Below are 102,249 nucleotides of genomic sequence, written 5' to 3' on the forward strand. Positions count from 1 at the left end.
GATTTTAGAGGGAGGATTATCTAAAATCAAAGAAGCGGGGGGTGTGCTAGTTGGCGGACATACCGTGTCTGATAGTGAGCAAAAGTATGGTTTAAGTGTGAGTGGAGTAGTTAATCCACAAAAGATTTGGCGCAATAATGGCGCACAAGTGGGCGATGTTTTGATTCTCACAAAGCCTATTGGTATGGGTGTGCTAACCACAGCATTAAAGGCAAATATGTTAGATTCTAAAGTAGCAGATAAAATCGCGCAGATTATGGCGACACTCAATCGCCGCGCTTGTGAGATTGCAGGTGATTTTAATATTCACGCTTGCACAGATATTACGGGATTTGGGCTTTTGGGGCATTTGAGTGAAATGCTTAATCCAAAGATTAACATTTGTTTGGAATCCCAAGCAATTCCTTTGGTAGAAGAGGCGATTGAATTTGCAAAAATGGGAATTGTTCCGGGTGGAAGTTGTGGCAATGAACGCGCAATTAGGCATTTATGTGCATTTCATCTTTCAAAGGATTCTAAATTTAAAGACTTGGAAATCTTGCTATTTGACGCGCAAACTTCGGGTGGATTGGTGTTTGCTCTGCCGCAAACAGAAGCAAAAACACTTCTAGCAAAATTACAAGACAATGGCATAGAATCTGCAAAAATCATTGGGCGCATAGAATCTCATCTTGCAAATTCACAAAAAAAGGCAAGAATTTTTATAGAATGATTTTGTTTCTCTTAACAAGCGTGAGGCTTATATTGTTGCTTTGTTTGGTTCTATGATTGCAGGTGTGATTCTGCATTCATAGAATCGTAAGTAGTCTAAGTTTTGCATTTCTAAACACCTGCCTTGCGAGAATTGCAATGCAATGCGAGGCAATCCCCACAACATAGCGTATCTTACGCTTTTTACCGCATCCTCGCAAGGCTTTAGCTGAAGCAATCCATAATACAGAACTGCTTTAGGGATTCCATTGTAAAATCTTGAATACGCACGATTATAGATTGCCACGAATGCTACGCATTCTCGCAATGACAAAGTAGAAAACCTAAAGTAATTCAACATTATAGATTTGCAAGTATGGGTAAAATCCTTGTGGATTGTGCGCTGTGGGATTTTAAAGAATCTCTAGCGATGAAAAGGTGGTAAGAGTTTTTTATTCTTGCAATTTTTTATAGATAAAGAATATATGGAATGCTAACCATTCATTCCATTTCTAAACGCAAAAGCAACATTTCATTGCCCTTAATGATTTTAACCTCTTTGCTACCGCATTGTGGGCAGTGTGTGTAGTCTAACTTTTTTGCAATGCTTTTTTGATGACAAGAATCACATACAAGTTCCACTTTGGATTCTTGAATCAATAATTGAGACTCCTCACAGAGGCTACCTAGTTTAAATTCGCTAAATGCACTCCTAAGTAGCGCAATATTCACTCCGCTACGCTCACCAATCTCCAAATAAATCTTAAGAATTTTTGTTGCATTATTTTCTTGTGCAATTTCTTCGCAAGATTCCAAAAGAGAGGAAACAATAGAAAATTCGTGCATAATCAACCTTTTTTATGAAAATTATTGTATGATAAGCCTTTTATTTTGTTTAAAGTTTTATTGTAGCTTGATTAGGTAAAATAAAACTTTTATTTCAATTTTTTGAGGTTACAAAATGCGACATTTTTTGACTTTGGCGGATTTTAGTAAAGAGGAAATTTTAGAAATCTTAAATCTTGCTAAAACTCTCAAAAACGAAGTAAAAAGCGGAATTTATAGCAAACCACTTGCGCATAAAACTTTGGGTATGATTTTTGAAAAAAGCTCTACAAGAACGCGTGTGAGCTTTGAAACTGGGATTTATCAGCTAGGTGGCAATGGAATCTTTCTCTCTAGCAATGATACCCAGCTTGGACGTGGTGAGCCGATTAAAGATACGGCGCGGGTGTTATCCTCTATGGTGGATTTAGTAATGATGAGGACACATCAGCATTCGCGCTTAGAGGAGTTTGCGAAGTATTCTAAAGTTCCCGTAATCAATGGTTTAAGCGATGATTTTCACCCAATGCAATTATTGGCTGATTTTATGACAATGCAAGAGTGCGGCAAGGATAAGAATCCCATTGTTGCTTATATTGGAGATGGAAACAATATGGCGCATTCTTGGCTTATGCTTACTTCTAAGCTTGGTTTTACCTTGCGTATTGCTTCACCTAAAGGCTATGAAGTTTCCAAAGAGATTCTGAAAAAAGCAGAAAGTTTCGCTAGAATTTCAGGCGCAAAAATTTTGTTAAGCGATAATCCAAGAGAGGCTGTCGCAGGGGCGGATGTTGTAACTACCGATACTTGGGCTTCTATGGGGCAAGAAGAGCAAAAAGACAAAAGAAAGCGGGATTTCAAGGATTATTGCGTAGATTCTGAATTGATGGGGCTTGCTAAAAGTGATTCTATCTTTTTGCATTGCTTACCAGCTTATCGTGGGCAAGAAGTCAGCGAAGAAGTATTAGAATCCAATCAAAGCAAAATTTTTCAAGAGGCTGAAAATCGCCTACATATTCAAAAAGGAGTGATGGTTTGGCTACACAAAAGCCGTTAATAAAACAAACAAACTCGGTTCAACAAGCAAGTAATGCGTATGATTCTATGCAAGAGATTTTAAAGAGTTCCAATGCGGAATCTGTGATTTATGATTCTGCATTAAATGAGGATTTGACTTATCGCTTTGAGGATAAAAATAAACAAGAGTTTTATCTTATTTCTAAAAAAAATATGCAACAGCTCTTAAAGTCCGCTAAGCAACTTGAAATAGATAAATATCTTTTTAAGTTAGAGCAAGAAATTCATTATAATGTCCCGATTGATTTTGAAGATGTTTGGTGTATTGCATTAAAAGAAGTGAAAAATTACAGGAAAGAACCAAAAGCTTTGGTAAAAAACCTTAAAAAACGTTATCCTTATTTGTTTTTTGAGGTTTCTAAAATTCCCAGTCCATTTTAAGGGAGGATTTTAATGCAATCCGACACAATTGATTTTAAACAATTTGCCACTTATTCTAAGCCCGGACCGCGTTATACTAGCTATCCTACTGCAGTTGAATTTAGTGAAAATTACACTTTGGATTCATATTTAAAGGATTTAAAGGCGGATTTAAGCCCTCTTTCGCTTTATGTGCATTTGCCCTTTTGTCGCAGTGCATGTTATTTTTGTGGTTGTAATGTCATTTATACAAGTAAAGAAGAAAATAAAGCAATTTATTTGGAATATTTAAAAAAGGAGCTCAATCTCCTTAAAAATGCAATGGATACAGCAAAGCCCGTGTATCAGTTGCATTTTGGTGGTGGAACTCCTACATTCTTTAATGCACAAGAACTAGAGATTCTTATTGGATTATTGAAAGAGACTTTTCCAAACTTTGATAAGAATGCAGAAATTGCTTGTGAGATTGACCCTAGATTTTTTGATGAATCGCAAATGCAAGTCTTGAAGCAGGGGGGATTCAATCGTTTAAGTTTTGGAATCCAAGATTTTAATGAAAAGGTGCAGGGTGCAATCCACAGAATCCAACCTTTTGCTCTTGTGGAGCGATCTATTAATTTAGCAAGGGCGTTTGGAATTTCCTCTATTAATTTTGATTTAATTTATGGTTTGCCTTATCAGAGTTTAGAGACTTTTAAGCAGACTTTGGAATCTTGTGTGCGTTTGAATCCTGATAGATTTGCTATTTTTAATTATGCTCATGTGCCTTGGATTAAAAAAACAATGCGAAAAATTGATGAAACGACACTCCCGCAACCAGAGGAGAAACTAAGAATCCTAGAATGGACGATTCATTATTTGTTGCAACAAGGTTATAAAATGATAGGAATGGATCATTTTGCAAAGCCTGAAGATGAATTGTTTAAATCCATACAAAAAGGGCAGTTGCAGAGAAATTTTCAAGGCTATAGCACTCAAGGTGGCACACAAACTATTGGCATAGGATTAACTTCTATTGGTGGGGGAGGTTCTTATTATGCGCAAAATTATAAAGATTTGCCACAATATCAAAATGCGCTAGATAATGGGCGTTTGCCTTTTGCAAAAGGGATTGAGCTAAGTTTTGATGATAGAGTGAGAAAAGCGGTAATTATGCAACTAATGAGTAATTTTAAGCTTGAATTTAATGCGATTAATACGCAATTCCAAATTGATTTTAAAGAATATTTTAAAAGCGCGTTGGAGGAATTAAAGCCTCTGCAAGAAGCAGGATTGGTTTTTGTGAGTGAGAGTGGGATTGAAGTAAGTCAAACGGGTGCATTGTTGATTCGTAATATTGCTATGCCCTTTGACGCATATCTAAAAAAAATCAACACAAACCAAAAAGTATTTAGTAAGACGATTTAAAGGGAAACTATGGCGCATTTTGATGACTATGATTATCTAAAGACCAGTAATGCGTGTGTAAAATGTGGTAAATGTTTGCCTGATTGCACAATCTTTAGTATCAATGGCGATGAAGCAACTTCACCGCGTGGGTTTATTGATATTTTGGGCGCATATCAACGTGGAGAGGTTCCTTTGGATAAAAATGCAAAAAATATCCTTGAAACTTGTTTTTTATGCACAACTTGCGTAAGTGTTTGTCCCAATTCTTTGCCAACAGATACTCTCATTGAAAATATTCGTTATGAAATTGCGCAAAAATATGGAATCGCTTGGTTTAAACGCGCCTTTTTCTATCTTTTAAAACACCGAAAAATAATGGATTTTAGCTTTAAGCTAGGGGCGTTTTTTTCTCCTTTGCTTTACCAAAGGACAAGAGATGGAAGTTCTATTAAACCACATTTTACTTTGCCCTTTGTCAAAAAAAGAGTCTTTGGAGCTATTGCAAAACAAAGTTTTTTAAACTCTCATTCAGAGGAGATAGATTTTTCCAAATCAAAAAATAATCTTTCCGAACAAAAAAAAGTAGCAATTTTTATTGGTTGTTTAGGCAATTATAATTATAAAAATGTGGGTGAATCTTTGCTTGTGATTTTGGAGAAATTGGGTATTAGTGCAAAGATTGCAAAAGGACAGAAATGCTGTGGCGCACCAGCGTATTTTACGGGAGATTTTGCAAGTGTAGATGTGTTGATTCGTCAGAATGTAGAATATTTTGAAAGTTTTATTGATGAGGTGGATGCGATTTTGATTCCAGAGGCAACTTGTGGTGCAATGGTGCTAGAGGATTGGAAGCATTTTATGGAAAAAGATTTAGAGTTAAAGCAGAGAATAGAAAAGCTTTTGCCAAAAATCTATATGGCAACCCAATACTTAGAATCCAAAACACATTTGGTAGAGTATTTAAAAAAGATACAAAAAAATAATCAGCAAATAAAAAGTGTAACTTATCACGACCCTTGCCATGCTAGAAAAGTGCTTGGAATCTATCAAGAGCCACGCAAGTTATTAGAACAAAATTATCAACTCATTGAAATGGCGGATTCTAGCTTGTGTTGTGGCTTTGGTGGAGTTACAATGCAGACAGAACATTTTGAGTTAGCAAGTAAAGTGGGAAGCAAGAAAGCAAAAATGATTCAAAAGACACAGGCAGATTTTGTTGCGGCAGAATGCAGTGCTTGTCGTATGCAATTAACCAATGCTTTACATCAAGAGCAAGTAGAGATTACATTTTTGCATCCTTTGGAATTGATTGCTAAAGCGATTCAAGAATGCAATCCATAAAGTATTGCAAATAAAAATATTGGTAAATTTCATTATATTAGTCAGTTGTTAATATTCTGTTTATGTTTTTTAGATAGAATTGCGAAAGTTTTTATCTTTTTGATTTTAAAGGAAAAATTATGCTTGGAAAAAATTTATCATTAAAAACACAGCTTTTTGTTGGGTTTGGTGTAATGTTGGCATTCATTATTGTAATTGCTTTTACGGGTTTTGTGAAGATTCAGTTTGTAGAAAATACATTAAGTGAAATTAGTGATGTGAATGCGGTAAAGCAACGTTATGCAATTAACTTTCGCGGAAGTGTGCATGATAGAGCAATTGCAGTGAGAGATGTAGTAATACTAAATGATGTGCAAGCGATTGAGGAAACATTACGCTTAATCCAGAAACTTGAGGGATTCTATAAAGATTCTGCAATTAAAATGGACGAAATTTTCAAGCATGCAGATATGGTAGATGAAAAAGATAAAGAAATTTTAAAACGCATTAAGGGTGTAGAGGCTAAGACTATGCCTTTGATTTCTGAAATTATCAATAAAAAAGCACAAGGAGATAAGGAAGTTGCCAATGAATTATTGATTGGTCAAGCACGAGGTTTATTTGTGGAATGGCTTAATGTAATTAATGAATTTATTGATTACCAAGAAGCAAAAAATCAAAAACTATCTGATCTTGCTATGCGGGAAATTGATAACTATTTGAGTTTAACTCTTTGGTTGTCTATTGTAGCCTTTATTATGGCGATTTTAACTTCTTTCTATATCGTGCGTTTAGTGATTTCTTCTTTGGGTGGAGAACCAAAAGATGTTGTTAAAATAGTGCTTAGCATTGCCAATGGCAACTTGAATACCCCAATTAAAACAAGTTTTCAAGAGAGTATGCTTGCCTCTGTGGCACAAATGCAAGAGAGACTGAAAGAAATCGTTTCTGAAGTGATGAATTCTGCACAAGAGTTGAATGAACGCGCAAGTGCGGTTACAAAGAGTTCTGAAGAATCGCAATCTTCTTCTTATCGTCAGGTACAGAGTTCAGAGAATTCAGTGGAGCGCATTAGACATGTTGTGGATACAGTAAGCCATATTTCAAAGATTGCAAAACAAACAGAAGAGAATTCCCAATACACTACTAATTTATCTGATAAGTGTATGGAAGCTATGAGAACAACGGTGGAGAGTATTGAAAAAATTACAGAAACGGTTAATTCATCATCAGAGCATATTCGTATGCTTGAAAAGCATTCACAAGAAATTGGCGGTAGTGCAGACTTGATTAAAGAAATTACAGACCAAACCAACTTACTTGCGCTCAATGCAGCAATTGAAGCAGCTAGAGCAGGAGAAGCAGGAAGAGGATTTGCAGTTGTTTCTGATGAGATTAGAAAATTAGCTGAACGCACAGGTGTAGCAACTTCAGAAATCACAAGAATGATTGAGGTGATTCAAGGTGAAACACAAACAGCGGTTGAGGCAATTCAAAATGCAGTGCCACAGGTAGAAAAAGGTATGGAAATTGCAAATGAAGCAAGTGAAATTTTGGGACAAATTAACTCTCAAGCAAGTGATTCATTGGTTAAGGCAAAAGAAGTGGTTGATGCCACAAATGTCCAAGTGCAGGATATGGAGAATCTATCCAAAGAGTTAGAGGAAATTTCAAAAGACTCCAAAAACACTGCCGAATTGATGAATAATAATACAGAAGCAGCAATAAAGCTCAAAAGTATTGCGAGTGTTTTAAGAAAACATATTAACCACTTTAAAATCTAAAGTTTTAGAATCCTAAATAAAGGGATTCTAAAACTTTCACAATGTATAATTCCAAAATTTTTATAATAAGGAATTTGTTTGCAAAATATTGCATTGATTCTATTGGGTGCAGGGGATAGTAGCCGATTTTTGGCATCTGCATCTAATGTATCATTTGATAAAAAGACGCACAATGCGAGTCTGTCTAGATTGCCTAAAAAGCAATGGTTGCGTGTAGGCGAGATTCCGCTTTGGCTGAAAGTTGCATTAGATCTACAAGGAATCTATCCTTTTGCACAATGTATTTTAAGTGTTAAACCTAACGAAAAGAAATATATTCAAAAGCATTTGGAAGCATTTTCTTTGAATTTTACATTGGTTGAGGGTGGTTCTACGCGTCAAGAATCTCTTCAAAATGCCCTTGGCAAACTTTGTGATTCTATAGAATATGTATTGGTAAGTGATATTGCGCGTTGCAATATTCCATTGGATTTATCGCAAAGAATCTTGAAAGAAATCGGAAATTATGATTGCGTTGTTCCTTATTTAAGCCTTAATGATACGATTGCGTATTCTATGGAATCCAAACTAGAATATTTAAAGAGAGAAAATCTTAAAATTATTCAAACTCCTCAATTAAGCAAAGTTAGTGTATTAAAAGAAGCTTTATGCAAGGGTGAATTTACTGATGAAAGTAGCGCAATCAATGCATATGGAGGAAGTGTCGGGTTTGTTCAAGGTGCAATAGAAGCGAAGAAGATAACTTTTTTAGAGGATTTATGCGAGTTGCACTTGTCAAATCCTAGTTTTCATACCTTTGTAGGTAATGGAAGTGATATTCACGCATTGGACAAAGGGGAGGGGATTATACTTGGAGGTGTTGCTATTCCGTGTGAGTTTAAGCTGATTGCGCATAGTGATGGCGATGTTTGTTTGCACGCTTTAAGTGACGCACTCTTGGGAGCGATTGGGTTTGGCGATATTGGAGAGTGGTTTCCTGATAGCAACCCCGCTTATAAAGGAGCAGATTCTTCTTATTTGTTAAGAGTGATTGTGGATTTTGTGCGTGATGTGGGTTATGATATTGTGCAAACAGATATTACAATTTTTGCTCAAAAACCAAAAATATCTCCTTATAAAGGAGCAATGGAGCAAAAAATAGCAGAAATTTTACAAATCAATCCTTTGAAAGTCAATATAAAAGCAACAACAACAGAAAAGCTAGGTTTTGTTGGAAAAGGAGAGGGAATCTTGGTTCAAGCGAGTGTGGTTTTAGAGTATTTTGATTGGAAGCGATTTGTTTCGTTTTGGAATAGGGAAGCGTGATGAAAATTTTAATTGTAGAAAATGAAATTTATTTAGCCCAAAGTATTGCTTCAAAGCTTAGTCATTTCGGATTTACTTGTGTGATGATACCAAGCATAGAAGAAGCTTTAGAAATTGAGGCGGCAGATATTATTTTGCTTTCGGCTAATATACCGGGTCAAGACTTCTATGCGTTAATTGAAAAATTTAAGGATTCCATTGTTATTTTAATGATTCCCTATGTGAATGATGAAATGGTAACGCGCCCATTAAAAGCTGGTGCGAGTGATTATATTGTCAAGCCTTTTATGATTGATGAGTTAATTCGCAAGATTGAACACTATACTGCTTTTCGCCAATTACAAAAAGAAGTTGCATTTTATAGGGATTATTTTTGCAATTCCTTATTAGTTCCAACCTATGCTATTAATACAAAAATCTCCTTTCCTTTAATTGTTAAAAGTGTATCCCAAAGAGTTATTGATATGTGCGTTGTAAATTATGCCATCCATAAAAAATTCGCAATCAATTTTATTTCGTTGCACAAGATTCAAAATTATAGAGAAATCTTTAAAAATGTTTCCAAGACACAACTTACCTATATTGTAGGTTTTGAAACATTGCGCAAGGAGGAAAAAGAGGAATGTGTTAGGGTGTTTAAAAATATCCCGGTTATTTTATCTTGCTTGGGGGGAGATTTAACAGATTTTAAAAATGTTTTTGAAATCAATATCAAGGAAATCAATCAAGGATTCCAAGAAGATGTTTTAAGCGTAGATGAATACATTAAAACAATGATTTTGAAATTTGAAGATAGATATCCTGATACAGAGCTTAGCAGACGACTTGGTATGTCGCGTAAGAGTTTATGGGAAAAGAGAAAAAAATATGGAATCACAAAGAAAAAGTAACACCCCATCTTTATTTATAGACAAAGAAGCGGTTTTTGCGCTCCTTTTATGCCAAGAGGGATTGCTTGCTCCTGTAAATCATTTAATGAATGAAAAGGAAATGCTTGAAGTAGATAAAACAGGGCTTTTTGATGGGCAAAGCTTTCCTTTTTCGTTTATTTTAGCACCTGCTGGAAAACGCAATGAAAGAGTAATGAAGGAGTCCAAAAGCGGAGATGAAATTATGCTAATCTGTGAAAATCAGATATGCGGAAAATTGATTGTGGATTCCGTCTTTGGGATTGATAAGCAACAAAGATTGTTTAACATAATGAGTGGTAATATATATTCTAAAAAGGCACAACATATTCACAGAAGGCTTGGCAATTATGCAATTTGTGGAGAATATGAATTGTATTTGCAATCAGAAAATTTTTCTTTTAAAGATTACGCAAATAAGCAAAATATTGCAAAATTTAAAAGAGAGAATGAAGCGCAGGGCATAACTGCAATGGTATTAGATGCGTCTCCTATTACGCGCATTCACGAGCGTATTTTTAGATTCATATTAGAAGAAAATCACCTCCTTGTTTTATTGTTGCTTAGAAGGCAAGAGGAGGGCTTATTAGACTTTTATATCCGCAAGACTTGCTTGGAATTTGTCCTTGAGAATTATTTACCAAGAAATCGTATCGCTGTTTTTCCTTTAGATGATATTTATTTATTTGCTGGTACGCACGGGATTATTTTAGATGCAATTTTGGCACAGAATCTTGGCTGTGATAGAATTGCAATCGGAGAGAATTATCCTAATTTGGCATTTTATTATGACAATCAAAAGATTTATTCTATTTTTGATACAACAAAGGATATTAAAATTAAAGTTAAATTATTAAGTGCGTTTGTGTATTGTAATCAGTGCAACACGATTGTTAGCCCCAAAACCTGCCCTCATAGTAAGCATCATCACATAGATTATCATTCTGGATTCTTGCAAGGTATTTTACAATTTGGTCTGATTCCACCTACAATTCTAGTGCGCAAAGAAGTTTCAGCCAAGATATTAAGCTATTTATTTCCTAAACGTTTTAGTTTGTTGATTAAGCAATTTGGGGCAATGTTTGCTAACAATGGAATGATTGACGAGAAGCAAGACGATGAGAGTTTTTATTTGAAACTTACTGATATTTATCAAACCCATTCTCTGAATTAGGATTTTGAATGCAGCATAGTTTTTTTAGAACCTTTAGTGATTTTAAGGATTTTTGCAAAAAAGGTTTCTTGACATTATTTTTTAGCGGACTTAGCCCTAAAGCACCGGGGACATTTGGTACTTTGGTAGCATTGCCTTTTGCGTGGGCGATTAGTTATTATATTGCCCCTAGCACTTTATTGCTTTTGGCGTTGCTTATTTCTGCGATTGCGATTCGGATTATTAATGATTATGAGAAACAAGGAATGTCTCATGATTGCGGTGAAATTGTGATTGATGAGTTAGCAGGAGTTTGGATTAGTGTTTCTATGATAGGACATAGTGCTTTGGGAATCGTCTTGTCTTTTGTGTTGTTTCGATTGTTTGATATTTGGAAGCCCTCTGTGATTGGGAGAGTGGATAGAGAAGTTAAAGGTGGTTTAGGGGTAATGGGTGATGATTTGTTGGCAGGATTTTTCGCTGGAATTTTAGGGCTTATCATTATTGGAGTAGTGCAGAGGGTGGAATCTCTAACTTTTCTTTTGGAGTTTTGAATCCTATATTTTAAAGAATATCCAAATAAAATAAAAAAAATACGCCCAAAACAATCCGATAAATCCCAAAGGGAATAAAGTTGAAGCGAGAAATAAAACCTAAAAAGAGTTTGATAGCCAAAAGTGCGCTCAAAAATGCCACAATAAAGCCCACTCCAAGAATAAGTGCATTCTCCATATAGATGGAATCGTGATTTTTATAAAGACTATAAAAACTAGCGACAACCATTGCAGGTAAAGCTAGTAAGAAGGAAAATTCTGTGGCTACTTTACGACTGCAACCAAGCAACAAACCACCTACGATAGTTGCCCCACTGCGTGAAGTTCCCGGAATCATTGCTAGGGCTTGAAAAAAACCAATCAAAAGGGATTGAAAGTAAGAGATTTCCTCTATGGTCTGAATGTGGAATCCTTTTTCTTTATGGAAAATCTCTAAAACAATGAAGACTAGCCCACCTATGATTAGCATAATAGAAACAGTGATAGGAGCAAAAAGTGCCTTGATATAGGAATAAAACAAAAAGCCAAAAGTTCCTGCAGGGAGGAACCCAATACATAGCTTAATCCATAATTTTAGGCTGTTTTTGGATAATTTTTCCCAAAAAACAAAAAAAACAGCCAAAATAGAGCCTAGTTGTATCACTACTTCAAAAGTTTTGTGAAATGTATTTTGAGGAATCCCAAGTAATTCTGAAGCTAGAATCAAATGTCCCGTAGAAGAAATGGGTAAAAACTCGGTTAATCCCTCAACGATTCCTAAAATTCCAGCATTTAATAAATCCATAATCCACCTTAAGAGAACTTGAAATGTGTAAAAATGCACGAATTTTAGCATATTTGGTTAATTTTTGCCAAATGTTTTTGAAACTTCAACTATAAATCAAAAATAAAATTATAAAATGTATCAAATTTCTTTTGGGAGTTTTTATGTTTAAAAGAATCTTAATTGCAAATCGTGGTGAAATTGCTGTGCGTATTATTCGCGCTTGTAATGATTTAAATATTGAATCCGTAGCAATTTATTCTCGTGCAGATCGTGATAGTATGCATGTAAAAATGGCAACACATACTTATCCTATTAGCGAGGATCCTATTAAAGGCTATTTAGATCCAGATTTGATTATCCAAGCTGCTAAGGAAATGGAAGCGGAGGCAATCCACCCGGGTTATGGTTTTTTAAGTGAGAATGCGTGGTTTGCCAAAAAGGTTAAAGAAGCGGGACTTGTGTGGATTGGACCAGATAGTGAAGTGATTGCGAAAATGGGAGATAAGAATGCTGCTAGGAATCTAATGATTGCCAATGGAATCCCTGTTGTTCCCGGAACCGAACCGCTCAATAGTTTAAGTTTATATGAGATTCAAAAGATTGCGCGAAAGATTGGCTATCCTGTGATTCTAAAAGCAAGTAGTGGAGGTGGGGGGCGCGGAATCCGTGTCGTGTGGGAAGAAAAAGAGTTAGAATCTTCCTTTGAAGCTTGTAAAAGAGAGGCTTTGACATTCTTTAAAAACGAAGATGTTTTTATGGAAAAATATGTTCAAAACCCACGTCATATTGAATTTCAGATTCTAAGTGATAATTATGGGAATGTTATTCATCTGCTAGAACGTGATTGTTCCATTCAGAGACGACACCAGAAGTTGATTGAGATTGCTCCTTGTCCCACAATGAGTATAGATTTGCGCCGCCGTATGGGAAGTGTAGCAGTTGCCGCGGCAAAGGCTGCAAAATATACCAATGCCGGAACGGTAGAGTTTTTAGTAGATGATTACAATAATTTCTATTTTATGGAAATGAATACGCGTATCCAAGTAGAGCATGGTGTAACAGAGGAGATTACAGGATATGATTTGATTGGACGACAAATTAGAATCGCAAATGGGGAGATTTTGGATCTTACACAAAGTGATATTCGCGCACAAGGATTCGCGATTGAAGCGAGGATTAATGCAGAAGATGTACATAACGACTTTGTTCCAAATCCCGGCAAAATCACTTCTTATTATCCGGCATTAGGACCTTTTGTGCGTGTGGATAGTTATGTTTATAAAGATTTTACAATACCGCCTTTTTATGATTCTATGATAGCAAAGCTGATTGTCCGTGCGACAAGTTATGATTTGGCAATCAATAAACTCAAACGCGCATTAAATGAATTTAAGATTCGCGGTGTAAAAACAACAATTCCCTTTCTTGTTAATATATGCAACGATAAAGATTTTAGGCGAGGAAATTTTGACACTTCTTATTTAGAGCAAAAAGTGCAAGATTTGCTTCCTCAAGAGACACAAGATGATAGTGATTTAGTTGCAGCGATTGCGGTAGCATTGACAAGTGCTTTAGAATAGAGGCAATAAATCTAGTTTTAAGTAAAATTGCATTAAAATTAGCGTTTATTTTTTAAAAAGGTTTTAAGAATGAAAAGAACATATCAGCCACATAATACACCGCGTAAGCGCACACACGGCTTTAGGGTGAGAATGCAAACTAAAAATGGTCGTAAAGTGATTAATGCAAGAAGGGCTAAAGGTAGAAAAAGGCTTGCAATTTAACTTGTTTTAAGGATTGGGTTTGGTTACTTTAAACACAAAAAAGGACTTTGATAGTGTTTATAAGAGCCAGAAAAAATGGCATAGCTCTCATTTTATCCTATTTTTCAAAGAAAATTCTCATACACCAATGAAAAGGGTTGGTTTTTCAGTATCCAAAAAGATAGGTAATGCAGTTTGTAGGAATCTTATTAAGCGTCGCTTAAGGAGCATTTACAGAGAGTCTATGTTGGAATTGAAAAATGGGGATATGATTTTGTTAGCAAAAATCGGTTTAGATAAAGTAGAATATCAAATTTTGCGAAATAATTATAGATATGCCTTGAAGAGGCTTAATTTGGCAAATCAAGAATGTTAAAACAAATTTGCATAAAAATTATCCTTTTCTATCAATATTTTATTTCTCCTCATTTGGGTGTTACTTGTCGTTATTATCCAAGTTGTTCAGAGTATTCTAAACAGATTTTTTTATTTCAAAATCCTTTCATTGCTATTTGGAAAACATTAATAAGGATTCTTTCTTGCAATCAGTTTTTTAAAGGAGGCATCGCTTATCCCAAAGTTTTTTTGAAAATTCAACCACATTTTGGCAATCCCAAGCTTATGGAGATTCAATATTGGTTGATTCCAGATAAAACTCAAAAATACAATCCAAAAAATGTTCCAAATGGTATCTTGTTTCAATCACAAGCTCAAAAAGTTTATATTGTAAAAAAATATTCAAAGGTTTCCCGTGTTTGATAAAATTGATAATCTAAATTCCCAAACTAGAGTTTTAATTGCGGTGCTTTTGGCACTCGCCTTTTTTGTGCCTTATAGTTATTTCTATCAACCGCAAGTAGCGGAGAATAATGAAACGCAGCAAACCGCAACGAGAGAAATGCAAAATGTCGTTACAACCAATGCTCCTAATCAAGTTGCGCAAAATATCGTGAAAGCACCAACGCAAAATAGCACTATTATTGCAACAATAGAATCCGCAAATTTTACTTATAAGATTGATCGCTTAGGCAGAATCACAGAAGTGAATTTGAAAGCGGAAAAATACCAAAAAGACTCTGTTGCATTATCTTTGTTTCCAGAAGATGTGGCAAACGCAAACAATCCAAAGATTTTGGAGATTCGTTTTTCGGATTCTTTATTGAATCAACAAGCTTTCAATACTCCTTATAGTGCGAATTTAAACTCTTTAACTATTCAAGATAAACCACAATCTATTACATTGGTTCAAGAATTGGACAATGTGAAAGTGGAAAAAATCCTCACTTTCTATCCCAATGGATATTATGAGGCACAAATTAATATTCCACAAAACTATACCTATTTTGTATCGCCCGGTATGCGTCCTAGCGTGGAAAATGATGCTTATGTTTTTAAAGGTGTGATTGTTAAAGAATCAGATAACACGATTACAACCATTGAAGACGGAGATGCGCAAGGGCAAAAAAATTATGCAAATGCAAGCATTATCGCAGCAGTAGATCGTTATTATGCCACTTTGTTTTTCAGTAACAATAATACGCTTAATACAACGATTTTAAGTAATCCAAGCGAGAATCCTATGCCATTTATTAGTGCAAATGGTGAGTTGAAGCTAGAAGGATATATTGGTCCGAAAGATTATCGTTTGCTTGAGTCTATTAATCCTAATTTAACAGATGTAGTGGAATATGGTGTGATTACTTTTTTTGCTAAACCTCTTTTCTTGTTGCTTGATAAACTCTATGATTTATGCGGGAATTGGGGTTGGGCGATTATTTTGCTGACACTTATTGTGAGAGTGGTGCTTTATCCTTTGACTTATAAAGGTATGGTGTCTATGCAAAAGCTAAAAGATCTTGCGCCGAAAATGAAAGAATTGCAGCAAAAATATAAAGGAGAACCACAAAAACTTCAAGCCCATATGATGGAGCTTTATAAAAAGCACGGAGCAAACCCAATGGGTGGTTGTTTGCCTCTGCTTTTGCAAATGCCAGTATTTTTCGCAATTTATCGTGTTTTGTTTAATGCTATTGAGCTTAAAGGTGCAGATTGGCTATTGTGGATTACAGACTTATCTGTAATGGATCCTTATTTTATTTTACCGATTCTAATGGGTGGCACAATGTATCTTCAGCAACATTTAACGCCTACTGCCTTTAATGACCCAATACAAGCAAAAATCTTTAAATTTTTGCCCTTAATCTTTACAATCTTTTTTATAACTTTTCCATCGGGACTTGTATTGTATTGGTTTGTTAATAATATTTTCTCTATTATTCAACAACTGCTTATCAATAAAGCATTAGAGCGCAAAAAAGCGCGTGAAATCGCCGAACATAAACACAAAGATAAAGATGATTAAAATGAAAAAGATAGAAGCAGAAACTTTAGAAAATGCGTTAATTTTAGCGTCCAATGATTTTGGTTGCTCTGTTGTGGATTTGGAATATGAAATTATCCAGAATCCCTCTAAGGGTTTTTTAGGAATTGGTAAGAAATCTGCAATTATTTGCGCCCAACCAAAGATTCCATTATCGCAAGAGGCTGATTCCTCATTAATAAAAACAAAAGACTCTTTCAAGCACTTGCGGAATAGGGAAAATGAATCATTTGTGGCAAGTGCGGAAACAAAAAAAGAGGAACATTACAAGCATTCTTTAACGGAAACTGCGAGGAAAGAGGAATTCCAAGAGGATTTCAAGAATGATTTAAAAGGGTTTGATTTACATTCTGTAAATAAAATTTCAGATTCTACAAGACATAAAACATTAAATTTACAAGATACAGCTAAAGAGGTGCAAAAAGAACTCAAGGAGCTTTTAGACTTAATGCCTTATCAATTAAGTGAGGTTTTTGTAGAGCCTTATGATGAGAATACACTTTATATTAAAATCGATGGTGCGGATTCTGCCTTGTTAATCGGCAAGGAGGGGTATCGCTACAAGGCAATCTCTTATTTAATTTTTAATTGGGTCAATCATCAATATGGCTTAATGATTCGTCTTGAAATTGCAGAATTTTTACGCAATCAAGAAGAGATGATTGCAAATTACTTACTGCCCACTATTGAGAGCATCAAAACTTATGGTAAGGCACAAACAAAACCGCTTGATGGAGTGTTAGCTCATATTGCACTTAAGCAATTACGCGATCAATTTCCCGATAAGTATGTTTCTTTTCGTCTCAATAGTGAGGGCGAACGATATATTGTTATTAATGATTTTTATCATTCGTAGAGCATTGTATGCTAGATGATGATACGATTATCGCCCCTGCCACAACTTATGGCAAGTCTTCTTTAAATGTTTTGCGTTTAAGCGGTAAAGAATCTCTAAAAATTGCTGCACAACTTGCCAAAACAACTCCAGAAAATCTTATAGTTTCCTTACCTGCGCGTTATGCAAAATTGACAAAAATTTATTTTAGCAATGGAGATTTGCTAGATGAGTGTATTTTGCTTTACTTTAAAGCACCACAAAGTTATACAACGCAAGATGTAGTGGAGTTTCAATGCCACGGAGGAAATTTTATTGCCCAAAGCATTTTGCAAGAATGCTTAAAATATGGTGCGCGTTTAGCTAATCCCGGAGAATTTACAAAACGCGCATTTTTGGGTGGGCGCATTGATTTATCCCAAGCACAAGCTGTTGCAAAACTTATAGAATCCCAAACCGCTCAAGCGCACAAAATGCTTATGCGCCACCTAAAAGGAGAGATGCAGAGTTTTTGTGAGGGATTGCGTACGGATTTAATTGCTTTACTAGCGCATAGCGAAGTGTTTATAGATTATGCAGATGAGGATTTACCAAGTGATTTGCTAGAGAGTTTAAAAAACAAATTACACTCCATTCTTAAGACACTCCATTCCCTTTTGGAGCAATCCAAAGCAAAGCGCACATTGTTTGAAGGTTATAAATTGTGTATTATTGGTAAGCCAAATGTAGGCAAAAGCTCTCTTTTAAATGCGCTTTTGCATAGCAATCGTGCGATTGTCAGTGCAATTGCAGGAACAACTCGGGATAGTATTGAGGAGAATTTTATGCTAGGGGGGCATTTGTTGCGATTGATTGATACTGCCGGGATTCATCAGACAGAGGATTTCATAGAATCCGAAGGGATTAAAAGAAGCTTGGAGAAAGCACAAGAGAGTGATTTACTGATTGCTTTATTTGATGGTTCTTCTTGCCTAACGCAAGAAGATTTACAGATCATTGAATTGCTGGAGACTTATAAAGTAAGCAAAAGAATTTTTGTGTTAGTAAATAAGTCCGATTTGGAATGCAAAATAGATTGGAAAATCTTGCAAGATTTTAATCCTATGAAACTTTGTTTGACGGACGATTTGTATGCGGAAGATTCTTTGCTAACAAACTTCAAGCAACATCTTGAATCTGTGCTAGATTCTAAAGAGGAATCCCAATCTTTGCTTTTAACTTCCGAATATCAATTCCAAGCAGTGCAAACCTGTATTGACGCACTTTATCAATCCATAACACCCTTAGAAAACATTGAATTGGAAATTTTCAGTTTTCATTTAAATGAGGCAATCAAGGCTATTGCTTCTATCACGCAGCCTTATGAATATTCACAAATGCTAGATGTAATGTTTGGAGATTTTTGTTTAGGCAAATAAGGGGTGGCTAGTTTGGATTCTGCTAACTTTGGTATAATTGTAAAAACTTAAATGGAATCAAATATGGAAAATCTTAGAAAACCGCAATTAGGATTTGCACTTTTGCATAAAATATTCGTGGCAGCAAATATCCGCCGTTGGAACGACCAAGCAACACCAGTGGAATTTTTGGAGCTTGATAAACAAGCACATAAAATCGTGATTGCTTACTTTCTCGCGCATTTTGAAATACTAGAAAATCAACAAAAGATTGATTTTGAAAGATTGATTTTGCAGTTTTGTTATGAATTTTTTGAGCGCATTATTCTTACAGATATTAAACCTCCTGTTTTTCATAAGTTGGTAAAGCACCACAATAAAGCACTTGTAGATTTTGTCTGTGCGCAACTAAGTGAGGATTTAGAGGGGTTTAAGTTTTTGGATTCTATGCGTGAATATCTTTATGGTAATGTTGATAATCTTGAAAAAGAAATTTTAAAAGCTTCACATTATTATGCTTCCAAATGGGAATTTGATATTATTTACCACTTTAATCCAAAAATGTATGATGTCCAAAATATTAAAAATGCCATTGATAAGCAAGTGCATGAATATTATCATTTAGCAGGTGTGCAACAAATGATGTATGAGGATTTGCGCGAAATTGTGGATATGTTTGGACAGCTTAGATTCCAAAAGCGTTGGAGTCAAACTCCAAGAGTACCTTGCACTTCTGTGCTTGGACATACACTTATTGTTGCGCTTTGCGCTTATTTATTAGGTTATGATTTAGGTTTTTCTCAAGAAATGCAAGTGCAGCATTTTTTCTGCGGATTGTTTCACGATTTGCCCGAAGTTTTAACGCGCGATATTATTTCTCCAATTAAAAAAAATGTAGAAGGTTTAGATGAGTTTATTAAAAAAATTGAGGAAGAAGCTGTGCAAGAGAAAATTTTAAATCTGATTCCAGATTCTATTGCTCAAGAGATTGTATATTATACGCAAAATGAATTTAGCAATCGTTATAAACAAGAGAATGTGGCTGTATTTAGTCAAGCAAAAGGAGAGAGTTTTTTACAAGAAATAGAATCGCAATCTGTTGAAAAGCCGATTTTTGGAGAATTTTTAAAATATTGTGACCATTTAAGCGCATTTTTGGAGGCTAAAATTTCCATAGAACACGGAATTAAGAGTAAAGAATTGATAGAGGGGGCTAGAAATTTAGAATATCGCTATAATGGAGAAAAATTAAGAAAAATTGATTTGGGCTATTTGTTTAGGGAGTTTCACACCACTTGACTTTAGTGCAAGTGGGATAGGATATAATCACTCATTTGGCAAACTGCTTGTTGGGAGCATTCTTTTTGTAAATCCTGACTTATTTGAGAGATTCTATCGTTTTGTAAGAGTTTTAAAATATCCCATAGCACCTCGCAGAATAAATCTTGTTCCAAACATAAAAAGCCTAGCCCTTTTTCCTCTAAAAACTTCGCATTATGGTATTGATGATTTCCAGCTGCATAAGGATAAGGCACAAAGAGTGCTGGTAAGCCATTTGCGCATAGCTCCCATAGGGAACTAGCTCCTGCACGGCAGATTGCAAAATCGCATTTTCTTAGAATTTCCGGCATTTGTTTGCTAAAACCAAATAAAAGGACATCAACATTGTCTAACTCCTTTAATTCTCCAATTTGTATATTTTGGGATTCTATATTTTCTAAGGAATCCGAATTTTCCTGTAAAACCCCAACTTTAAAATCTAAACTTAAGTATTCTTGTAGTGTGTGTGTGAAATCTGTTTGCCCACATTGGTGGTAAATGCGCAACTTTTTTTGCCTTATCTCTTCTGCTAGGGCGAGTGCAAAATGGTTGATTGCCCTTGCTCCTTGTGAGCCGCCCATAAAAAGTAAATTTTTTACTTCTTTGCGCACCCTTCTTTGTGTGAAAAATGCTTGATTGACGGGGTAGAATCTTAGGGGTGAGGATTGCAGATAAGAGGAGAAAAATATTTTTGCATAGGGTTTTAGAATTTTATTTAATCTTCCAATTTGTGCATTTTGTTCGTGGATAATGAGTGGAATCCTAAGTAATATTGCCCCAAAGGCTGCGGGTGCAGCAGAATAACCGCCAACAGATAATATAAAATCTACTCCTTTTTGTTCTTTTAAGATTTTCAGTGCGCTTTGGAGGGCTTTAAATTGTTGCCATAGTGATTGAAGCTTTCCTAAGCCTTTTTTATTGACAACCCCAAAAGTTTTTAAAAAATATTTTTGTTTTAAACGCGAATCTGTCTCAAAGTATGCTCGGTCTTGACCATTTATGGAGCCAATAAAAATACACTCAAATTCTCGCTTGTAAAATTCTTCTAAAAACGCTTTAGCTACACTTAAATGTCCTCCTGTTCCACCGCCTGTAATGACTACTTTCATTTTGGATTCCTATAAAGCTATAAATTTTATTTAAATTGTAACATAGCTTCACACTTTTAGTATATAGTTTGAGAAAATAGGATTAAAATTGTGTAATTTTTATAAAAAGTTAAAATTTTTAACACTTTTTATTGAAATATTGCAAAAAAATGCTAAGATAAATGCACGATAATCTTTAGGAGAGTTAAATGAATAGTATGGAAAATGTCTTTGATATTAAATCCCTTACAATGTCTGTTTTGATGACACCTTCTGTGGCAAATTTCAAAGGTAGGGTGCATGGAGGGGATTTGCTAAAGCTTCTTGACCAAGTGGCTTATGCTTGTGCTTCACGTTATTGTGGAAAGTATGTTGTAACCCTATCAGTAGATAGAGTAACCTTTAAATATCCTATTGAAGTGGGTAGTCTTGTTACTTTTCTGGCTTCTGTGAATTATACAGGGAAAAGCTCACTTGAAGTAGGCATTAAAGTTATTGCAGAGGATATTCATAAGCGCACCGTAATGCACACAAATAGTGCTTATTTTACAATGGTTTGTGTAGATGAAAATGGTAAGCCTGTGTCTGCACCGCCATTAGAGCCAAAAACTGAAGCAGAAAAAAGACGATTTGAGAAAGCTCTCAATCGCAAAAAGGCGCGTATAGAGCTTGCAAATAAACAATCTTAATATGCTATAATTTCTCTTTTTGGAGAGGTTGATATGCAGGGTTCTATCATAGAAGAGGATTCAAAGAATCAAAAGACAAATCAAACAAACAAGCAAAAAGAGAAAGAGATTAGCGCAATACGAGTTAGTATTGTCCAATATCATTTAAGTAAATTTTGTAAAGCTAATGCCACTGCACTTGCTTTGATTTTTAAAGCCCTCTTGCGTGGAGAGGCTATTTATCCCAAAGTGCAATTTTTTCAAGATTTAAATACAGGCAGATTGCTTTGTCAAAACAAACAAGACTCCAATCAATCCATAAATCAAGAAAGCCAAAAAACAAGCATTCAAAAAGATGAAAAAATACCCAATAAGATCAATGAGAAAGAACTTCAAAATGATATAGCAAGGAATGGAGATTCTATTATTACAACACCACAACCTCTCAAGAAACAAACAATAAAAAAAGATAGAGGAGAATTACAAGAAAATACTTCGGAAGATTCTGTCTCCAATGCGGAATCCAAAGCAGAATATTCTAATGGTTTTCCTTTAAATATTGAAGGATAGTGATGCGATTCCATATTGTTTTACATGAGCCACGTATTCCGCAAAATACAGGTAATATTGGTAGGCTTTGCTTTGCGAGTGATTCTGTATTGCATTTGATTTATCCGCTTGGTTTTAGCATTTCGCAAAAGGAGCTTAAACGAGCGGGTATGGATTATTGGAAAGATTTGGAAGTCTATGAATGGGAGAGTTTGGAAGCATTTTGGGATTCTAAATTGTTGCAGATTCCACATTTTTATTTGACTACCAAAGCCACTCGTCCCTATTATCAAGCCTCTTTAGATAAGGGCGCATATTTGCATTTTGGGAGAGAAGATGCGGGAATTAGTGAAGAGATTTTAAAAGCCAATCAAGAGTATTGCTATACCATTCCTATGAAAAATAATGCGCGCAGTCTAAACCTTGCAACAAGTGTAGGAATCGTTCTTTATGAGGGGATTCGTCAAAGAGATTTTTGTTGAATTGTTTTGTGTTTGGATTGCAAGGATAATAGGATAAAGCTCAAACACATATTGTGTTAGTAAGTTATCTATAATATAGAATTAAAAGCCAATAAAGCAATGGAATCTTTAATGTGAGATTCTACATTATGGATTGCTATGAATGCTACGCTTCCTTGCGATGATGCAATGTTTGCTGTCCCGTCATTGCAAGGAATAAAGGCAGTGAGTAATGGCACACATCGCGCAGGAAATTGTGCAAGTTTAGGTAGGTGCTACTGCACACGCACCCATACATTATATCTTACCTTTGATGATTCTGTTTTTAGTTTAAGGTTATGGATTACCACGAATTGATAAAGCAATTTTTGCATTGACATATCTCCACCTTGTCGTTGCGAGGTGTTATCTGAAGCAATCCATAATCTTGCAAAATTAAATCAAACAATAAAATCTTTAACGCATCACCCCCCCACTTGAGTGCATTTTAATGAATAAAAAAATATATGATTTTGTTCTTGTGCCATTTCTTGCAAGATTTTGTAAATTTTTCTCCTAACTGATAGGTTTGTTGTTTTTTGCATTCTAAAGCCTCATTCAAATCGCAATATTCTTCTAGTGGTGGTAGTTTTAGGTTTGGATTGATATTGATAATTTTTTGATAAAAGTTTAATTCTCTCTTATGGCGAATGAAAATCATCAACAATATAAAAGGAAGCAAAAGTCTTTTAAATGCGCTCTTTGTTTGCAATGCAAGTCCGATTTTAAAACTAAGGTGGTTTTGTATGCGCTTCTTTGCGCCAAAAATTAATTTTTGATTCTGCAATTCTTGGTTTATCTCTTTGATTGTAGAATCCAATTCTTTCATCTTATCATCGCAAATTTTAAAGCCTTGTTGAATGGATCTGTCCCTCACTATCAATTTATTTCCTAGTGCTTTAGCGTAATCTTGTATTTCTTTTTCTTTTAATTGTTTGTGCAAGTTTGCTAACTCTTCTTTAAAGATTGGTGTTTGCAGGGCAACTTGCCACCAATCCTCATAATAAGGATATTTGAGTGGTAAATAGGCAGAATCTAAAAGATTACATTCATTTTCCCAAGTTTTCGCGCCCAAAAAAGTAAAATGAATAATGCGAATATCCTTTAAGCTTTTTTGGTATTCTTGGCTCGTGTAGCCATAGAGGCAATTTTTACTCTCATCTGCACAAAAATCATCTACTCTACCAAGTCTTTTTGCGTTGAAATGATTGATAAAGAAATTCCATTTTGGTGGTAATTTCAAGGTTTTATTGCCGATAACTGCATTTAAAATATCTTGGTCTCCTACTTGGGGGGATATAGGTTTGTAAAAACTTCATACATTTGTATTCTATTTGCAATTCTCTCCATTTTGTTAGGTTAATTAGCATAAATCCAGAATTGAAATATTCCTTTCTAAAAGGGAAAATAAAGTCTTCTTGTGTGGAATCCTTTGCCTTTAATCTCTTTTCTTTGTAGGGATTGCTGCAATCTAGCACCACTCCTGCAATATTATCGCCTAAAGGCAAAGCAAAAAGCTCACGCAAATCCTTTAAAACAAGCATATCTATATCCAAATAGAGACACCTCTTAACTTCATAGGGTAAAACAGAGGCAAGTTTAATTCTAAAATAGGCTAAATGGTTAGTGTGATTGCTCCATTGGGGGCATTCTTTAAACTCTGCATCGCTCAAAAAATATGTAAAGATTTTGCAAGGAAAAGTGTGTGAGAGTTCTTGTTCTAGTTTGGAGAGCTTCTTTAAGGTGGAATCCAAAAGACTATCACTTAGAATATGAAAACAAAAGCCCTTAGGTTGGGATTCTGCGGGGGGGGGGGGGATTTTCAGTCTTTGTTGCTTGGATAATGCTTGTGATTAAAACCGCACAATAGGGAATATAGTTTTCATCAGCATTAAAAACGATATGAAACATTTGCTACCTTTTAAAAATTTTATTATATTAAAATTTCTTTAAAAAAATAAGAAAAGTTGTTGTAAGTGCAAAGTGGCAAAACAATCTATAATTTTATATAAAGAAAATTTCATAATGGAATCTTGAAAACAAGATTCCACATTGTGAATTTGCACTAGAGCGGACAAATTTGCTAACGCAAATATGTGCCACGCGAAATTCCAACAAATCTCTTACAATGACAAAATGTAGGTTTATTAATTGCAAAGGAGAGATTGTCTTTGATTGGGCGGTAATCGTGTTGCGTCTCGCAAAATTTATTTTTCGTAAAAGAATCCACTTGATAAATATTATAGGTTTTCATCGTTTGCCTTTATAATTTTTCTAAAATGATTCCGCATTCTAAATGGTGCGTGTGTGGAAATTGGTCAAAAAATGCGCAATGCGCAATCGTATGTGTCTGTTTTAGAATCTCTAAATCTTTTGCTAGAGTGTGTGGATTGCAAGAGATATAAAGAATGTTTTGGAATCTTTGGAGGAATTGACAAACACTCTCCCCAAGCCCAGCGCGTGGAGGATCTACAAATACACTTTGAAAATCATAGCTACTTAGCGCAATATCCTTTAGGCGGTTAAAACTTCTCACTCCATTGAAAGCTTCTATACATTCTGTTCCGCTTAATCGGACAAAATCAATGTTTGCGATTCCATTGGCTTCACACGCGAATCGCGCCGCTTTAATAGAGGTTTTAGAAATTTCTGTTGCAAGGATTCTGCGAAATTTTTGCGCTAATGGAATCGTAAAATTCCCACACCCGCAATACATTTCCAGCAAATCGTGCGTGTGGGAATCTCGCAAGTGTTGCAACACCCAAGTTATCATTTGGATATTCATTGCGGTGTTGGGTTGCGTGAAAGAGCCTTCAAAATATTGATAGGTGTAAGTTGTGTTTAGAATCTTGAGGGATTCTATTAAATAATCTTTGCCTACGATGAGTTTAGTGCCTCTGCAACGCCCGATAAGATTGATTTCAAAGTTTAAGGCGGATTGCAGTTTTTGACGCAAATCCTCTGCTTCTTTTTTCCAAGATTCTGTGAGATTCTTGTGGTAAATGAGGGTTAAAAGTATCGCATTGGTTTGGGTGGAGAGAATCTCTAGGCTAAAAAGCCGTGTCGTGAAATCTGAAAATGTAGTCGTATTAAATAAATCCCATAAAACGCGCAAGGTTTGTTGGATATTGGGCAGTAAATTGGGGCAGTTTTCTATAAGGACAAAGCGGGATTCCTTTTTCTCTGCTTGGTGGGAGCGGCGCATTGCAAAGTGAATTTTATCTCCCAAATGATAGATTCCAATCTCTGTACGCGCCCGAAAGCCAGAATCGCAACCGCTAAAAACTTCATAGGATTTTAAGTTTAATAAACGGCTTACTTCTAAAGTTTTGGATTCTAAAGTAATTTCTGTGCAACCGCCACAAATTCCAAGATATTCACACGTCATTGCTACCGAAAACTTTGCACCAGATTCATTGTAAGCAGATTAAAGCCATCAACTAAGATAAAGATAAGAATCTTAAAAGGCAGGGAAATCATTGTGGGTGGCAACATCATCATTCCCATTGCCATTAAAATGGAGCTAATGACCATATCAATCACCAAAAAAGGCAAATAGAGTAGGAATCCGATTTGAAAGGCGGTTTTCATCTCACTAATGATAAAGGCAGGTAGCGCAATGGTTAGTGGCACATCTTGCGCGGTTTGCGGATTTTCAATGTTGCGGATACGATAGAATAATGCTAAATCTTTTGGGCGCGTGTTGCGAATCATAAAGTCTTTAAAGGGTTGAGAGGCGCGTAAAAATGCTTCATCGTAAGGAATCTCTTTTGCGATATAGGGGGCAATGCCTTGATTGTAGCCCTCTTTGGCAACAGGTTCCATAATAAACATTGTTAAAATCAGCGCAAAAGACACGAGAAGTTGCGTGGGCGGGGATTGTTGCGTCCCCATTGCGGTGCGCAAAAACGCAAGAACGACAAGGATTCTAGCGAAACTTGTCGCCATTAGAATCAAAGAAGGAGCTAAAACAAGTAGTGTTAAAATCGCAACAATGTTTAATGTTGTAACCAAATCGCCCGGCTCGGTGGGTGCGGTGAGCGTCAAATCCACGGTTGGAATCGTGGGGGTTTGTGGTAATTGTGGTGGAGCCGCAAAGAGTGAAAATGCACCAAATAATAGAATCAGCAAAAGACGCAATTTAAAGCCTTGATAAAAGGGTAAATAAATGGGTTGGTTTATCTAAATGCACGATATTTTGTTTGGTTTCTGATTCTTCCTTTGGTGCTATGCTCTCATTATTGTTTTCTTGGTTAAGATTATTTTGCTCAATTATCTTATCTAAAATATTTTGCTTTTGGTGTAAAAGTCCATCATCAGGATAGAATCTAAACTCTACGCGGCGGTTTTTCGCGCTGTTTTCCTCACTTGTATTTGGTATGACAAAATTACTTGCTCCATTACCTAAAGAAGTGAGTTTTTTGGGATTCACATTGTTTTGTATTAAAACCTTAGAGACATTAAGGGCGCGTAAGGCACTTAAACCTATGTCATCTTTATATTTTTCAGTGGGTGTTATGGGCGAATTATCGGTATATCCGATGACATCAATATGTAAGTGTGGGGGCATTTTTTGCAAGATGAGTGCAAGACGTTTGAGGAATAGAATCTCCTCTGAATTGTGGAGAGTTGTTGCGCCCTTTTCAAAAAGCAATTTTCCGCTAAAACGCAAAATAAAACCCTCCGTTCCGTCATCAACGATATTAGAGGGTCCTAAAGAAACGCGCACATTTTCTTTAAAATCCAAAATTTCACTTTCAATCTTTTTCACTTCCTCTGCCGTTTCAGGTTCTGTTGTCATATCGGCTTGTTGTTGAATCCTTGTGTTGTCTGGCTCTACTTTAATCCCTCCGCTAAGGAGAGACATTGCACCTTTCATACTTCCCTCTGCTTCGGTTAGTTTTTTGGCATCAAAGGTTACCATAGAAAGAATAAGGATAAAAAAGGTAAGAATCAATGTAACCATATCCCCATAAGTTCCTAGCCATAATGGCAAGACTTGAGGACAATCACAAGGAGGACAACGAGTTTTTCCCATTGATTACACTTTATTCAAATTGGCTAACGCGTTGATTTGGCGGTAAGAATGTAAGCAATTTTGCTTCAAGGGCGCGTGGGTTATCTCCAGCTTGGATAGACATAATCCCCTCAATGATAAGCAGTTTTACCAATGCTTCATCTGCTGCACGCACTTTTAGAATATTTGCAATAGGAGAACCCACAACATTTCCAACAAAAGAACCATAAAAAGTTGTCAGCAACGCAACCGCCATCGCAGGTCCAATAGAAGCAGGGTCGGACATATTTAAAAGCATCGCAACCAAACCAATGAGCGTTCCAAGCATTCCATACGAACCCGCAAAGGCAGCCCAAGTATCAAAAATACCCGCATTGTCTTTGTGTCTCTCTAATGTCCTATCCATATCTGTTTCTAGCAAATCCCGAATACTATCGGGTTCTGCGCCGTCAATCGCCATATTCAACCCGCGCTTTAAAAACTCATTTTCCTCTTGATTGGATTGTTGTTCTAAAGAGAGAATCCCATCGCGTCTTGCTTGTGTGGAGTAATCCACAAGTTTTTTGATAAGTCCCGGAACATCAAAAGTTTGAGGCTTAAAAGCAATCATAAAGTAAGTGAAAAATTTTTTCATACTTTCCATTTTGTAGGCGATTAACAAACTTGTAACAGAACCCCCAACGGTAATGAGAATGGAAGGAACATCAAGGTAGGGTCCAATCCCTACACCAAGTGTCATCGCTGTGCCTAAGAGTATGAGTGATAATGAAATCCCTGCAACTGACCCTAAATCCATACTTGCGCTTCCTTAAAAATAGAAAATTAAACCCTAAAAAACATTTTTTTGATTCTAAAATATAAATTTTAAACTTTATTGTGTTAAAATTTGTTTAAATTATCTTTAAAAGTGGAATCTTTTTTATGAATAAAAACTCCTTATCTATTGTGATTTTAGCAGCTGGTAAAGGAACGCGTATGCGCTCCAATACGCCTAAAGTCTTACATAAAATTTGTGGGCGTGAAATGTTATATTATAGCATTAAGGAATCTTTGAAATTAAGCGATGATGTTTGTGTGGTTTTGGGATTTGAGGCAGAGTGGATTAAAGAAAAAATGCAAACATATTTTGGGGAAAGAATCCGTTTTTTAATTCAAGATTTGGCAAATTTTCCCGGGACAGGTGGTGCGCTTAAAAGTTATAGTCCAAAATATCAAAAAGTGTTGGTATTAAATGGGGATATGCCTTTGATACAGGCAAGTGAGTTAGCAAAATTTATTACCCAACAAGCAAAAATTATTATGAGTGTGCTTGATTTACCCAACACCAATGGTTACGGACGCGTTGTGATTAGTGGGAATCAGGTGCAAGAAATTGTAGAGGAAAAAGATGCAAGTGCCGAAATTCTAGCACTTAGCACACTCAATGCGGGGGTTTATTGTTTTGATAGGGAAATTTTGGAATCCTATATTCCTCTTTTGAAAAACAATAATGCACAAAAAGAATATTATTTAACAGATATTATTGCGCTTGCGCGTAAAGATTCCCTCTCTATTGCGCCTTTATTTGTAGATATAGACAATTTCAAAGGAGTGAATAGCAAGTTGGATTTAGCTAAAGCGGAGGAAATCTTATGCGACCGAATCAGGGAAACTTGTATGCAAGAGGGCGTGATAATGTGTTTGCCAAATACCATTTATATTGAGGAAGGAGTAGAATTTATTGGCGAATGTATTATAGAGAATGGTGTCCGAATTTGTGGAGATTCTAAAATTATCAATTCCCATATTAAAGCGCATAGCGTGATAGAATCAAGCCTGATAGAATCCAGTGATATAGGACCTTTAGCGCATTTACGCCCACAAAGTGTGGTAAAAGATACACATATTGGAAATTTTGTAGAAGTAAAAAAATCACAATTAAATGGCGTAAAAGTTGGGCATTTAAGCTATATTGGTGATAGCGAAATAGGAAGCGGAACAAATATTGGAGCAGGTTTTATCACTTGCAATTATGATGGCAAGAAAAAACATCAAACTATTATTGGTAAAAATGTATTTATTGGTAGCGATTCTCAAGCGATTGCACCTATTACTATTGAAGATGATTGTTTGGTGGGAGCAGGAAGCACGATTAGGCGGAATCTCAAAAAAGGAGAGTTGTTTCTCACTCGCGGAGAAGAGATTGTAAAAGAGGGATTTTTTTATAAATTTTTCAAGAAAAAATCCTCAATATCTTAAAAATAAGAGGAAATTATGCAGATTAAATTAAACGGAAGTCTGATTGATACGGAATCCAAAAGTGTCTTAGAGTTGTTGCAAGAATACAAAATTGAAGCAAAAAGTGTGGCAGTAGCAATTAATTTAGAAATAGTTAAACAAGACAAATGGGATTCTTATTTATTGCAAGAAAACGATGTTGTGGAGTGTTTAACCTTTATGGGTGGAGGATAATTTAAATGTATTTTATTAAAGTTTTAAAATTTTAAAAGGAATAATATTATGAAAATTAAGGCTTCTATTGTTGGAGTGAGTGGATATACAGGTTTGGAGCTTGTAAAGCTAATGATCAATCACCCCAATTTTGAATTAAATGCTGTTTATGCAAGTGAAAATTGTCAAGAATTATCTGTTTTGCATCCTTGCTTAAAAGATGTTGTAAAACTTTCTGTATCTGAAGCAAATCTTGAACAAATTGTGCAAGAGAGTGAGTTGGTTTTTTTAGCTTTGCCTCACCAAAAAGCAATGGAGTATGTTAAGGGGCTTTATAGCAAAGAGGTTAAAATTGTAGATTTATCAGCAGATTATCGTTTGAGTTTAGAAAAATATGAGGAGTATTATTGTCCTCATTTGGATAAGGAGAATCTTAAAAATGCAGTTTATGGATTGCCAGAATATAATCGTGCGCAAATCTCTAAAACAAATCTAGTTGCGAATCCGGGTTGTTATCCGACTGCAAGTCTGCTTGGGATTCTACCTTTTGTATCCTATTTAGATCCTAATCAAACGCTTTATATTGATGCCAAAAGTGGTGTCAGTGGTGCAGGGAAAAAGCTTGTGCAAACTTCACATTTTGTAACAATCAATGAAAATCTTTTTGCATATTCTCCTATTAGTCACCGCCATTCTCCAGAGATTAACGAGCAACTTAAAAAAATAGGCAAAACTGCGTTTAATACGCTTTTTGTCCCACATTTGATTCCGCTAACGCGCGGTATGTTAGTCTCTGTTTATGCGCGTTTGCAAGAGGAAATCAATCCCCTAGAGATTCTAAAAGAATGCTATAAAGATGAGCCTTTTATTAGGGTGCGGGAGAATTGTGTGCAAATCAAAAATGTTGCCGGGACGCATTTTTGCGATGTGTATGCAAAGGCAGATGGGAAAGATTTATTCATCACAACTGCTATTGATAATCTCTTGCGTGGCGCGAGTTCTCAAGCCTTAGCTAATGCGAATTTGATGTTTGGGTTGGAAGAATCTATGGGATTACCACAAATTGCTTACGCTCCGTAATTTATAATGATAACAATCCAAGAAAATGCGATTTTTATCGCAGATGCACACCATCATAGTTTATATCAAAACACTTTGGATTCCATATTCAAAGAGCTTTTGGAATCGCAAAGGCGACAAATTTTTTTAATGGGTGATATTTTTGATTTTTTGGTTGGTTATGTGGAGCAATCCTTAAAAGACAATCAAAAAACGCTTGAGTTGTTAGAACAGCTATCTTTCAAGCACGAAATTTATTATTTTGAGGGGAATCACGATTTTTTACTCTCTACGATTCCATATTTTAAAAATATCCATTGTATCCCGTTAGAATCACAACCACTTTGTTGCCAATTTAACGAAAAAGAAGCGTATTTAGCGCACGGCGATATATTTTTGAGTTGGTATTATAAACTTTATACAAAAATAATTCGTCAAAAATTTCTTATTAAATTTTTGAATATTTTTTCCTTTTTTTTGTATCCTAGAATTTTGCAATATTTGCAGAACAAAAATCAATTAAAAAATAGAAGCAAATATGCAAGAAAATATCATACAAACGATGATAAAATGGTACTTTCACGCATTGAAAATTATATAAAAAACCTCACAATGCCATCGGATTCTTATGTTATTGAGGGACATTTTCATTGGGGAATAAATGCGAGATTTCATTGTATGAATTATATTGGGCTACCATTTTTTGCTTGTAAAAAAAACTATTTTGTTGTAGAATATGCAAATTATTGTTTATCCTTAATCGAAAAGGAGTTTTGAGGTGTTAAACTTTGAACAAGATGATACTCTAAAAGTCGGAACAAACGAAATGGAGTTGCTAGACTTTAGAATCTATAAACTTGAAAAAGGTAAGTTGTATGAGGGAATTTATGGAATTAATGTCGCAAAAGTTAATGAAACTATACGCTTACCAGAGCTTACAGAATTACCGGGTGTGCCTGATTATATAGAGGGAATTTTTGATTTGCGAGGTGTTGTAATACCTGTGATTAACCTTGCAAAATGGATGAATGTTGAAGTTCCAAAGAATAAAAAAATTAAACCGCGTGTTATTATTGCCGAGTTTAATAATATTATGATAGGCTTTATTGTGCATGAGGCTAAAAGGATTCGTCGTATTAATTGGAAAGATATTGAGCCTGCGCATTTTAGTGCTTCTGCTGAATCCAATATGGACAAAAGTAAAATCACAGGTGTTACAAGGATTGAGGGCGATCAAGTATTGCTGATTTTAGATTTAGAAAGCATTGTGCAAGACTTGGGCTTCTATCAACCAGAGATGAGCTCAGAACGTGTTTATAACAAATTTAGCGGATTGGCATTGGTGCTTGATGATAGTTCCATTGCTAGAAAAATCCTAAAAGAGTTTTTGGAAAAAATGGGCTTTGATGTCGCAGAAGCGAATAATGGAGAAGCCGGGTTGCAAAAACTCCAGAAACTCTATGAAAATTATGGAGAAAGTCTCATTAAGCAATTAAAAATCATTATTTCAGACATTGAAATGCCACAAATGGACGGATTCCACTTTGCTGCGAAAGTAAAAGAGGATCCGAGATTTGCTAAGATACCAATCGTATTTAGTTCATCTATTAGCGATAAATTTAGTGAAATTCGTGGTAAGGAAGCGGGTGCGGAATCTTATTTGGTTAAATTTGATGGCAACAGATTTCACGATGAGATTTCAAGAATTATCAACAAATACAACAACAATTAGCACAAATTTTATTTTATAAAGGAAGGTATAACTATGGACGAAATGCAAGAAATACTAGAGGATTTCCTGATTGAAGCCTTTGAAATGGTTGAGCAACTTGACCAAGATTTAGTGGAATTGGAAAATAATCCAGACGATTTAGATTTGTTAAATAGAATCTTTAGGGTTGCCCACACGATTAAGGGTTCGGGTTCATTTTTGAATTTTTCAGTTTTGACACATTTAACGCATCATATGGAAGATGTATTAAATAAGGCAAGACACGGAGAATTAGCAATTACTCCAGATATTATGGATGTTGTTTTGGAATCCATTGATTTTATGAAAAAGCTATTAAATGCGATTCGTGATACAGGTACCGATGCTAATACGGGTTTAGATGGGGATATTGCTAGTGTAGTTGAGAGATTAGATGCAATTTCAAAGGGTGAATCTCCACAAGCTGTTGCTACTGCAGAAGCACCAGCACCCACAGAAGCACAAGCACCGCAAGTATCTGAACCAGAATCCGATGAGCCAGAACCTGATTATGCTAATATGTCCCCAGAAGAAGTTGAAAAAGAGATTGAGAGATTGCTCAATAAACGTCAAGAGGAAGATAAGAAAAAACGAGAAGAAAAACGTGCAAAAGGTGAATTAGATGATGTGCAAGCACCGGGTGAAGTAGTAGATAATTCACCTGCTGCTGCGCCTAGTGCAGCCCCAGCAGCTGCCGCACCTGCTGCGAAACCAGCTCCAGCAGCAAAACCTGCACCTGCTGCGAAACCAGCCTCAGCAGCAAAAGCTCGTGGTGGTGGAGAGGAAAGTAAGACTCCAGCGACTGCAATGGAACAAACAATTCGTGTAGATGTTAAGAGACTTGATAGCTTAATGAATCTTATTGGTGAGTTGGTTCTTGGTAAGAACCGCTTAATTAAAATTTATAATGATGTAGAAGAACGTTATGAGGGCGAAAAATTCCTTGAGGAATTAAATCAAGTTGTTGCTAGTGTTTCTATGGTAACTACGGATATTCAACTTGCGGTTATGAAAACAAGAATGTTGCCAATTGGAAGAGTTTTTAATAAATTTCCTCGTATGGTGCGCGACCTTTCAAGAGACCTTGGCAAAGAAATTGATTTGGTTATTAGTGGAGAGGAAACAGAGCTTGATAAGTCTATCGTAGAGGAAATTGGAGATCCATTGGTGCATTTGATTAGGAATGCTTGTGATCACGGCGTAGAATCTAAAGAGGACAGAGTTGCAGCAGGTAAGTCAGAGAAGGGAACGGTCGAGCTTAAGGCATACAATGAAGGAAACCATATTGTCGTAGAAATTAAAGATGATGGTAAGGGAATGGATCCAGATATATTGCGTTCCAAAGCTGTAGAAAAAGGTCTTATTAGCGAACGCGAAGCGGATTCTATGACAGACAAAGAGGCTTACGGATTGATTTTTAGAGCCGGTTTTTCAACTGCAAAAGTCGTTACAAATGTTAGCGGACGCGGTGTTGGAATGGACGTTGTCAAAACAAATATTGAAAAACTCAATGGTATCATTGATGTAGAGAGCGTTCTTGGAGAGGGTACTATTTTAAAACTCAAAATTCCTCTTACTTTGGCTATTATCCAGTCTTTGCTTGTTGGTGTGCAAGAAGAGTTTTATGCGATTCCGCTTGCTTCTGTTATTGAAACTGTTAGAATCTCTCAAGATGAAATTTATACCGTTGAAAACAAAAGTGTATTGCGCTTAAGGAATGAAGTATTGCCATTGGTGCGTTTAGCAGATATTTTTGGAGTAGATTCTGTATTTGATGATTCCGAACAAGCTTATGTTGTTGTAATTGGTTTAGCGGAAAATAAAATCGGTATTATTGTTGATTTTCTTATTGGGCAAGAAGAGGTTGTTATCAAATCTCTTGGCTCTTACTTGAAGGGAACAGAAGGAATTGCAGGTGCGACAATTCGTGGCGATGGTAGAGTAACGCTAATTGTGGATATTGCTGCAATGATGCAAATGGCAAAAAATGTTAAAGTCAGCATCAATAAGCTAATCCAAGAAAATGAAACCAAAAAGGAAAAAAGCTCTCCAAGCGATTATCAAGTTTTAATTGTAGATGATTCTATGACTGATCGCGCTATTATGAGAAAATCCTTAAAGCCTTTAGGTGTTACTTTGACTGAAGCAACCAACGGAGCAGAAGCTTTAGATATAATCAAAAATGGAGATAAACACTTTGATGCTATTTTGATTGATATAGAAATGCCTAAGATGGACGGCTATACATTGGCAGCAGAGATTCGCAAATATGCTAAATTTAAAAATCTGCCACTTGTTGCAGTTACAAGTAGGACTAGCAAGACAGATAGAATGCGCGGTGTAGAATCTGGAATGACAGAGTATATCACTAAGCCTTATTCACCAGAATATTTAATGAATGTTGTCAAACGAAATATTAACTTAACTGTGGAGGTAACCGAATAATGAGTAATCAATTACAAGATGTTTTGCAAAAACAACAAGCACAAAAAAAGCCACCCGTTGAGACAGAAAATGTGATTCAGCTTGTTGCCTTTGTAGTTGGGTCAGAAGAGTTTGCTGTGCCAATCCTAAGCATTCAAGAAATTATCAAACCATTAGAATACACAAGGGTTCCGGGAGTACCGAATTATGTGCTAGGTGTATTTAATATGCGCGGTTGGGTTGTGCCATTAATTAACCTTCGTTTAAAATTTGGTTTGCCTTATGAAAAGCCTACAGAAGATACGCGCTATATTGTTATCCGCAATCAAGAAGAGCGTGCAGGATTTGTTATTGATCGCTTAACAGAAGCTGTACGTATTAAAGAGTCTGATATTGATCCTACGCCCGAAACAATCAGTCAAGATGAAAATTTAATCTATGGTGTAGGTAAAAGAGACGATAGAATTATTACTATTTTGCGCCCTGAAGAACTTTTGAAACGCACTTTCTAAACTTAGTTTGATTCTTAAAAACCCATTGGGTTTTTTTAAGAATCTTTATTTACTGATTTGCTTTTACAAAGATTATGAACTTTTCATTAAATCATTTAAGCTTTGCTTTGGATTCTTGCCATTCATAATGAGTGCAACTTCTTTTGCAATGGGTGTATAAATATTATGTTTTTGACTTAGAGAATAAATCTCTTTAGAAGTCTTAACTCCCTCTGCAACTTCCCCAATTTCTTCTAAAATTGTTGGTAAAGTTTTTCCTAGAGCCAATCCAATTCCTACACGAAAGTTACGCGAGAGTGTGGAGTTAGCAGTTAAAAATAAATCTCCTGCTCCTGATAATCCTAAAAATGTGGAATCCTGTGCGCCAAAGTATTTGCCAAAACGCGTCATTTCCACTAATCCTCTAGCTACCAAAGACGCACGCGCATTGTTGCCTAAGCCCATTCCCTCGCAGATTCCGCTTGCAATCGCAATGACATTTTTATACGCACCGCCTATTTCACCCCCTATAATATCCTCACAAGCGTAAGGTTTAATGAAGTTTGGAAACAATGGTAACCATTCTTTCGCATTCTCTAATTGGTTGGTGTGGATATTTAAGGCACAAGGCAATGAGGCTTGGACTTCTTTAGCAAAACTCGGTCCTGCTAGAAAACATAAATGCGCATTTGGATACAAGGATTCAAAAATCTCACTAACAAATTGTCCTTGTGCGATTCCTTTAGAGGCAACAAGAATCTTTGCTTCTTTGGGTAGAGGTGTGGTAGCAAGCCACGCGTGTAGCGCAGAGCTTACAATGGCAACAATAAAGAAATCGCTATCTTGCGCTTCTTTGGGAGTGATTTGCGATTTTGTTTCTAAATTTTTACGAGAGACAATATAGCAATCATTTGTTTGACTAAAAGCAAAATGCAAAGCCTTCCCCCAAGCACCTCCGCCAAATACACTTATCTTGGGCATTTCAATCCTTATAAAATGAAAGTTTGATTTTGGAATCACAATTTTAGTAAAAATATATTAAAATTTTACTTCGCTAAAATCAAAAACAAAAGAGTTTTAATGTCCCTACAAAATTTAAAAGAACGTTTAAATGGTTTGAATCTTTCTCCCGCATTTGGTTTGGTTATTAAAGTGGAGCAAGGATTTTTATCTGCTAGTGGATTAGTTCCGCATATTGGCGATATTGTTCGCATTATAGGAGAAGATAATAGCGCAATGGGTATGGTAACGGCCCTAGAAAAAGATAATTTTAAAATTACACCTTTTTCTTTCATTGAAGGAATGAAAGTGGGCGATAAAGTTTATTTGAATACGCGCGGATTACAGATTCCTATTGGACCTGAATTGCTTGGAAGAGTGATTAATCCATTAGGAGAACCCATAGACAATAAAGGCATATTAAAAGCCGAGGGAGCAATGCCTATTATTCGTCCTCCTATTGCGGCAATGCAGCGCGGAATGATTAATGAGGTTTTTAGTGTAGGCGTGAAAAGTATTGATGGGCTATTGACTTGCGGTAAGGGGCAAAAACTCGGAATCTTTGCGGGGAGTGGGGTTGGAAAATCTACTTTAATGGGAATGATTGTACGTGGCGCAAGTGCAAAGATTAAAGTGATTGCTTTGATTGGGGAGCGGGGCAGGGAAGTGCCGGAGTTTGTAGAGAAAAATTTAGGGGGGGATTTGACAAACACGGTGCTTATAGTTGCTACAAGCGATGATTCTCCTTTGATGAGAAAATATGGAGCGTTTGCTGCAATGAGTGTGGCAGAATATTTCAAGGCTAAAGGAGAAGATGTTTTATTTATGATGGATTCTGTAACGCGTTTTGCTATGGCGCAAAGAGAGATTGGGTTGGCACTAGGAGAGCCACCAACAAGCAAGGGTTATCCGCCCTCTGTCTTAACGCTTTTACCGCAATTAATGGAGAGAGCGGGTAAAGAGGAGGGGAGTGGTTCTATTACGGCATATTTCACAGTGCTAGTAGAGGGTGATGATATGAGTGATCCTATTGCAGACCAAAGCCGAAGCATTTTGGACGGACATATTGTGCTAGATCGTTCCTTAACGGATTTTGGAATCTATCCACCGATTAATGTTTTAAACTCTGCTTCAAGGCTTATGGGAGATGTCGCAACAAAGGAACATATTGCAGCGGCAAGAAAGTTCCGCAGACTCTACTCAATGTTAAAAGAAAATGAAGTGCTAATTAGAATCGGGGCATATCAAGCAGGAAGCGATAAGGATTTAGATGAAGCCATTGCAAAAAAAAGTGGAATGGAGGAGTATTTGAAACAAAGTTATAATGAGGCAATTAGCTATGAGGAAAGTGTGCAACAACTAATAGAGCTTATGCAATAGTCACCAAAAACTAAAAAGATATGAAATGCTCAAAGCGGTAAAATAATTTTTAACTAAAAGAATTGTAAAATTTTTCATTTTTTAAATTATTTGTTGTATAATGCGCTGATAAATTTTATTATTTTAAGGAGAAAAATATGGCTGGTTACATTGAATTAACAGAGCAAAATTTTGAAGATACAATCAAAGATGGCGTGGTAATGGTAGATTTTTGGGCACCTTGGTGCGGACCTTGCAGAATGATTGCTCCCGTGATTGATAGTCTTGCAGAGCAATACGCAGGTAAGGCAAAAATTTGCAAAGTGAATACTGATGAGCAACAAGAGCTTGCAGCGAAATTTGGGATTCGTTCTATTCCAACGATTTTCTTTTATAAAAATGGAGAAAAAGTTGATGAAATGATTGGAGCTTCTACGGAGCAAGATTTTAAAGACAAACTTGATGGCTTATTGTAAGTGTTTTTTCAATCTTTAGTTAAGGGAGAATAGGGAGCATGAAAAAATGCTGTCCGGGTCTTCCTCTTGCATTTGTTGTCATTTTTGTGGTTGGTGCATTTTTATATTATCAATATTCTTTTACATCGGTTTCAAAAATTAATTTTAGTGAGGATTCTTTTTATCAAAAACAAGAGGATTCCATTAATTTGTTTGAGCCACAAGATTCACAATATAAATTGTGTTTTTATAGCTCGTTTTCCCCAAATTCTACAGATTTTTTAACAAAAAATATACAAGAAACCCCGATTCTCTTGGCGATTGACTTTTATCAGCAAAATCGAGAAACTCAAAAGTATATTCCAAATCTTGTGGAATTAAAAATTTCAAGTAATTTAATGTTAAAATTGATTCATGAGTTTGATTTAAGGGTATTACCGCAATGCTTTTTGCTAAAACGAGAGAGTAAAGATTCCAAGCTTTATATACATTTAAAAGAGAATGGAATTTATAAATTAATGAATTTTAAAGAAAAATAAGGAGTTAAGATGTTAGAGTTAGCAATTATTGGTGGAGGTCCTGCTGGGCTAAGCGCTGGATTGTATGCAACAAGAGGTGGTTTAAAAGATGTTGTAATGTTTGAAAAAGGTATGCCCGGAGGGCAAATCACTTCAAGCAGTGAAATGGAGAATTATCCGGGTGTTGCAGAAGTTAAAAGTGGATTTGATTTTATGATGCCTTGGCAAGAGCAGTGTTTCCGTTTTGGTTTAAAACACGAAATGAAAGAGGTTGTGCGCGTAAAAAAAGTTGGTAATCACTTTGGTATTATGCTAAGCGATAATATGGAAGTGGAATCTAAAGCGGTTATTGTTGCAACAGGTGGAAGCCCTAAAAGGTCTGGCGTTAAAGGCGAAGATGTATTTTGGGGCAAAGGTGTGAGTTCTTGTGCAACTTGCGATGGATTTTTTTACAAGAACAAAGAGGTTGTCGTGCTTGGAGGTGGAGATACGGCTGTGGAGGAATCCATTTATCTTGCAAAAATTTGCTCTAAGGTTACTTTGATTCATCGTAGAAATGCTTTTCGTGCTTCTCCTGTTACATTAGAAAGAGCGAGGAATGAGGCTAAAATTGAATTTCTAACTCCATATGGCATTGAAGAGATTTGTGGAGATGCATCGGGGGTTACGGGGTTAAAGCTAAAAAATTTAGAAAATGAATCTTCAAAAGAAATAAAAGCAGATGGAATCTTTGTGCTGATTGGCTTTAATGTAAATAATGCAGTGCTTATGCAAGAAGATGGTAGTGTCATTTGTGCTATGAATGAGTATGGACAAGCGATTGTGAATCTTAGAATGGAAACAAATATTCCCGGTTTATTTGTGGCGGGTGATTTGAGATCGGAAGCCTCAAAACAAGTAGTGTGTGCAGCAGCAGATGGTGCGACAGCAGCACTTGGAGCGATTGAATACATTGAACATCATAAATAAGGAGCATTTATGCTAGGTATTGGAGTCTTTGGAGCTGGTGGACGTGTCGGGAAATTGGTTGTAGATTTAGCTAAAGTGAATCATCAAGTAAAATTAGAGTGCGTATATGTGCGCAGGGACTTAGATTTTTCTATTGACCCCGGTGTTTTAATTACCGCTGATTTAAAGATTTTATTAGAAAGTTCTGATGTAGTTATTGACTTTACAACTGCAGAGGGGACGAGGGCGTTATTGGAAGTAGCTCTTGATAATCCTAAGCCAATTGTAATTGGCACAACAGGCTTGGAATCTCATCACGAGAATCTCATCAAAGAAGCTTCTAAAAAAATGCCTATTTTGTATGCTAGTAATATGTCTTTAGGTATTGCAGTATTAAATAAGGCAATTAAATTGGTTGCAAGCACTTTGCGTGATTTTGATATTGAAATTGTAGAAACACACCATCATCATAAAAAAGACTCTCCTAGTGGAACAGCTTTGCGTTTGGCTCAAACTTGTGCGCAAGCTAGGGGTTTAGAGTTAGATAAAGTGCGCAAAAGCGGTAGAAACGGCAATATTGGAGAACGCGAAAAAGATGAGATTGGTGTAATGGCATTGCGCGGTGGTGATGTTGCTGGAATCCATAATGTGGGATTCTATGGAAATGGAGAGTATTTGGAGTTTATCCATACGGCAACCTCTCGTGCTACTTTTGCGCAAGGAGCAATTAAGGCTGCCCTTTGGCTGCATAAGCAACCTAATGGGCTATATGGTATTGAAGATTCTTTGGGATTATAAGCGTGGAGAAGCCAATTAAAAATGCAATTTTGAACCACTCCAATACAAAGGATTGGAATGAGGAATGTGCGGTGGTTGGTGTGTATAATGCACAAAATGCTGCGAGTATTGCGTATTATTCTCTTTTTTCTATGCAGCACCGCGGACAAGAGGCAACAGGAATCGCAACAAGTAATGGTGAAAAAATTACCACAATTAAAAACAATGGATTGGTAACAGAAGTTTTTTGCGATGATACATTAAATAGATTAAAAGGCTTCAGTGCAGTGGGACATAATCGTTATTCTACTGCTGGTAATGATTCTATTTCTGATGTGCAACCTTTGTTTGCGCGTTATGATTTGGGAGAAATTGCTATTGTGCATAATGGAAATCTCACAAATGCTCGTAAAATTCGTAATGAGCTCATTCAAGAGGGAGCAATTTTTCAAAGTTATATGGATACAGAGAATCTTATCCATTTAATTGCAAGGGCTAAACAGGAAAACTTAATAGATAGAATTAAAGAAGCAGTTTTGCGACTAAAGGGCGCATTTTGTTTTGTCATTTTAAGCCGTAAAAAAATGTTTGTGATTCGTGATAGACACGGATTTCGTCCTTTAAGTCTTGGAGAAATTACAAATCCTGATGGTTCTAAAGGCTATATTGTTGCAAGTGAGACTTGTGCCTTTGATTTGGTAGGCGCGAAGTTTGTACGTGATGTGGAACCCGGTGAAATGCTAATGTTTTCCAAAAATGGTGTGGAATCTCATAAAATTATGCCCTCCAACCCTCACCCTTGTATCTTTGAGTATGTGTATTTTGCGCGTCCGGATAGTCGTGTTTTTGGACGACTTGTTTATGAGATTCGTAAAAATATGGGGCGGGAATTAGCCAAAGAGAATCCTATAGAAGCGGATTTAGTGATTCCTGTACCCGATAGTGGCGTGGCGGCTGCTTTAGGGTATTCACAAGAAAGTGGGATTCCGTTTGAATTGGGCATTATCCGTAATCACTATGTGGGACGCACTTTTATTGAGCCAACGCAACAGATTCGGGAATTAAAGGTGCGCTTGAAGCTTAATCCTATTCGAGAATTAATAGAGGACAAGCGCGTGGTTGTGATTGATGATTCTGTGGTGCGTGGAACAACAAGTCGCCAGATTGTAAAAATCTTGCGTGATTGTGGCGTTAAGGAAATCCATATGAAAATCTCTTCTCCCCCAACAATTTCTCCTTGCTATTATGGAGTAGATACGCCTAGTGTAGAGGATTTGATTAGTGCAAGAATGAATAATGAGGAAATATGCAAATTTATTGGCGCAGATTCTTTATCGTTTCTAACTCTTGAGGGTTTAAAGCGGAGCATTGGTGTAGAAAATTTCCAATATTGTCAAGCCTGTTTTGACAAAAAATATATTGAGGTAGAATAAGTGAAGCAAATGCTAACATTTGGACGTTATTGTAAGCGCCGTTTTGGGCAGAGAGTGCGTAAAGTGCCAATAGCTCTTGCAGGTTTTACTTGTCCAAATATTGATGGTTCAGTGGCGCGTGGTGGTTGTATTTTTTGTAAAAACGAAAGTTTTTCACCAACACTTGATAAAGAGCCTAGAGTTGCGCTTAAGATGAATCCAAAAATGACCGAAAATCCATTGTTGGAAATGCAACTCAAGCAGTTACAGAGTCAATATGATTGGCAGAGTGAGTTTCATCGCAATAAGTTTGGTGTAGAAAAATATATGATTTATTTTCAGTCTTTTACAAACACTTATGCGCCTTTTGATACGCTTCAAAAACTCTATACAAAGGCGTTGGGTTTGCCAAATGTAGTAGGAATGTCTATTGGCACACGCACGGATTCAATGGATTTGAAATTGCTTGATTTTTTGGGTGATTTATCAGAAATAAAAGGGCAGGAAATTTGGGTAGAATATGGAATCCAATCTGTATATGATGAAACTTTGCAATTTATTAATCGCGGACACGGCACAGAAAATATGGAATCCATTATTCAAGCAACAAAAGAGCGCGGTTTAAAAGTGTGTTCGCATATCATTTATGGACTACCTAATGAAAGCAAGGAAATGATGTTGCATAGTTTAGAATCCGTTATCCAGTGGGGTAGTGATGGAATCAAGATTCACCCGCTTTATATTATTGAAAAAACAATCTTGGCAAATCTTTATGAAAAAGGCGAGTATAAGCCCATCTCTTTAGGGGATTATATTGATTTGATTGTAGAATCTTTAAAGAGGATTCCGCAAAATATCGTTATTCACCGCGTGAGTGCAGGTGTGCGCAATGATACACTTCTTGCACCCAAATGGTGTTTTGATAAAAATATTCAAATGCGTGCGATTCGTGATGCGCTAAGAGATGCAGGGATTGAGTATTGATTTATAAGACCCTTAATCCAGTGAATAGAACAAGTTAAAACATTAATGTTCTAATGCAGTCTTGCTAAAAAACTCTAAAATTGCCTCTCGCATAAGAGTGGGATTTGTGATAGTATTTACAAGAGTTCTAAATTCGCTTGCACCTTTTAAACCTTTGGAGTAAGCGTGTAGGTTTTTACGAAACATTATTGCGCCATAGTCGCCCCTAAAAGAGATTGTGCGGTCAAAATGTTCCAAACTCACACGTTGTCGCAATTCCACATTTTCATTTTGCAATCCCTCTTTGATTTGAGTAAAAATCCAAGGCTTTTCAATGGCTGCTCTCCCAATCATTACACCATCTGCACCAGTACATTCTAAAACCTTTTGGCTTTTTTGCGCACTATTAATTTCTCCATTGGCAATCAGAGGCATAGACAAAACTTGTTTCATTAGGGCAATAGAATTGTAATCTATACATTCTTTTTTGTATCCATCTGTCTTTGTGCGACCATGCACCACAACATAATCAATAGGGGTATCGTTGAGTGCATTTGCGATTTCTAGTGGAATCTTTGTATTAAAACCCAGCCGAACTTTTACACTCAAATAAGGAATTTTACTTACTCTTCTAATTAATCTTAGAATCTCTACGAGTTTGTTTAAGTCTTTTAATAATGAGCTTCCGCTCCCGTGATTAGAAACTTTTGGAGCGGGACAACCACAATTTAAATCTAAAATTTGAATATCCTCTTTAGATTGGTTAAGCAATTCCACTGCGCGTGTGATGATGTTTGTATCATTACCTGCAATTTGAAGAGCAAAGGGGTTTTCAAGAGGGGATTTTTCTACCATTTTTAATGTTTTTTTATTTTTAAAGGCAAGTGCATGCACACTAATCATCTCACTTACCGTAATGTCTGCACCAAATTTTTTAACAACTTCACGAAAGGGTAAATCACTATAACCAGCAAGAGGGGCTAACATAAGTGTATTTTTACAAATAATGGAATCCAAAATAAACCTTTTTAAAAATTTTTTGCAATCTTAACAAAAAACTAACAATAATTGATTAAAATTTTGCCAAATGGATTTAAGGAGCATAATATGAGATTAAGAAATTTTGTTAAAGTAGCATTGTGTGTTGGTATGTTTAGTATCCCAGCTTTTGCAGATATGGATATGCACGGGCAAATTGTCGAAGTGAATCAGGCAAATAAAACCATTACAATTTCGGGAATGAATGGGAATATGGTTGTGCAAGTTTTTCCCTACACGAAATTAAAAGGTGATGATTGTGGAATCTTTGGAAATGATACTTACCATAACTTTACAGCTTTAAAGCCGGGCATGTTTGTTGAGATTGATGGTTATCCTCAAGGACAAATTTTCGGAGCGCAAGAGATAGAGTGGAAGTGTGGTAGAAGAGCGTATTAGGAAACTTTATGAGGATTTTTAGAATAGTCTTAATATTTTTTTGTTTGAATATATTAGCGTGGGGAGATAGTTTTAAATTAGAGGGGATTATCGCAAGTGTGGATAATGCAAAGAAAACTATCACCGTGGATTCTATTTATGGAGATACCATTGTTGTGCAAATTTTACCCAATACAGAAATAGAGTTAGACGATTGCGGAATGTTTGGTATGAGTAAGTATGGGACTTTCAAGAATTTGTTACCGGGTACTTTTGTAGAAATTAAATTATACTTTCCAGCTTTAAACAATGGCGGAGAGAGAGCTAATCCCATTGCTTATGAGATAGAAATTGAATGCTATAAAAAACGCGCCTATTAAACTTCTTATGTTTTGCAAAGAATAACCAAGCTAGATTGCGCAAGATTTTTATAGTTTTTCAAGTTATTTTTTCTATTATTTCTAAAATAGCTATAAATTTTACAGCCACAAGAAGCAATGGTGTCTAACTGCTCAAGAAAAAATGTGGAATCTAAAATCATCATTGGTGGTTCAATTAGGATTAGGTTTTCTACGCGTTGATGAGTTTTTAGCTGATTGAAAGCATAGGTGATTGCCTGTGTGCATTGTTCTTTTGAACCAAGAACGCAAAAATCATTCAAAAGAAGCGGAGGAATTGATAAAGATTCTAAATGGATTAAGCCAAAAGATTTCATTATATTTGTTGGTGGATTAATTGCCCAATCTCATCGTATTCTAATTTCTCATTTGCAAGTAAAGAATCCTTAATATTCATTAGAATTGTGCGATAATTTTTAAAAAATGCAAAACGTTCATTCTTGCATTCTTCTAAAATTTTTAATACATCTTCTTCTCTCCCCAGTAAATATTCTCCCATACCATAAGATTCTACCATTTGACGCGCTAAGGTTTTTGCGGTGTCTAAGTCTTCTTTAGCGTGTGAATAACGTTCCTGATAGAGTAATTCAAGTGCCGCAATTCCCGATAAATGAATTTTGATCTTACTTTCCATTTCATTTTTGCTTAAAAATTCTTTGTCAATAGATTTTAAGCCATCACTCATCAGGGTTGCTTTCTCAAATGGAATCTCTAAAGAATACGCACTAAAGGCTTTAGCAGCTTGATAATAAGCAAGAATCTCCTTTTCTTTGTGGCTGAAACTCAATTTTTTGCGCACACCCAACATTACTTTATCGCGAACATTTAAAATATCCTCTTTTGTGATAGTGTTAGAGCCGCGTTTGATTGCGCATAAAGCTGCCTCATTGATTAAGGAAGCTAGAGCTGCACCACTGAATCCTACACAGAGTTTTGAAATCTCTTCAAAGTCAAAATTACAATTTTTATCACGCGTATGCACTTTTAGAATTTTAATTCTTTCTTGTAAATCGGGTAATTCTACAAAAATGCGCCTATCAAATCTCCCACTTCGCAACAAAGCATCGTCTAGGGATTCCACATTGTTTGTTGCGCCTATAACAATTACTCCCGAACTATCCTCAAAGCCGTCCATCTCTGTTAAAAGTTGATTGAGTGTTGCCTCGCGCTCATCATTGCGCATACCGCCACGTGCCTTTCCCACTGCATCAATTTCATCAATAAAAATGATAGAGGGCGCATTGAGTTTAGCCTTTGTGAATAAATCATGGACGCGTTTTGCGCCCATTCCAACATAAATTTGCACGAAACTCGCCCCGCTTTGATAAAAGAATGGTACTTTTGCCTCTCCTGCTAACGCTTTTGCTATTAGCGTTTTGCCTACGCCGGGGACACCAATTAACAATACTCCTTTGGGAAGCTTTACGCCAAAATCTTGGTATTTTTTAGGCGATTTTAGGTAATCAATAATTTCTTCTAATTCATTTTTTGCCTCACTAATACCCGCAACATCTTCAAAGGTAAGATTGGAAGTAATGGGTTGTATGTAATGTAAATTAAAGGCTTCGTTCGCAAAAGATTTTGCGGTATTTTCGTAAGATTGTTTGGAATCCTTATATTTTGGAGTATTTTGGTTTGAATTGTTTTGTGGTTTTACTTTCTTGAGGGTTGCTAAGAGGAATAAAACAATGAGTATGACAATGCAAATAACTGCAAGTTCGGTTAGGTTTTGCAATATATTCAAATCCTCTTTAATCTCTAAAGGCACTTTTTGTCCAAATTCTCGTAGGTTAATACTGCTTTTGGCAACCTTGTATTCTTTACCCTCTAATGTAAAATACAAATAATCCCCTTTGATGATTGCAACTTTTGGTGGTGTGCTTTGGGTAATTGTTTGTAAATCTGTTGCGCTAATTAAAGTCGGATTATTCTTAAAAGAAAAGACGGCAAATAAAATAAATGCCAACAAAATGGCAAAGATTCCAATATATAGGTTCTTAAATTTCTGCATAATTTTTGTCCATTTTAGGGGTAAAGTGTGCAATGGGAATCCAACAATCTTTGTAAATAGGGGTTTGCGTTTGGATTTGCACTTTATTGTAATATTCATCAAATCCGTGCGCGACATATTGTGTAGAGGATTTATTCTCTATTTTGTCTGTTTCTTGAGTGGCGACATTTTCTATTAAGACATTCAGAGTTTTCTTTTGGGCTTTTAATTTCTCTCTAAATTCCAAATTATTCTTTGCGATTCGCACTTCAATTTGTTGTTTTCTTTGTTTTGCAATTTTATGATGAATCCTATCTTGGAGCTTGGCAGAAGGTGTATTATCGCGTGGGCTATAAATGAAGCTGTGTAAATGCGTCAAGGGTAAAAGGCAAAAATTCATATAAGCTTCTTGCCATATTTCTTCGCTTTCTCCGGGGTGTCCTACAATAAAATCGCTTCCCAAAGCAAATCCTTTTTCGGCTAGTAGGGTAAAAAGCTCTAAGTCTGTTTTAAAGGTATTTAAACGATTCATTATTTTTAACATTGCAGGTGCGGTGTGTTGCAAGGCGATGTGTAAATGGCGTTCAATTTTTGGGTTTTCTAATACATTTAAGAAATGTTCATTGATTTGCGATGGTTCTAAACTACCGATTCTAAGACGTTTTAAGTCTGGAATCTCGCAAAGAGATTCTATTAAAGTTGCGATGTCTTTATTAAATTCTTTACCCCAACTCCCTAAATTTGTGCCTGTTAGGATAAATTCAGTAAAGCCTTTTTGAGTAAGATTGCTTACTTGAGATAAAATCATTTCTTGCGTGAAGCTACGTGCTTTACCGCGCACACTTGGGATAATACAATAAGAACAAGAAAAATCGCAACCCTCTTGAATTTTAATAAAAGCACGACTTTTACCAATAAAGTCGCCTAAGATTTCATTTTCTAAACTGCTTAAATCGTCCTTCAAATAGAACGAAGTTTTTTGTTTTAGAATTGTGTTGATATTTTCTTTATGTGAATGTCCAAAGACGCCAAAAACCAAGTTTTTATCCAACAGATTCTGTCCTTGTGTTTGTGTGCCACAACCTGTGAAATAAATCTTTTTACCTTCTCCTTGCAATCGGTTAATATAGTTTCTAACTCCACTATCTGCATTGTTGGTTACGGTGCAAGAATTGACAACCACAATATCACTTTCTTCCTCATAAGGCGTTTGAATAAAGTCTTTAAGAGCATTTATCATTACTTGTGTGTCAAATACATTTGTGCGACAACCAAAGGTTTTAAAATAGACTTTTTGTTTTTGCATTGAAAATCTTTAGAAGAAATTTTGCTGTGGAATCTCACCATCGCTTTTTAAATGAATATTTTTAAATGCTTCCTTTTCGTTTCGGGGTGAGAAATTTTTGGGCTTACCCTCATAAATTGTTGTGCTAGGATACGCAATTTGAATATTAGGCTGGAGTAAAATCTCATCAATAATTTCGGAACTGATACTGCTACGTAGTGCCAAAGTAGCATAAGCATTGGTTAAATACCATACAGAAATGCGGATTCCATTGGGTTCAAGCAAACTAAAGACGCGTGGTTCCACATTGGTATTGCGCAAACTAAAGCGGTCGCGCATTTTTATAAATTGTTTGCGTGTGCTTTCTGTGTAGCCTTTAGCGTATTTTTTCGCGCATTCTCTTGCGATATGACAAGCTCTTTCGTGGTCGGAATCAAAAGTAATAGTAAAGTCGATTCCGTCCCAAACGGTTTTCATTCCCCCGTGTGTGTAGTTGGAAAACATTGTTGTGAAAACAAAGTTATTGGGAACAAAGATAATGCGTCCTGCCCTGCGATTCTCTTTATAAGTTGTGAGCGTAATGTCTTCATAAAGAGTGATTCTAAGGATAGAAATGTCTAACACATCACCAATATAAACAGCACCCTCTTTGATGACTTTGATTCTATCTCCTGCATGCACACAACCGCCTACAACAATCACAATCCAACCCAAAATAGACATAAAAAGGTCTTTCATTGCAATGGCTAAACCTGCAGATGCAAATCCAAGCACGGTTACAAGGTAGCTTACATTATCTAAATAAGCAAAGAGTAAAATCAAAATAATAAGAGTAATATTTAAAAAGTTAATGATTTTGTTTGTTGTGTAAATGCGTTCGTTGTCGTGGATATATTTGCGCACCCCAAGTTTAATAGAAAAAGCGATTCCAATGAGAATTAAAATTGTAATACCTATGTAAATGCTTTTGATAAATTGTTCTTTGATTTGAGTTTTTAAACGCGTTTTCACTTCTTCCATTTCTTTGGTAAAGATTTCTAAAGTTGTATTAAAGACTTCTTGCGTTGTTTCAAGCACGGTTAGCGCATTGTCGTTTGCTTGGTAGGATTTAATGAGGGATTCTCTGTCGGAAAAAAGGCAATAGTTGGAGCTGCAAAGATTGTGAAGCTTGTCTAAATTTTGTGTAGTGCTATAAATTTCTAGCAATTTGCTTAACGCTTCGTCTTTTTGTTTGAGGAATTTGAGGTTTTCTTGTAGATGCCGATAGCTTTGTTGTAGGAGTGCTAATTCTGTATCTACTTTTTTTATGTAAGAATAAGCGCGTGCAATAAGTAAGAGATTTGTAACATTGGGTGCTTCTTCAATTTTTTTTGCTTCTGTCAATTCACGAAAAGGAGAGTCTTTATAAATACCCAAAACTTCTTTTTGTTGCTCTAATGCAGTAAGATTGCGTTCTAAAATACTTAGCTGATTCTGCGTTTCAATACTTTTAGGCTGTTTTTCTAGTGCATTAATTTCATTTTGAGTTTGCAAAACACTGAAAATCACTTGCTGGTAGGCTTGATAATTGGAATATTTTTTCATCCATAAATTATTGGGATTATTTAGAAAATTATCCGCTTGTGTAATTTGAGAATCTAGTTGTTTGATATTTTTTATCTCCTCTACTAATTCGTTTCCCAATGCGCTTGTGAGAAAAATAAGGAGGAGGACTAAAAATCGTAAGGGTTTCATTTGGAAAATTCACTCAATACTTCTAGGATTGTTTCTTTGGGAATATCCTCTTTAAAACATGCATTGCCAATTCCATTAGGCAAAATAAATTTAATGCGGTTATTGGAAGTTTTTTTATCCCAAAAGAAAGCTTGATAAAAGGATTCTATATCTCTTATTTTGTAAGTAGTTGGAATCTGGTATTTTTGAAGTAATTCTGAAATACTCTTTTCTTCCTCTTGTGTGATGAGATTCAATCTCAAAGCAAGTTTGTTTGCCATTATGATTCCAATTCCAACAGCCTCTCCGTGTAGATAATGCCCATAGCCACTTTCTCTTTCAATAATATGTCCAAAAGTATGTCCATAGTTAAGAGTGGCACGGATTCCGTATTCTTTCTCATCTTCTGCTACGACTTTAGCTTTAATGCTCACCGCTTGGTAGATAATGCTCAATAAAGCCCCTTGATTGGTTATATCGGCATTTTGTAAAACCTTAAAAAAGCCTTTATCAAAGCAAACTGCCATTTTAATGATTTCAGCCATTCCTGCGCTTAATTCGCGTTTTGGTAGAGTAGATAGGAAATGAGGGTGGATAAACACTGCTTTGGGTTGATGAAACAAGCCAATCAGGTTTTTACCGAAGTGATTATTGATACCCGTTTTGCCTCCCACACTAGAATCCACTTGCGCTAAAAGTGTTGTTGGGATTTGGATAAAATCTATTCCACGCATAAAGATTCCAGAAGCAAAACCAACAATATCTCCAATTACTCCTCCACCAAAGGCAATCATTAAGGAGTTTCTGTTTAATTGATGATTAAAGGCGGCTTCTAGGATTCCATTAATTGTTTCAAAGTTTTTATAATTTTCGCCATCGGGAATTGTGTGGCAATAAATTTCTTTCGCTTCCAAGTTTGCAAGTAAGGTTTGCAGGTGTAACCCCGCAATTTTTGGGTTTGTAACGATGAGAATCTTATCTTTATGTGTGATTTTGTGCAAGTCGCCAAAAGTGATTGTGTAACTAGGTAAAGCAATGCTAAATGGATTGTTTTGGCATTTCACTGGGTGTGCCTTAAAATAAAATTCAAAGCTAGTATTCTAACATTTTTTACTTTTTTATTTCTTTAGAATAGGGTAAAAATTGTTTGAATTTGAGAGTTTATATAAAATTTAGGTTTAAAAAATTAGTTTTAAGACTGAAGTAAATAATAAGCTCCAAACGCCCCAACAAGCATTAAAATAATATCGCTGATGATTCCAATAAGGTTTTTATAGCGCAATAAAATTGCCTTTTGCATCAAAAGCGCATAGCTCATAAGAATACAGAAATCAAGAAGAATCCATACTGCTACGAGAATGCTTAAACCCGTAAGAATAGAATCGGTGATATGGATAAACTGCGGAAAAAATGCTACAAAAAATAAAATGTCTTTTGGATTGCCTATTGCAATGCCAAACCCCTCTAAAAAGCTAGAGACAAAGGTTTTGTTAATTTTGATTTGATTGCATTGCGGTTCGGATTCCTTTTGGGGCTGACTTTGATAGTTTTTCAATGTATGATACAAAGAGCTAAATCCTAGATAAAAAATAAATGCACAACCTGCAATACTGATGAGGGATAATGCAAAGGGAGAAATTTCAAATGCACCTAAAATTATTGCAATGGCAAAGGTTATCAGGAGTAAAGAGGCGAAGTTTGTCCCTATGCTTGTAAAGAATGCTGTTTTAAATCCATACATTGAAGCATTGCGTATCACAAGCGCAACCACAGGACCGGGTGTCGCAATGAGTAGGAAAACCGCTAGAATATAGGCAAGTAAAATTTCAAACATTAGGATTCCTTTGTTTGTTAGTATTGTGTATTTTATCTTAAAACTATTTTAAAGTTAGCCATTTTGGCATCGTGAGAAAAATTGTAGAATTTTCGTAACAGCCTATAATCTTAAATTACACAAAGACTGCTTACGATTCAATGCAGACTAAAAGGAGAAAAAATAAAATTAAGCGAATGAGGCAGCTTTAAATCAAAGGGATTGAGTGCCTTTTGCGGTGCGATAATCAAGGTGTAACCTCCCTTTTTGTCCCTATCCCATATACTATAAAATTCTTTTTTAGAGCTGATATACTCGCCATAGTTTGGGTCAAAGATTTGCAAATAATTGCCTTTGTGATTGATAATCACTACAAAGTGAGGAAATCTAGGGTCGTTTTCAATCTTTACAAGCATTGGAATCTTGACAAGTTGATTAAGAATCTCTCTATCTAAAGAATAGGAGTTAGCCTTAAAGCCTAGCTTTTGAGCCGCTGCTTTCAAATCTGTAAAGCTCACCATATCTGTATTTAGTTTGCTTTCACTCATTGTTTTTAAGATTTCTAATTCAGTGAAATTGCTTTGATTTAAGATATTTAGTAATGTAGCAAGCGAGGAAGCACCGCAAGATTCCTCATAGCTTTGTCTTATCACTCTTTGATTCTTTATTTCTTGATAGGATTGCACGATAAATTCTGCATTTGCGAGGCTTTGAAGCAAACAAAGTAGCAGATAAATTTTTATCAAGTTTTTCATTAAGAGATTCTGTATTGCCATTTGCAAACATTAGAGATTGTCATTGTGGAATCCCTTAAGCCTCTGTGTCTAGTCTTTTTTGTGAAGTTGCAAAATAATTTTTTAGGCTTTGAATGTCCAAATTCCCTTTACTTCTCTCTCCAAAGAGTATTAAGATTTGCTCTAGCTTCTGCTGACTTTTAATAAAGTCTAAGGTATTTAAAAAGCTTGTATCTTGATAAGTTTCACTCTTGCTTGTTACTTGGATTGGTTTAAATTTATTTTTGCTTTTCTGCTCCCTAAGATTCTTATTGTATTCCTCAATTTCCTCATTTTCTTTTCTTAGTTGTTCTTGCCATTCGTCATATTTTGCCTGATATTCTTTGCGTAATTCCGCCCATTGTTTCCCAAATTCCTCTGGGCTCATATCTTTAGCACTTGTGCGCAGAAGTTGTCCTGCTTTGCCTCTATCAAATACATTCATTCCTAGCCAACTATCATTTTCATCAATAAAGTTTGTGTATGTATTCCCTGCTTTTTGCAATTCTAAAGCTATCGTTGAATCCCCTACTACATAGCTTGTATCTAATGCCATAAAGATTCTAAACTTACCGCTCTCATTTAATTCGCCTCTAGCATTAAGATATTGTGGAATATTGAGTAGGCTATTATAAAGTGATTCGTCCTTTGGTGTTTTGGCTTGATTGATGAGGGATTCTAACTCTTGGCTAGATAGTTTTGTAAATGATTGGTAAGCGTTTTGAATGCTGCCCTTTATATCAAGATTGTTATAATAGCCTATAACTCGGGATAAATCGTATCTTATTATCATAGTAGAATGAATGTTTATGCCACTTGGGATTCCAAGTTGTGTGTTAAACTCACTTGGCAAAAAGCCCTCTTTATCGGGAGTAAAGCCGATAATGTTTGCGACTATTTCTCTAAAATTAAATGCTGTATTTTGGGAATCATCACTTGAGTGTGCTTGTGTGGAATCCTCATTGCTTTTTTGTGGCGATTCTTGTTGTAAATTGTTGCTCTTGCTTAAAGAATCTTGAAATTGTCTCTGTGGCACTAAATTATAGTTGTTATTTTGAATTGCTATCATTACAAATCCTAGTAAAATTTAACTTCCATAGCATTTTGATAACGATTCCGTATTTCTTTGACAATTAAATTATTCGGCATATATCTTGTTGAATATGCTGTTCCAGTAACTGCATTATAAACTGCTGTCCCATAAGAAAAATATGTGTATCTACCATTCCTAGAGTAACCCACATTCATTTTAACACTGAAACCTATCAACTGATAGGGGTTACCTCCTGTGGTGGCTAACCAATCTTGCCCTCTGCGTGAGCTTGGATTTGCACACCGAGACTGACCTTCACCACATAATTGTATAGAGCGATAATTACCTTCCTGTTTAAAAGTGCTCCATTCATAATCACTAGGAATCATAATAGCGTGAATTTCATTTCCTCCGCCTATGAATCCAACATTATACCCCCCTACGACTTGCTTTTCCTCCTCTGTGCTTAAGAGCCTTACGCCTTTACTTGTATCGCTTACTGCACCATTGGTTATTTGTGCTAACAAATCCTCTGCCAATGCACCACTTGAAAATAAACCACCCATTACCGCAATGCTAAGAAATTTCTTTAACATTGTTTTCCCCTTGTAAATTATTCTTTTTGAAATATCGGCTATTTTAACAAAAAGTTAAGATTATTAATCAAGGATTTGTTTAAAATTGAAATGAAAATTGCTAAATGTTGTTATATGTTACTATTTGTAATTTTAATTTGGAGGATTCAATGATTAAAAGAGTGTTATTTGGGATTTTAGTTGGTGTTTTACCACTTCTTGCGTCCGATGAGTTGAGTATTGATAGTCTTTTTAAAAAGCAAATTGGGCTTAGAAGCATTACAAATCTTTCACTTCTAAGCACAGGGAATGCAAACTCTTATACAATGTATCCGAATCTAAGCATTACAGGCAACCCGACAATATGGAATGATACGAAGCAACTAAGTCTTAATCAAACCTTTATTTATACCTTACACCCGAAATTTGATTTGCTTGTTTCGGGCAATGGAAGCTATGCAAGACAAGAATATACGAACTTTTTCACAGGTGAATATTCTCATAATAATAAATGGTCGTTTAATTCCTTGTGGCTTGGGTTAATCTATACTTTTAATAGCGTTGCGGATTTTGTGCCACAGATTAGCTTTCAAAGTGCAGTGGTGCAGAGGGAGACTTTTGTCAATGAGGATAAAAACTTTTATCTCAAATCTCAAAACTTACAAGCAACCTTAAGAGGATACAGCGACCCTGTGGTTTATGGAATCTATGGGGGATTTGGCTATAACGCAAAGAGGAAGTTTGAGTTTGCAAAGGTAGAATATGGTAATAGCTATTATATCGGCGGGGATTTGTCTATCATCTTAAGCCCTAAGATTACGCTAGATTTAGGGGCGGAGCAGAGATTCCAAACAGAACAAAAGATTAATGGATACCAAAACTCCGAGATTCGCTCTATCCCCACGCTAAGCATAGGTTCTACTTATAGTGTAAATTCTGATACCGCAGTTTCTCTTAGTGCCTCTTTGGGCGGAAGTTCCGCTGCACCTGATGCTATCTTTGGACTTACTTTGTGGCAGAAATTTTAAGAGAGTTACTTAAAGTAACAAAAGAGAGGTTTGAGAATTGATGAATCAAAAATTAAAGATAAATTTAACTTTTAATCTTTTACAATAAAGCGTTCATAAATTTAAACCTAAAAAGAGAACAAATGAAAACAAACAAAATTTTAGGCATTCTTGCAATCTTAGGATTCTTTTCTAGCGCAAGTTTTGCGGAGGATTTCTTAGCAAAATTAACCAATGGTGCAGTAAGTGATACAAGTGAGGGCGTGAGAGTTTTAAGCGCAGAGGAGGAAAGGGAAGTTGTAGGAGGAGTTTATACGCACATAAAATCAATGGATAGTAGAATCTCAAATTATGGTGTGCCTATGCGTTATACGGTATATGGACAGATAGACCTTTTTGGTAAAGAAGTAAATCAAAAAAATCCCATAGAAGTTTTAAACTTTAAGCGAGATACTTATGACCAAGGGCGTTATCTAGGGCTTGACAAAAAATACCATTTTGCAGTGCAAAGTGATACTATTGGAGTTACTTGGGGACAAGTAAGTAGTATTTATGTTCAATCTAACTATAACTATTCCAAAAGCGTTTCTTGGAATAACAGATATACCTACAATGTATTTTATACTTTAGAGGGAAGCAATAAACTTTATCAAGCTTATACCAAAAAATCAAGAAATTTAGCAAATTTCTATCAATTTAGAGCGAAGCATACTTTAGATTCAAGGCGATTCTAGGAGAAATTATGCAGATAAGCAGTGCAAAGAGAGAATTTTCAAGCTACACTCCAAACCAGACCGCAACAAAGGAGGATTCTAACTCCTCCTTTTCTTTAATGCTAGAAAATAGCAAGAATCTTTATCTCAAAGGAGAAGTTGCTTCCAACCCTGCGGTGGCTTTATCGTTTTTGAATCCAACTAAAAATAGTGTAGAGATTACAAATGATACGCGAGAGGAAAATGCAAAGAAAGAGGAAATTAAGGCTCTTAAAGCAGAATTTGAAGAGTTAAAAAGACAACACAAAAAAGAAAGGAATATTCAAGAGGCAATTAGGCAAGCATTTGAAATTAAACAGCTTGGCATACAAATTGATTTGTTACAAGGAGAGGCTTTCGGATATAGCATTGATGAAAATGGCTTTATGGGAGAAGATTTTAATGCTGCCGCTGGACTTCCGTTAGATTATAAGATTGTTTATAAGCATTTGGGAGAATTTTATTACGATGAAACAACCCGTTTCGATTCCTACTATAAAGAAATTGATATGGCAAAGACAATCCATAACGATTTTGTCTTTTTCCAAGATTTGGTCGGTGATTTAAGCCAAAGCAATAGAATGCTTAGCCCCGATGAAATTAAGGCTCTGCCACAGAGGAATATTTATGCTTATTATCCTACCGCAGAGGATAGAGACTTGATTATGCAATTAAATCTACAAGAAAATAAAAATTTTATGGAATCGTGGGATAAAATTAGCAAAACAGGCATTTCTGTGCCATTCTTTATTCATTGTAGTCTAATGGATATTGATAAGACGCTCCAACAAAGGCAAGACCCTAGATTTAGCGTAGAGGAGCGTTACTTTGAAGGGGATAAAATCTCAACGAGTGGGCTATTTATAATGTCTTGTTTGGGTAGTGAGATTGTTGGGGAGCGTTCAGAGTTTTTTTATGAGAGCAGAAAGGAGAATGAGCGTTTTTATGCTCAAATGCTAAGAACAAATGAATTTCCAAATACTTATGTGATAAATTACGATACAGAGCAGAGATTTTGGGATTTGTTAAATGGTGAAATCTCTGTGGAATCACATTTGCAAGAGTTGATAGATTTAGGCTATACGCATAATAATACAATTCAATGGGACGAGGATAGAGAGCGGTTTGCAAACTCTTTGACACATTTTCTCAAAGTCTTTCAAGAGATTTTAGATTCTCATTCTCTTAATGCTCAAGAGCTTCAAACACTAAACAAACAAGAATCTTACAATACACAAGCCAAACAAGCACTTCAAGATTCTAAAAATCTTAAAGATTCTAAGGAATCCAAAGAATCTAAGCCCTACGAATCCCAAACCAAACAAGAAAAAATGAATACTTTTTTGAATCATTTACTAAAGGTAGGGTAAAGTATTTGTAAGAGAGTTACTTAAAGTAACAAAAGAGAGGTTTGAGAATTGGTGAATCAAAAATCAAGGATAAATTTAACCTTTAATCTTTTATAATAAAGCGTTCATAAATTTAAATTTAAAAGGAGAACAAATGAAAACAAGCAAAATTTTAAGCATTCTTGCAATCTTAGGATTCCTATCTACTACAACCTTTGCGGAGGACTTTTTAGCAAAATTAACCAATGGCGCAGTAAGTGATACAAGTGAGGGCGTGAGAGTTTTAAGCGCAGAGGAGGAAAGGGAAGTTGTAGGGGGATTCCGCTATCTTGGCTCAAATTATGGCTACACTTATGTTTATATGCCATTAAAAAACAACTATAATGCAAACACAAGACCACAAACAAACAATCAAAAAATCCTTTCTAATGCGTTTATGAATAATTACAAACCACCACGCATTAAATTTAGTAAGCCTTAGTAAATAAGGGCTTATATGTTTGGTGGTCTTACAAGTGTAGCAAACAGCTTAAGGAATCTTGTAGTTTATGAGTCTCCAGAAGTTTCATTTAATGGGGCAAAGCTACAAGAGGAATCTATTTTAGAAGCAAAAAATGACAATTCCAATGTCTATTTTAGGGACGCATTTACAAATGAAGTAATAGGTGTAGAGCTTACAAGCGAGAATATTGCACGATTGCAAAATGTCTTTGGCGGTGGCGCATTAGAGAATATTGGCAATGGCAAAGCTATCCTAAGTGGCAGAGCGGAAGAGTTTGTAAGTGGTTGGTATGCGGACATTGCACATAAAAGGGGCTATTTAAGAGCCGATACTGATTTTAATGGAATCCTAAGTGCAGAGGAAAAGAAAAATACAACTTCGTTTTTTGGTGTTAGTGCGTTTGTCAATGGTAACTCCATAGCCCCAGCAGAATTTTTGCGATATAGCAAGGCGGGTGCATTTTCTAATGCCTCACAAACTCCTAATTCTAGCGATTCTATCGCACAAGAATTAAACAAAACCTTAGAATATGATAAAGATATGGACGGGCGCATTTTGTGGGGCGATACAGGCACACTAGCAAGTGATATGGAGTATCTAAAATCATTTATAGATGAGGATAGTAAAGGTTATGTGCCACCTTCTATTGATGAATTTTTAGCTTTTTTAAAACAAACAATGGAAGACTTGAAAAAAATGTCAGAGGAAGAGCTTAAAAAAGTCGGAATAGATTCTAACGCTATTGATTTAACAGCTTCCGCAGAGGAAGTGTTTAAACAAATTATGGAAAAAGACAATGGGGCGGATATTTTAAAAAATATCAAAGAAAAATTAGAAAATCAAGGTAAAGGCGAGAATGAAATCTCTAAAGCAAATGCAGAGCAAACAATAGACAATGTGGAGGATAATTCCACTTTTGCAGAAATATCCAAACTCACCAAGCTTGATAAAGAAACACTAGCTTACAATCTACAAAATAATCCAAACTTTGAAGAGGATATTATTTCTCTCGTGCAGGAATTAACACAAAATGTAGATAGGATACATTCTAACACTTTTGAACTACAAAGGGCATTAGACATTTTGGCTTGAAGCTTTTCTCATAGGAATCCCAAAGAGATAGAATCTAAACAAGATTCCAAAGAATCCAAGTTATCAAATCCATTGAATCGTTTGTTAAAGGGGTGTGGTAAGCGGGGAATCCGCCTAACTACTACAAGCAGACTTGCCGTTATCCACAGGCTGAATCGCGCTGTTGTCTGCTAGTTTTTTAGCATTAACTTCCTCTATAAACTCCCATACAGATTTAGCAGCCTTTAGATATTCTTTTGCCGATTTGGATTCGGGTTTAAAATACACGATAGGTTTTCCATTGTCTCCACCCTCACGCACGATAGGTTCAATAGGAATCTGTGCTAGTGTTTTTGTGTTAAATTTTCTAGCAACCTCTTCGGTTGTGCCTTTGCCGAAAATATCGTATTCCTCTCCGCAACCCGGACAAATAAAGCCGCTCATATTCTCTATGATTCCTGCTACAGGAATCTTAAGCTTCAAAAACATATCCAACGCTCTTGCGCCATCATCAAGCGCGACTTTTTGTGGAGTAGAGACTGCGATTCCTGCGGTTACAGGGACGCTTTGGGCAAGAGTAAGTTGCGCATCGCCGGTTCCCGGAGGCATATCAATCACCATTACATCTAAATCCCCCCACACGACATCACTTAGCATTTGCTCAATCGCGCGGATAATCATAGGTCCTCGCCAAATCAAGCTTTGCCCCTCGTCATAAAGAACACCCATAGAAATCATTTCAATCCCAAAAGCTTGAAGTGGAATAAGCTTTTTAAGCTTGGAATCCACTTCGGGTTTATCTTTTTCTAATCCAAGCATTCTAGGCACATTAGGTCCATAAATATCGGCGTCTAGGAGAGCGACTTTTTTACCTTGCATTGCTAGAGCAATCGCGAGATTCACGCTCGTGGTAGATTTGCCCACACCCCCTTTACCGCTACTTACCATAATGAAGTTTTTAATCTGCGGGGCTAGATTTTTTGTGCCTTGTGGCTTTTGCTCCTGCGGTTTGGGCTGTTTAATGTCTATGTTTATTTTTGTAACACCTTGTGCATTGAGCTTTTGCGTAATAGAATCTCTAAGCGTTTGTGCAACTTCTGGAGAAGCAGACGGAATCTCTATGCGCACAGCGACAGAATCACCTTGTGTAAGTGTTTCTTTCACAAATCCAAAGGTTACAATATCCTTTTCAAAATTAGGATAAATGACTTCTTTTAAAAGTTGAATGACTTGTTCTTGATTCATAATTTTTCCTTTATTTGATGTTGTTCTACAATTTCTTGTGAAATTTTGTAACTACAAAATTTCGGTCCGCACATTGAGCAGAATTTTGCGTCTTTGAATACCTCTTGCGGCAGACTTTCATCGTGATATTCACGCGCTCTCTCTGGGTCAAGGGCTAATTCAAATTGCTTATTCCAATCAAAATTATACCGCGCATTGCTCATTGCGTCATCTCTGATTCTTGCATTTGTGCGCCCACGCGCAATATCCGCAGCGTGTGCTGCAATCTTGTAGGCAATGATTCCCTCGCGCACATCTTTGGCATTGGGTAAGCCTAAATGTTCTTTGGGGGTAACATAGCAAAGCATTGCAACACCTTTCCAAGCAGCAATCGCCGCACCAATGGCAGAGGCAATATGATCATAACCCGCAGCAATATCCGTAACAAGTGGTCCTAAAACATAAAAAGGTGCTTCATAGCAAAGCTCTTTTTGTAACTCCACATTGCGCTCAATTTCATTCATTGGTGTGTGTCCGGGTCCCTCTATCATTACTTGCACATCTTTTTCCCACGCTCTTTTGGTTAATTCTCCCAAAACTCTCAATTCGTCTAATTGCGCCTCATCACTAGAATCCGCTAAGCAACCCGGTCGCAAGGAATCCCCAAGACTTAAAGAGACATCGTATCTTTGGCAAATATCCAAAATATCATCAAACGCTTCATAAAATGGATTTTGTTTGTGGTAATGCAACATCCAAGAAGCCATTAAGCTTCCACCGCGACTTACGATTCCCATTTTGCGTTTGGATAACATTGGCATATGTTCTAGCAAGAATCCACAATGGATTGTGAAATAACTCACGCCTTGTTTTGCCTGTCGTTCCATTACTTCTAGCATTTTGTCAATGGTAAGTGCATTAATATCATTTTTAACATCGTGTAGAATCTGATAAATCGGCACCGTTCCTATTGGCACACTAGAGCTTTGAATCACTGCTTCCCTTATGGAATCCAAATCGCCTCCCGTGCTTAAATCCATAATCGTATCCGCACCATATTTAATGGAGATAAGTGTTTTTTGCACTTCCTCTTCAATAGAACTTGCGAGTGCAGAACTGCCTATATTGGAATTAATTTTTGTGCGCGTTGCGATTCCAATTCCCATTGGTTCTAAATTTGTGTGATTGACATTAGCAGGTAAGATTAATCGCCCTTTTGCAATCTCTTTACGCACCACTTCTGCATCTAAGTGTTCAATATTTGCAACATATTCCATTTCTTGTGTGATAACACCCTTTTTTGCATAGTGTAATTGCGTTTTGATTTTATCCGTTTCTCTAGCTTTCACCCAAGATTTTCGCACAGAATCTCCTTTGAAGTTTTAAATTTATAAATTTTTTGTTATTTAAAACCTATAAAGTATCAAAATAAAAATAAAATTTAGCTTTTCTTTTTTGGAATTTATCATAAAAATATTTTTTTAAAGGGCTTATTTTATTTTGTAAGCCATAATTTAGCAATTTGTTCTAGTTTTTCTACACAATCACTTGCATAAAATGTAACCTCTGGAAAATCATCAAAGGTTTTTAATGTGTAAGAGTTTTGTAAATACTCCATAATTGCTTCTCCTGAATGTATGAGAAGAGGTTGGTTATTGTAGCATTGGGAGATAGAATCTGCAATGAGTGGGAAATGTGTGCAGCCTAAAATAATAGCCTCTGGCGTATGTGGATAGAGAGCAAAATAATGTTTGATTGTAGCATTTAGAATCTCGCCACTAAAGATTCCTTCTTCTACAATTGGCACAAAGAGGCTTGTGGCGAGTCCGAATGTATTATGGTAGCCTTCCTTTGCTAGAAGTTTGCTATAAAGTTTGCTTTGAATCGTTGCTTTTGTCCCTAAAATCAAAATTTTAGAATCTTTGTTTGGTATCTTGTTTTTTAACGCTAAAACTCCCGGTTCAATTACGCCAACAATAGGATAGGGGGCAACTTCCTGCATAGCTTTTAATCCATAAGCACTCACCGTGTTACAGGCAACTACAAGTAAATCCAAGTTGAAACTTTTGAAAAACTCTAGTGCTTCTAGGGAATATTGCACAATCGTTTCGGCACTTCGCACACCATAAGGCACACGAGCCGTATCGCCATAATAAACAATTTGCTTAAAATTGCGGGAATGGATTAGGCTTTTTAAGACACTAATTCCACCCGCACCGCTATCAAACACTCCAATTTTATGCGGAATCATCTTTGTTAGTCTTTCATATTGTCGTTCATCATATTTAAAAATTCTTCGTTGTCCTTGCTTTTTTGCATTTGCGAATAAAGGAAAGTGAGAGCGTCAATTTCATTATTCATCTGATGAATCGCATTGCGTAGCACCCAAACCTTTTGTAGTTTATCGTGTCCTAAAAGCAATTCTTCCTTGCGTGTGCCACTCTTTAAAATATCCATTGCGGGGTAGATTCTGCGTTCTGCAATATGTCGGGCTAAAACAATCTCGCTATTGCCTGTGCCTTTAAATTCCTCAAAAATCACTTCGTCCATTCGGGAGCCTGTTTCAATAAGTGCAGTTGCGATAATTGTCAAGCTTCCGCCCTGTTCAATATTTCTTGCCGCACCAAAGAATCGCTTGGGCTTGTGTAGCGCATTTGCATCTACTCCCCCACTTAGCACTTTTCCGCTACTTGGTGTTGCGGTATTGTAAGCCCTAGCAAGTCGCGTAATGGAATCTAGCAGAATCACAACATCTTTGCCCATTTCCACCATTCTCTTTGCCTTTTCTACAACAAGCTCCGCCACGCGCGTATGGTTGTTTGCAGGCATATCAAAGGTGGAGCTATACACCTCGCCTTTTACGCTTCTCTCCATATCGGTAACTTCCTCTGGACGCTCATCCACAAGCAAGACGATGAGTTCCACTTCAGGGTGGTTTTTTGTGATTCCATAAGCAAGTTCTTTCATCAGCTCGGTTTTACCTGTTCTTGGGGGTGCGACAATAAGTGCGCGCTGCCCCTTGCCAATGGGCGCAAATAAATCTAGCATTCTCCCCGTGATTTTAAAGCTATTGTATTCTAATTTGATTTGTTCGGTGGGAAAAAGAGGGGTTAAATTGTCAAATAGCGGACGATTTTTCATCTCCTCGGGAGATTGATAGTTAATCGCCTCAACTTTCAAAAGCGCGTAATACCTCTCTTGGTCTTTTGGGCTTCTGACTTGCCCTGTGATAATATCGCCATTTCTTAAGGTAAATCTGCGGATTTGTGTGCTACTAACATAGGCGTCATTTTGAGAACCCGAAAAGTTTTCATCAATGGCGCGTAAGAACCCATACCCCTCACTTGTAATCTCTAAGATTCCGGTAAAGAGAATAAAGCCACCCTTGCTTACTTGCGTTTTTAGAATCTCAAAGATTAAATCTTGACGCAGAAATTCTTGCGGATTCTCAATGCCGAGTGATTTTGCAATCTCTGCAAGTTTGTTGATAGATTTTGCACGCAAATCTTCTATTGTATAGCCTTCTACTGGCGTATGCGTCCTTGTTTTATATTCTTTTTTGTTTTGATTGTTTTCGCTCATTTGTTACCTTAAGTTTGTTTAAGATTCCTTGCAAAAGTTTTTAAAGAATGTAAAAAATGAATATAAAGAATCAGATGTTGAAATCCACGAAGTCCTTATGCAGTTCCTTGTAATTTTGCAATGAAGTAAAGCGGAATTTTAATCTAAAAGCGGAATCTTGTCAAGATTAAAGCGCAATCTTATGCAATAAAATCCATTAAACTGCGATAACTATTGATAAATAGCAGAATCGCAAAAACGATGAATACGATTCCACAAATTCTATCAATTACTCTAAAAAGCGCATTATTGATAAATTTACGAAAAAATGTCGCAATGAAAATCACAGATACAAAGGCAAGAGTGAGCGCAATGAGCAACACGAAAATACTTAATTCTAAATGCTTATCCATAAAAGGCGTGATGATTAGTCCAAAAAATAGAATTGCTTTGGGGTTTGAGAGATTGACAAGCATTCCTTTTAGCATAAAAGCATAGGGGCTATGGAATCGCATTTGGGATTCTGCTTGATTGAAATCAACCTTTGGGTTTGCGCAAAATAACAAAAGATAGGCAATGTAGCTTAAATAGATTCCGCCCACCGCGCAAAGAATGCCTTGAATGAGTGCGCCTTGAATGAAATGCGCAAAGCCAAAATATACAAGGCTTAAGAAAATAATCCAGCCACAAAAGATTCCAAAGAGGCTTAGGAATCCAATCTTTGCGCCATAACTTAGTGTGTTTCTAAGCACAAATAAAATATCAGGACCCGGTGTTAATGCAGTAATAAAGCCCACCGCGGCTAAACTAAGCAATTCAAGCATTAAAAATAAGGGAAGTTTTTAGGGATTTTTGAATTGCTGTCGTGAGTAATGAGTGTTTCTAAAACTGCCATACGAATCGCAACACCGTGTGTAACTTGTTCTAATGCTTTGCAACGTGGGTCTTTTAGCATAGAATCGCTAATATCAATGTTGCGATGCACGGGACCGGGGTGCAAAAGAATAATGTTGCGCTCCCCAAAAATTTCCTCTGTAATGCAATAATCACTCGCATAGTCTTTTAGGCTTGAATAAATAGGACAATCGTGTCTTTCTGTTTGTGTGCGCAGACTCATTACCGCATCCACTTCATCAATCACTTCTTTTAAAAATAAGCAATGACGCAATTTGGTTTTAGGGATAAAATGTGGAGGACCCACCAAAATTACTTCCATACCAAAGCGTCCCAAAAGTTCAATGTTGCTATTTGCAACGCGTGAATTGCGAATATCGCCCACAATCGCAATTTTTTTACCCTCTAAATTTCCTAAATGTTTGCGCAGTGTTAATAAATCCAAAAGTGCTTGTGTAGGGTGTGCGTGTGCGCCATCACCCCCATTGATAATAGAACAAGAGACATATTGTGAGAGAATGTTTGGCACACCAGAGTTTCTATGACGCACGACAATCGCGCTTGGATTCATTGCATTGAGGTTTGCTGCCGTGTCAAAAAGCGTTTCACCCTTCGTTGTGGAGCTTCTTGAGACATCTAAACGCACCACACTACCGCCAAGCCTTTTGGTGGCAACTTCAAAACTAGAGAGTGTCCGTGTGGAATTTTCAAAGAAAATCGTGATGATAATATGTCCATTCAAACTATTTCTAGGCTTAGACTCTAAAAAGCTTTGGGCTAAGTCCAAAATCTGCTCTATTTCATTTTTATTTAAATCTTTGGTTTCTAGGAGATGTCGTGCCATAATCAAACCTTGCAAAGTCTTTATTTTTAAATGAAAAATTATAAATTTATTTTGCTTTAAGTTTCCTTTGCGGTTTTTGTTATTTGGGATAAGATTATGTTAAAATGCGGAAAATTTTACAAATTTTCAAGGTTTTCAATGAATATAGCAGTGATTGGCACGGGATATGTGGGTTTAGTTAGTGGAACTTGTTTCGCAGAAATGGGTAATAGAGTAGTGTGTGTAGATGTGTTAGAATCCAAAATTGCACAACTCAAATCAGGCAAAATACCAATCTATGAGCCCGGACTTGAAGGGCTTGTGAGCAAAAATTATCAAAATGGCAATTTGTGTTTTACCACTTCTTTAAAAGAGGCGTTGAAAAAATGTGAGATTGTATTTATTGCGGTTGGAACGCCAATGGGGGAGGACGGAAGTGCAGATTTGCAATATGTGCTTCAAGCTGCAAAAGAAATTGGTGAGCAAATGGAATCGCAATTAATTGTTGTGAATAAATCCACCGTTCCAGTAGGCACTGCACAGAGGGTTCAAGAGGTGATTCGTGAATCCCTTAAAAAGCGCAATAAAACAATTTCCTTTAGTGTGGCAAGTAATCCGGAGTTTTTAAAAGAAGGCGATGCGGTGAATGATTTTTTAAAGCCAGACCGCGTGATTATTGGCGTAGAAGAAGAGTGGGTAGAAGAAAGATTAAGAGAGCTTTACGCTCCTTTTTGTCGTAGTTGCGATAGATTTATTGTGATGGATATTAAAAGCGCAGAGATGACAAAGTATGCTGCAAATGCAATGCTTGCGACAAAAATTAGCTTCATTAATGAAATTGCAAATATCTGTGAAGCAGTTGGTGCAAATGTTAATAGTGTCCGCGTTGGAATCGGAAGCGATAAACGCATTGGGTATAGCTTTATTTATCCGGGTTGTGGATATGGGGGAAGTTGCTTTCCAAAAGATGTAAAAGCATTATCAAAAATTGCATTAGACAATGGAATCAACCCTAAAGTGATTCACGCAGTGGAACAAGTCAATGAGGGGCAAAAACGCGTTTTGGGTAAAAAAATCGTGCAATATTTTGGAGAGGATTTAAGTGAGAGGCAGATTTGTTTGTGGGGGCTTAGCTTCAAGCCAGAAACAGATGATATGCGTGAGGCGACTTCTATTGTGCTAATTAATGAGCTAGTTGCACGAGGTGCGGTGGTAAAAGTTTATGACCCAAAAGCAATGCAAGAAGCACAACAATTTTATTTAAAGGATACTCCAAACCTATTGTATGCAAAAAACAAATATGATGCCTTAGAAGATTGCGATTGCCTTGTGCTTGTTACAGAATGGAAAGAGTTTAGAAGCCCAGATTTTTTAGAGATTAAAGAGCGATTAAAGTCTCCTGTTATCTTTGATGGGCGGAATCAGTATAACGCAAAAAGGCTTAAAGAGCTTGGCTTTGCTTATTATGAGATTGGTGTTAAGCAATGAGATGGCTTTTTATGCGATTCTTTATCTTTGGAATCTTGAGTTTATTTCTCTTGAATGGGTGTGCAAATCTGCAATCCTTTAAATCAAGATTGATTCCCTCTAAGCCGGAGGAATCCTACATTCAAGCCACACGCAAAAGTGAGCTAGTCTTTGAGGATACGACACGAATCGTGCTAATCGCAGTGCATTTAAATGCCTATGATGAGGAAAAATACCCGCACGAAAGAGGAGAGGTGTTTTTTATAGATGTGTATCAAAGTGAGCAAAATTCTTTAGGATTCTTAGAAAATGGCTATCGCTTGACTTTAAACAATGGAGAATCCCCAACAAAAATTACCCGATTGCAAAATAAAGATTTACAAGGCTTAATGCAACAAAATGCTATGCGTTGGGGAGAATATTATTTGGTTGAATTTGCACCACAAAATCAACGCATACAAGATAGTTTAATGCTTGTTTTGAGCCACCCAAAGTTTGGTAAAAATTCTTTAAAGTTTGGATTTAAGGGTTTAAGCAAAGAGGATTTGAAAGGAAAATAATTGCAGAATATTACACAAGGAATGCGCTTGGATATTGCCTGTGTGAAGTTTGGCTTAACAGAATCGCGCAACAAGGCGCAAAGCCTTATCAAAAAGGGTAAGGTTTGCGTGAATGGCACAATATGCAAAAGAGCTTCCTATGTGGTGGAATCTTGCGATTCCATTTCCTTTTTGGAATCTTTGCGCTTTGTGAGTCGCGCAGGGGAGAAGTTGCATTATTTCTTGGAATCCAATCCCTACTTAACGCAAGATTTTCATCGCTTAAATGCCTTAGATATTGGGTCTAGCACGGGCGGATTTAGTGAGGTTTTGTTGAGATTAGGCGTGGAATCTGTCGTGTGTGTAGATGTGGGGAGCAATCAACTCCATACAAGTTTGAGGCAGAATCCGCGCGTGAGATTCTATGAGCGCACAGATATTCGTAATTTTGCAAGAGAAAATCAAGAATCGCAAACTTTTTCTCTCGTGGTTTGCGATGTTTCTTTTATTTCTATCAAGGATATTTTAAGCGCAATCAAGGCATTAGCAAGTGGGCTTTTGATTTTGCTTTTTAAACCACAATTTGAAGTGGGGGTAGAAGCAAAACGCAACAAAAAGGGCGTGTTAATGGAATCGCAAAGTGCTATTAATGCGCTCAACCAAACCCTTGCGCTTTTAGAAAACGAGGGTTTTAAGATTTTAGTCTGTGAGGAATCCAAAGTGAAAGGAAAGGAAGGGAATGTTGAGTTTTTTATCGCTGCTCAAAAACTCTAAATTTGCTAAAAGTATCACAAGTCTTGCACTTGGGAAGTTTGATGGAATGCACAGCGCACACCAAGCCCTTTTTGATAAGTTAGGCAATGGGGGTGCGATTTTGTGCATTGAAAGCAATCAAGGCGAGTTGTTACCCCAAAAATATCGCGCTTTTTATACTTCCTATCCGATTTTTTCATTGCCTTTAGAATATGTCCGCGACAAAAGCGATAAAGAATTTGTGGAGTTTTTGTTGGAAGTTTTGCCCAATTTAAAATGTTTGGTTGTGGGGTATGATTTTCGCTTTGGTAAGGAGAGGCATTACTATACCTTTGATTTAAAAAAAAGATTTCAAGGGGAAGTGATTGTAGTTAGCGAGGTATTTTATAAAAAACTCTCTGTGCATAGCGGGTTAATCAAGGAATTACTTATCAATGGCAACTTAAAACAAGCAAACAAACTGCTAGGGCGTCCCTTTGAGATTCGCGGTGGAATCGTGCGGGGGCAGGGGATTGGTGCAAAGGAGCTTGTTGCGACAATTAACCTGCAAAATGATGGATTTTTGCTTCCAAAAGAGGGAGTGTATGCGGGATTTGTGCAATTAGGCGCACAAAGTGTGGAATCCCCAAAATATCCTGCAGTGATTTTTATTGGCAATCGTCTAAGCACAGATAAATCTTTTGCGATTGAGGGGCATTTGCTTGGGAAGTCTTTGGAAGTAAAGGAGAGGGAGGCGGGATTCTTTCTTGTAAAATACTTGCGTGAGAACAAGCACTTTGAGCATTTAAGCGCGTTAAAAGAGCAGATTTGTCGGGATATAGAGGAGGCTTATAAAGCTTTGAAATGTGAAAATAGAGAATCTAAAGAGAGTGTAGAAAATGCAAGTGGCGCAAACTTGGGATTCCAAAGCAGTGTAAAACAAACCACAGAATCACAAAATGCTATAAAGTCAAAGGAATAAGCAATGGATAAAGTTTTTACACAAGCCCCGCAGAAGCAATTTGAGTTTGATGCGAAAGTCGCGGGTGTGTTTGATGATATGGTGAGCCGCTCAATCCCTTATTATAAGGAAGTTTTGGGGCTTTGTGCGGATTTTGCATTGATGTATTTAAAGCCCGATTCCACCCTGCTAGATTTAGGCACAAGCACGGGGGCAATGCTAATAGAAATCGCCTCTAAGGCGGAGTTTCCGCTGAATCTCTATGGGATAGACAATGCGGAATCTATGCTAGAAATAGCGCGGAATAAATTAAGCGCGTATGAAATGTGTGCAAACCTCATCTGCGGGGATATTTTGGAGGCGGATTTCCCTAAAAGTGATGTTGTGATAGCCAATTACACTTTGCAGTTTATCCGCCCAATGCAGCGTGAAAAGCTCGTGCAAAAGATTTATGATTGCCTCAATCCTAAGGGCGTGTTTATCGTCTCCGAAAAGGTAATGGTGGAGCATAAGGAGCTAGATTTTAAGATGATTCAATACTATTTAGCCAACAAAAAGAAGCAGGGATATAGCGATTTTGAGATTGCAAAAAAGCGCGAGGCATTGGAGAATGTGCTTGTGCCTTATAGTGAGGCGGAGAATCGCGCAATGCTTTTAAACGTGGGATTCTCGTGCGTGGAGACGCTTTTTGCTTGGGTAAATTTTAGGAGTTTTATTGCGGTGAGGGGATAGGAATGGTGAAAGAATATTTTGATTCAAAGGAGAATGAGAATGTTAAACGAAGATGAGATAAAAACCTTGCAAGAGATAGAATCTAAATACTATATGCAACCTATGATTGCAAAAATCAATGCGGATATTTCTACTAAAACATTGAATTTTCAAGAAATTTTTAATCATCTCTATGGTTATCTTGTAGATTGCAAAGATGAGGTAGAGAATCTTATTCAACAAAGAATCCAAAGATGTGAGATTAAAGACGCTTCACAAGCGAGAAAAAGTATTGCTGGAAGTGCATTTTCCAATCTTATTGTTTGGGTGTTTCTTAAAAATAAAGAACAAGGCAGGGTGAGACAAAATATTTTCATTACTTCCAAAATCTCTTCTATTCCACAATGGCAGGATTTATTTTTGATTAAAGTAGGAGAGGAGACGCAAAAACCCGATGTGGATTTAGTTATTTACAAGCTAGATTCTACAAATTCTTTACAAAAATGTCTTATCCTTTCACTTAAAACTTCCTTACGCGAAAGAGCTGGACAAACTTATAAATGGAAGCTTTTAATGGAAATTGCTAATGCAGAATCTAGTATTAGAGAAAAATATGATATTTCTTATAATCCTCCCATTTTACCGCTTGTGTGTTTTGCTACTGTGAATTTTTATAATGAAATTAATAATCCACAGCATAGAGGAATGTTTAAATTTTTTGATTGTGCATTTATTGGCAAAAATATACAAACAGATGATTTTATAAAGCCTTTAAGTTATTTAATTGATTACATTAGTGAGAATTTTCAATGACACTTTTAGAATCTTTGCATTTAAATCATCAATTTGCACAAAAGTGTGCGCTTAAAGATTCTAAAGAGCAAGAATATCTAGCAGTTTACAATCCTAAATACGACTTTTTGGGGCAATCTTATGCGTCAATGTATCCTAATTTGCATAAATATCCCGCAACAATGCTTCCTCAAATTGGGTTTGAATTGCTTAAGGACTTTAAAGCAAAAAAAAGCAATCTTTTAGACCCATTTTGTGGGAGCGGAAGCAGTTTTGTAAGTGGTTTAGAATATGGCATTAAACATTTTGTTGGTTTTGATTTAAATCCTCTAGCGATGATGATTTCAAAGGCGAGAATGACTTATATAGAATATTCTTACCTTTTAAAACAAAAAGAAATGCTATTGCGTAACATAGAGTCTAAAAAGGAGCAATTTTTGGATTCTAATCCTCTAACAAACATTACAAATATTGATTTTTGGATAGAGAAAAATGCACAGCGGGATTTAAAAATGATTTTTTCTTATCTCAAAAATTTAGAGGATAAAAGTGTGCAAAATCTCTTTATGATTGGTTTTAGTGAGACTTTGCGGGAGTGTAGCTATACTCGCAATAATGAATTTAAACTCTTTAGAATGAAAGATTATGAACATTATAAACCCAATGTGTATGCAATTTTTGCTAAAAATATAGAATCTCTTGTGAAAGATTATTTGCAATTTTATCAACCCAAATTGCGAGAGATCAACCTTAATCTTAGCAATACAAATTTTCAAAATTCAAAGCAAAAATTTGATACTTTGCTGACAAGTCCACCTTATGGCGATTCTAAAACTACGGTTGCGTATGGACAATTTAGCACTTTTATTAATGAGTGGCTAGGTTTTAAGGACGCTAGGAAATTAGATTCTAAACTTATGGGCGGAATAAAGGCTCAAAAGCCTTATAATAGAGGCTTGATAAAAGATTATATTTTAGAAATTTCTACAATGGATAAAAAAAGAGCCTTAGAAATCTCAAGTTTTTATTTTGATTTAGAATCCAGCATTCAAACTCTCATAGATTCTATAAATATTGGCGGCAAAATATTTTTTATCGTAGGTAATCGTAGAGTAAAAAACATAAAGCTTCCTACCGATAGATTTATCGCTGAAGTTTTTTGTAACAATGGCTTTACGCATTTGCAAACCATTAAGCGCAAAATTTCTAACAAATCAATGCCACTTCAAAATTCCCCAACAAATAAAGCGGGGATTCTCTCACGCACAATAAATGAAGAATATATTGTGGTGTGCAAGAAGAGGAATTAGAAAAATGCAAAAATCATTAGAGATAGAATCGCAAATTACCAACATCAAATTATAAGGATTCCAATGCAAACAAATAAAAGTAATGTAATAAAAGTTTTACAACAACTCATCGCCTATCCCACAATCACACCACAAGAATGTGGAATCTATGCGTATATTAAGGAAATTTTAAGCGATTTTGAAGCCCTAGAGTTTGAGAAAGAGGGTGTGAAAAATCTTTTTCTTTACAAGGATTTAAGCGCAGGAAATGCGGAATCGCAAACCCATAATCACACACAAACCCAAAATGCAACAAGCGCAGTTTTAGACTATGGATTGCCACGAGATTCTAGCGAATCTCTCGCAATGACGCAGAAGCGGGATTCTAGCGATTCCATTAGCACAAAAGCGCACGAGAATAAAAGCAACTTTTCTAATGCGGAATCGCAAAATAAAAAATCCCAAAAGCCACATTTATGCTTTGCGGGGCATATTGATGTCGTGCCACCGGGCGAGGGTTGGGCGAGTGAGCCTTTTAATCCTACGATAAAGGAGGGATTCCTCTATGGCAGGGGTGCGCAGGATATGAAAGCGGGTGTGGCGGCTTTTGTGTGCGCGATTCGGGAGTTTGTGGATTGTTTGGAATCGCAAAACTTGCAAATCTCCACTAAAGGCGCAAATGTGGAATCCCAAAGGGCGCAAGATTCTAAAGAATTTCAAAAAGTTCAAATCCCACAAAGTTGCGATTTCACAAGTTCGCAAAACTTTAATGGAATCTTGTCGGTGCTTCTTACAAGCGATGAGGAGGGAGCGGCGATTTTTGGGACAAAATATACTTTGGAATGTCTCAAAGAGAGGGATTTGTTGCCCGATTTTGCAATCGTTGCCGAGCCTACAAGTGTGGAGAGGTTTGGCGATATGATAAAAGTCGGGAGGCGCGGTTCTATTAATGGAATCCTTAAGATATTTGGGCAACAAGGACATGTTGCTTATCCTAAAAAATGCTTGAATCCGGTGGATATTATCGCGCCACATCTCTCAAAAATTTCTGGACACAAGCTAGATAAAGGCAGCGAGGAGTTTGAGCCAAGCAGGATTGTGGTTACAGATATTCGCGGAGGGCTAGAGGTTGTGAATGTTACGCCCAATGATTTAAAAATTATGTTTAATGTGCGCAATTCTACGCAAACAAGCATAGAATCTGTGCGCAAATATTTGGAGCATTTACTTGCAAAAGCCCCGCATTCTTTGGAATTAAACCAAAGCTCCAAGCCTTTTTTGACAGACAAGCAAAGCTTAATTGTGCAAAAAATAGTCAAGGCACTAGAATCCCAAAACGGCTTTGCGCCCGAGCTTAGCACGAGTGGTGGAACGAGTGATGCGCGGTACTTCGCGGAATTTGGCGTGAAAGTCGTGGAGTGCGGCGTGTGCAATGATAGCATTCACGCGATTAACGAGCGTGTGCGAATGAGTGAAGTGGAGGCGTTGCAAAATACTTTTGTTGTTTTGTTGGCTCAATGGAATCTCTAAAGAAGTGCAATATTGTAGATTATTACGAAAGTCTAACCACCTCGTCATTGCGGGGCGTTAGCCAAAGCTATCCATAATCTTGCAAACCAAAGATTCTACCATTTTGTCATTGCAAACGAAGTAAAGCAATCCATAACATAGAATCTCGCAATGACTTTGTATGCAACATCATATTTGCACTAAAGTGGGTGCAAATGCCTATACAAAAGCACACCACGATTCCTTGTGGAATCTTATAGTAATACAATAGGGCTATTTGCTTTGCTCTTGTTGTGTAAGTAGTTTTTTGATTTCTACGATTCGTTTAGAATCACTTGGGTGAGTGGAGAAAAAATCAGAAGAGCTTTTCTCTCCATTATTAGACATTTTTTGCCAAAAGCTAATGGCGGCTTTTGGGTTGTAACCTGCTTTTTGCATTAGAATAATCCCTGCTTTGTCTGCCTCTAACTCGTGAGAGCGACTAAAAGGTAACATAACGCCTACATTGCTCCCTACATTATAGGCTGTTCCTGCGAGTTTGGAGTATTCTGGAGCTGCAATGTCTAATATGGCACCCAAAATACCTCCTCCTACTTGTTGAATCGTCTGCATACTCGCCCTCTCTGCACCGTGTCTTAGGATTGTGTGAGCTATTTCGTGAGATAGCACTACAGCAAGTTCATCATCACTAGCCACTAAGGGCATAATTCCTGTATATACAAATACTTTGCCTCCGGGTAGGCAAAACGCATTGACTTGTTTGTCCTCTAAAAGATAGAATTCCCAAGAAAAATCGGGACGTTCCGCAACATTTGCGATTTTTTGTCCTACGCGTTGAACCATTTGGGCTTGTTTGTGGTTGTTGCTTAATTTAGATTGCTGCAAAACCTGTTTTGCACTTTGTTCTCCTAGTGCAATTTCCTCTTGCGTATTTAAAAGCATTAATTGCGAACGATTGGTAAGGGCTGTGGAGGAACAAGCACTAAAGGATATGCTTAAAATAAATGCAAATAGAGCAAATAAGAGATGCTTCATTTAAAAACTCCTTTGATGATTTTAGCAGCAGTCAATTTTTGAGATAAATTGTATAGAAATTTTACTGAAAACCAAAATAAAGCTATCAGTTTTATAGGAAAAAATGTTAAAATAATTTTTATTTTAAATTAGGAACAAGGGTGGAGTATGCCAATTTTAAACAATCTTAAAGTGGGAACGAAATTGCTTTGCTTAATGCTAATTCCTTTAGTTACTCTTATTATTTTCTCACTTGTTTTAATTAGTGAGCGTTATAAAATTGTACAAGAATCTTTGTTGTTAAAACACGGGGTTACTTTAGCAACTAAAATATCTCTTGTGATTCACGAATTACAAAAGGAGAGAGGTACTTCCGCCGGTTTTTTGGGTTCAAAAGGCAAAGACTTTGGGGAGGCTTTACAGAAGCAACGCAAATTAAGCGATGAGAAAATTAAAGAATTGCACGATTTTTTGCAGTCTTTTGACTTGCATTCTTATCCTCAAAATACACAAAATTCCTTAAAAACTTCTTTGAGCCAAATCAGCAAAATTAATGAGATTCGGCAGGGAGTGGATTCGTTAAATGTTAAGGTAGGGGATATTTTAAGCTATTATACCGGCACTATTGCTCTAAATATCCAATCTATTGTTGAAATTATCAATATTAGCACAAACGATCAAATTACAAGAAGATTGGTCGCGTATGTTAATTTTTTAAACGCAAAAGAGAATGCTGGACAAGAGAGAGCAGTGCTTTCTAATACTTTTGGAGCAGATAAATTTGCCAATGGAATTTATAACCGCTTTATTGCTTTAATGATTGCTCAAAATATCTTTTTAGAGGATTTTAAACGTTATGCTAATTCTGATAACTATCAATACTATCTCAAAATAACTGAAGATAAGAGTTTTTCTGAAGTAGAGCGAATGAGAAAGATAGCAATGGAGCATTTTATAGATGGTGGATTTGGAGTAAAAGCAACCTATTGGTTTGAGACAATTACCCAAAAAATCAATTTATTAAAAAGCGTAGAAGATAAATTAGCACAAGGTTTGATAGAGAAAATTTCAAATATTGAAAGTGCGAGTTTGTTTAGTTTTTGGTTGATGCTTGGTGTGGCAGGTGTGGTGGTTATTGTTACTTTGGTAGTTGGTTATCTGATTGCGCATAGTATTACTTCTAGAATCCGTTTAATGAGGAAACATCTAATTGAATTAAAGAACTCAAAGGATATTAGCAAAGATTTTACGATTGAGAAAAATTCTGATGAAATAGGTGTTATCAATCAGGCTATGAGCGATTTTCTTGAAGCTATCCGAGAAATATTCTCTCAATTAGCTCCTCAAAGCAAACAGAATTTACAAACTTCAAAAAATTTGCTTGATAGTGCAAATCAAGTTTTAGTTCGCACACAGGAGGGATTTGAATTATCCAATAAAACAGAAGCAACAGGGAAAGAAGTGGAAAAAGCATTGGAAGATAATATGCGCAAAACAGATACCACAATGCAAGATGTTCTTTTGGCAAAAGAGGAGTTAGATAAAGCATCTAATGCCATTTCTAGTTTTACTCAAAATATTGCACAAGATGCACAATCGCAAGAAGATTTAGTGCATAATGTTACTTTGTTGGATAAAGAAGCTCAAAATATTAAAGGAATCTTAGGGGCTATTGATGATATAGCTTCTCAAACGAATCTCTTAGCACTAAATGCCGCGATTGAAGCCGCAAGAGCAGGGGAACACGGGAGAGGGTTTGCTGTAGTTGCCGATGAAGTGCGACAATTAGCTGAAAGAACGCAAAAATCCCTTAATGAAATTGACGCTATTATCAACACGATTGTGCAATCCATCAATGGAGTAAATAGTAAAATTACGCAGAGCGCAAAAAGTTTTCACCATATTGTAGATGAGTCTCAAATGATTCAGGAAATTATTTCTTCAGTAGTGGAAAAAATGGAAATTGTAAGCGTGTTAGCAAAAGAGAGCATTGATAGTTCTTTGACATTAAGCAAAGATGCAGGAATACTATTGGAGAACAATAAAACATTGAATCAAAATCTTCAGGAGATTGCTGGTGAAATGAATAGAATTTCATCGGTTTCTAATGAGCTAGAGAGTAGAGCAGTTGGAATGGAAAACAAAATTAATGAATTCAAATTTTAATTGTTTTATGGAATCCAATAAACAAGATAGAGTAGTTTAAGATTTAAGAGGGGTAGATTTGAAAAATATTTTTGAAAAATTAATGTGGAATGCTCGGCTTTTTATTATTTTAGCCGTTATTTTATCTCTAGTTGGTTCTATTTTGCTTTTCATTGTTGCGAGTGTAGATATACTTAAAGCCGCAAAACAAACTTACCTTTACTATGCTGGTTTATTGGAAAGTGGAGTAGATATTCATAATGTTTTGCTTAACACCATCATTATGGCTGTTGATTTATATCTTATTGCGGTTGTTTTGTTAATTTTTTCGTTCGGGCTTTATGAGCTATTTATTACAAAAATCCAAATCAAAGATGAAAGCGATTCGAAAGTATTAGAAATCCATACTTTAGACCAATTAAAGGATAAACTTGCAAAAGTGATTGTAATGGCTTTGATTGTAGCATTTTTCTCTAAAGTGCTGAATATGGGAATGAAAAGCACACAAGATATGCTGTTTTTTGCTATTTCTATTTTAGCACTTGCGATAGGATTGTATTTTTTACACAAAGATTCCAAACATTAAAGGTTTTTTATGAATCAAACATTTTTGTGTCTTTTTAAGATTCTATTCAAAAGCGGAATCGCAATACTTTTTCTTAGCTGCTTTGGTTATGCGCAATCATTAAAGGATATAAAATCTTTTAGTGCGGATTTTACACAAACTCTATATTCCTTTGAAGAGAATGCACAAAATCAAATTGTCTATAAAGGGAAAATCCAAGCACTTGCACCTGCAAGTGTGCGGTGGAGTTATGTCGTGCCGATTCCTAAAGAAATATTTATTGAGGAAGGAACAATGATTCTCTATGAGCCAAAGTTAGAACAAGCGATTTTTACACGATTGCAAGAAAATCTTGATTTGCTTACTTTGCTAAAAAATGCTAAAAAAATTACAGAGAATCATTATCAAGCAAACATTTTAGAGCAAAAATATGATTTGCTTTTAGAAAATGGAATCCCAAAGCAAATTAGTTTTCAAGATACATTGGGTAATAAGATTGAAATTGTTTTTGAAAATGCAAAAGTCAATGTTGCAATAGATCCAAAGATTTTTGATTTTAATCCAACAAGCGAGATTGATATTATTTATAATTAGGGGCTTGAAATATGAAGTTATTTAAAAAAAAATTTGTTCAATATTTGTTTAGTATGTTTGATTGTATTATTGATGGGTGTTGCACAAAATATTTCAAAACAGCTAGAAGATGCTGCTGATGCCATAGAGGTTTGCCAAATATCAGAACGACAAGATTCTGTATCGGTAAAATGCACAGATTCGCAACAATTTCAGCTTGGTATATTACAATTATTCTTAGCAATTAAGAATATGGGAGTTTTATGGAGTTATTTACTTGTTGTTTTGTTGATAATTATCATTAAAATATTAAAAGATAATTTTACAATAAGATATTAATTTTGAAAAGAATGTGTAAAAAAATAGCAGATTTGAAAATTTTATAAAAAATTTAAATATTTTTTACACTTTTTTAAAAAAGTTCGTTAAAATAAACATAACTTTAGAATTTTAAGGAGTTAAATATGGGAACTATAACATTAATCAACAATGAGACAGGAGAAAAGTTTGACTTTGATTTGATTGAATGTACGCGCGGTCCTAAGGCAGTGGATTTTAGTAAATTGTTTGAACGCACAAATATTTTTGCTTATGACCCGGGATATGGCTCAACAGCAGGTTGCGAATCCACGATTAGTTATATAGATGGTAAAAATGGGCAACTACTCTACAAAGGAATCCCTGTGGAAGAGATTGTGGAGAAGTATAAATTTACAGATGTTGCAAAGTTGCTCATTACAGGGGAAGCACCCAAAAATGAGGAGGAATCCAAAGAATTTGATTTGGAATTGCGCCACCGCAGTTTTTTACACGAGGGTTTAATCAATATCTTTAGTGCATTTCCCGATGGCGGACACCCTATGGCAAACCTTAGCTCTGCAGTTGCGGCACTTTCTACATTTCATTTTGACCATAAAGAAATGGAAGATGAGGGTGATTATCAAACAATGGCACGCAGAATCATTGCGAAAATTACAACTTTAGTGGCGTTCTCTTATCGCAATTCTATTGGTGCGCCTTTCATTTATCCAGACATTAGTCGCAATTATGTAGAGAATTTTCTTTATATGTTGCGTGCATATCCGGGTGGGAGACTAAAATATACATTAAAGGGTGAGGAAGAGATTACACCTTTAGAAGTGGAAGCATTAGATAAAATCTTCATTTTACACGCAGACCACGGACAGAATGCTTCTACAACTACAGTGCGCAATGTCGCATCTACGGGTGTGCATCCTTATGCGGCTATCTCTGCTGGGATTAATGCACTTTGGGGACCTGCACACGGAGGAGCTAACGAGAAAGTTTTGGTGCAGTTAGAGCAAATTGGTGATGTAAAAAATGTAGATAAGTTTGTTGCAAAGGCAAAAGATAAAAGCGATCCTTTTAGATTAATGGGCTTCGGACATCGTGTTTATAAGAGTTATGACCCACGCGCAAAGGCAATTAAAGCGTTAAAAGATGAACTAAACAAAAAGGGCATTAAAATGAATGCGCGTTTAAGCGAGATTGCGGAAAAGCTAGAAGAAGTCGCGCTTAGTGATGATTGTTTCAAAGAAAGAAATCTTTATCCCAATGTGGATTTTTATAGCGGAATCATTTTAACAGCACTTAAGATTCCTGTTCCTTTATTTACACCAATGTTTGTAATTGGTAGAATGCCCGGCTGGTGTGCGCAAGTAATGGAGCATATGAAGAATCCATACGCAAGAATCACGCGTCCAAGACAAGTGTATTTGGGGAAATAGATTTGGTAAGGGTTGTTTTATTTTTTGTTGGGTAGAATTGCCAACTTATTTTAAATGTATTAGGAAAATCAATGCAAAATGTAAATTGGAATCCAAAAAGTTGGCGAGATAGAATTGCCCTTCAGCAACCTGTTTATAAAAACCTCAAAGCCTTAGAGGAAGTTGAAAAAGAGCTAAGTAAATATCCTCCTTTGGTTTTTGCAGGAGAGGCAAGAAGTCTTAAAGCGCATTTGGCAAAAGTCTCCAAAGGCAAGGCATTTTTGCTTCAAGGGGGCGATTGCGCCGAGAGTTTTACAGACTTTAATGCTGTTAGGATTCGGGATTTATTTAAAGTTATTTTGCAAATGGCAGTTGTCCTAACCTATGCAGGGGCTTGTCCGATTGTGAAAGTCGGGAGACTTGCGGGGCAATTTGCTAAGCCGCGTTCAAGCGATACAGAAACGATTGGCGGGGTTACGCTACCTAGTTATCGTGGGGATATTATCAATGGAATGGAGTTTAGCGCAGAGGCTAGGGAGGCTAATCCAAAAAGAATCCTACAAGCCTATCATCAATCTGCCGCGACATTGAATCTAATCCGCGCATTTGCACAAGGAGGATTGGCGGACTTAAATCAAGTGCAAAAATGGAATCTTGATTTTGTAGATGGTGCGCAAAGTGAGCGTTTTTCTGATATGGCAAGTAAGATTACACAGGCTTTAGCTTTTATGCAAGCGTGCGGAATCACAGCAGAAAACACGCCCACTCTCCACGAAACAGAGTTTTTTACTTCTCACGAGGCTTTGTTGCTAAACTATGAGGAAGCCCTCACGCGCAAAGATCATTTAACGGGTGATTGGTATGACTGCTCTGCGCATATGCTATGGATTGGTGAGAGAACGCGGAATCTTGAGGGTGCGCATTTGGAATTTTTGCGTGGCGTGGGCAATCCTTTGGGTGTCAAGATTGGACCAAATGCCACAAGAGAGGATATTTTAGGTATTTGCGACATTCTTAATCCACACAATGAAGCCGGGCGTTTGAATCTTATTGTGCGTATGGGTGCAAATGTGATTTTAGATAAGCTTCCAAAACTCCTAGAATCTGTAAAAAGTGAGAAAAGAGAGATTGTTTGGAGTATTGACCCAATGCACGGCAATACAACCAAAGCGAGCAGCGGCTACAAAACGCGTTCGTTTGATAGTATTTTAAATGAAGTGAAAGCATTTTTTGAGATTCATAGAAGTGTTGGGACTTATGCGGGGGGTGTGCATTTGGAGATGACAGGCGAAGATGTAACTGAATGTGTGGGCGGAATGCAAGCTATTACAGAGGAAAATTTGGGTTGTAATTATAATACGCAATGCGACCCACGCTTAAATGCAAGTCAAGCAGTGGAGCTATCTTTTCTTATTGCTGATGTTTTAAAGAATCGTAACTTATAGGTTGCGATTCCGCTTCTTTTTTGTTTTGTTGTGTCAATTCTAAATTCTTAAAGTTTAAAACTGCTTTGGCAACATTGTCTAAGTGGCTAAAATTTGCAATTATTAAAAATTCCTTATTATTTTTTTAATTTTTTATAAAAATTTGTTTAAAAGTAGCTAAAACTATGCTACAATGCCATAATTTTTTAAATCAAAATATCAAATAAGGAAAAGGAATGCGAATTTTAATCGTTGAAGATGAAATCAGTCTCAATAAGACAATCACAGAGGGCTTAAATGAATTTAATTATCAAACCGATGTGGCAGAAAATTTAAAAGACGGGGAATATTATATCAGCATTCGTAATTATGATTTAGTGCTTGCGGATTGGATGTTGCCTGATGGTAGCGGACTTGAAATTATTAATCAAGTTAAAAACAAATCCCCTCGCACTGCTGTTGTAATCATTTCTGCAAGAGACGATGCGGAAAGTGAGGTGGAAGCATTAAGGGCGGGGGCAGATGACTTTTTGGCAAAACCATTTGATTTTAATGTATTGGTTGCAAGAATTGAAGCGCGTTTGCGGTTTGGTGGGACGAATCTCATTGAAATTGAGGATTTGGTGATTAATCCAGATGAGGAGAAAATCACTTATAAGGGGCAAGAGATTGAATTAAAAGGCAAACCTTTTGAAGTGCTAACACATCTTGCGCGTCATCGCGACCAGATTGTTTCAAAAGAGCAGTTGTTAGATGCTATTTGGGAGGAGCCAGAGCTTGTTACGCCCAATGTAATTGAAGTTGCAATCAATCAGATTCGTCAAAAAATGGATAAACCTCTTAATATTGCTACGATTGAGACGGTTAGACGCAGAGGTTATAGGTTTTGTTATCCAAAAGGAGTATAAGAGGAGATTATACTAAGCAAATCACAATCTCTTTTATTGCTCTTTTGGCGATATTTTCTGCTATGCTATACGCCTATCTTTATTTTGATACTTATGGTCGTATCAAGCATAGTCTCCAAGAGCGGTTGAATCATATTTTAAAAAATAATATCAGTTACCATGTCGGACAGAGTTTTTATATTCAAAGTCCTAGTCCTCTTCAAAAAGATGTTTGGCTAATTGAGGTTTTAGACACAAAAACACACCAAAGCACTTATGTGAAGTCAAAATTTCAAAACAATAGTGTCCATTATTCAATTCTTTCTCCTTATAAATTCAATAAAACACTTAAAATCACTAAGGACATTACGCAAGAGTTAAGGTTTTTAGATTCTGTTTTTAAGGGCATTGTTTTGATTGTCTTTTTTGCTTTCATCTTGATTCAGCTTTTTGCTCTTGCTTTTTCAAATATTCTTTACAAGCCCATACAAAAACTTTCAATGACGCTTGGAAAGCTCAAAGAACACGATTTAGAGCTTCTTAATCTTCAAGATTTGCCTTTAGAGTTCCACCCCTTGGTATTCTCCATTAATAATCTTTTGGAGAGAATCAAGAATTATTTTGGGGGACAAAAACAATTATTCATTGGAATCGCACACGAGCTTAAAACGCCTTTGGCAGTTATTAAAACAAAATGTGAAGTAACACTTATTAAAGAAAGAGAAAAAGAAGTGTATATTAATGCCTTAAAAGAAAATATCCAAAGCATTAATGAAATGAATGCAATTATTAAAACATTGTTGGATTTAGGCAGACAAGAAAGTGCGCAATTTGAAAAATCTAGCCTTGTAGATGTTTGTAAGATTCTACAAAATATTGCGGATAATTTTCATATCCTTAGTAAAAAGGAAAAGAAGCAATTTATTTGCAGACTTCAAACCGATGAGCTTTTGATTAAAATTAAACCCACACTTCTTACACAGATTGTGCAAAATTTTTTACAAAATGCTTTTAAATTTACTCCAACGGGCAAAAGTGTCTTGCTTACAAGTGAGGTTGTAAACCAAGAAATCCTCCGTATTGTTGTGATAGATGAGGGTTGTGGGATTGATTCAGAATTGGAGGATATTTATGCACCTTTTAAACGTTCGGGAAACAAGAGTGGAGCAGGACTTGGATTATTTCTTGCAAAGAACGCTGCTAATGCTCTAGGGGGAAGTATTTTATTGCAAAATCGTTTGGACACCAATGGGACGATTGCTACTTTTGAATTAAAAATTACAAATCTAAAATAAGGAACGAAAATTGCTAAAACTTCTGCAAAAGGAGTTTTTATGCGATGGATTTTTATTTTATGTGTTTTTGTTAGTTTTAATTTTGCGTTGCCACAAATAGAATTTAAAAATTCTTGCGTTCCTTTAGCGCAATTTTCCAAATCACAAAAAGAAGTCTTGTTGCGTTCTTATCTTGCTGGGAAAAACGAAGGATTTGGTCTCACTCTTGCGGCGATTGCTTGGCAAGAATCCTGTGCAGGTGAATACAAAATGAACTTTCAAGATCCAAGTGCAGGGAATTTTCACGCCTATATACCGGGCGTAATTAATCGTTATCCAAAATTAAAACAAAACGGATTTACACAAAATATGGTAGGGGCAATGTTGGTTGAAAATGATCATTTTGCAGAACAAATAGCTATTACAGAGCTTAAATATTGGCAAAAAGAGCATAATGGGAATTGGCGGAACATTATTAAGTCTTATAATAAAGGTTATAGTTGGCAAAAAAGTGAGCAAGCGAATATATTAGCCGAAAAATATTATCAAGAAGTCGCAATGCGCGTAAAACAATTAGAATCTTATTTTCAAAATAGGGAAGCACAAGAAATGCTATTAAAAATATCGCAAAATACTCCTAAATCTACTAAGCTTGAAAGCTTGAACAAAACACAAAAAATTAGCGAGGATTCCAACAAAATACCCACAAAAGAATCTCAAGATTATTATGCTTATGGGGAAAATTCTATTGATTATGATTCCAAATTTTTGCCAATTTATCAGGTTGGCAATGAGTTTGCCACTCCTTTTAAAGCAAAAAAAACAATCATAAAGGAATTTGATTTATTGGAAATTTATTGATTGTGTTTGAAGTTTGTTTTGTGCAGACTAGGACAACCTATAAAAATTAAATAGAATTTTGTTATTATCCAAAGAATCAAAGAAGTTTTCAAAAGGAATATTTATGCGGATAATTTTTATGGGAACACCGGAATATGCGGCAACAATTTTAGAATCCCTATTAGCTAAACACGAAGTTTGTGCGTTGGTGTGTCAAGAGGATAAAAAGGCGGGACGCAATATGCGTTTGCAAATGCCTGCAACTAAAGAATTATTGTTAAAAAAAGAACTCAAGATTCCGATTTTTCAGCCTACAAGATTAGATGAAGGTTTTATTGAAGAATTTAAAAAGATTCCATGCGATAGGATTATCGTTGCAGCTTATGGGAAAATTTTACCCCTAAGCATACTAAAGTTTGCTCCTTGCATTAATTTGCACGCTTCTATTCTACCAAGTTTTCGTGGAGCTAGTCCAATTCAACAAAGTATTTTAAAAGATGAGGAATATTTTGGTGTTACTGCTATGCAAATGAGTGAAGGATTGGATTGTGGAGATATTTTAGGTTTTAAAGTGATCCGAAATAGATTGCAAAGTAAAACAGAATTATTCTTAGATCTTGCGAGAATTGCAGCAAGTTTGACATTAGAATATTTGCAAAGATGCGATTCCGTTATTCCTTTGAGACAAATTGATGCAGACGCAAGTTATTGTAAGAAAATCAAAAAAAGCTTCGGGCAAGTAGGATTTGAAAACGCGAATTGCTTGGTAAAAAAAGCTCGTGCTTATGAGGGGTGGCCAGAAATTTATTTGGAAAATGGTTTAAAGTTAAAGGGAGTGAAAATGGCAGAATCCCTAAGTGAAAATATTGCGGGAGAGATTTTATGTATCACCAAAGAACAAATAAAAATAGGTTGTCAAAAAGGAAGCGTTTGGGTAGAATCTTTGCAATCCCCTTCCAAAAAGGCTGTTAGTGCCTATCAGTATTTGCAGGGAAAACATTTGAGAATTGGAGACATTTTACAATAAAATGCAAAGGATAGAATTTGATTGTATAGAATCTACCCAAATCTTTTTGAGTGAGGGAATCCGTAAGGGAGAATTAAACCCTCCTGTAATGATAATAGCGAATCAGCAGAGTAAGGGGGTTGGAAGTCGTGGCAATGTATGGGAAAATGTTAGAGAGGGATTATATTTTTCTTTTGCGCTTGGGATAAGTTCTTTGCCACAAGATTTGCCTTTAGAATCCGTATCTATTTATATGGGATTTCTTTTTAAAGAGGTTTTACGAGAAAGAGGGTCAAAGATTTGGTTAAAGTGGCCTAATGACTTATATATAGAGGATAAAAAAGTGGGTGGAGTTTTATGTGCAAAATTAGAGAAAGTTATTCTCTGTGGCATTGGACTAAATATAGAAGTTGTAAATCAAGATTTTGGTGGGTTGGATATAAAAATTTCCAAAGAAGAAATTTTGGAATCTTTTGTGGAAAAATTGGAGAATAATGAAAAAAAGTTTAGTTGGAAGCAAATTTTTAGTAAATATTCGTTAGAATTTTCAAATAATTTCAAGTATGCTTTTCACTATAAAGGAAAACTAACCTCTCTTGACAATGCCCTGCTTTGTGAAGATGGTTCAATTTTGATTGAGGGTGAAAAGATTTATAGTTTAAGATAGTGGAGTGGAAGAATGTGTGAAGTGATTTGTATTGCAAATCAAAAAGGAGGGGTGGGCAAGACAACAACAGCTGTAAATCTCGCCGCTTCTCTTGCAGTAGAGGAAAAGAAAGTGCTTTTGTTAGATGTTGATCCACAAGCAAATGCTACGACAAGTCTAGGATTTCATCGTAATAGCATAGAATTTAATATTTATCATGTTTTAATTGGGACAAAAAAGCTTTCACAGATTATACAGAAAACCTCAATCCCAACTCTACAATTAGCTCCTTCAAATATTGGATTGGTTGGGATAGAAAAGGAGTTTTATAGTCAAAAACGTAATGGGCGTGAGTTGATTTTGAAAAAGAAAATTGAAGATGTAATGGATGCTTATGATTATATTATTGTGGATTCTCCACCTGCGCTTGGACCATTGACAATCAATGCCTTGAGTGCAGCACATTCGGTTATTATTCCGATTCAATGTGAATTTTTTGCATTAGAAGGATTGGCGCAATTATTAAATACAATTAAACTTTTGCGTAAAGAAATTAATCCTAATTTAGAAATTAAAGGCTTGTTGCCGACAATGTATAGCGCACAAAATAATCTTTCTAGGCAAGTATATGCTGATTTATTGCAGCATTTTAATGGGCAACTTATCAAAGAAGATAGCTCTAAAGAAGCTATTGCGATTCCTAGAAATATTAAACTTGCGGAATCTCCAAGTTTTGGCAAACCTGTAATTTTGTATGATGTGCGCTCACAAGGCAATATTGCATATCAAAATTTAGCACGAGCAATCCTAGAAAAGAGGGCTTGATGGCAAAAAAAAATGCAGGACTAGGGCGCGGATTAAGTGCAATATTGGGAGAGGTGGAGGAAGCTTATCAAAATGATTTGAATGACAACTCTGGTCTTGTGGTGGAAATTGATTTGGATAAAATCAAGCCTAATCCATTGCAGCCACGCAAGGTTTTTGATACTACAAGTTTGCAAGAGCTTGCTGTTTCTATAGAAGAGCATGGATTATTGCAACCCATTTTGGTTTATGAAGACAACAAGAATGCAGACCATTACTTCTTGATTGCTGGTGAGCGTAGATTACGTGCGAGCAAGTTGGCAAAAAAGGAGAGCATCAAAGCAATCGTTGTAGATGTGCAAGAGGAGAAATTGCGTGAGTTAGCATTGATTGAAAATATTCAACGAGAGGATTTAAATCCTATTGATCTCGCACAATCCTATAAAGAGCTGATTGAAGATTATGGAATTACACACGAAGAAGTGGCAAAACGTCTTTCTAAATCTCGCGCACAAATTACCAACACTTTAAGGCTTTTGGAGTTAAGCAAAGATGTTCAGATAATGATTTTGGAAAATAAGATTTCACAAGGGCATGCAAAAATGCTTGTAACATTGCCCAAGGAACAACAAACCTTAATTGCAAACTCTATTATTGGGCAAAAATTAAGTGTGCATGAAACAGAAAAAATTATCAAAAAATTCAAAGAAGATTTAAAAGAATCTGGAATCCAAACCCCCAAACACCGAAGAAATTCAACGCCTTTAAATGCGTTAAATAATGATTCCATTGTCAAGCTTGAAAAAATTTGCAAAAGATTACAATCCCAATTTATTAAAGCAAATTTATCAAAAAATAAGTTGGTTGTAGAGTTTGGTAACGATGAGGAGGTAGAAAAGTTTATCAAAATTTTACCGAATAATAGTTTTTAAGAAAAACTTAGAAAAATTCGTGATAAAATAAAATATATTTTAGGTAGAGAAAGGAGCGCAAATGACTATTATCCCAACTCCTTGGGTAATGGCACTGGTTTTTGTTGTTTTTCTTGTCTTGATTTATTTGCTAAATCGCATACTTTATAAACCTTTAATCGGTTTTATGGATACGCGTGATGCTTCCATTAAGAGAGATAGTGAAGGAATAGAGGGGAATACAACAGATATTAAGGCTTTACAGAAAGAAGCTAGTGAGATTTTACAGGTTGCTAGACAAGAGGCTGCTTTGATTAAGAGCAAAGCACAAGATAACGCAAAACAAGCTGCTGAAGTAAGAATTTCTCAAAAAAAAGATGAATTAGCTCAAAAATACAATGTATTTATTGCGAGTTTAGAAGAAGAAAAAATCAGACTGAAAACTTCTTTAGAATCTGAAATTCCAATCTTTAGAGAAAGTTTAAAAACAAAACTTCAAAAGCTATAAAGGGGTTGATGTGAGAAAGAGTATTTATATTTTGATTTTATTTGCACCATATATGCTTTTTGCGTCTGGGGGAGAGGGAGAATATGATATTATTGAGAGAACAATCAATTTTGTAATATTCTTTGCATTAATTTACTATTTTGCAGGAAATGCAATCAAAGATGTTTTTAAAGCGCGTAGAGATGGTATTGCAAATTCATTGGCAAAAATTCAAGAGAAGTTGCAAGATTCCAAGAAAGCAAAACAAAAAGCTATGAATCAAGTAGAAGAAGCTAAAAAAACTGCAAGAGATATTGTAGAGGCTGCGCATAAAGAATCAGCTATCATTATTCAAAAGATTGAAGAAAATACAAAAAATGAGCTAGAAAATTTGGTGCGCCAATACAATGAACATATTGCATTTGAGCAGAGAAAAGCAGAAAAATTAATCGTAGATGAGATTTTATCTGAATTTTTAAACAAAGATTCTATTGCTTTGAGTCAAGATGTCTTAATGGGATCTTTACTTAAGAAGGCGGCATAATAATGAAAGATTTGATTGCAAAACGATATATTAAAGCATTGGCTAAAACTGCTTCGGAGATTGAATTAAAAGAAGTTTTGGAATCCTTAGGTAAGCTTGCAGGGGCTTATAGGATTGCAAAATTTAGAGAAATTGTAGAATCCCCTTATGTTGCTGAAAAACAAAAAGTTGAATTTGTTTTGGAAAATATCTTAAACAATAGTTTTAATGCAAAATTTGCTAATTTCATTAAAGTATTAGCAGAGCATAAGCGTTTAGATTTATTTGAGGAGCTTTATGGAGAGTTGTCTTCTTATATATCTACTCTCAATAAGGAATATATTGCACAACTTATTGTGAGCGAAAGCTATAATCAAGAAGTTTTAAAGGAGATTGAAAGCAAATTTAGCAAAAAGCTTGGCGTAAATCTTTCCTTGCAACAACGAGTTGTAGCAAATAGCGGGATTAAATTGGTGGTGGAAGATTTAGGTGTGGAAGTTTCTTTTTCTCAAGAAAAATTTGCAAATGATTTAAGAAATCATATTTTGAAAGCATTTTAAATTTTAAATAAGGAGTAATAGTGGTAGCAAAATTACAAGCAGATGAAATTAGTTCAATCATTAAAGAGAGAATCGATAATTTTGAACTCGATTTGAATATTGCTGAAACAGGCAAGGTGATTGCGTATGCAGATGGTGTTGCAAAAGTTTATGGGCTTAAAAATGCAATGAGTTATGAAATGGTTGAGTTTGAAACAGGCGATAAGGGTTTGGCATCAAGCTTAGAAGAAGGTAGTGTAGGCGTTGTCGTTTTGGGTGCTGGAAAAGAAATAAAAGAAGGTTCTTCTGTAAAAAGACTAGGTAAGCTTCTACGCGTTCCTGTAGGAGATGACTTAATGGGACGTGTTGTTAATGCCTTGGGTGAGCCTATTGATGGTAAAGGTGCAATTGAGGCGAAAGAATATCGCTTTATGGAAGAAAAAGCACCCGGAATTATGGCGAGAAAATCCGTTCATGAGCCACTCCAAACAGGATTGAAGGCAATTGACGCGCTTGTACCAATCGGAAGAGGGCAAAGAGAGTTGATTATTGGTGATAGACAAACAGGAAAAACAACTGTTGCCATTGATACAATCATTAACCAAAAAGGACAAGATGTTGTTTGTATCTATGTAGCAATTGGTCAAAAAGAATCCACTGTTGCGCAGGTGGTTAGAAAATTAGAAGAACACGGGGCTATGGAATATACAATTATCGTTAATGCTCCCGCCTCAGATTCTGCGGCAATGCAATATCTTGCGCCTTATGCTGGTGTAACAATGGGAGAATATTTTAGAGATAATGGCAGACATGCACTTATCGTATATGATGATTTGAGTAAGCACGCTGTTGCATATCGTGAAATGTCCTTGATTCTTAGACGCCCTCCAGGTCGTGAAGCATTCCCGGGAGATGTATTTTATCTACACTCTAGATTACTAGAGCGTGCAGCAAAAGTAAATGATGAGCTTGGGGCTGGTTCTCTTACTGCGTTACCTATTATTGAGACTCAAGCGGGAGATGTTGCGGCATATATTCCAACCAATGTTATTTCTATTACAGATGGACAAATTTTCTTAGAAACAGATTTATTTAATTCAGGGATTCGTCCTGCAATCAATGTTGGTTTATCCGTTTCTCGTGTTGGGGGTGCAGCACAAATTAAAGCAACCAAGCAAGTGTCTGGAACATTGAGATTAGACTTGGCGCAATATAGAGAGCTTCAGGCGTTTGCGCAATTTGCATCAGATTTAGATGAGTCTAGTAGGAAACAATTAGACAGAGGGCAGAGAATGGTAGAAGTCTTAAAACAACCGCCTTATTCTCCATTGCCTATTGAGCGTCAAGTGGTGATTATTTTTGCAGGTGCTAGAGGCTATATGGACGACATAGCTGTCGCCAATATTACAAAATTTGAAGCTGATTTATATCCATTTTTGGAAGCTAAATATCCACAAATCTTTGAAGATATTCGCTCCAAAAAAATGTTAGATAAAGATATTGAAGAAACTCTTTGTAAAGCATTGGAAGAATTTAAATCTAGTTTTGCTGTATAGATAGGGAGTTGTTATGGGGAGCAACCTAAAAGACATTAGAAAGCAAATTTCAAGTGTTCTAAACACTCAAAAGACAACGCGCGCAATGAAGCTTGTTTCTACTTCTAAATTGAAAAAAGCTGATGAGATGGCAAGACGTTCCAAAATATATGCTAATAAAATTGTAGAGATCTTATCGGAGATTAAAGCAAAAGTTGCAAGCAGTGAAAATGCGCAAGATAATCCTTATTTTAGTAAGGGGAACGAAGAATCAAAACTTGTAGATATTGTATTGGTTACTGCTGATAAAGGTTTGTGCGGTGGATTTAATATTAATACTATTAAAGAAGTTAATCGCATAATTGCAGAACACAAAGTAAAAAATATGAAAGTTCGTTTGCGCGTAATTGGCAAAAAAGCAATAGAATATTATAAGTTTAATGAAATTGAGGTTTTGGATAGCGTAGTTGGCTTAAGTGCTACGCCTCAATATGCGCAAGCGGCAGATTTCATTAATAAAGCAGTGGCGGATTATCTTAGTGGTATTACTTCAAAAGTAATCTTGGTTCATAACGGGTTTAAAAATATGATTTCACAAGAAATGAAAGTTTCACAGCTTTTGCCTATTGAGGGAATTGCTTTGCCTGAAACATACACCTCTATTTTGGAAGTAGAACCAAATGAGCAAGAAAATGAAATTTTAAGTGAATTGGCAAGCAAATATGTTGAATTTAGTATGTATTATTCGCTTGTGGATTCTTTAGCGGCTGAGCATAGTGCGCGTATGCAAGCAATGGATGCAGCAACAAACAATGCAGGTGAATTAGCAAAATCTCTTACTATTGCTTATAATAAAGCAAGACAAGAGGCGATTACAACGGAGCTAGTTGAAATTAATACTGGCGTTGAGTCAATGAAATAAGGAGTATATTAAATGTCAGAAAATATGGTAGGAAAAATTATTCAGGTAATGGGTCCTGTTGTAGATGTGGATTTTGATTCTTATCTACCAGCAATTAATGAGGCTTTGGATATTGATTTTGCGGTAGATGGGCGAAACCATAAATTAGTTTTAGAGGTTGCAGCGCATATTGGAGATAATAGAGTGCGTGCTATCGCAATGGATATGACGGAGGGGTTGATTAGGGGAGAAAAGGTTGTCGCAAGGGGCAATCCAATTACCGTTCCTGTAGGAGAAGAGGTTTTAGGGAGAATTTTCAATGTTATTGGTGAAGTAGTGGATGGCGGGGAAGAGTTAAAAAATCCTGAAAAGTGGTCTATTCATAGAGCAGCACCAAGCTTTGAAGATCAAAGCACCAAAACAGAAATGTTTGAAACAGGTATTAAGGTTGTTGATTTACTTGCACCTTACTCTAAAGGCGGTAAAGTTGGATTATTTGGGGGTGCTGGTGTTGGTAAGACAGTTGTTATTATGGAGCTTATCCATAATGTTGCATTTAAACATAGTGGTTATTCTGTGTTTGCAGGTGTTGGCGAGAGAACAAGGGAGGGAAATGACCTTTACCACGAAATGAAAGAATCGGGCGTTTTGGACAAAGTAGCCCTATGCTATGGGCAAATGAATGAACCACCGGGAGCAAGAAACAGAATCGCATTTACAGGTCTTACAATGGCGGAATATTTCCGTGATGAAAAGGGATTAGATGTGTTAATGTTCATTGATAATATTTTCCGTTATGCGCAATCTGGAGCAGAGATGTCTGCACTTCTTGGTAGGATTCCATCTGCGGTCGGTTATCAACCAACACTAGCAAGTGAAATGGGTAAGTTACAAGAGAGAATTACCTCTACCAAAAAAGGCTCTATTACCTCCGTTCAAGCGGTATATGTACCTGCAGATGACTTGACAGATCCAGCCCCAGCTTCTGTATTTGCTCACTTAGATGCAACAACAGTTTTGAATAGAAAAATTGCAGAAAAAGGAATCTATCCCGCTGTGGATCCATTGGATTCTACTTCAAGAATTTTAGATCCACAAGTTGTAGGTGAAGAGCATTATAGAATCGCAACAAGTGTGCAACAAGTGCTTCAAAAGTATAAGGATTTACAAGATATTATTGCTATTTTGGGTATGGACGAGCTTTCTGAAGAGGATAAAAAAGTGGTGGAAAGAGCAAGAAAAATCGAGAAGTTTTTATCTCAACCATTCTTTGTAGCGGAAGTCTTTACAGGCAGTCCGGGTAAATATGTTACTCTTCAAGAGACTTTAGAAGGTTTTAAAGGTATCTTAGAAGGTAAATACGACCATATTCCTGAAAACGCGTTTTATATGGTTGGAAACATTAATGAGGTTCTTGAAAAAGCGGAGAAAATGAAAGTTAATGCTTAAGGAGTTTTGATGGAGACCTTAAAATTAGACATTGTTACCCCAGAGGGTAAGATTTTCTCCAATAATGTAAAAAGTGTTACTCTTCCCGGCAGTGAGGGTGAATTTGGTGTTTTGCCCGGACACGTTGAAATTGTAACTACACTCAGTACTGGGGTGATTGAAATTGAAAAAGAAGATCACAAAAGAGAAATTGTTGCGATTAATTGGGGTTATGCAAAAGTAAATGAAACAAGTGTTGATGTCTTGGTGGAAGGGGCAGTGGATATTAACGGAGATAGCGAGAGTGAAATTGCTAAAGCGATTGCTAATGCAAAACAACTTTTAGAGGATTCCACTGATAATAATGTTGCAGTTTCAATGGTGGTTTCTCGTATTGAAAATTCAGTAAAGAGTTCTTTGTGATTCCAGACACATTACTAAACGACTATGGAACGATAGCCATAGTTGTTTTAGGTTGGCTTTCTTTATATTTCGTCTTGGTTATCTGGATTTTTATTTATCGTTATTTTTCTTTAAGTGTATCTTTGAATAACGAAAAAAAATGTCTTGAAGTTTTGCTAAGTGGGCGCAATACTTTGCCAAAAAATTCTCTTTTAGGTTCTAATCTTATTGGTATTGATAAAAAATTAACTGAACCTATGCTGCAATATTCATTAGATAAAGCCATTAAAGATTCAACAATTGGTTTGACTTTTCTCGGAATTGTAGCTTCTACAGCCCCCTTTATTGGCTTATTTGGAACGGTGGTAGAAATTTTAGAGGCTTTTTCTAAGTTAGGAGCAGATTCCAAAGCGACTTTGGATGTGATTGCGCCAGTGATTTCAAAAGCACTTGTTGCGACAGCAGCGGGTATTTTAACTGCAGTTCCTGCATATTCTTTTAATTTATTTTTAAAACGTAAAGTTTTTGAATTAAATACTTATCTACAATTACAAATTAATGTATTAATTTCTCCTAAAACAAATTCGTAGGTTTTGAGGTAAAATGTGAAAGCGCACTTTAATTGGGACGAAACTCCAGAATTAAATATTACACCATTGGTAGATATTATGCTAGTGCTTTTAGCGATTCTTATGGTAACAGCTCCCGTGATTGTGTATCAAGAAGAAATTGCTCTTCCGCAGGGTTCAAAAAGCGCAAAAATGCAAGAGGATTCCAAGATTGAGATTCGTATGGATTTAAAACGAAATATTTATCTAAAAGACAATATTTTAACTTTTGATAGTTTTCCTGACGCGTTTGTGATGTTTGCTAATGCTTACGATAAAAATACACAAGTCTATATTAGAGCCGATAAGAATCTTAAATATGATGATGTGATTTATGTGTTGAAAATTGCAAAGCAAACAGGTTTTACAAGGGTTTCACTCGTTACTGATGGTTAATAAAATTTTTTTATTTTTTGTAAGTGGCGGAATTGCTGTTTTTAGCTATGCATTAATGATTGCATTGTTGATTTGGCAATTTAATACGGCTCAAAAAATCCCTAAAGCTTATACGACTTACAAAGAAACAACTTTTAGCATTGATTTAATTGAGGAAGTTCAACCAAAAGAGATTGTTAAGGTTGCGCAAAAAAAAGTTGAAAAAAAGGTTGAAAAGATTCCAATCAAAAAAGAAAGTGCTTCTAAAACTGCTAATGCAGGAGTAGGCATTAACGACCTTTTCAAGCAAATAGACTCAAAAATGCCTGTTAAAAAAGAAGCATTAAAACCACAAAGTCAAAACGATAAAATTGCTAAAAAGAAAAAAGCCCAAGAAAGCTCTCAAAGCGAGAATTTGAGTAATGAACTAGAAAAGATTATGGCAAATTTGGATACCCAAAAAACATTAAGCTTTATTACTCCCAAGGGAGAATATAATGAATTTTATGCTAAGGTTCAAGAAATTTTAGCCCAAAATTGGAATCCCATTCGCACTTCGGAGCAACATAAAGCAGAGGTGCGAATCAGCATTAATGCGTTTGGTAAGCTTTCTTATTCTATTGTGCAGCTATCTGGAAATTTGGATTTTGATAAAGCATTGCAAGAGTTTTTGGATATAATGTCCTCTCAAGAATTTCCACACTTTGAAGGTGGGGAACAGACCAATATTATGGTAACTTTTAAAACAGAGGTGTAAGATGAAAAAAATTTGTCTTTTATTGTTTTGTATCAGTTTTGCGTTTGCAGAACCTATTGATGCAACATTAGAAGTTGTAAAAAAGTTTGGGAATCTCCCTAATATTTTAATACAAAATACCGGCAAAGATTATTCGCAACGAGAGTATAGCCAGAGAATTTTTAAAATGTTGATTGCAGATTTAAAAGTAACAGGACATTTTGCGGTGCAAGAATCCCAAGAAGTTACTTCTAGTGCAATGGTATTGAATTTTGATGAATATCGCAAAGATAAAATTGATTTAATTGCGCGTGTGAATGCGGAAGCGGTAAAAGAAAAATTGGAAGCAAAATTGCAGCTTTACGATGCAAATACTGGCTTGTTAGCCTTGAGTAAAGAGTATAAAAGCGCAAATGCAGAATCTTATCCTTTTTTAGCGCATAAAATGGCGATTGATATTAATGATTACATCAAAGCACCTAAGGTGGATTGGCTAGAGAGAATGGTTATTCTATCGCGTTATACAGCCCCGGGAGAGAGTGAGATTTTAGCATGTGATTATACTTTAACCTACAAGAAAAAGGTAATTGGTGATGGGTTAAATATTTTTCCAAAATGGGCAAATGAAGCACAGAGTGCATTTTACTACACAAAATACTTGGACAAACCAACACTTTTTAAATTTGATTTAACGACAGGGCAAAATAGCAAAATTTTAGACAGCAATGGTATGCTAGTAGCTTCAGATGTTAGTAGTGATTCTACCAAACTTCTTCTTACAATGGCACCCAATGAACAGCCAGATATTTTTCTTTATGATGTGCCAAGTGGAAAAACAACTAAACTTACAAAATATAGCGGTATTGATGTGAGTGGGAATTTTATAGAGAATGAGACAAGGGTAATGTTTATTTCCGACCGCTTAGGGTATCCTAATGTTTTTGCGATTCCATTGAGCGGAGAAGTGAGCGGGGCAGTAAAACAGATGGTTTATCACGGGCGCAATAACAATGCAGCAAGTGCGTATGGAAATTATATTGTTTATTCAAGTCGCGAAACAAGTGATGAGTTTAATCGCAATACTTTTAATTTGTATTTGGTTTCCACTAAAAGTGATTTTATTCGCCGTTTAAGTGCTAATGGAGTGAATCAATTACCCCGTTTTTCAAAAGATGGAGAAACAATTATGTATATCAAGCACGAAGGAAACCAAAGCGCACTTGGAATCATTCGCCTAAACTATAATAAAACTTTACTTTTTCCATTAAGTGGTAGCACAATCCAATCTATGGATTGGTAAAATAAAGTTTTTATATCAAAATTATATTTTTTTGGTATAATAGCGAATTTTAATTAAAAATTAGGGAGCAGAAATGAAAAAATTTCTAGTTTTAGGCTCATTAGCAGCCGCATTATTGGTAACAGGTTGTAGTCAAAAAAGCAATGTAGAATCTGATGCAAATGCTCAAAAAAGTGGCAGATATTATAACAATGATGGTAGTGGTTATGATTATAACAGAGATAACTTTGTAAGCCTCGAAGAAAGAATTGGTTATGTAGAAGATGGTTTGAGAAATATCTTTTTTAATTTTGATCAATTCACAATACGTCCAGATATGCAGACAAATGTAGAGAGAGATGCTAGAATCTTAACTTCTATTTCTGCTGGCACACTTAGTGTAAGAATTGAGGGCAATACAGATGAATGGGGAACTGATGAATACAATTACGCATTAGGTTTAAAAAGAGCAGTGGCAGTTAAAAATGCGTTGGTAGCTCAAGGTGTTGAGGAAGCTAAAACTACACTTGTAAGCTATGGCGAAAGTAAGCCAACTTGCACAGCTAAAACAAGAGAATGTTGGGCAGAAAACAGAAAAGTAACTTTTAAAATGTTGCCATAAGGCTTTATGTTGCAAAAAATCATTGCTTTAAGTTTATTGGTATCTAGTTTTGTGTTTGGGCAAGAACCATCGGCATTTAATGCTGGTGGTAATGCTCCACAAAAGAGTGAATCTCAAATTATTAATGAAAAACTTTTTAATCTTTCTAATAAAGTTCAAATGATAGAGGAATCGCAAGAGGGTTTAAAAAGTATTTTTGAAGGGCAAATACAGAGAATACAGAATACAGCTAATAAGATTGACTTGGTGCGGGGTGAAAGTAATGCCACAGCAACAGAAATCAAGAAGCATATGGATTCTAATTTTGCATTGCAAAATGAAAATATTGATAAACTAAAAAACAGCATTTCTGCATTGGGTGCTTTAATTCAAAAAACCAATACTCAAATGCAAAATGAAATCAATGAATTAAGAGAGCAGATTAACACCTTAAAAAACAATACAACACTAAAAGATTCCAAAACAAATGATTCCACTCTTAAAGAAGCAAAAGCCACACCAGTAAAGCAATCAGAGGAAGATTCTAAGGAGATTGTGGTAACAAATGCAAAAATCAATGAAGTTATTGCGAAATTAGAGGATAATAGTACTAAAAAGCTTGAATCAAACATTGATGAAAAGAACGCAACGAAACCTCAAGAATCCAAAACAATTGCATCAGAAGAAAAGCAACAAAAACCAAAGCAGACGACAACCAACCCCACTCAAGACAGCACGACAAAGCCTAAGGCGAATCTCAAAGACAAACCACTATCAGAAGTTTTTAAAGAGGGTGAAAATTTTTTGAAAAATAAAAATTATGAATCGGCTGATGAGTATTTGCAATTTGCGGTGAAAGGAAATTATAAACCCGCACGTGGAAATTATTTGTTGGGCGAAGTTGCGTTTGAACAAAAGAGATATGAGGACGCGATTTATTACTATAAAACAAGTGCAACGCGTTACGACAAGGCAGATTATATGCCACGCTTGATGTTAAATAGTGCAAAATCTTTCAACGCAATCAAGGAAAAAGAAAACGCAAAACGTTTTTTAGAGACGCTCATTTCACTTTATCCAAAGTCTAATGAGGCTAAAGAAGCTAAGAATCTGTTAAAATCATTTTAAATAGGAGAAATTATGATAGAAAATAATCAAGTAGTCAGTATGGAATATGAGGTTAAAGAAGAGGGAACAAATGAAATTTTAGATTCCAATATCGGTGGGAAACCTTTAGAATTTATTATGGGCGCAGGAGAGATTATCAAGGGCTTAGAAGAAGCGGTTGCGCAAATGTCAGTGGGCGATAAGCAAGAAGTGATTATTGCTCCCGTGAATGCCTATGGCGAGTATAACTCTGATTATGTGCAAGAAGTTCCAAGAGACCAATTTGTTGGTATTGATTTGCAGCAGGGAATGACATTGTTTGGACAAGGTGAAAATGGCGAAACCGTGCAGGTAATTGTCAAGGATTTTAACGATGAAGTGGTGATTGTAGATTATAATCACCCACTAGCAGGTAAAACTTTGCATTTTAGTGTGATGATTTTAGGTGCGCGTGTTGCAACAGAAAAAGAACTCACTTGCGGCTTACATTATCAAGAGCATCATCACGGCGAGGGTGGTTGCTGCGGTGGTGGTGGCGGGTGCGGTTGCCACTAATTTAAATTGCGATTCTACTTTTAATGCAATTTTCTTTTGCCTACACGCATTCCCCAATAGACTTTTATTTTAGGCAAAGCCCACGCGACTTTGTCGTAGAGGAAGTGCCTCTATATCCCTTTAGCGGGGAGGGTGTGCATTTAGTGTTGAAAATACGCAAAAAGAATTGCACGACTTTTGAACTGCTTAAAATCCTCTCCAATCATCTAGGAATCAAAGAAAAAGACATTGGCTATGCAGGATTAAAAGACAAAAACGCCCTTACGATTCAACACCTTACTTTGCCTCTATCTGTGCGCAAGTCCTTAGAATCTTTCACACACAAAGAGATTAAAATCCTAGAAACCACTTTACACAATAACAAACTCAAAATTGGGCATTTAAAGGGTAATAAATTCTTTGTGCGTATAAAAAAGCTGGATTCTTTGAACGCACAAAAGATTGTGCAAGTTGTGGAAAATATCCAAAAATATGGAATCCCAAATTACTTTAGTTATCAGAGATTCGGGAAAGATGGCAAAAATTATTTACAAGGTAAGGCGATTGCAGAGCAGACACAAAAAGTGCGGAATAAAAAAATGCAAAATTTTTTGTTGAGTGCGTATCAAAGCTATTTGTTTAATGCGTGGCTTTCTTTGCGCCTTGATATTTCACATATTATTAGCGCAAATCCTGCACATAGCATTGCTAAAGCTTTGCAAATATATGCAGACAACCTTACGGATAATCTAAAGGCTTTCATTCCCTCCCTTGCGATTCCGCAAATTTTCACCCAACACGATTATTGCAATATGCTAAAATCGCAAGAACATTGCTTTAAGCTATTCAGTGGCGATATAATGTGTCATTATCCCTTTGGTAAAAATTTCAGCATTGAAAATAGGGAGGATTTAATGCAAGAATCGCAAAGATTTTTAAGCAAAGACATCGCGCCAACGGGTTTGCTAAGCGGGATAAAGGCAAATGTGAGCAAAGAAGTCGCGGGTGCTTTTGAAATCCCTTTTAGCGATTCTAAGATTCAAAGTGTCGGGACGCGCCGCTATGCGTGGATTTTTCCACAAGATTTGCAATTTACCTATAAAGAGGAGGAGGCGCAAGGAGAATTTAGCTTTTTCTTGCCTAAGGGGGCGTATGCAACAAATCTTTTGCGCGAGATAGCCCATAGAGAGATTATGGAATCCCAAAGTGAGGGGGAGAGTGATGTTTGATAAAATTATTAGAGAAAACCAATTCAAAACAAAATGCGTGATTGTGATTTATTTGCTCATTTTTGTGTTGATTGGGTTATTGGTGGATATTGTGCGTATCAATGCACAGAGTTTAAGCGGGGGATTCTACTCTCTTTTAACCTTACAGCAATTCCCCTTAGTTACTTTATTGATGCTTGGAATCGCCGGAGCAGTCGTGCTTTTTACGATTAGCAGATTTAAGCAAATTTTACTAAGCGGGAGTGAATACAAAGAAATCCTCAAGGGCAAGGAATCTAATGCGCAAGAGCGAGAAATGAGCAGAATCCTAGATGAACTAGTAGAGGTGGCAAATCTTTCGTTTCGCCCTAAATTATTTCTTATGGAAGCACCTTTTATGAATGCGTTTGCAAGTGGTTGGAGTGCGGATAATTCGTTAATCGCGGTAACGACAACTCTAGTGAGGAATCTCACGCGCGAGGAGTTAAAGGCGGTGATGGCGCACGAGTTGAGCCACATTCGGCACGGAGACATTCGCTTAACCTTAATGGTGGGCGTTTTAAGCAATATTATGCTGTTAGTTGTGAATTATGCGGTGTATTTGTTTTTGGGAAATTCTAGGGAGAGGGGTGCGAATCTTGCAAGAGCGATTCTGCTTATTTTGCAATTCGTGTTGCCCTTGCTTACGCTTGTGTTGCAGATGTTTTTAAGTCGTTCTAGGGAATATATGGCAGATTCTGGAGCGGCGTATTTAATGGGCGATAGTGAGCCTATGATTAAAGCATTGCAGAAAATTAGTGGAAATTATGCGCAATCAGATTTTTCACAAAGCGATACGAATCCCACGCGCTCTGCACTTTATATTTTTAGCGCAAGTGAGCTTTTTAGCACACACCCAAGCATTGAGAATCGTATTCAAGCATTATTGAGACAATAAGGAATCCTATGCAACAAGATTTACAAGAAATCATCCGCTGTATTTTTGATTATATCGGCGAGGATAGGAATCGTGAGGGGTTATTAGAGACGCCAAAGCGCGTGGTGAAAAGTTGGGAGCATTTATATAGTGGATACAAAAGCGACCCAAAGGAGATTCTAGGTAGGGTATTCACAGAGGGGGCGTGCGATGAAATGGTGGTGCTTAAAAATATAGAATTTTATTCTGTGTGTGAGCACCATTTATTGCCCTTTTTTGGCAAAATCTCTATTGGCTATATTCCAGATTCCAAAGTTGTTGGAATCTCAAAGTTAGCGCGTTTAGTAGAAGTGTATTCTAGGCGGTTACAAATTCAAGAAAAAATGACTTCACAGATTGCAGATACGCTAATGGAGGTCTTGCAACCCAAAGGCGTAATGGTGGTTGCGGAGGCAAAACATATGTGTATGGTAATGCGTGGTGTAGAGAAGCAAGATAGCGTAATGCTTACAAGTGCGATTCGCGGGTTATTTAAAAGCGACCATAGGACGCGCGAGGAATTCATGGGGCATATTAGAAAGGGGTAAAATGGAGAAAGAAAATATCATCACTTTGGATTTAAAGGCAGAGAATGTGCGCTATCAAATGTATGTGCCTTTTTATAAAACGGATTTTTATTCAAGGATATGCGAGTAAGTAAAAAGAACCTTATGAATATGAAATGCTCCAAGCAATGCTTTTAAGAATCCCCAAAGATTCTTTTGTGCTAGATATTGGAATGAATATCGCCAATCATTCTTTATTTCTTGCGGCAAATGGCTTAAACATCCTTGCTTTTGAAGCGAATTCCAAAATGTCTGAAATCGCTAAAAAGAGCATTGCATTAAATGGATTTGAAAATAAGATTCAAGTTAATGAGTTTGGATTGTCTGATTGCGAGGAGATGATGCACTTTGCCAAAGAGATTCCAAGTAATTTTGGCGGAATGTCTTTAAGCAAGGGAGAATCTACTAGCGGGGAGGGGATTCTTTGTAAAACTTTGGATAGCTTAAAGATGCAAGAGAAAATTTCTTGCATTAAAATTGATGTAGAGGGAATGGAATCGCGTGTGCTCAAAGGCGCGAGGGAATTGATAATGAAAAATCGCCCCATTATTTATGCGGAAGCAAATTATGTGCAAGATTTTGTTAAGTTAGAGCGCGTGTTAGAAACTATGGATTATGTGCATTGGGATACTTTTGGAGGTTCTCCTACGCATTTGTATTTGCCACTAGAATCGGTAAGCGAAAAGCAAATTCTCGCCAAAAATGCTGCTAAAATTGCACTTCAAGGGCTTTACTATACAGGTTACAGGCATCGTAATTGGATAACTAATATTTTAGAAAAAATAGACAAAGAAACCGCAAAACACACAATTGCATTAGAATCTATTTCCAAACAAAATCATCAAAGAATTTTCCAAGAACGCATCACTCATCTTGAATCTATCCTCTTTGGCATAGCAACAACAAGAATCCAAAATCATCTTAACTACCAACTAGGACAAATCCTTATCCAAGATTCTAAATCTCTTTTTGGAATCTCTAAACTTCCTTTTAAGATTCTACTTACAATTCTAAAACACAAAAACAAACAAAAACAATACCAAACAAATATCAAAAACAATCCTCACCTCAAACTTCCTCCTTTAGAATCTTATCCAGATTATAAAGAATCTTTAAAAATCAAAAACTATTTCTCTTATAAACTAGGAGAAGCCTTCCTTACTTCTATCTCTGCGGGGGAGGGGGGATTCTTACCTTTATACGCAAAGCGCGTAAGTTAAAAGAGGAATATAAGAGA

The 102,249-nt window shown here is 36.2% G+C and carries 111 protein-coding genes and 1 pseudogene (1 of these 112 cut by a window edge); 82 read left to right on the top strand and 30 right to left on the bottom strand.

The features are described 5' to 3' along the window. Positions 1–712, top strand: partial view of a selenide, water dikinase SelD gene (selD, locus tag BS85_RS10205; RefSeq protein ID WP_051604678.1) — the 3' portion only. The gene continues 290 nt to the left of window position 1, outside the view; the window shows 712 of its 1,002 coding nt (coding positions 291–1,002); the start codon falls outside the window, past its left edge; the stop codon is at positions 710–712. Between the two features lie 27 nt (positions 713–739). Here selD and BS85_RS11310 read toward each other — a convergent pair whose 3' ends face one another. Continuing rightward, positions 740–1,051 (bottom strand): hypothetical protein, encoded by a 312-nt coding sequence (locus BS85_RS11310; RefSeq protein WP_156938042.1) that lies wholly within the window; start codon positions 1,049–1,051, stop codon positions 740–742. Positions 1,052–1,191: 140 nt separating this feature from the next. Next, the gene (gene hypA, locus BS85_RS0103965) at positions 1,192–1,536 is read right to left on the bottom strand and encodes a hydrogenase/urease nickel incorporation protein HypA (RefSeq protein ID WP_026943664.1); all 345 of its coding nucleotides are present in this window, start codon (positions 1,534–1,536) and stop codon (positions 1,192–1,194) included. Between the two features lie 115 nt (positions 1,537–1,651). Between hypA and argF the strand changes: the two genes are divergently transcribed. From argF to BS85_RS0104010, 9 genes are all read left to right on the top strand, one after another. Next, positions 1,652–2,572, top strand: coding sequence for an ornithine carbamoyltransferase (argF, locus tag BS85_RS0103970; RefSeq protein ID WP_026943665.1), 921 nt, complete (start codon positions 1,652–1,654; stop codon positions 2,570–2,572). Then, a complete protein-coding gene (locus BS85_RS0103975) occupies positions 2,551–2,973 on the top strand; it encodes a DUF2603 domain-containing protein (RefSeq protein WP_026943666.1) in 423 nt (140 codons plus the stop codon). The genes argF and BS85_RS0103975 overlap by 22 nt, the downstream gene beginning before the upstream one ends. Positions 2,974–2,985: 12 nt before the next feature. Continuing rightward, positions 2,986–4,359, top strand: coding sequence for an oxygen-independent coproporphyrinogen III oxidase (gene hemN / locus BS85_RS0103980; RefSeq protein WP_026943667.1), 1,374 nt, complete (start codon positions 2,986–2,988; stop codon positions 4,357–4,359). 9 nt (positions 4,360–4,368) lie between these two features. After that, entirely contained in the window at positions 4,369–5,682 is a 1,314-nt protein-coding gene (locus BS85_RS0103985; protein ID WP_026943668.1) for a (Fe-S)-binding protein, read from the top strand. 119 nt (positions 5,683–5,801) lie between these two features. Next, positions 5,802–7,445, top strand: coding sequence for a methyl-accepting chemotaxis protein (locus BS85_RS0103990; protein WP_026943669.1), 1,644 nt, complete (start codon positions 5,802–5,804; stop codon positions 7,443–7,445). A 78-nt stretch (positions 7,446–7,523) separates the two neighbouring features. Continuing rightward, positions 7,524–8,750 carry a bifunctional 2-C-methyl-D-erythritol 4-phosphate cytidylyltransferase/2-C-methyl-D-erythritol 2,4-cyclodiphosphate synthase gene (locus BS85_RS0103995; protein WP_026943670.1) on the top strand — a complete coding sequence of 409 codons (1,227 nt, stop codon included), beginning with the start codon at positions 7,524–7,526 and terminating at the stop codon, positions 8,748–8,750. Then, on the top strand, positions 8,750–9,640 hold the full coding sequence (locus BS85_RS0104000; protein WP_026943671.1) for a response regulator: 891 nt from the start codon (positions 8,750–8,752) through the stop codon (positions 9,638–9,640). Before BS85_RS0103995 ends, BS85_RS0104000 begins: the two co-directional genes overlap by 1 nt. Then, positions 9,618–10,832: a hypothetical protein gene (locus BS85_RS0104005; RefSeq protein WP_026943672.1), complete on the top strand. Its 1,215-nt coding sequence runs from the start codon at positions 9,618–9,620 to the stop codon at positions 10,830–10,832. The genes BS85_RS0104000 and BS85_RS0104005 overlap by 23 nt, the downstream gene beginning before the upstream one ends. Before the next feature lie 8 nt (positions 10,833–10,840). Beyond that, positions 10,841–11,365: a phosphatidylglycerophosphatase A family protein gene (locus BS85_RS0104010; protein ID WP_026943673.1), complete on the top strand. Its 525-nt coding sequence runs from the start codon at positions 10,841–10,843 to the stop codon at positions 11,363–11,365. Between the two features lie 10 nt (positions 11,366–11,375). Here the strand turns inward: BS85_RS0104010 and BS85_RS0104015 are convergent, their stop codons facing one another. Continuing rightward, a complete protein-coding gene (locus tag BS85_RS0104015; protein WP_026943674.1) occupies positions 11,376–12,149 on the bottom strand; it encodes an undecaprenyl-diphosphate phosphatase in 774 nt (257 codons plus the stop codon). A gap of 143 nt (positions 12,150–12,292) precedes the next feature. On the opposite strand from BS85_RS0104015, the gene BS85_RS0104020 reads away from it, so the two are divergent. The 8 genes from BS85_RS0104020 to BS85_RS0104055 all read left to right on the top strand — a co-directional run bounded on the left by BS85_RS0104020 (position 12,293) and on the right by BS85_RS0104055 (position 19,805). Beyond that, entirely contained in the window at positions 12,293–13,711 is a 1,419-nt protein-coding gene (locus BS85_RS0104020) for an acetyl-CoA carboxylase subunit A (RefSeq protein WP_026943675.1), read from the top strand. A gap of 69 nt (positions 13,712–13,780) precedes the next feature. Then, a complete protein-coding gene (gene rpmH / locus BS85_RS0104025) occupies positions 13,781–13,915 on the top strand; it encodes a 50S ribosomal protein L34 (RefSeq protein ID WP_026943676.1) in 135 nt (44 codons plus the stop codon). Positions 13,916–13,934: 19 nt separating this feature from the next. After that, on the top strand, positions 13,935–14,270 hold the full coding sequence (gene rnpA / locus BS85_RS0104030; RefSeq protein ID WP_026943677.1) for a ribonuclease P protein component: 336 nt from the start codon (positions 13,935–13,937) through the stop codon (positions 14,268–14,270). Then, positions 14,264–14,653, top strand: coding sequence for a membrane protein insertion efficiency factor YidD (yidD, locus tag BS85_RS10210; RefSeq protein ID WP_084310155.1), 390 nt, complete (start codon positions 14,264–14,266; stop codon positions 14,651–14,653). The genes rnpA and yidD overlap by 7 nt, the downstream gene beginning before the upstream one ends. Further along, complete coding sequence (yidC, locus tag BS85_RS0104040; RefSeq protein ID WP_026943678.1) at positions 14,646–16,256, top strand: membrane protein insertase YidC; 1,611 nt, start codon at positions 14,646–14,648, stop codon at positions 16,254–16,256. Before yidD ends, yidC begins: the two co-directional genes overlap by 8 nt. A 1-nt stretch (position 16,257) precedes the next feature. Further along, positions 16,258–17,130 carry a Jag N-terminal domain-containing protein gene (locus BS85_RS0104045; RefSeq protein ID WP_026943679.1) on the top strand — a complete coding sequence of 291 codons (873 nt, stop codon included), beginning with the start codon at positions 16,258–16,260 and terminating at the stop codon, positions 17,128–17,130. 8 nt (positions 17,131–17,138) lie between these two features. Beyond that, the gene (gene mnmE / locus BS85_RS0104050) at positions 17,139–18,527 is read left to right on the top strand and encodes a tRNA uridine-5-carboxymethylaminomethyl(34) synthesis GTPase MnmE (RefSeq protein ID WP_026943680.1); all 1,389 of its coding nucleotides are present in this window, start codon (positions 17,139–17,141) and stop codon (positions 18,525–18,527) included. Positions 18,528–18,590: 63 nt separating this feature from the next. Continuing rightward, a complete protein-coding gene (locus tag BS85_RS0104055) occupies positions 18,591–19,805 on the top strand; it encodes an HD domain-containing protein (protein ID WP_425402386.1) in 1,215 nt (404 codons plus the stop codon). 2 nt (positions 19,806–19,807) lie between these two features. Here the strand turns inward: BS85_RS0104055 and BS85_RS0104060 are convergent, their stop codons facing one another. Further along, positions 19,808–20,935, bottom strand: coding sequence for a UDP-N-acetylglucosamine--N-acetylmuramyl-(pentapeptide) pyrophosphoryl-undecaprenol N-acetylglucosamine transferase (locus BS85_RS0104060; RefSeq protein WP_026943682.1), 1,128 nt, complete (start codon positions 20,933–20,935; stop codon positions 19,808–19,810). Between the two features lie 188 nt (positions 20,936–21,123). Here BS85_RS0104060 and BS85_RS0104065 point away from each other — a divergent pair, with 188 nt between their 5' ends. The 4 genes from BS85_RS0104065 to BS85_RS11315 all read left to right on the top strand — a co-directional run bounded on the left by BS85_RS0104065 (position 21,124) and on the right by BS85_RS11315 (position 22,949). Further along, entirely contained in the window at positions 21,124–21,603 is a 480-nt protein-coding gene (locus tag BS85_RS0104065) for an acyl-CoA thioesterase (RefSeq protein WP_026943683.1), read from the top strand. 33 nt (positions 21,604–21,636) lie between these two features. After that, positions 21,637–22,152 (top strand): hypothetical protein, encoded by a 516-nt coding sequence (locus tag BS85_RS0104070; RefSeq protein WP_026943684.1) that lies wholly within the window; start codon positions 21,637–21,639, stop codon positions 22,150–22,152. 2 nt (positions 22,153–22,154) lie between these two features. Beyond that, positions 22,155–22,613, top strand: a complete 459-nt coding sequence (locus tag BS85_RS0104075) for a tRNA (cytidine(34)-2'-O)-methyltransferase (RefSeq protein WP_026943685.1) — start codon at positions 22,155–22,157, stop codon at positions 22,611–22,613. Positions 22,614–22,751: 138 nt separating this feature from the next. After that, positions 22,752–22,949, top strand: coding sequence for a hypothetical protein (locus BS85_RS11315; protein WP_156938044.1), 198 nt, complete (start codon positions 22,752–22,754; stop codon positions 22,947–22,949). A gap of 130 nt (positions 22,950–23,079) precedes the next feature. Here the strand turns inward: BS85_RS11315 and BS85_RS12055 are convergent, their stop codons facing one another. The 8 genes from BS85_RS12055 to BS85_RS0104115 form a co-directional block, all read right to left on the bottom strand. Next, positions 23,080–23,874: a hypothetical protein gene (locus BS85_RS12055; protein ID WP_026943686.1), complete on the bottom strand. Its 795-nt coding sequence runs from the start codon at positions 23,872–23,874 to the stop codon at positions 23,080–23,082. A gap of 4 nt (positions 23,875–23,878) precedes the next feature. Beyond that, the gene (locus BS85_RS12060) at positions 23,879–24,457 is read right to left on the bottom strand and encodes a glycosyltransferase (protein WP_084310157.1); all 579 of its coding nucleotides are present in this window, start codon (positions 24,455–24,457) and stop codon (positions 23,879–23,881) included. After that, positions 24,420–24,542 (bottom strand): hypothetical protein, encoded by a 123-nt coding sequence (locus BS85_RS12065; protein ID WP_281173568.1) that lies wholly within the window; start codon positions 24,540–24,542, stop codon positions 24,420–24,422. Before BS85_RS12065 ends, BS85_RS12060 begins: the two co-directional genes overlap by 38 nt. 172 nt (positions 24,543–24,714) lie before the next feature. Then, positions 24,715–24,885, bottom strand: coding sequence for a hypothetical protein (locus BS85_RS11320; protein WP_156938046.1), 171 nt, complete (start codon positions 24,883–24,885; stop codon positions 24,715–24,717). A 9-nt stretch (positions 24,886–24,894) separates the two neighbouring features. Next, complete coding sequence (gene trmA, locus BS85_RS0104100) at positions 24,895–26,019, bottom strand: tRNA (uridine(54)-C5)-methyltransferase TrmA (RefSeq protein WP_026943688.1); 1,125 nt, start codon at positions 26,017–26,019, stop codon at positions 24,895–24,897. Positions 26,020–26,021: 2 nt separating this feature from the next. Next, a complete protein-coding gene (fliP, locus tag BS85_RS0104105; RefSeq protein WP_026943689.1) occupies positions 26,022–26,771 on the bottom strand; it encodes a flagellar type III secretion system pore protein FliP in 750 nt (249 codons plus the stop codon). 1 nt (position 26,772) lies between these two features. Further along, complete coding sequence (locus BS85_RS10215) at positions 26,773–27,669, bottom strand: OmpA/MotB family protein (protein WP_084310159.1); 897 nt, start codon at positions 27,667–27,669, stop codon at positions 26,773–26,775. 10 nt (positions 27,670–27,679) lie between these two features. Continuing rightward, a complete protein-coding gene (locus tag BS85_RS0104115; RefSeq protein ID WP_026943690.1) occupies positions 27,680–28,444 on the bottom strand; it encodes a motility protein A in 765 nt (254 codons plus the stop codon). 125 nt (positions 28,445–28,569) lie between these two features. Between BS85_RS0104115 and glmU the strand changes: the two genes are divergently transcribed. The 7 genes from glmU to BS85_RS0104150 are packed head-to-tail and all read left to right on the top strand — an operon-like array spanning position 28,570 to position 35,823. Continuing rightward, entirely contained in the window at positions 28,570–29,886 is a 1,317-nt protein-coding gene (glmU, locus tag BS85_RS0104120) for a bifunctional UDP-N-acetylglucosamine diphosphorylase/glucosamine-1-phosphate N-acetyltransferase GlmU (RefSeq protein ID WP_026943691.1), read from the top strand. Positions 29,887–29,901: 15 nt separating this feature from the next. Next, a complete protein-coding gene (gene thiS / locus BS85_RS0104125) occupies positions 29,902–30,099 on the top strand; it encodes a sulfur carrier protein ThiS (RefSeq protein ID WP_026943692.1) in 198 nt (65 codons plus the stop codon). 48 nt (positions 30,100–30,147) lie between these two features. Further along, complete coding sequence (gene argC, locus BS85_RS0104130; RefSeq protein WP_026943693.1) at positions 30,148–31,158, top strand: N-acetyl-gamma-glutamyl-phosphate reductase; 1,011 nt, start codon at positions 30,148–30,150, stop codon at positions 31,156–31,158. A 6-nt stretch (positions 31,159–31,164) separates the two neighbouring features. Next, the gene (locus BS85_RS0104135) at positions 31,165–31,914 is read left to right on the top strand and encodes a UDP-2,3-diacylglucosamine diphosphatase (RefSeq protein WP_034551134.1); all 750 of its coding nucleotides are present in this window, start codon (positions 31,165–31,167) and stop codon (positions 31,912–31,914) included. Positions 31,915–31,963: 49 nt separating this feature from the next. Then, positions 31,964–32,869, top strand: coding sequence for a chemotaxis protein CheV (locus tag BS85_RS0104140; protein WP_211246897.1), 906 nt, complete (start codon positions 31,964–31,966; stop codon positions 32,867–32,869). 33 nt (positions 32,870–32,902) lie between these two features. Beyond that, positions 32,903–35,332 carry a hybrid sensor histidine kinase/response regulator gene (locus BS85_RS0104145; RefSeq protein ID WP_026943696.1) on the top strand — a complete coding sequence of 810 codons (2,430 nt, stop codon included), beginning with the start codon at positions 32,903–32,905 and terminating at the stop codon, positions 35,330–35,332. Next, positions 35,332–35,823, top strand: a complete 492-nt coding sequence (locus BS85_RS0104150) for a chemotaxis protein CheW (RefSeq protein WP_026943697.1) — start codon at positions 35,332–35,334, stop codon at positions 35,821–35,823. The genes BS85_RS0104145 and BS85_RS0104150 overlap by 1 nt, the downstream gene beginning before the upstream one ends. A gap of 72 nt (positions 35,824–35,895) precedes the next feature. Here BS85_RS0104150 and BS85_RS0104155 read toward each other — a convergent pair whose 3' ends face one another. Continuing rightward, on the bottom strand, positions 35,896–36,783 hold the full coding sequence (locus BS85_RS0104155) for an NAD(P)H-dependent glycerol-3-phosphate dehydrogenase (protein WP_026943698.1): 888 nt from the start codon (positions 36,781–36,783) through the stop codon (positions 35,896–35,898). 99 nt (positions 36,784–36,882) lie between these two features. Here BS85_RS0104155 and fliI point away from each other — a divergent pair, with 99 nt between their 5' ends. The 7 genes and pseudogenes from fliI to mnmL all read left to right on the top strand — a co-directional run bounded on the left by fliI (position 36,883) and on the right by mnmL (position 43,254). After that, on the top strand, positions 36,883–38,181 hold the full coding sequence (fliI, locus tag BS85_RS0104160) for a flagellar protein export ATPase FliI (protein WP_026943699.1): 1,299 nt from the start codon (positions 36,883–36,885) through the stop codon (positions 38,179–38,181). 131 nt (positions 38,182–38,312) lie between these two features. Beyond that, positions 38,313–38,636: pseudogene (gene trxA / locus BS85_RS0104165) on the top strand (thioredoxin); the annotation flags it as partial. Positions 38,637–38,674: 38 nt separating this feature from the next. Then, positions 38,675–39,154: a hypothetical protein gene (locus tag BS85_RS0104170; protein WP_026943701.1), complete on the top strand. Its 480-nt coding sequence runs from the start codon at positions 38,675–38,677 to the stop codon at positions 39,152–39,154. Between the two features lie 9 nt (positions 39,155–39,163). Continuing rightward, positions 39,164–40,102 carry a thioredoxin-disulfide reductase gene (gene trxB, locus BS85_RS0104175; RefSeq protein WP_026943702.1) on the top strand — a complete coding sequence of 313 codons (939 nt, stop codon included), beginning with the start codon at positions 39,164–39,166 and terminating at the stop codon, positions 40,100–40,102. Between the two features lie 9 nt (positions 40,103–40,111). Next, positions 40,112–40,879 carry a 4-hydroxy-tetrahydrodipicolinate reductase gene (dapB, locus tag BS85_RS0104180; RefSeq protein WP_026943703.1) on the top strand — a complete coding sequence of 256 codons (768 nt, stop codon included), beginning with the start codon at positions 40,112–40,114 and terminating at the stop codon, positions 40,877–40,879. 2 nt (positions 40,880–40,881) lie between these two features. Further along, positions 40,882–42,291 carry an amidophosphoribosyltransferase gene (gene purF, locus BS85_RS0104185; protein ID WP_245596281.1) on the top strand — a complete coding sequence of 470 codons (1,410 nt, stop codon included), beginning with the start codon at positions 40,882–40,884 and terminating at the stop codon, positions 42,289–42,291. A 9-nt stretch (positions 42,292–42,300) separates the two neighbouring features. Continuing rightward, positions 42,301–43,254: a tRNA modification radical SAM protein MnmL/YtqA gene (gene mnmL / locus BS85_RS0104190; RefSeq protein ID WP_211246898.1), complete on the top strand. Its 954-nt coding sequence runs from the start codon at positions 42,301–42,303 to the stop codon at positions 43,252–43,254. Positions 43,255–43,296: 42 nt separating this feature from the next. Here the strand turns inward: mnmL and BS85_RS0104195 are convergent, their stop codons facing one another. Beyond that, a complete protein-coding gene (locus tag BS85_RS0104195) occupies positions 43,297–44,220 on the bottom strand; it encodes a tRNA dihydrouridine synthase (protein WP_051604688.1) in 924 nt (307 codons plus the stop codon). Positions 44,221–44,340: 120 nt separating this feature from the next. Here BS85_RS0104195 and BS85_RS0104200 point away from each other — a divergent pair, with 120 nt between their 5' ends. Then, a complete protein-coding gene (locus tag BS85_RS0104200) occupies positions 44,341–44,670 on the top strand; it encodes a hypothetical protein (RefSeq protein WP_026943707.1) in 330 nt (109 codons plus the stop codon). 8 nt (positions 44,671–44,678) lie between these two features. Beyond that, positions 44,679–45,029: a hypothetical protein gene (locus tag BS85_RS0104205; RefSeq protein WP_051604679.1), complete on the top strand. Its 351-nt coding sequence runs from the start codon at positions 44,679–44,681 to the stop codon at positions 45,027–45,029. A 5-nt stretch (positions 45,030–45,034) separates the two neighbouring features. Here BS85_RS0104205 and BS85_RS0104210 read toward each other — a convergent pair whose 3' ends face one another. From BS85_RS0104210 to BS85_RS0104250, 9 genes are all read right to left on the bottom strand, one after another. Continuing rightward, on the bottom strand, positions 45,035–45,364 hold the full coding sequence (locus BS85_RS0104210; protein WP_026943709.1) for a hypothetical protein: 330 nt from the start codon (positions 45,362–45,364) through the stop codon (positions 45,035–45,037). After that, complete coding sequence (locus BS85_RS0104215) at positions 45,364–47,058, bottom strand: AAA family ATPase (RefSeq protein ID WP_026943710.1); 1,695 nt, start codon at positions 47,056–47,058, stop codon at positions 45,364–45,366. The genes BS85_RS0104210 and BS85_RS0104215 overlap by 1 nt, the downstream gene beginning before the upstream one ends. Then, positions 47,045–48,343, bottom strand: a complete 1,299-nt coding sequence (mtaB, locus tag BS85_RS0104220; RefSeq protein WP_026943711.1) for a tRNA (N(6)-L-threonylcarbamoyladenosine(37)-C(2))-methylthiotransferase MtaB — start codon at positions 48,341–48,343, stop codon at positions 47,045–47,047. Before mtaB ends, BS85_RS0104215 begins: the two co-directional genes overlap by 14 nt. Before the next feature lie 9 nt (positions 48,344–48,352). After that, entirely contained in the window at positions 48,353–50,056 is a 1,704-nt protein-coding gene (locus tag BS85_RS0104225) for a mechanosensitive ion channel domain-containing protein (protein ID WP_026943712.1), read from the bottom strand. Beyond that, positions 50,053–51,099, bottom strand: coding sequence for a 3-dehydroquinate synthase (aroB, locus tag BS85_RS0104230; protein WP_425402387.1), 1,047 nt, complete (start codon positions 51,097–51,099; stop codon positions 50,053–50,055). The genes BS85_RS0104225 and aroB overlap by 4 nt, the downstream gene beginning before the upstream one ends. Before the next feature lie 128 nt (positions 51,100–51,227). Beyond that, positions 51,228–51,869, bottom strand: coding sequence for a LysE family translocator (locus BS85_RS0104235; RefSeq protein ID WP_034551136.1), 642 nt, complete (start codon positions 51,867–51,869; stop codon positions 51,228–51,230). Between the two features lie 137 nt (positions 51,870–52,006). Further along, positions 52,007–52,603: a C39 family peptidase gene (locus BS85_RS0104240; RefSeq protein ID WP_026943715.1), complete on the bottom strand. Its 597-nt coding sequence runs from the start codon at positions 52,601–52,603 to the stop codon at positions 52,007–52,009. A gap of 55 nt (positions 52,604–52,658) precedes the next feature. Next, positions 52,659–53,690 carry a hypothetical protein gene (locus BS85_RS0104245; RefSeq protein WP_026943716.1) on the bottom strand — a complete coding sequence of 344 codons (1,032 nt, stop codon included), beginning with the start codon at positions 53,688–53,690 and terminating at the stop codon, positions 52,659–52,661. Positions 53,691–53,698: 8 nt separating this feature from the next. Then, positions 53,699–54,250: a hypothetical protein gene (locus BS85_RS0104250; protein ID WP_026943717.1), complete on the bottom strand. Its 552-nt coding sequence runs from the start codon at positions 54,248–54,250 to the stop codon at positions 53,699–53,701. A 149-nt stretch (positions 54,251–54,399) separates the two neighbouring features. Here BS85_RS0104250 and BS85_RS0104255 point away from each other — a divergent pair, with 149 nt between their 5' ends. The 5 genes from BS85_RS0104255 to BS85_RS10830 all read left to right on the top strand — a co-directional run bounded on the left by BS85_RS0104255 (position 54,400) and on the right by BS85_RS10830 (position 58,931). Continuing rightward, positions 54,400–55,257, top strand: coding sequence for a hypothetical protein (locus tag BS85_RS0104255; RefSeq protein WP_034551156.1), 858 nt, complete (start codon positions 54,400–54,402; stop codon positions 55,255–55,257). 122 nt (positions 55,258–55,379) lie between these two features. After that, complete coding sequence (locus tag BS85_RS10220) at positions 55,380–55,970, top strand: hypothetical protein (protein ID WP_034551138.1); 591 nt, start codon at positions 55,380–55,382, stop codon at positions 55,968–55,970. An 8-nt stretch (positions 55,971–55,978) separates the two neighbouring features. After that, positions 55,979–57,358: a Cj0814 family flagellar-dependent secreted protein gene (locus tag BS85_RS0104265; protein ID WP_026943719.1), complete on the top strand. Its 1,380-nt coding sequence runs from the start codon at positions 55,979–55,981 to the stop codon at positions 57,356–57,358. A gap of 133 nt (positions 57,359–57,491) precedes the next feature. Next, positions 57,492–57,818, top strand: coding sequence for a hypothetical protein (locus BS85_RS10225; RefSeq protein ID WP_034551141.1), 327 nt, complete (start codon positions 57,492–57,494; stop codon positions 57,816–57,818). 15 nt (positions 57,819–57,833) lie between these two features. Continuing rightward, positions 57,834–58,931 (top strand): hypothetical protein, encoded by a 1,098-nt coding sequence (locus tag BS85_RS10830; RefSeq protein ID WP_051604680.1) that lies wholly within the window; start codon positions 57,834–57,836, stop codon positions 58,929–58,931. A 114-nt stretch (positions 58,932–59,045) separates the two neighbouring features. On the opposite strand, the gene BS85_RS0104280 is transcribed toward BS85_RS10830, so the two are convergent. From BS85_RS0104280 to BS85_RS0104305, 6 genes are all read right to left on the bottom strand, one after another. Beyond that, positions 59,046–60,155 carry an Mrp/NBP35 family ATP-binding protein gene (locus tag BS85_RS0104280; RefSeq protein WP_026943720.1) on the bottom strand — a complete coding sequence of 370 codons (1,110 nt, stop codon included), beginning with the start codon at positions 60,153–60,155 and terminating at the stop codon, positions 59,046–59,048. Next, positions 60,152–61,498 (bottom strand): phosphomethylpyrimidine synthase ThiC, encoded by a 1,347-nt coding sequence (thiC, locus tag BS85_RS0104285; RefSeq protein ID WP_026943721.1) that lies wholly within the window; start codon positions 61,496–61,498, stop codon positions 60,152–60,154. Before thiC ends, BS85_RS0104280 begins: the two co-directional genes overlap by 4 nt. 131 nt (positions 61,499–61,629) lie before the next feature. After that, complete coding sequence (gene murI / locus BS85_RS0104290; RefSeq protein ID WP_026943722.1) at positions 61,630–62,385, bottom strand: glutamate racemase; 756 nt, start codon at positions 62,383–62,385, stop codon at positions 61,630–61,632. 5 nt (positions 62,386–62,390) lie between these two features. Then, complete coding sequence (gene rho / locus BS85_RS0104295; protein WP_026943723.1) at positions 62,391–63,716, bottom strand: transcription termination factor Rho; 1,326 nt, start codon at positions 63,714–63,716, stop codon at positions 62,391–62,393. A gap of 179 nt (positions 63,717–63,895) precedes the next feature. Continuing rightward, positions 63,896–64,519: a LysE family translocator gene (locus BS85_RS0104300; protein ID WP_026943724.1), complete on the bottom strand. Its 624-nt coding sequence runs from the start codon at positions 64,517–64,519 to the stop codon at positions 63,896–63,898. Then, positions 64,519–65,433 carry an aspartate carbamoyltransferase catalytic subunit gene (locus BS85_RS0104305; protein ID WP_026943725.1) on the bottom strand — a complete coding sequence of 305 codons (915 nt, stop codon included), beginning with the start codon at positions 65,431–65,433 and terminating at the stop codon, positions 64,519–64,521. The genes BS85_RS0104300 and BS85_RS0104305 overlap by 1 nt, the downstream gene beginning before the upstream one ends. Before the next feature lie 138 nt (positions 65,434–65,571). On the opposite strand from BS85_RS0104305, the gene BS85_RS0104310 reads away from it, so the two are divergent. From BS85_RS0104310 to dapE, 8 genes are all read left to right on the top strand, one after another. Next, the gene (locus BS85_RS0104310) at positions 65,572–66,900 is read left to right on the top strand and encodes a UDP-glucose dehydrogenase family protein (RefSeq protein ID WP_026943726.1); all 1,329 of its coding nucleotides are present in this window, start codon (positions 65,572–65,574) and stop codon (positions 66,898–66,900) included. Beyond that, positions 66,897–67,439, top strand: a complete 543-nt coding sequence (locus tag BS85_RS0104315) for a hypothetical protein (RefSeq protein WP_245596282.1) — start codon at positions 66,897–66,899, stop codon at positions 67,437–67,439. Before BS85_RS0104310 ends, BS85_RS0104315 begins: the two co-directional genes overlap by 4 nt. Next, entirely contained in the window at positions 67,440–68,192 is a 753-nt protein-coding gene (gene tlyA / locus BS85_RS0104320; protein WP_245596283.1) for a 23S rRNA (cytidine-2'-O)-methyltransferase TlyA, read from the top strand. It abuts the gene before it with no gap. Continuing rightward, positions 68,158–69,132, top strand: a complete 975-nt coding sequence (locus BS85_RS10235) for a bifunctional riboflavin kinase/FAD synthetase (protein ID WP_084310161.1) — start codon at positions 68,158–68,160, stop codon at positions 69,130–69,132. Before tlyA ends, BS85_RS10235 begins: the two co-directional genes overlap by 35 nt. Positions 69,133–69,135: 3 nt before the next feature. Then, positions 69,136–69,843 (top strand): carboxy-S-adenosyl-L-methionine synthase CmoA, encoded by a 708-nt coding sequence (gene cmoA, locus BS85_RS0104330; protein ID WP_026943729.1) that lies wholly within the window; start codon positions 69,136–69,138, stop codon positions 69,841–69,843. A gap of 39 nt (positions 69,844–69,882) precedes the next feature. Beyond that, positions 69,883–70,635: a BsaWI family type II restriction enzyme gene (locus BS85_RS0104335; protein ID WP_026943730.1), complete on the top strand. Its 753-nt coding sequence runs from the start codon at positions 69,883–69,885 to the stop codon at positions 70,633–70,635. Further along, positions 70,632–71,924, top strand: coding sequence for a modification methylase (locus tag BS85_RS10240; protein ID WP_245596284.1), 1,293 nt, complete (start codon positions 70,632–70,634; stop codon positions 71,922–71,924). The genes BS85_RS0104335 and BS85_RS10240 overlap by 4 nt, the downstream gene beginning before the upstream one ends. Before the next feature lie 345 nt (positions 71,925–72,269). Next, positions 72,270–73,433, top strand: a complete 1,164-nt coding sequence (dapE, locus tag BS85_RS0104345) for a succinyl-diaminopimelate desuccinylase (protein WP_084310167.1) — start codon at positions 72,270–72,272, stop codon at positions 73,431–73,433. A gap of 252 nt (positions 73,434–73,685) precedes the next feature. On the opposite strand, the gene BS85_RS0104350 is transcribed toward dapE, so the two are convergent. Further along, positions 73,686–74,447, bottom strand: a complete 762-nt coding sequence (locus BS85_RS0104350) for a M48 family metallopeptidase (RefSeq protein WP_026943732.1) — start codon at positions 74,445–74,447, stop codon at positions 73,686–73,688. A gap of 147 nt (positions 74,448–74,594) precedes the next feature. On the opposite strand from BS85_RS0104350, the gene BS85_RS11915 reads away from it, so the two are divergent. The 31 genes from BS85_RS11915 (at position 74,595) to BS85_RS10835 (ending at position 102,232) form a co-directional block, all read left to right on the top strand. Next, a complete protein-coding gene (locus BS85_RS11915) occupies positions 74,595–76,592 on the top strand; it encodes a methyl-accepting chemotaxis protein (protein WP_026943733.1) in 1,998 nt (665 codons plus the stop codon). A gap of 82 nt (positions 76,593–76,674) precedes the next feature. After that, a complete protein-coding gene (locus BS85_RS0104360) occupies positions 76,675–77,157 on the top strand; it encodes a YqhA family protein (protein ID WP_034551165.1) in 483 nt (160 codons plus the stop codon). A 9-nt stretch (positions 77,158–77,166) separates the two neighbouring features. Beyond that, entirely contained in the window at positions 77,167–77,730 is a 564-nt protein-coding gene (gene lolA, locus BS85_RS0104365; RefSeq protein WP_034551143.1) for a LolA-like outer membrane lipoprotein chaperone, read from the top strand. Between the two features lie 72 nt (positions 77,731–77,802). After that, positions 77,803–78,048, top strand: a complete 246-nt coding sequence (locus BS85_RS0104370) for a hypothetical protein (RefSeq protein WP_156938047.1) — start codon at positions 77,803–77,805, stop codon at positions 78,046–78,048. A gap of 125 nt (positions 78,049–78,173) precedes the next feature. Next, positions 78,174–79,457: a citrate synthase gene (locus BS85_RS0104375; RefSeq protein ID WP_026943737.1), complete on the top strand. Its 1,284-nt coding sequence runs from the start codon at positions 78,174–78,176 to the stop codon at positions 79,455–79,457. Positions 79,458–79,528: 71 nt separating this feature from the next. Continuing rightward, positions 79,529–80,881 (top strand): class II 3-deoxy-7-phosphoheptulonate synthase, encoded by a 1,353-nt coding sequence (locus tag BS85_RS0104380; protein WP_026943738.1) that lies wholly within the window; start codon positions 79,529–79,531, stop codon positions 80,879–80,881. A 215-nt stretch (positions 80,882–81,096) separates the two neighbouring features. After that, positions 81,097–81,768 carry a homeostatic response regulator transcription factor HsrA gene (hsrA, locus tag BS85_RS0104385; RefSeq protein WP_026943739.1) on the top strand — a complete coding sequence of 224 codons (672 nt, stop codon included), beginning with the start codon at positions 81,097–81,099 and terminating at the stop codon, positions 81,766–81,768. Beyond that, entirely contained in the window at positions 81,747–83,042 is a 1,296-nt protein-coding gene (locus BS85_RS0104390; protein WP_026943740.1) for a sensor histidine kinase, read from the top strand. The genes hsrA and BS85_RS0104390 overlap by 22 nt, the downstream gene beginning before the upstream one ends. A 39-nt stretch (positions 83,043–83,081) precedes the next feature. Beyond that, complete coding sequence (locus BS85_RS0104395) at positions 83,082–83,882, top strand: hypothetical protein (protein WP_026943741.1); 801 nt, start codon at positions 83,082–83,084, stop codon at positions 83,880–83,882. Positions 83,883–83,985: 103 nt separating this feature from the next. Beyond that, the gene (locus BS85_RS0104400) at positions 83,986–84,888 is read left to right on the top strand and encodes a methionyl-tRNA formyltransferase (RefSeq protein WP_026943742.1); all 903 of its coding nucleotides are present in this window, start codon (positions 83,986–83,988) and stop codon (positions 84,886–84,888) included. After that, the gene (locus BS85_RS0104405; RefSeq protein ID WP_245596285.1) at positions 84,869–85,534 is read left to right on the top strand and encodes a biotin--[acetyl-CoA-carboxylase] ligase; all 666 of its coding nucleotides are present in this window, start codon (positions 84,869–84,871) and stop codon (positions 85,532–85,534) included. The genes BS85_RS0104400 and BS85_RS0104405 overlap by 20 nt, the downstream gene beginning before the upstream one ends. A 12-nt stretch (positions 85,535–85,546) precedes the next feature. Next, the gene (locus tag BS85_RS0104410; RefSeq protein ID WP_026943744.1) at positions 85,547–86,338 is read left to right on the top strand and encodes a ParA family protein; all 792 of its coding nucleotides are present in this window, start codon (positions 85,547–85,549) and stop codon (positions 86,336–86,338) included. Beyond that, positions 86,338–87,249 carry a ParB/RepB/Spo0J family partition protein gene (locus BS85_RS0104415; RefSeq protein WP_026943745.1) on the top strand — a complete coding sequence of 304 codons (912 nt, stop codon included), beginning with the start codon at positions 86,338–86,340 and terminating at the stop codon, positions 87,247–87,249. The genes BS85_RS0104410 and BS85_RS0104415 overlap by 1 nt, the downstream gene beginning before the upstream one ends. A 61-nt stretch (positions 87,250–87,310) precedes the next feature. Next, positions 87,311–87,736: a FoF1 ATP synthase subunit B' gene (locus BS85_RS0104420; protein ID WP_026943746.1), complete on the top strand. Its 426-nt coding sequence runs from the start codon at positions 87,311–87,313 to the stop codon at positions 87,734–87,736. Between the two features lie 10 nt (positions 87,737–87,746). Then, a complete protein-coding gene (locus BS85_RS0104425; RefSeq protein ID WP_026943747.1) occupies positions 87,747–88,259 on the top strand; it encodes a F0F1 ATP synthase subunit B in 513 nt (170 codons plus the stop codon). Between the two features lie 2 nt (positions 88,260–88,261). After that, positions 88,262–88,798, top strand: coding sequence for a F0F1 ATP synthase subunit delta (locus tag BS85_RS0104430; RefSeq protein ID WP_026943748.1), 537 nt, complete (start codon positions 88,262–88,264; stop codon positions 88,796–88,798). A gap of 20 nt (positions 88,799–88,818) precedes the next feature. After that, on the top strand, positions 88,819–90,333 hold the full coding sequence (gene atpA, locus BS85_RS0104435; protein WP_026943749.1) for a F0F1 ATP synthase subunit alpha: 1,515 nt from the start codon (positions 88,819–88,821) through the stop codon (positions 90,331–90,333). A gap of 13 nt (positions 90,334–90,346) precedes the next feature. Further along, the gene (atpG, locus tag BS85_RS0104440; RefSeq protein ID WP_026943750.1) at positions 90,347–91,234 is read left to right on the top strand and encodes an ATP synthase F1 subunit gamma; all 888 of its coding nucleotides are present in this window, start codon (positions 90,347–90,349) and stop codon (positions 91,232–91,234) included. A 24-nt stretch (positions 91,235–91,258) separates the two neighbouring features. Next, positions 91,259–92,662, top strand: a complete 1,404-nt coding sequence (gene atpD / locus BS85_RS0104445) for a F0F1 ATP synthase subunit beta (RefSeq protein ID WP_026943751.1) — start codon at positions 91,259–91,261, stop codon at positions 92,660–92,662. Positions 92,663–92,671: 9 nt separating this feature from the next. After that, entirely contained in the window at positions 92,672–93,064 is a 393-nt protein-coding gene (atpC, locus tag BS85_RS0104450; RefSeq protein WP_026943752.1) for an ATP synthase F1 subunit epsilon, read from the top strand. Continuing rightward, the gene (locus tag BS85_RS0104455) at positions 93,061–93,633 is read left to right on the top strand and encodes a MotA/TolQ/ExbB proton channel family protein (protein WP_051604681.1); all 573 of its coding nucleotides are present in this window, start codon (positions 93,061–93,063) and stop codon (positions 93,631–93,633) included. Before atpC ends, BS85_RS0104455 begins: the two co-directional genes overlap by 4 nt. 15 nt (positions 93,634–93,648) lie before the next feature. Then, a complete protein-coding gene (locus BS85_RS0104460) occupies positions 93,649–94,047 on the top strand; it encodes an ExbD/TolR family protein (protein WP_026943754.1) in 399 nt (132 codons plus the stop codon). Then, a complete protein-coding gene (locus BS85_RS0104465) occupies positions 94,040–94,783 on the top strand; it encodes a TonB C-terminal domain-containing protein (protein WP_034551145.1) in 744 nt (247 codons plus the stop codon). Before BS85_RS0104460 ends, BS85_RS0104465 begins: the two co-directional genes overlap by 8 nt. 1 nt (position 94,784) lies before the next feature. Then, on the top strand, positions 94,785–96,062 hold the full coding sequence (gene tolB / locus BS85_RS0104470; protein ID WP_026943756.1) for a Tol-Pal system protein TolB: 1,278 nt from the start codon (positions 94,785–94,787) through the stop codon (positions 96,060–96,062). Positions 96,063–96,135: 73 nt separating this feature from the next. Beyond that, the gene (locus BS85_RS0104475; protein ID WP_026943757.1) at positions 96,136–96,663 is read left to right on the top strand and encodes an OmpA family protein; all 528 of its coding nucleotides are present in this window, start codon (positions 96,136–96,138) and stop codon (positions 96,661–96,663) included. Positions 96,664–96,672: 9 nt separating this feature from the next. Continuing rightward, complete coding sequence (locus BS85_RS0104480) at positions 96,673–97,770, top strand: tetratricopeptide repeat protein (protein ID WP_026943758.1); 1,098 nt, start codon at positions 96,673–96,675, stop codon at positions 97,768–97,770. Positions 97,771–97,782: 12 nt separating this feature from the next. Beyond that, positions 97,783–98,304 carry an FKBP-type peptidyl-prolyl cis-trans isomerase gene (locus BS85_RS0104485; protein ID WP_026943759.1) on the top strand — a complete coding sequence of 174 codons (522 nt, stop codon included), beginning with the start codon at positions 97,783–97,785 and terminating at the stop codon, positions 98,302–98,304. A gap of 23 nt (positions 98,305–98,327) precedes the next feature. Beyond that, positions 98,328–99,512: a tRNA pseudouridine(13) synthase TruD gene (truD, locus tag BS85_RS0104490; protein WP_026943760.1), complete on the top strand. Its 1,185-nt coding sequence runs from the start codon at positions 98,328–98,330 to the stop codon at positions 99,510–99,512. Then, entirely contained in the window at positions 99,505–100,428 is a 924-nt protein-coding gene (htpX, locus tag BS85_RS0104495; RefSeq protein WP_026943761.1) for a zinc metalloprotease HtpX, read from the top strand. The genes truD and htpX overlap by 8 nt, the downstream gene beginning before the upstream one ends. Positions 100,429–100,436: 8 nt before the next feature. Further along, entirely contained in the window at positions 100,437–100,994 is a 558-nt protein-coding gene (gene folE, locus BS85_RS0104500; RefSeq protein ID WP_051604683.1) for a GTP cyclohydrolase I FolE, read from the top strand. Between the two features lie 134 nt (positions 100,995–101,128). Then, positions 101,129–102,232, top strand: a complete 1,104-nt coding sequence (locus BS85_RS10835) for an FkbM family methyltransferase (protein WP_051604684.1) — start codon at positions 101,129–101,131, stop codon at positions 102,230–102,232. Positions 102,233–102,249 lie beyond the last annotated feature (17 nt).

Source organism: Helicobacter rodentium ATCC 700285 (assembly GCF_000687535.1).
Classification (GTDB): Bacteria; Campylobacterota; Campylobacteria; order Campylobacterales; family Helicobacteraceae; genus Helicobacter_D; species Helicobacter_D rodentium.

Bases quoted from the DNA above. Each gene is read 5' to 3' on its own strand.
- BS85_RS11310 (WP_156938042.1), bottom strand. From the start codon at position 1,051: ATGTTGAATTACTTTAGGTTTTCTACTTTGTCATTGCGAGAATGCGTA.
- hypA (WP_026943664.1), bottom strand. From the start codon at position 1,536: ATGCACGAATTTTCTATTGTTTCCTCTCTTTTGGAATCTTGCGAAGAA.
- argF (WP_026943665.1), top strand. From the start codon at position 1,652: ATGCGACATTTTTTGACTTTGGCGGATTTTAGTAAAGAGGAAATTTTA.
- hemN (WP_026943667.1), top strand. From the start codon at position 2,986: ATGCAATCCGACACAATTGATTTTAAACAATTTGCCACTTATTCTAAG.
- BS85_RS0103985 (WP_026943668.1), top strand. From the start codon at position 4,369: ATGGCGCATTTTGATGACTATGATTATCTAAAGACCAGTAATGCGTGT.
- BS85_RS0103990 (WP_026943669.1), top strand. From the start codon at position 5,802: ATGCTTGGAAAAAATTTATCATTAAAAACACAGCTTTTTGTTGGGTTT.
- BS85_RS0104000 (WP_026943671.1), top strand. From the start codon at position 8,750: ATGAAAATTTTAATTGTAGAAAATGAAATTTATTTAGCCCAAAGTATT.
- BS85_RS0104005 (WP_026943672.1), top strand. From the start codon at position 9,618: ATGGAATCACAAAGAAAAAGTAACACCCCATCTTTATTTATAGACAAA.
- BS85_RS0104010 (WP_026943673.1), top strand. From the start codon at position 10,841: ATGCAGCATAGTTTTTTTAGAACCTTTAGTGATTTTAAGGATTTTTGC.
- BS85_RS0104015 (WP_026943674.1), bottom strand. From the start codon at position 12,149: ATGGATTTATTAAATGCTGGAATTTTAGGAATCGTTGAGGGATTAACC.
- BS85_RS0104020 (WP_026943675.1), top strand. From the start codon at position 12,293: ATGTTTAAAAGAATCTTAATTGCAAATCGTGGTGAAATTGCTGTGCGT.
- rpmH (WP_026943676.1), top strand. From the start codon at position 13,781: ATGAAAAGAACATATCAGCCACATAATACACCGCGTAAGCGCACACAC.
- yidD (WP_084310155.1), top strand. From the start codon at position 14,264: ATGTTAAAACAAATTTGCATAAAAATTATCCTTTTCTATCAATATTTT.
- BS85_RS0104045 (WP_026943679.1), top strand. From the start codon at position 16,258: ATGAAAAAGATAGAAGCAGAAACTTTAGAAAATGCGTTAATTTTAGCG.
- mnmE (WP_026943680.1), top strand. From the start codon at position 17,139: ATGCTAGATGATGATACGATTATCGCCCCTGCCACAACTTATGGCAAG.
- BS85_RS0104055 (WP_425402386.1), top strand. From the start codon at position 18,591: ATGGAAAATCTTAGAAAACCGCAATTAGGATTTGCACTTTTGCATAAA.
- BS85_RS0104060 (WP_026943682.1), bottom strand. From the start codon at position 20,935: ATGAAAGTAGTCATTACAGGCGGTGGAACAGGAGGACATTTAAGTGTA.
- BS85_RS0104065 (WP_026943683.1), top strand. From the start codon at position 21,124: ATGAATAGTATGGAAAATGTCTTTGATATTAAATCCCTTACAATGTCT.
- BS85_RS0104070 (WP_026943684.1), top strand. From the start codon at position 21,637: ATGCAGGGTTCTATCATAGAAGAGGATTCAAAGAATCAAAAGACAAAT.
- BS85_RS0104075 (WP_026943685.1), top strand. From the start codon at position 22,155: ATGCGATTCCATATTGTTTTACATGAGCCACGTATTCCGCAAAATACA.
- BS85_RS11315 (WP_156938044.1), top strand. From the start codon at position 22,752: ATGAATGCTACGCTTCCTTGCGATGATGCAATGTTTGCTGTCCCGTCA.
- BS85_RS12065 (WP_281173568.1), bottom strand. From the start codon at position 24,542: ATGTTTCATATCGTTTTTAATGCTGATGAAAACTATATTCCCTATTGT.
- BS85_RS11320 (WP_156938046.1), bottom strand. From the start codon at position 24,885: ATGAAAACCTATAATATTTATCAAGTGGATTCTTTTACGAAAAATAAA.
- trmA (WP_026943688.1), bottom strand. From the start codon at position 26,019: ATGACGTGTGAATATCTTGGAATTTGTGGCGGTTGCACAGAAATTACT.
- BS85_RS10215 (WP_084310159.1), bottom strand. From the start codon at position 27,669: ATGGGAAAAACTCGTTGTCCTCCTTGTGATTGTCCTCAAGTCTTGCCA.
- BS85_RS0104115 (WP_026943690.1), bottom strand. From the start codon at position 28,444: ATGGATTTAGGGTCAGTTGCAGGGATTTCATTATCACTCATACTCTTA.
- glmU (WP_026943691.1), top strand. From the start codon at position 28,570: ATGAATAAAAACTCCTTATCTATTGTGATTTTAGCAGCTGGTAAAGGA.
- thiS (WP_026943692.1), top strand. From the start codon at position 29,902: ATGCAGATTAAATTAAACGGAAGTCTGATTGATACGGAATCCAAAAGT.
- argC (WP_026943693.1), top strand. From the start codon at position 30,148: ATGAAAATTAAGGCTTCTATTGTTGGAGTGAGTGGATATACAGGTTTG.
- BS85_RS0104135 (WP_034551134.1), top strand. From the start codon at position 31,165: ATGATAACAATCCAAGAAAATGCGATTTTTATCGCAGATGCACACCAT.
- BS85_RS0104140 (WP_211246897.1), top strand. From the start codon at position 31,964: ATGGAGTTGCTAGACTTTAGAATCTATAAACTTGAAAAAGGTAAGTTG.
- BS85_RS0104145 (WP_026943696.1), top strand. From the start codon at position 32,903: ATGGACGAAATGCAAGAAATACTAGAGGATTTCCTGATTGAAGCCTTT.
- BS85_RS0104150 (WP_026943697.1), top strand. From the start codon at position 35,332: ATGAGTAATCAATTACAAGATGTTTTGCAAAAACAACAAGCACAAAAA.
- BS85_RS0104155 (WP_026943698.1), bottom strand. From the start codon at position 36,783: ATGCCCAAGATAAGTGTATTTGGCGGAGGTGCTTGGGGGAAGGCTTTG.
- fliI (WP_026943699.1), top strand. From the start codon at position 36,883: ATGTCCCTACAAAATTTAAAAGAACGTTTAAATGGTTTGAATCTTTCT.
- BS85_RS0104170 (WP_026943701.1), top strand. From the start codon at position 38,675: ATGAAAAAATGCTGTCCGGGTCTTCCTCTTGCATTTGTTGTCATTTTT.
- trxB (WP_026943702.1), top strand. From the start codon at position 39,164: ATGTTAGAGTTAGCAATTATTGGTGGAGGTCCTGCTGGGCTAAGCGCT.
- dapB (WP_026943703.1), top strand. From the start codon at position 40,112: ATGCTAGGTATTGGAGTCTTTGGAGCTGGTGGACGTGTCGGGAAATTG.
- mnmL (WP_211246898.1), top strand. From the start codon at position 42,301: ATGCTAACATTTGGACGTTATTGTAAGCGCCGTTTTGGGCAGAGAGTG.
- BS85_RS0104195 (WP_051604688.1), bottom strand. From the start codon at position 44,220: ATGTTAGCCCCTCTTGCTGGTTATAGTGATTTACCCTTTCGTGAAGTT.
- BS85_RS0104200 (WP_026943707.1), top strand. From the start codon at position 44,341: ATGAGATTAAGAAATTTTGTTAAAGTAGCATTGTGTGTTGGTATGTTT.
- BS85_RS0104205 (WP_051604679.1), top strand. From the start codon at position 44,679: ATGAGGATTTTTAGAATAGTCTTAATATTTTTTTGTTTGAATATATTA.
- BS85_RS0104210 (WP_026943709.1), bottom strand. From the start codon at position 45,364: ATGAAATCTTTTGGCTTAATCCATTTAGAATCTTTATCAATTCCTCCG.
- BS85_RS0104215 (WP_026943710.1), bottom strand. From the start codon at position 47,058: ATGCAGAAATTTAAGAACCTATATATTGGAATCTTTGCCATTTTGTTG.
- mtaB (WP_026943711.1), bottom strand. From the start codon at position 48,343: ATGCAAAAACAAAAAGTCTATTTTAAAACCTTTGGTTGTCGCACAAAT.
- BS85_RS0104225 (WP_026943712.1), bottom strand. From the start codon at position 50,056: ATGAAACCCTTACGATTTTTAGTCCTCCTCCTTATTTTTCTCACAAGC.
- BS85_RS0104235 (WP_034551136.1), bottom strand. From the start codon at position 51,869: ATGTTTGAAATTTTACTTGCCTATATTCTAGCGGTTTTCCTACTCATT.
- BS85_RS0104240 (WP_026943715.1), bottom strand. From the start codon at position 52,603: ATGAAAAACTTGATAAAAATTTATCTGCTACTTTGTTTGCTTCAAAGC.
- BS85_RS0104245 (WP_026943716.1), bottom strand. From the start codon at position 53,690: ATGATAGCAATTCAAAATAACAACTATAATTTAGTGCCACAGAGACAA.
- BS85_RS0104250 (WP_026943717.1), bottom strand. From the start codon at position 54,250: ATGTTAAAGAAATTTCTTAGCATTGCGGTAATGGGTGGTTTATTTTCA.
- BS85_RS0104255 (WP_034551156.1), top strand. From the start codon at position 54,400: ATGATTAAAAGAGTGTTATTTGGGATTTTAGTTGGTGTTTTACCACTT.
- BS85_RS10220 (WP_034551138.1), top strand. From the start codon at position 55,380: ATGAAAACAAACAAAATTTTAGGCATTCTTGCAATCTTAGGATTCTTT.
- BS85_RS0104265 (WP_026943719.1), top strand. From the start codon at position 55,979: ATGCAGATAAGCAGTGCAAAGAGAGAATTTTCAAGCTACACTCCAAAC.
- BS85_RS10225 (WP_034551141.1), top strand. From the start codon at position 57,492: ATGAAAACAAGCAAAATTTTAAGCATTCTTGCAATCTTAGGATTCCTA.
- BS85_RS10830 (WP_051604680.1), top strand. From the start codon at position 57,834: ATGTTTGGTGGTCTTACAAGTGTAGCAAACAGCTTAAGGAATCTTGTA.
- BS85_RS0104280 (WP_026943720.1), bottom strand. From the start codon at position 60,155: ATGAATCAAGAACAAGTCATTCAACTTTTAAAAGAAGTCATTTATCCT.
- murI (WP_026943722.1), bottom strand. From the start codon at position 62,385: ATGATTCCGCATAAAATTGGAGTGTTTGATAGCGGTGCGGGTGGAATT.
- rho (WP_026943723.1), bottom strand. From the start codon at position 63,716: ATGAGCGAAAACAATCAAAACAAAAAAGAATATAAAACAAGGACGCAT.
- BS85_RS0104300 (WP_026943724.1), bottom strand. From the start codon at position 64,519: ATGCTTGAATTGCTTAGTTTAGCCGCGGTGGGCTTTATTACTGCATTA.
- BS85_RS0104305 (WP_026943725.1), bottom strand. From the start codon at position 65,433: ATGGCACGACATCTCCTAGAAACCAAAGATTTAAATAAAAATGAAATA.
- BS85_RS0104310 (WP_026943726.1), top strand. From the start codon at position 65,572: ATGAATATAGCAGTGATTGGCACGGGATATGTGGGTTTAGTTAGTGGA.
- BS85_RS0104315 (WP_245596282.1), top strand. From the start codon at position 66,897: ATGAGATGGCTTTTTATGCGATTCTTTATCTTTGGAATCTTGAGTTTA.
- BS85_RS10235 (WP_084310161.1), top strand. From the start codon at position 68,158: ATGTTGAGTTTTTTATCGCTGCTCAAAAACTCTAAATTTGCTAAAAGT.
- cmoA (WP_026943729.1), top strand. From the start codon at position 69,136: ATGGATAAAGTTTTTACACAAGCCCCGCAGAAGCAATTTGAGTTTGAT.
- BS85_RS0104335 (WP_026943730.1), top strand. From the start codon at position 69,883: ATGTTAAACGAAGATGAGATAAAAACCTTGCAAGAGATAGAATCTAAA.
- BS85_RS10240 (WP_245596284.1), top strand. From the start codon at position 70,632: ATGACACTTTTAGAATCTTTGCATTTAAATCATCAATTTGCACAAAAG.
- dapE (WP_084310167.1), top strand. From the start codon at position 72,270: ATGACGCAGAAGCGGGATTCTAGCGATTCCATTAGCACAAAAGCGCAC.
- BS85_RS0104350 (WP_026943732.1), bottom strand. From the start codon at position 74,447: ATGAAGCATCTCTTATTTGCTCTATTTGCATTTATTTTAAGCATATCC.
- BS85_RS11915 (WP_026943733.1), top strand. From the start codon at position 74,595: ATGCCAATTTTAAACAATCTTAAAGTGGGAACGAAATTGCTTTGCTTA.
- BS85_RS0104360 (WP_034551165.1), top strand. From the start codon at position 76,675: ATGTGGAATGCTCGGCTTTTTATTATTTTAGCCGTTATTTTATCTCTA.
- lolA (WP_034551143.1), top strand. From the start codon at position 77,167: ATGAATCAAACATTTTTGTGTCTTTTTAAGATTCTATTCAAAAGCGGA.
- BS85_RS0104370 (WP_156938047.1), top strand. From the start codon at position 77,803: ATGGGTGTTGCACAAAATATTTCAAAACAGCTAGAAGATGCTGCTGAT.
- BS85_RS0104375 (WP_026943737.1), top strand. From the start codon at position 78,174: ATGGGAACTATAACATTAATCAACAATGAGACAGGAGAAAAGTTTGAC.
- BS85_RS0104380 (WP_026943738.1), top strand. From the start codon at position 79,529: ATGCAAAATGTAAATTGGAATCCAAAAAGTTGGCGAGATAGAATTGCC.
- hsrA (WP_026943739.1), top strand. From the start codon at position 81,097: ATGCGAATTTTAATCGTTGAAGATGAAATCAGTCTCAATAAGACAATC.
- BS85_RS0104395 (WP_026943741.1), top strand. From the start codon at position 83,082: ATGCGATGGATTTTTATTTTATGTGTTTTTGTTAGTTTTAATTTTGCG.
- BS85_RS0104400 (WP_026943742.1), top strand. From the start codon at position 83,986: ATGCGGATAATTTTTATGGGAACACCGGAATATGCGGCAACAATTTTA.
- BS85_RS0104410 (WP_026943744.1), top strand. From the start codon at position 85,547: ATGTGTGAAGTGATTTGTATTGCAAATCAAAAAGGAGGGGTGGGCAAG.
- BS85_RS0104415 (WP_026943745.1), top strand. From the start codon at position 86,338: ATGGCAAAAAAAAATGCAGGACTAGGGCGCGGATTAAGTGCAATATTG.
- BS85_RS0104420 (WP_026943746.1), top strand. From the start codon at position 87,311: ATGACTATTATCCCAACTCCTTGGGTAATGGCACTGGTTTTTGTTGTT.
- BS85_RS0104430 (WP_026943748.1), top strand. From the start codon at position 88,262: ATGAAAGATTTGATTGCAAAACGATATATTAAAGCATTGGCTAAAACT.
- atpG (WP_026943750.1), top strand. From the start codon at position 90,347: ATGGGGAGCAACCTAAAAGACATTAGAAAGCAAATTTCAAGTGTTCTA.
- atpD (WP_026943751.1), top strand. From the start codon at position 91,259: ATGGTAGGAAAAATTATTCAGGTAATGGGTCCTGTTGTAGATGTGGAT.
- atpC (WP_026943752.1), top strand. From the start codon at position 92,672: ATGGAGACCTTAAAATTAGACATTGTTACCCCAGAGGGTAAGATTTTC.
- BS85_RS0104465 (WP_034551145.1), top strand. From the start codon at position 94,040: ATGGTTAATAAAATTTTTTTATTTTTTGTAAGTGGCGGAATTGCTGTT.
- tolB (WP_026943756.1), top strand. From the start codon at position 94,785: ATGAAAAAAATTTGTCTTTTATTGTTTTGTATCAGTTTTGCGTTTGCA.
- BS85_RS0104475 (WP_026943757.1), top strand. From the start codon at position 96,136: ATGAAAAAATTTCTAGTTTTAGGCTCATTAGCAGCCGCATTATTGGTA.
- BS85_RS0104485 (WP_026943759.1), top strand. From the start codon at position 97,783: ATGATAGAAAATAATCAAGTAGTCAGTATGGAATATGAGGTTAAAGAA.
- truD (WP_026943760.1), top strand. From the start codon at position 98,328: ATGCAATTTTCTTTTGCCTACACGCATTCCCCAATAGACTTTTATTTT.
- htpX (WP_026943761.1), top strand. From the start codon at position 99,505: ATGTTTGATAAAATTATTAGAGAAAACCAATTCAAAACAAAATGCGTG.
- folE (WP_051604683.1), top strand. From the start codon at position 100,437: ATGCAACAAGATTTACAAGAAATCATCCGCTGTATTTTTGATTATATC.
- BS85_RS10835 (WP_051604684.1), top strand. From the start codon at position 101,129: ATGCTCCAAGCAATGCTTTTAAGAATCCCCAAAGATTCTTTTGTGCTA.